The organism is Streptomyces musisoli (assembly GCF_016741855.1).
Lineage (GTDB): Bacteria > Actinomycetota > Actinomycetes > Streptomycetales > Streptomycetaceae > Streptomyces > Streptomyces musisoli.
Genome location: NZ_JAERRH010000006.1, coordinates 112189 through 227531, shown reverse-complemented (window position 1 = coordinate 227531; position 115343 = coordinate 112189). Strand labels below are relative to the sequence as shown.

At 71.6% G+C, this 115343-nt stretch carries 81 protein-coding genes and 2 pseudogenes (2 of these 83 only partly in view); 28 read left to right on the top strand and 55 right to left on the bottom strand.

Going from position 1 to position 115343, the window contains the following annotated elements; translation table 11 throughout:
• Window positions 1-417 carry the 5' portion of a TetR/AcrR family transcriptional regulator gene (locus JK361_RS18640; RefSeq protein ID WP_201819307.1) on the bottom strand. It extends 213 nt beyond the left edge of the window, so only the first 417 of its 630 coding nucleotides appear in the window; it begins with the start codon at window positions 415-417; its stop codon lies beyond the left edge, outside the window.
• Window positions 414-1709, bottom strand: coding sequence for a PucR family transcriptional regulator (locus JK361_RS18635; protein ID WP_201819306.1), 1296 nt, complete (start codon window positions 1707-1709; stop codon window positions 414-416). The genes JK361_RS18640 and JK361_RS18635 overlap by 4 nt, the downstream gene beginning before the upstream one ends.
• Before the next feature lie 188 nt (window positions 1710-1897).
• On the opposite strand from JK361_RS18635, the gene JK361_RS18630 reads away from it, so the two are divergent.
• From JK361_RS18630 to JK361_RS18610, 5 genes are read left to right on the top strand one after another with little or no spacing between them, the layout of a single operon-like run.
• A complete protein-coding gene (locus JK361_RS18630; protein ID WP_201819304.1) occupies window positions 1898-2656 on the top strand; it encodes an ABC transporter ATP-binding protein in 759 nt (252 codons plus the stop codon).
• The gene (locus tag JK361_RS18625; protein WP_201819303.1) at window positions 2653-3519 is read left to right on the top strand and encodes an ABC transporter ATP-binding protein; all 867 of its coding nucleotides are present in this window, start codon (window positions 2653-2655) and stop codon (window positions 3517-3519) included. The genes JK361_RS18630 and JK361_RS18625 overlap by 4 nt, the downstream gene beginning before the upstream one ends.
• Window positions 3516-4406, top strand: coding sequence for a branched-chain amino acid ABC transporter permease (locus tag JK361_RS18620; RefSeq protein ID WP_251092210.1), 891 nt, complete (start codon window positions 3516-3518; stop codon window positions 4404-4406). The genes JK361_RS18625 and JK361_RS18620 overlap by 4 nt, the downstream gene beginning before the upstream one ends.
• The gene (locus JK361_RS18615) at window positions 4403-5560 is read left to right on the top strand and encodes a branched-chain amino acid ABC transporter permease (protein ID WP_201819301.1); all 1158 of its coding nucleotides are present in this window, start codon (window positions 4403-4405) and stop codon (window positions 5558-5560) included. The genes JK361_RS18620 and JK361_RS18615 overlap by 4 nt, the downstream gene beginning before the upstream one ends.
• A gap of 5 nt (window positions 5561-5565) precedes the next feature.
• Window positions 5566-6843 carry an ABC transporter substrate-binding protein gene (locus tag JK361_RS18610; RefSeq protein ID WP_201819299.1) on the top strand — a complete coding sequence of 426 codons (1278 nt, stop codon included), beginning with the start codon at window positions 5566-5568 and terminating at the stop codon, window positions 6841-6843.
• 78 nt (window positions 6844-6921) lie between these two features.
• On the opposite strand, the gene JK361_RS18605 is transcribed toward JK361_RS18610, so the two are convergent.
• Window positions 6922-7731, bottom strand: a complete 810-nt coding sequence (locus JK361_RS18605) for an SDR family NAD(P)-dependent oxidoreductase (protein ID WP_201819297.1) — start codon at window positions 7729-7731, stop codon at window positions 6922-6924.
• Window positions 7724-8455: a carboxymuconolactone decarboxylase family protein gene (locus JK361_RS18600; RefSeq protein ID WP_236053178.1), complete on the bottom strand. Its 732-nt coding sequence runs from the start codon at window positions 8453-8455 to the stop codon at window positions 7724-7726. Before JK361_RS18600 ends, JK361_RS18605 begins: the two co-directional genes overlap by 8 nt.
• A 140-nt stretch (window positions 8456-8595) precedes the next feature.
• On the opposite strand from JK361_RS18600, the gene JK361_RS18595 reads away from it, so the two are divergent.
• Entirely contained in the window at window positions 8596-9786 is a 1191-nt protein-coding gene (locus JK361_RS18595) for a PucR family transcriptional regulator (protein ID WP_201819295.1), read from the top strand.
• A gap of 24 nt (window positions 9787-9810) precedes the next feature.
• Here JK361_RS18595 and JK361_RS18590 read toward each other — a convergent pair whose 3' ends face one another.
• Entirely contained in the window at window positions 9811-11427 is a 1617-nt protein-coding gene (locus JK361_RS18590) for a sodium/solute symporter (protein WP_201819293.1), read from the bottom strand.
• Window positions 11424-11993, bottom strand: coding sequence for a DUF485 domain-containing protein (locus JK361_RS18585; protein WP_201819291.1), 570 nt, complete (start codon window positions 11991-11993; stop codon window positions 11424-11426). Before JK361_RS18585 ends, JK361_RS18590 begins: the two co-directional genes overlap by 4 nt.
• Before the next feature lie 271 nt (window positions 11994-12264).
• Here JK361_RS18585 and JK361_RS18580 point away from each other — a divergent pair, with 271 nt between their 5' ends.
• Window positions 12265-13272 (top strand): NADP-dependent oxidoreductase, encoded by a 1008-nt coding sequence (locus JK361_RS18580; RefSeq protein ID WP_201819289.1) that lies wholly within the window; start codon window positions 12265-12267, stop codon window positions 13270-13272.
• Window positions 13273-13720: 448 nt separating this feature from the next.
• Window positions 13721-14404: a phosphatase PAP2 family protein gene (locus tag JK361_RS18575; protein WP_201819288.1), complete on the top strand. Its 684-nt coding sequence runs from the start codon at window positions 13721-13723 to the stop codon at window positions 14402-14404.
• A 12-nt stretch (window positions 14405-14416) separates the two neighbouring features.
• Here the strand turns inward: JK361_RS18575 and JK361_RS18570 are convergent, their stop codons facing one another.
• From JK361_RS18570 to JK361_RS18470, 21 genes are all read right to left on the bottom strand, one after another.
• Window positions 14417-15769, bottom strand: coding sequence for a glutamate-1-semialdehyde 2,1-aminomutase (locus JK361_RS18570; RefSeq protein WP_201819280.1), 1353 nt, complete (start codon window positions 15767-15769; stop codon window positions 14417-14419).
• An 8-nt stretch (window positions 15770-15777) separates the two neighbouring features.
• Window positions 15778-16329, bottom strand: a complete 552-nt coding sequence (rfbC, locus tag JK361_RS18565) for a dTDP-4-dehydrorhamnose 3,5-epimerase (RefSeq protein WP_201819278.1) — start codon at window positions 16327-16329, stop codon at window positions 15778-15780.
• On the bottom strand, window positions 16326-17555 hold the full coding sequence (locus JK361_RS18560; protein WP_201819276.1) for a polysaccharide pyruvyl transferase family protein: 1230 nt from the start codon (window positions 17553-17555) through the stop codon (window positions 16326-16328). Before JK361_RS18560 ends, rfbC begins: the two co-directional genes overlap by 4 nt.
• Complete coding sequence (locus JK361_RS18555; RefSeq protein ID WP_201819268.1) at window positions 17552-18499, bottom strand: glycosyltransferase family 2 protein; 948 nt, start codon at window positions 18497-18499, stop codon at window positions 17552-17554. The genes JK361_RS18560 and JK361_RS18555 overlap by 4 nt, the downstream gene beginning before the upstream one ends.
• On the bottom strand, window positions 18496-19803 hold the full coding sequence (locus tag JK361_RS18550) for an MATE family efflux transporter (protein ID WP_201819894.1): 1308 nt from the start codon (window positions 19801-19803) through the stop codon (window positions 18496-18498). The genes JK361_RS18555 and JK361_RS18550 overlap by 4 nt, the downstream gene beginning before the upstream one ends.
• A 5-nt stretch (window positions 19804-19808) precedes the next feature.
• Window positions 19809-21092, bottom strand: a complete 1284-nt coding sequence (locus tag JK361_RS18545; RefSeq protein WP_201819266.1) for a DUF4910 domain-containing protein — start codon at window positions 21090-21092, stop codon at window positions 19809-19811.
• Window positions 21080-22105 carry an NAD-dependent epimerase/dehydratase family protein gene (locus JK361_RS18540; protein WP_201819264.1) on the bottom strand — a complete coding sequence of 342 codons (1026 nt, stop codon included), beginning with the start codon at window positions 22103-22105 and terminating at the stop codon, window positions 21080-21082. Before JK361_RS18540 ends, JK361_RS18545 begins: the two co-directional genes overlap by 13 nt.
• Window positions 22106-22108: 3 nt before the next feature.
• Window positions 22109-22756: a PIG-L deacetylase family protein gene (locus JK361_RS18535; protein WP_201819262.1), complete on the bottom strand. Its 648-nt coding sequence runs from the start codon at window positions 22754-22756 to the stop codon at window positions 22109-22111.
• Window positions 22753-23547 carry a glycosyltransferase family protein gene (locus tag JK361_RS18530; protein ID WP_201819254.1) on the bottom strand — a complete coding sequence of 265 codons (795 nt, stop codon included), beginning with the start codon at window positions 23545-23547 and terminating at the stop codon, window positions 22753-22755. Before JK361_RS18530 ends, JK361_RS18535 begins: the two co-directional genes overlap by 4 nt.
• Window positions 23544-24779, bottom strand: a complete 1236-nt coding sequence (locus tag JK361_RS18525) for a class I SAM-dependent methyltransferase (RefSeq protein ID WP_201819253.1) — start codon at window positions 24777-24779, stop codon at window positions 23544-23546. Before JK361_RS18525 ends, JK361_RS18530 begins: the two co-directional genes overlap by 4 nt.
• Window positions 24776-26020 carry a glycosyltransferase gene (locus JK361_RS18520; protein WP_201819251.1) on the bottom strand — a complete coding sequence of 415 codons (1245 nt, stop codon included), beginning with the start codon at window positions 26018-26020 and terminating at the stop codon, window positions 24776-24778. Before JK361_RS18520 ends, JK361_RS18525 begins: the two co-directional genes overlap by 4 nt.
• 2 nt (window positions 26021-26022) lie before the next feature.
• Entirely contained in the window at window positions 26023-27255 is a 1233-nt protein-coding gene (locus JK361_RS18515; protein ID WP_201819249.1) for an O-antigen ligase family protein, read from the bottom strand.
• Between the two features lies 1 nt (window position 27256).
• On the bottom strand, window positions 27257-28777 hold the full coding sequence (locus JK361_RS18510; protein WP_201819247.1) for a right-handed parallel beta-helix repeat-containing protein: 1521 nt from the start codon (window positions 28775-28777) through the stop codon (window positions 27257-27259).
• A 13-nt stretch (window positions 28778-28790) separates the two neighbouring features.
• Window positions 28791-30758: an alginate lyase family protein gene (locus JK361_RS18505; RefSeq protein WP_201819245.1), complete on the bottom strand. Its 1968-nt coding sequence runs from the start codon at window positions 30756-30758 to the stop codon at window positions 28791-28793.
• Complete coding sequence (locus tag JK361_RS18500) at window positions 30755-32935, bottom strand: bi-domain-containing oxidoreductase (RefSeq protein ID WP_201819243.1); 2181 nt, start codon at window positions 32933-32935, stop codon at window positions 30755-30757. The genes JK361_RS18505 and JK361_RS18500 overlap by 4 nt, the downstream gene beginning before the upstream one ends.
• 17 nt (window positions 32936-32952) lie before the next feature.
• A complete protein-coding gene (gene asnB / locus JK361_RS18495; protein ID WP_201819241.1) occupies window positions 32953-34887 on the bottom strand; it encodes an asparagine synthase (glutamine-hydrolyzing) in 1935 nt (644 codons plus the stop codon).
• A gap of 3 nt (window positions 34888-34890) precedes the next feature.
• Window positions 34891-36444, bottom strand: a complete 1554-nt coding sequence (locus JK361_RS18490) for a Wzz/FepE/Etk N-terminal domain-containing protein (RefSeq protein ID WP_201819239.1) — start codon at window positions 36442-36444, stop codon at window positions 34891-34893.
• On the bottom strand, window positions 36441-37805 hold the full coding sequence (locus JK361_RS18485) for a Wzz/FepE/Etk N-terminal domain-containing protein (RefSeq protein ID WP_201819238.1): 1365 nt from the start codon (window positions 37803-37805) through the stop codon (window positions 36441-36443). Before JK361_RS18485 ends, JK361_RS18490 begins: the two co-directional genes overlap by 4 nt.
• Window positions 37802-39079 (bottom strand): glycosyltransferase family 4 protein, encoded by a 1278-nt coding sequence (locus JK361_RS18480; protein ID WP_201819236.1) that lies wholly within the window; start codon window positions 39077-39079, stop codon window positions 37802-37804. The genes JK361_RS18485 and JK361_RS18480 overlap by 4 nt, the downstream gene beginning before the upstream one ends.
• Complete coding sequence (locus JK361_RS18475) at window positions 39069-40394, bottom strand: nucleotide sugar dehydrogenase (RefSeq protein WP_201819234.1); 1326 nt, start codon at window positions 40392-40394, stop codon at window positions 39069-39071. The genes JK361_RS18480 and JK361_RS18475 overlap by 11 nt, the downstream gene beginning before the upstream one ends.
• A gap of 73 nt (window positions 40395-40467) precedes the next feature.
• Window positions 40468-41946: a sugar transferase gene (locus JK361_RS18470; RefSeq protein ID WP_201819226.1), complete on the bottom strand. Its 1479-nt coding sequence runs from the start codon at window positions 41944-41946 to the stop codon at window positions 40468-40470.
• Between the two features lie 1308 nt (window positions 41947-43254).
• Here JK361_RS18470 and JK361_RS18465 point away from each other — a divergent pair.
• Together JK361_RS18465 and JK361_RS18460 are read left to right on the top strand one after the other, a co-directional pair.
• Window positions 43255-43767 carry an Lrp/AsnC family transcriptional regulator gene (locus tag JK361_RS18465; protein WP_307787271.1) on the top strand — a complete coding sequence of 171 codons (513 nt, stop codon included), beginning with the start codon at window positions 43255-43257 and terminating at the stop codon, window positions 43765-43767.
• A gap of 276 nt (window positions 43768-44043) precedes the next feature.
• On the top strand, window positions 44044-47595 hold the full coding sequence (locus JK361_RS18460; RefSeq protein WP_201819224.1) for an indolepyruvate ferredoxin oxidoreductase family protein: 3552 nt from the start codon (window positions 44044-44046) through the stop codon (window positions 47593-47595).
• 178 nt (window positions 47596-47773) lie between these two features.
• On the opposite strand, the gene JK361_RS18455 is transcribed toward JK361_RS18460, so the two are convergent.
• Window positions 47774-48388, bottom strand: a complete 615-nt coding sequence (locus tag JK361_RS18455) for a DUF3995 domain-containing protein (protein ID WP_236053176.1) — start codon at window positions 48386-48388, stop codon at window positions 47774-47776.
• Between the two features lie 479 nt (window positions 48389-48867).
• Here JK361_RS18455 and JK361_RS18450 point away from each other — a divergent pair, with 479 nt between their 5' ends.
• The gene (locus JK361_RS18450; protein ID WP_201819223.1) at window positions 48868-49527 is read left to right on the top strand and encodes an NADPH-dependent FMN reductase; all 660 of its coding nucleotides are present in this window, start codon (window positions 48868-48870) and stop codon (window positions 49525-49527) included.
• A gap of 379 nt (window positions 49528-49906) precedes the next feature.
• Here the strand turns inward: JK361_RS18450 and JK361_RS18445 are convergent, their stop codons facing one another.
• A complete protein-coding gene (locus tag JK361_RS18445; RefSeq protein WP_201819221.1) occupies window positions 49907-50428 on the bottom strand; it encodes a hypothetical protein in 522 nt (173 codons plus the stop codon).
• Between the two features lie 85 nt (window positions 50429-50513).
• Here JK361_RS18445 and JK361_RS41295 point away from each other — a divergent pair, with 85 nt between their 5' ends.
• Window positions 50514-50876 carry a VOC family protein gene (locus JK361_RS41295; protein WP_307787270.1) on the top strand — a complete coding sequence of 121 codons (363 nt, stop codon included), beginning with the start codon at window positions 50514-50516 and terminating at the stop codon, window positions 50874-50876.
• Window positions 50873-51763: a S41 family peptidase gene (locus JK361_RS18435; RefSeq protein WP_201819219.1), complete on the top strand. Its 891-nt coding sequence runs from the start codon at window positions 50873-50875 to the stop codon at window positions 51761-51763. Before JK361_RS41295 ends, JK361_RS18435 begins: the two co-directional genes overlap by 4 nt.
• 195 nt (window positions 51764-51958) lie before the next feature.
• Here JK361_RS18435 and JK361_RS18430 read toward each other — a convergent pair whose 3' ends face one another.
• On the bottom strand, window positions 51959-52879 hold the full coding sequence (locus JK361_RS18430) for a LysR family transcriptional regulator (RefSeq protein ID WP_201819218.1): 921 nt from the start codon (window positions 52877-52879) through the stop codon (window positions 51959-51961).
• Between the two features lie 137 nt (window positions 52880-53016).
• Between JK361_RS18430 and JK361_RS18425 the strand changes: the two genes are divergently transcribed.
• Window positions 53017-53850 carry an inositol monophosphatase family protein gene (locus JK361_RS18425; protein WP_201819216.1) on the top strand — a complete coding sequence of 278 codons (834 nt, stop codon included), beginning with the start codon at window positions 53017-53019 and terminating at the stop codon, window positions 53848-53850.
• Between the two features lie 348 nt (window positions 53851-54198).
• Here JK361_RS18425 and JK361_RS18420 read toward each other — a convergent pair whose 3' ends face one another.
• The 5 genes and pseudogenes from JK361_RS18420 to JK361_RS42950 form a co-directional block, all read right to left on the bottom strand.
• A complete protein-coding gene (locus JK361_RS18420; RefSeq protein ID WP_201819214.1) occupies window positions 54199-56514 on the bottom strand; it encodes a serine/threonine-protein kinase in 2316 nt (771 codons plus the stop codon).
• On the bottom strand, window positions 56511-58943 hold the full coding sequence (locus tag JK361_RS18415) for a protein kinase domain-containing protein (RefSeq protein WP_307787269.1): 2433 nt from the start codon (window positions 58941-58943) through the stop codon (window positions 56511-56513). The genes JK361_RS18420 and JK361_RS18415 overlap by 4 nt, the downstream gene beginning before the upstream one ends.
• 553 nt (window positions 58944-59496) lie before the next feature.
• Window positions 59497-59676 (bottom strand): annotated as a pseudogene (locus JK361_RS18410) (IS110 family transposase); the annotation flags it as partial.
• A gap of 366 nt (window positions 59677-60042) precedes the next feature.
• Entirely contained in the window at window positions 60043-60516 is a 474-nt protein-coding gene (locus tag JK361_RS42955; RefSeq protein ID WP_504739908.1) for a hypothetical protein, read from the bottom strand.
• A gap of 128 nt (window positions 60517-60644) precedes the next feature.
• Window positions 60645-61430: a hypothetical protein gene (locus tag JK361_RS42950; protein WP_504739909.1), complete on the bottom strand. Its 786-nt coding sequence runs from the start codon at window positions 61428-61430 to the stop codon at window positions 60645-60647.
• A gap of 427 nt (window positions 61431-61857) precedes the next feature.
• Here JK361_RS42950 and JK361_RS18395 point away from each other — a divergent pair, with 427 nt between their 5' ends.
• Together JK361_RS18395 and JK361_RS18390 are read left to right on the top strand one after the other, a co-directional pair.
• Window positions 61858-62838: a LysR family transcriptional regulator gene (locus tag JK361_RS18395; RefSeq protein WP_201819197.1), complete on the top strand. Its 981-nt coding sequence runs from the start codon at window positions 61858-61860 to the stop codon at window positions 62836-62838.
• A 146-nt stretch (window positions 62839-62984) separates the two neighbouring features.
• Window positions 62985-64586, top strand: a complete 1602-nt coding sequence (locus tag JK361_RS18390) for a M4 family metallopeptidase (RefSeq protein WP_201819195.1) — start codon at window positions 62985-62987, stop codon at window positions 64584-64586.
• 390 nt (window positions 64587-64976) lie between these two features.
• Here JK361_RS18390 and JK361_RS18385 read toward each other — a convergent pair whose 3' ends face one another.
• The gene (locus JK361_RS18385) at window positions 64977-65807 is read right to left on the bottom strand and encodes a hypothetical protein (protein ID WP_201819193.1); all 831 of its coding nucleotides are present in this window, start codon (window positions 65805-65807) and stop codon (window positions 64977-64979) included.
• Between the two features lie 397 nt (window positions 65808-66204).
• Between JK361_RS18385 and JK361_RS18380 the strand changes: the two genes are divergently transcribed.
• The 3 genes from JK361_RS18380 to JK361_RS18370 are packed head-to-tail and all read left to right on the top strand — an operon-like array spanning window position 66205 to window position 70727.
• Window positions 66205-67032 (top strand): FAD binding domain-containing protein, encoded by an 828-nt coding sequence (locus tag JK361_RS18380; RefSeq protein ID WP_201819191.1) that lies wholly within the window; start codon window positions 66205-66207, stop codon window positions 67030-67032.
• Entirely contained in the window at window positions 67029-69746 is a 2718-nt protein-coding gene (locus JK361_RS18375) for a molybdopterin-dependent oxidoreductase (protein ID WP_201819189.1), read from the top strand. Before JK361_RS18380 ends, JK361_RS18375 begins: the two co-directional genes overlap by 4 nt.
• Window positions 69747-69752: 6 nt before the next feature.
• Window positions 69753-70727: an antibiotic biosynthesis monooxygenase gene (locus JK361_RS18370; protein WP_201819181.1), complete on the top strand. Its 975-nt coding sequence runs from the start codon at window positions 69753-69755 to the stop codon at window positions 70725-70727.
• Window positions 70728-70787: 60 nt separating this feature from the next.
• Here the strand turns inward: JK361_RS18370 and JK361_RS18365 are convergent, their stop codons facing one another.
• Entirely contained in the window at window positions 70788-73160 is a 2373-nt protein-coding gene (locus tag JK361_RS18365) for a SpoIIE family protein phosphatase (protein ID WP_201819179.1), read from the bottom strand.
• A gap of 298 nt (window positions 73161-73458) precedes the next feature.
• On the opposite strand from JK361_RS18365, the gene JK361_RS18360 reads away from it, so the two are divergent.
• Together JK361_RS18360 and JK361_RS18355 are read left to right on the top strand one after the other, a co-directional pair.
• On the top strand, window positions 73459-74031 hold the full coding sequence (locus JK361_RS18360) for a PadR family transcriptional regulator (RefSeq protein WP_201819177.1): 573 nt from the start codon (window positions 73459-73461) through the stop codon (window positions 74029-74031).
• A gap of 83 nt (window positions 74032-74114) precedes the next feature.
• On the top strand, window positions 74115-75839 hold the full coding sequence (locus JK361_RS18355) for an acyl-CoA dehydrogenase family protein (RefSeq protein WP_201819176.1): 1725 nt from the start codon (window positions 74115-74117) through the stop codon (window positions 75837-75839).
• Window positions 75840-75966: 127 nt separating this feature from the next.
• Here JK361_RS18355 and JK361_RS18350 read toward each other — a convergent pair whose 3' ends face one another.
• The gene (locus JK361_RS18350; RefSeq protein ID WP_201819174.1) at window positions 75967-80325 is read right to left on the bottom strand and encodes a caspase, EACC1-associated type; all 4359 of its coding nucleotides are present in this window, start codon (window positions 80323-80325) and stop codon (window positions 75967-75969) included.
• Window positions 80322-80693, bottom strand: a complete 372-nt coding sequence (locus tag JK361_RS18345; protein ID WP_201819166.1) for an effector-associated constant component EACC1 — start codon at window positions 80691-80693, stop codon at window positions 80322-80324. Before JK361_RS18345 ends, JK361_RS18350 begins: the two co-directional genes overlap by 4 nt.
• Before the next feature lie 508 nt (window positions 80694-81201).
• On the opposite strand from JK361_RS18345, the gene JK361_RS18340 reads away from it, so the two are divergent.
• The 3 genes from JK361_RS18340 (at window position 81202) to JK361_RS18330 (ending at window position 85520) form a co-directional block, all read left to right on the top strand.
• Complete coding sequence (locus tag JK361_RS18340) at window positions 81202-81615, top strand: hypothetical protein (protein ID WP_201819164.1); 414 nt, start codon at window positions 81202-81204, stop codon at window positions 81613-81615.
• Entirely contained in the window at window positions 81612-83522 is a 1911-nt protein-coding gene (locus tag JK361_RS18335) for a GMC family oxidoreductase (protein WP_201819162.1), read from the top strand. Before JK361_RS18340 ends, JK361_RS18335 begins: the two co-directional genes overlap by 4 nt.
• 144 nt (window positions 83523-83666) lie before the next feature.
• A complete protein-coding gene (locus JK361_RS18330) occupies window positions 83667-85520 on the top strand; it encodes a peroxidase family protein (RefSeq protein WP_201819160.1) in 1854 nt (617 codons plus the stop codon).
• 175 nt (window positions 85521-85695) lie between these two features.
• Here JK361_RS18330 and JK361_RS18325 read toward each other — a convergent pair whose 3' ends face one another.
• The 5 genes from JK361_RS18325 to JK361_RS18305 all read right to left on the bottom strand — a co-directional run bounded on the left by JK361_RS18325 (window position 85696) and on the right by JK361_RS18305 (window position 93570).
• Window positions 85696-86919: a substrate-binding domain-containing protein gene (locus JK361_RS18325; protein WP_201819158.1), complete on the bottom strand. Its 1224-nt coding sequence runs from the start codon at window positions 86917-86919 to the stop codon at window positions 85696-85698.
• A complete protein-coding gene (locus JK361_RS18320) occupies window positions 86916-88004 on the bottom strand; it encodes an ABC transporter permease (protein ID WP_201819156.1) in 1089 nt (362 codons plus the stop codon). Before JK361_RS18320 ends, JK361_RS18325 begins: the two co-directional genes overlap by 4 nt.
• Window positions 88001-89533, bottom strand: a complete 1533-nt coding sequence (locus JK361_RS18315) for a sugar ABC transporter ATP-binding protein (RefSeq protein WP_201819154.1) — start codon at window positions 89531-89533, stop codon at window positions 88001-88003. Before JK361_RS18315 ends, JK361_RS18320 begins: the two co-directional genes overlap by 4 nt.
• Before the next feature lie 120 nt (window positions 89534-89653).
• A complete protein-coding gene (locus JK361_RS18310) occupies window positions 89654-92476 on the bottom strand; it encodes a SpoIIE family protein phosphatase (RefSeq protein ID WP_201819152.1) in 2823 nt (940 codons plus the stop codon).
• A 125-nt stretch (window positions 92477-92601) separates the two neighbouring features.
• Window positions 92602-93570, bottom strand: coding sequence for a cyclase family protein (locus tag JK361_RS18305; RefSeq protein WP_201819144.1), 969 nt, complete (start codon window positions 93568-93570; stop codon window positions 92602-92604).
• A gap of 216 nt (window positions 93571-93786) precedes the next feature.
• On the opposite strand from JK361_RS18305, the gene JK361_RS18300 reads away from it, so the two are divergent.
• A complete protein-coding gene (locus JK361_RS18300; protein WP_201819138.1) occupies window positions 93787-95865 on the top strand; it encodes a SpoIIE family protein phosphatase in 2079 nt (692 codons plus the stop codon).
• Window positions 95866-96003: 138 nt separating this feature from the next.
• Here the strand turns inward: JK361_RS18300 and JK361_RS18295 are convergent.
• Window positions 96004-96317 (bottom strand): annotated as a pseudogene (locus tag JK361_RS18295) (DUF7873 family protein); the annotation flags it as partial.
• A gap of 372 nt (window positions 96318-96689) precedes the next feature.
• On the opposite strand from JK361_RS18295, the gene JK361_RS18290 reads away from it, so the two are divergent.
• Window positions 96690-97901, top strand: coding sequence for a S8 family peptidase (locus JK361_RS18290; protein WP_201819136.1), 1212 nt, complete (start codon window positions 96690-96692; stop codon window positions 97899-97901).
• Window positions 97902-98014: 113 nt separating this feature from the next.
• Here JK361_RS18290 and JK361_RS18285 read toward each other — a convergent pair whose 3' ends face one another.
• Window positions 98015-100075 carry a galactose-binding domain-containing protein gene (locus tag JK361_RS18285; RefSeq protein WP_201819889.1) on the bottom strand — a complete coding sequence of 687 codons (2061 nt, stop codon included), beginning with the start codon at window positions 100073-100075 and terminating at the stop codon, window positions 98015-98017.
• A gap of 317 nt (window positions 100076-100392) precedes the next feature.
• Here JK361_RS18285 and msrA point away from each other — a divergent pair, with 317 nt between their 5' ends.
• Entirely contained in the window at window positions 100393-100914 is a 522-nt protein-coding gene (gene msrA, locus JK361_RS18280) for a peptide-methionine (S)-S-oxide reductase MsrA (protein WP_201819135.1), read from the top strand.
• An 85-nt stretch (window positions 100915-100999) separates the two neighbouring features.
• Here msrA and JK361_RS18275 read toward each other — a convergent pair whose 3' ends face one another.
• The 6 genes from JK361_RS18275 to JK361_RS18250 form a co-directional block, all read right to left on the bottom strand.
• Window positions 101000-102073, bottom strand: coding sequence for a fatty acid desaturase family protein (locus JK361_RS18275; RefSeq protein ID WP_201819133.1), 1074 nt, complete (start codon window positions 102071-102073; stop codon window positions 101000-101002).
• A gap of 107 nt (window positions 102074-102180) precedes the next feature.
• Window positions 102181-103053: an LLM class F420-dependent oxidoreductase gene (locus JK361_RS18270; RefSeq protein WP_201819131.1), complete on the bottom strand. Its 873-nt coding sequence runs from the start codon at window positions 103051-103053 to the stop codon at window positions 102181-102183.
• A gap of 201 nt (window positions 103054-103254) precedes the next feature.
• Complete coding sequence (locus JK361_RS18265; protein WP_201819129.1) at window positions 103255-104433, bottom strand: phosphatidylinositol-specific phospholipase C domain-containing protein; 1179 nt, start codon at window positions 104431-104433, stop codon at window positions 103255-103257.
• 80 nt (window positions 104434-104513) lie between these two features.
• A complete protein-coding gene (locus tag JK361_RS18260) occupies window positions 104514-106193 on the bottom strand; it encodes an MFS transporter (RefSeq protein WP_307787268.1) in 1680 nt (559 codons plus the stop codon).
• An 8-nt stretch (window positions 106194-106201) separates the two neighbouring features.
• Complete coding sequence (locus JK361_RS18255; RefSeq protein WP_201819127.1) at window positions 106202-108211, bottom strand: PEP/pyruvate-binding domain-containing protein; 2010 nt, start codon at window positions 108209-108211, stop codon at window positions 106202-106204.
• Complete coding sequence (locus JK361_RS18250) at window positions 108208-109581, bottom strand: ATP-grasp domain-containing protein (protein ID WP_201819125.1); 1374 nt, start codon at window positions 109579-109581, stop codon at window positions 108208-108210. The genes JK361_RS18255 and JK361_RS18250 overlap by 4 nt, the downstream gene beginning before the upstream one ends.
• 359 nt (window positions 109582-109940) lie before the next feature.
• Between JK361_RS18250 and JK361_RS18245 the strand changes: the two genes are divergently transcribed.
• Window positions 109941-111230, top strand: a complete 1290-nt coding sequence (locus JK361_RS18245) for a helix-turn-helix transcriptional regulator (protein WP_201819124.1) — start codon at window positions 109941-109943, stop codon at window positions 111228-111230.
• Window positions 111231-111402: 172 nt separating this feature from the next.
• On the opposite strand, the gene JK361_RS18240 is transcribed toward JK361_RS18245, so the two are convergent.
• From JK361_RS18240 to JK361_RS18230, 3 genes are all read right to left on the bottom strand, one after another.
• Window positions 111403-112581, bottom strand: a complete 1179-nt coding sequence (locus tag JK361_RS18240; RefSeq protein ID WP_201819121.1) for an alpha-hydroxy-acid oxidizing protein — start codon at window positions 112579-112581, stop codon at window positions 111403-111405.
• Window positions 112582-112887: 306 nt separating this feature from the next.
• Entirely contained in the window at window positions 112888-115284 is a 2397-nt protein-coding gene (locus tag JK361_RS18235; RefSeq protein WP_201819115.1) for a glycoside hydrolase family 65 protein, read from the bottom strand.
• On the bottom strand, window positions 115281-115343 hold the end of the coding sequence (locus tag JK361_RS18230; RefSeq protein WP_201819113.1) for a beta-phosphoglucomutase family hydrolase. The gene runs 681 nt beyond the window's last position; only the last 63 of its 744 coding nucleotides appear in the window; its start codon lies off the right edge, out of view; its stop codon occupies window positions 115281-115283. The genes JK361_RS18235 and JK361_RS18230 overlap by 4 nt, the downstream gene beginning before the upstream one ends.

Below are 115343 nucleotides of genomic sequence, written 5' to 3'. Positions count from 1 at the left end.
GCGCAGCGCGTCGAATCCCGAAGGGCCGTCGTCCTCCGCGAAGAGCCTGCCGAGCCGCCGGTTGTCCCAGGCACCCCCCAGGTACGCCCTGGCTCCCGCCACGAAGAGGACGACGGGGTCGTCCACACCACGGCCGCGCTCGGAGGCCAGGGTGGCCGCGGTCCGGCGCTCCTGCTCCTCCCGGAACTCCTCCCAGAGGGCGAGGTAGAGCCCCTGTTTCCCGCCGTAGTGCTGGAAGAGGCTGCCCACCGGAATGCCGGAGCGCGCCGCCATCTCGGCGAGCGAGGCGTCGGTGTAGCCGCGCTCGGTGAACACCTCCAGCGCCGCGTCCAGCAGCGCGCGCCGGACCGTTCCCCCCTGCCCGGCAGGCGGCCGGCCTCCCGCCTCGGTCCCGGCGGACTCCACGATGCCACTCACCGGCACTCCTCACCTTCCTCGGCGCCGTCGCGGATGGCGAGGGCGACCAGCAGCTCCAGGAGGTCGGCGATCCGGCGCGGATTGCGGCCGGTGCGCTCCTCGATCCGGCGCAAGCGGTAGTGCGCCGTGTTGTGGTGCACCCGCAGCCGTTCGGCGGCCAGCCGCAGATTGAGGTCCGCATCCGCGAAGGCCCGGATGGTCGCGGCCAGCGTGTCGCCCCGTCTGCGGTCGTCCTCCAGCAGCCCACGCACCCGGGGATCGACCAGCTGGCGGGCCAGATCGTCGGCGCGCAGCGCCAGGTAGTCGAACGGGGACAGCCGCGGCAGCGCGGCCACCCCGCCCCCGCTCGGCACCAGCTCCAGAGCGGCCCGCGCCTCCTCGTACGCCCGCGGGAGTTCGGACGCGCCCCGGGCGACCGTGCTGATGCCCATGCAGAGAACGGTCCCCTCCCGCGCGAGCCGCTCCTGCACGGCCTCGAAGTGGGCGCACACGTCGTCCGCGTCCATGCCGGCCCGGAGCACGGGCACGGCCACCACCTCGCCGTGGCGCACGACCACCAGGGTCCGGCCGGCCCAGGGGCCGGCGACGCTGATCGACGCGCTGGTGGCGTAGCCGTTCTCCGCCGAGGTGTGGTCCCCCGTGCGCGCGTCACCGACACAGACCGCCGCGACCGCCATCATCGACGAACGCGGTCCGATGCCGTACGCCTGTGCCGCGGCGAACAGCGGACCGCGGGTCGGTGCCACACCGGCCAGGAGCTGGTCCAGGAGGTCCCGGCGCTCCCGGTCCGCGTCCGCCACCACGTGCTGCTGGTACTCGACGTACGCCTGCGCGGCATGGGTGCTGGCGTAGTCGACGTAGCGCATCAGCGGGGTGACGAGGGACAGCGCGGCCTGCTGGGCCTCGGGGGACGTGCCCGCGCAGTCCACCAGCGCGTCCCACATCACCTGCCGGCCTACCCGGAAGGCGCTGATCCAGTCGTCGAGGGCGAACCCCGCCCGGGCTCGGCGCATGGCCGCCGCCCGGCTGAAGACCAGGTCCTCGGGAGCGATGTCGCGGTCGCCGGCCAGCGCCGCCAGCTGCATCCGGTAGTGCTCGAGCACCTGGCCCCGCACGTCGGCGAAGAACCGCTCGTCCTGTAGCGCGTACGACGGGATCTCCGCGCGCATCACCTCGACGGCACTGTCCGCCACCTCCTCGACCCGGTCGTGGACGGCACGCAGGATCCGCCACCGCTCCCGGCGGAGGGGTTCGGAGAGAGGGGAGGTGCCCAGGGCGGGACCGCGAGGCATGGCGCCGATCGTCGCCGTCCGGCTCGTATTCCGTCAACAGACTTGCGTGAGACATCTGCCGGCAATTGTGCGCCGCGCACAGTCCGGCGACCGGGAAGTTGGGTGCTCACACCCAATGTGCGCCTGGAACGCCCCCACCTACTGTGACGGTCGCCAACCCCCCCACCACGTCGGAAGGGGCGTCACTCATGCTCGCGGTCGACGGTATCACCGTGCGTTTCGGCGGGATCACGGCGCTGGACGGTGTCTCTTTCACCGTCGGGCCGGGCACCGCCGTAGGACTCATCGGGCCGAACGGAGCCGGCAAGACCACCTTGTTCAACTGCCTCACCAGGCGCTGTACCCCCGACGGGGGAGACGTGCGGTTCGAGGGCGAGGACCTGCTGGCCCTCCCACCGCACGCCGTGGCCGGGCGCGGCATCGCCCGGACCTTCCAGAACCTGGGCCTCTTTCCGCGGCTCACGGTCCGGGAGAACGTCATGGTCGGAGCCCACAGCCGGGGGCGCACCGGACACCTCGCCGCGGCGCTCCGGCTGCCCCGCGTCCGGCGGGAGGAGAGGGAACTCGGTGACCTGGCGGACGACTTGCTGCGGCGGCTCGGCCTGGCCGACGTCGCCGGCCACCCCGCCGCGGGGCTGCCGTTCGGCACACTCAAACGGGTCGAACTCGCCCGGGCGCTCGCGGCACGGCCCCGGCTGCTGCTGCTCGACGAACCCGTCAACGGGCTCAGCCACGGCGAGGTCGGCCAATTCGCGGATCTGGTCCGGTCGGTGTGCCAGGACTTCGATCTCACCCTCCTGGTGGTCGAACACCACATGGGGTTCGTGATGGGGCTGTGCGACAAGGTGGTCTGCCTCGACTTCGGCCGCAAGATCGCCGAGGCGCCGCCGGAGGAGATCCAGCGCGACCCGGCGGTCGTCGAGGCGTACCTGGGGGTGGCCGCATGAGCGAGCCCACCACCGGCCGCACCGAGCCCGGGGCGAGTGCGGAGCCGGACGTCCCGGAGGTCTCCGGCACCACCGGCCGCACCGAGGCCGGGGCGAGTGCGGAGCCGGACTTCCTCAAGGTCTCCGGCCTGCACGCCGGATACGGCCGGGCCCGTGTGCTCCAGGGCCTGGACTTCTCCGTCGCCCGCGGCGAGGTGTGCGCCATCCTCGGACCGAACGGTGCGGGCAAGACCACGACGCTGCGCGCACTGAGCGGCATGGCCGGGGGCCGCGGCTCGGTCACCCTGGACGGCACCGAGCTGCTGGGCCGCTCGCCCGAACAGGCCGCGAGGCTCGGCGTGGCGCACGTCCCCGAGGGCCGGGGCACCTTCAACGACCTGACCGTCGAGGAGAACCTGCGCATCGGCGCTCACCTGCGCACCGCCCGCCGATGGCGGGGCCGCGCCGAGCGTGCGGCCGTCACGGCCGACCTGGAACGGATCTACGGCCACTTCCCCCGACTGCGCCAGCGGTCGCGGCAGGCCGCCGGCAGCCTCAGCGGCGGGGAGCAGCAGATGCTCGCCATCGGCAGGGCGCTGATACGGCGGCCCGCGCTGCTGCTCCTGGACGAGCCGTCCCTCGGGCTCGCGCCGCTGGTCACCCGCGAGCTGTTCGAGATCGTCCGTGCCGTCAACGAGGAGGAACGCACCACCGTGGTCGTCGTCGAGCAGAACGCCCGGCTGGCGCTGGACATCGCGCACCGGGCGCACGTACTGGAGGCCGGCCGCCTGGTGCTGTCCGGACCGGCCGCACGGATCCGCGAGGACGGGCACATCGCCGAGGTGTACCTCGGTGTCCCCGCCCACGCCAGGAAGGCCGGGTGAGCGCCGTGACCGATCTGCTCCAGCAAGTGGTGGAAGGACTGGGCTCCGGCGCGGTGTACGCCAGCCTGGCGCTGGCCCTGGTGCTCATCCACCGGTTCACGGGGATCGTCAACTTCGCGCAGGGCGAGCTGGCCATGCTCTCGACCTACGTCGCCTGGCAACTGGTGGCGTCCGGGATGCCGTTCTGGCTGGCGCTGCCGGTCACCCTCGCGGTGTCCTTCGCCGGCGGCATGCTGGTCGAGCGGATCGTCATCCGTCCCGTGCAGGGCGCGCCGGAACTGACGGTGGTCATCGTCACGGTCGGCCTGTTCATCTTCGTCAACGCGCTGGCGGGCCTGATCTGGTCGTTCACCGTGAAGGACTTTCCGCGGCAGTTCCCCGACGGCGGGCTCGACCTGGCCGGGGTGCGTGTGGACTGGTCGACGCTCGGGATCCTCGGCGTGGTGGCCGTCGTCATGGGTCTGCTCTACCTGCTGTTCCAGCACACCTCCAGCGGGCTGGTGATGCGGGCGGTCGCCTGCAACCCCTCCTCCGCCCGGCTGTCGGGCATCCGGGTGGGACGGGTGCTGATGCTCGGCTGGGGGCTGGCCGCCACGGTCGGCGCGGTGTCGGGCGTGCTCGTCGCCCCGGTGCTGTTCCTGGAGCCCAACATGATGGGCGGGGTGCTGATCTACGCGTTCGCCGCGGCCACCCTCGGAGGCTTCGACAGCCCGGTCGGAGCGGTCGTCGGCGGTCTGATCGTGGGCGTCGCCGAGACGCTGACCGGGGCTTACGTGGACGTGATCGGTGCCGATCTGAAGGTGGGAGTCCCGCTGATGATCATTCTTGCGGTGCTGCTGGTGCGGCCACAGGGCCTGTTCGGACGGGCGGCGGTGGTGCGCGCATGAGCACGATCGCCGTCACACTCGGCACGGACCGCGCACGCCGACTGCGGGCCGCGCTCACCGTACTGCTCGCGGCGGCGGTCGCCGTCGGCGCACCGTTCTACTTCGCCCCCTTCCAGGTCTTCCAGCTGACCATGGTGCTCCTGTACGCCGTGGCGCTGGCCGGGCTGAATCTGCTGGTCGGGTTCGGCGGGCAGATCTCGCTGGGGCACGGCGCGTTCTTCGCGGCGGGGGCCTACACGTCGGCGGTCATGCTCGACCGCTACGACACCGGGCACCTGGCCACGCTGCCCGTCGCGGCCGCCGGATGCTTCCTGCTGGGCCTCGCGCTCGGGGTGCCCGCCCTGCGGCTGCGCGGGCTGTACCTGGCCTTGGTCACCCTCTCGCTCGCGGTGTTCCTGCCGCCCCTGCTCAAGCGGCTCGAACCGGTCACGGGCGGCTCCATGGGCCTGATCGTCGACAAGCCGCAGCCGCCCGCGTGGAGCGGGCTGGCCGAGGACCAGTGGACCTACTTCGTCGTCCTCGCGGTCACCGCGGTGGCTCTGCTGCTCGCCCGCAACCTGCTGCGGTCCCGGGTCGGCCGGGCACTGCGCGCCGTGCGGGACGACGAGAGCGCCGCCGAGGTCATGGGCGTGCGGCTGTCGCTGCACAAAACCCTGGCCTTCGCGTGGAGCGCGATGTTCGCGGGTGTCGCCGGCTGTCTGTACACGTGGGTGATCGGCTTCGTCTCGCCCGACTCCTTCAGCTTCGTCCTGTCCGTCACCCTGCTGGCCGGCCTGGTCGTCGGAGGGCTCGCCTCGCTGTACGGGCCCCTGCTGGGCGCCGCGTTCGTCACCTACGTGCCGAGCGTGTCCCAGGACCTCAGCGAGGCGGCACCGGGAGTCGTGTTCGGCCTGCTGATCATCGCGGTGATGTTCGTGGCCCCGACGGGACTGGCCGGCCTGCCGGGCCGTGTGCCCGTCGCCGTCGCCCGTCGCCTGTCCGACGTCGCCGCCCGTCGCCCGTCCGGCGTCTCCGCCGTCCTCCACCGGACGCCCCCGGCCGCGTCCGCGCCCGGCCCGGAGTCGCCGTCCCGGCCCGGAACCAGAGCCTCCGAGCCCCTCACCCCTGCGGATCCCGAAACCGTGGGCGCACCGCCCCGCACGGAAAAGGAATGACCCACATGCACAAGACGACCGCTCTGCGGGCGGCCGCGGCCGCCACCGCCGCCCTGCTCACCGCAACCGCCTGTAGCACCCAGCGAGGGCAGGACGCCCCGGACACCGCCGCCGGCGGCGCGTGCAAGGGCCAGCACACCACCGGCATCACCGACGACACCATCGAACTGGGCGGGATCTACCCGCTGTCGGGACCCGCCTCCGCGTACGGCACGATCAGCAAGGGCGTGGCGGCCTACTTCGAATACGTCAACGACAAGGGCGGCATAGACGGCCGCAAGGTGCGGTTCATCGTCCGCGACGACGGCTACCAGCCGCCCAAGGCGGTCGAGGAGGCCCGCAGACTCGTCGAGCAGGAGAAGGTCTTCGCCGTGTTCCAGACCCTGGGCACCCCCTCCACGGCGGCCGTGTGGGACTACCTCGACAAGCAGAAGGTGCCGCAGCCCTTCGTCGCCACCGGTGCCTCCGTCTGGGGCACGGACGACAAGCACCCCTGGACCATCGGCTGGCAGCCCAACTACGTGGCCGAGGCCCGGGTGTACGCCAAGTACCTGACGGACGCGAAGCCGAAGGCCCGGGTGGCGGTCCTCTACCAGAACGACGACTTCGGCAAGGACCTGCTCGGCGGGTTCGAGAAGGCCGTCGCCGGCAGCGGCGTCAAGGTGGTGGCCAAGGAGAGCTACGAGGTCACCGACCCGTCCGTGTCGGCGCAGATGGCGAGCCTGTCCCGGTCCAAGGCCGACGTCCTGCTGGACGTCACCACCCCCAAGTTCGGCAGCCAGGCCCTCGCCGCCGACGCCAGGAACACCAAGTGGAACCCGCTGCACATCGTGAACAACGTGGCCTCGTCCGCCGCCGTGCTCAAGCCCGTCGGGTTCGAGCACGTCCAGGGCGTGGTCTCGGCGACCTACTTCAAGGACCCCGCCGACCCGCACTGGGCGGACGACCCCGCGATGAAGACCTACCTGAAGGCCATGCACGAGCACGCCCCCGACACCGACCCGGCCAACCAGTTCAACGCCTACGGCTGGGCCGTCGCCGCCAGCCTGCACCGGGCCCTGGACTCGATGAAATGCCCCACCAGGGAAGGGCTGCGGGACGCGGTGCGCAACCTGAAGGACGTGAAGGTGGGACTGCTGCTGCCCGGTGTCACCCTGTCCACGGGCCACGGCGACGCCTTCCCGATCGAGACGATGCAGCTGATGCGGTTCAAGGGCGAGCGGTGGCAGCTGTTCGGCAAGCCGGTGGACACCCGCAAGGAGTTCGGCCCGCTCACGAACTGAGCGGGCCGGGCGGCCCCGGGCCGGTGTCCAGACGCCCGGGGACCGCCCCGCCCGGCGGAGCGGTCCGGCACCACCTGCTCAGACGGCGCTCAGCCCTCCGTCGACCACCAGGCTCTGCCCGGTGATGTACGAGGAGCGGTCGCAGAGCAGGAAGGCGACGGCTTCGGCCACCTCCCAGGCGGTGCCCTGGCGCCCGAGCGGTATGCGGGCGAACGAGGTGGCACGCGTCGCCCGCCCGGCCGAGGCCGCACGGCCCATCGGGGTGTCGATCAGACCGGGGACGACCAGGTTGGCGCGGATCCCGCGCTGCGCACCCTCCCTGGCGACATGGCGGGTGAGGCCCGACAGGCCCGCCTTGGAACTGTCGTAGGCGGGAGAGTCGGTGGCGGCGCGCAGCCCGGCCACGGAACCGACGAAGACGATCGATCCTCCGTCGGCGATCGCGGGCAGTCCGTACTTGGCGGCGAGGAAGTGAGCGCTCAGGTTGACCGAGAGCACACGTTCCCACTGCTGCGGTGAGGTGCCCGCGAGGCCCGCGCCGAGTCCGATGCCGACGTTGACCACCATCGCGTCGAGCGAGCCGAGTCCGCGAAGGGCCTCGGCGACCATGGCCGAGGACTGGACGGGATCCGTGGCGTCACCGACCACGGCCAGGCCACGGGCGCCCTCCTCTTCGACCAGGGCGGTGGTGGCCGCCGCGGCGGAGGGGGAAACGTCGGCGCAGGCCACGGAGGCTCCCTCGCGGGCGGCGAGCACGGCGACGGCCCGCCCGTTGCCCACCGGTGCTTCCGGACCGTCGCCGGGGCGGGTGCCCGCGCCGATGACCAGTACGTTCCGGCCGTTCAGCAGGCCGAGCGCGGGAGGCGCGGAGTGCCGGGGCTCAGGCATCGCCGGGTACCCCTTCCGGTGCGTCCGCACCGGCGCCGGGGGGCGCGGGCAGGGTCTCCGCGGCGTAGTCGGGCTCGAGCCGGGTTCCGGCGGAGTTCAGGAAGAACGCGACCATGTGGTACTGACCGACGAGCATGGTGATCTCGATCAGCTGTGCCTCGTCGTGGTCGGCGGTGAGTGCGGTCCAGGTGGCCGCGGACAGATGCGCGTCCCGGTGCAGCTCGTCGGCGGCGCGCAGCAGACAGGCGTCGGCCGGCGACCAGCCCTGGGCGTCCGGGCCCGCGCCGATTCGCCGGATCTCTTCGCGGGTGATCCCGGCGGCTCCGGCCAGCGGTACGTGTCGCCCCCATTCGTAACCGGCCCGGGTGTTGCATGCGGTGCGCAGGATCAGCAGTTCCCGGGTCCGGGCCGGCAGCCGGCCCTCGCGCAACAGATAACTGCCGAACGGCAGGAAGTGCCGGAAGAGGCCGGGGTGCCGCGCCAACGTGGTGAAGACGTCGGCGAGGTGGCCGTCGGCATCCCGCGGAATCGCGGCGAGCAGCTCCCGGGTGGACGGGTCCCAGTCGTCCTCGGGCAGGGGTGGGATGCGCGGGCCGGTGTCGTCGGCGGCGCGACGGGGTCGGTGACGGTGCTCGTCGGTCATGGCGGTCTCCGCAGTGTCGGTCGGGACGGGTCGTGGCACGAGGGCGGGTCCGAGCACGTCGATCGGCGCTTCACCGGGCATGCGCCGAAGCGCTCCTTCCGCCGCCGTGCCACTGTGCTTCCGGGCGCCGGGGGTTGTCGACGGCTCGCCGGCCAACGGCGGAGCCCGGCGTATTGTCCGGTTGCACAACGGCCGGTACCGAAGGGGCGGAGGTGATGTCCATGCCCGGACAGTCGGGCACGCCGGCGCCCCTCGAACGGGTGATCGTCGCGATGGCCGCCCAGCAGAGACAGGTGGGCGGGCGGTTGCACACGGAGCTGGAGGAGCACGTCCCGTCCTATCGCGCGGTGCCGCGGGAACTCCTGGACCAGATCTGGCACCGGCACTTCCAGCGGGCTCTCGCGGTGGTGCGGGAGGGCAGGGTGCCCGCACCGGAGGAGTTCGGCGAAGCCGACGTGGCCCGGGACCGGGCCGCCCGGGGCGTGCCGCTCAGCGACGGACTCCGCGCCTTCCGCCGAGCGCTGAGCGCGATACGGGACCTGTTCATCGCCGAGGCGACCGAACGCGGGCTGGACCCCGGTGTCATCGTCGACCGCACCAGGTGTCTGTGGGAACTCGCGGACGTCGCGAGCCTGCGGATCACCGCGGAACACCGGCAGGCTGAGGTCGACTCCGCCCTGTTCGACGCCCGCCGCCGCGCCGACTACCTGCGCGGACTGCTCTACGGGACGCTGAGCGCGGCGGAGATCCACAGCGGTGCGGCGATCTACGGACTGGACCCGGCGCGGCCGTACCGGGCCGTCAGGGCCGTCCCGGACGGCGATGCCGGTCCGGAGGCGCTGGAACGCTCTCTGGCCGCCCACGGCCGCGGGAACGGCCGGGCAGCGCTGCTCACCGTGCTGGACGAGGTCGTCGCAGGAGTCGTCGAGGCGAAGCCGGACACCGGTGACCTGGAGGTGACGGCCGGGCTCGGCCCGCCGGCGGAACTGACCGCCGTGCACCGCTCCTTCCGCGCTGCCGGCCGGATGCTGGAGGCCGCCCGTGCGTACGGACTGCGCGGCGTGTACGACCTGGGCGACCTGTCCTGGCGGGTGGCGGTCGTCGCCGAACCGGAACTCGCCGAGCTGCTGTACGACCGCTATCTGCGCCCGCTGGAGGCGGAGGGCGAGTTCGGTGCGCTCATCGAGGAGTCGGTGCGCCGGTACCTGGGAGGGGGACGGCGCATCGGCGAGGTCGCCCGCGACGCGCACGTCCATGTCAACACCGTCCGCTACCGGCTGCGCCGCTTCGAGGAGCTCACCGGCACCCGCCTGGACGCCGCGGACACCGCGGTGGAACTCAGCTGGGCCTTGGCGGCACGCGAGCTGGGGACGCCTGCGCGAGGGCCGGCCGGGCCTGGCCGTGGCCACTGACCGGCACGCTCGCCTGACGTCTGCTCACTCGGCCGCGGCGAGCAGCCGTGCCTCGCTCTCCTCGTAGAGCCGCCGGTTCTCGCGGCTCTCGGCGGCGCGGCGCCGGTGGTCCAGCCGGCTTCCCAGCCACCCCGCCAGATAGCCGAACGGGATGGACACCAGGCCGGTGGACTGGAGGGGGAACCAGTCGAAGTCCGCGTCCGGGAAGACGGCGGACGGCGTGCCCGAAACCGCCTTGGAGAAGACCATCAGCACCAGTGCGCTGGCCGTGCCCCCGTAGAGGGCGGCGAGCAGACCGGTACGCGTGAACCCCCGCCAGAAGAGGGAGTAGGTCAACGCGGGGGCCACGGCAGACGCCCCGATGCAGATCGCCAGCGTGGTCAGTACGGCGACGTCCCAGTCCCGGACCAGCACGGAGAGCAGGATGGCGACGGTTCCCACCATGACGCTCGTCCAGGCCGCCACCGTCATCTCGGTGCGCGGCGCCGCCTGTCCCCGCCGCAGCGCGTGGGCGAACAGGTCGTGGGCGAGCGACGAGGCCGCGGCCAGGGTCATCCCCGCGACCGAGGACAGCAGGGTGATGAACACCGTGCCCGCCACCGCCGCGTAGAGAACCGTCGTGCTCACCGTGCCGGCGCCGCCGCCGAGCGCCCGGGACAGCATGAGCACCGACGTCCGGCCGTGCGCGTCGGCCGCGGTGATGTACTGCGATCCCACCAGGGCCGCCGCGCCCGTGCCCATGATGATCACCGTCAGGCAGAACGTGGTCACCGTACCGACCGCCCAGGACATGGAGCGGCGTACGGCGGGCACGTCCCGAGCGGAGTACAGACGCATCGTGATGTGCGGCAGGCAGGCCGCGCCGAGGATCACGGTCATCTGGAGACTGGCGAAGTCCAGCCGTTGGCTTGCCGAAGTGCCCAGCTGCAGGCCCTGCTGGAGGAAGGCCGGGCCCGTGCCGCTGCCGCGCTCGGCGGCCCGGAGCACCGCGCCGGGGCTCCAGTCGAAACGGTTGAGGACCAGGGCGGCGACGGTGACGCTGGTGCCGAGCAGGAACACGATCTTGATCATCTGGACGAGCGCGGTGCCCCGCATGCCGCCGATCGCGGCATAGATGATCATCAGGCTGCCGACGAGGGCGATGCACGCCGTCCTGGCGCCGGACTCGTGCGACATGCCCAGGATGAAGGTGAGCAGCGACCCGGCCCCCGAGAGCTGGACGACCAGGAAGGGGAGGGTCGCCGCGAGCGTCACGACGCAGGAGGCGATGCGGACGGACCGCCCGGACATGTTGCGGGCCAGGACGTCGCCCATCGTGAAGCTGCCGGCGTTGCGCAGCGGTTCGGCCAGCAGGAACATCAGCAGCACCAGCGACAGGGCGGTGCTGACCGCCAGGACGTAACCGTCGTATCCGGCGAGGGCGATGATGCCGGTGGTGCTCAGTACCGTGGCCGCGGAGATGTAGTCGCCCGCGATCGCCAGGCCGTTCCTGAACGGGGTGAGCGAGCGGTAGCCGGTGTAGAAGTTCGTCAGGTCGTCGCGGTCGGGCCCCGCCATCACACACATCAGCAGCGTGAGCGTCACCAGGGTGCTGAACAGGACCAGGACGACCGCCTGCGTCCCCGAGCCGTAGTCGTTCATCCCGCCACCCCCGCGTCCCGGCCGGGCCGGACCGTTCGCTCCCTGACGGCCAGCGCCAGCGGGTCCACGGAGTGCCGTGCGCTGCGTCCGTACCAGAAGACGGCCGCGAAGGTGACCAGGAGTTGCAGCACCCCCAGGGCCATCCCCAGGCTCAGCTCCCCGGCGATCTGCGAACCCATCAGGCCCGGCGCCCAGCAGGACAGCACCACGTACACCACGAAGGATCCGAGCGCGGTGAGCGTGGACACGCGGCGGAGCACCTTGTAGGCCGAGCGGAGGTCGGCGAGGTCGGCACCGTGCGCATGGGCGTCCCGCGCGTGCGGGGAACGCCGCGGGGCCTGCCCGTACGCGTCGTACGGAGGGACGCCCTGTGCGGGGGAGCCGTACGCGGTGTCCTGCGGGACGCCCTGTCCGTACGGGTCCTGCGGGACCCCCTGTCCGTACGACCCCTGCCACGGGTCCCGCCCGTACGACTCGCGCCGCGGGGCGCCGTCATGGGGCGCGGGCCGTGGCTGCGTCCAGTCAGGCGACGCCGGTGGGTACCGGTTGTCGTGAGGGTGTGTCATCGCGTGGCCTTCCGGTGCGGCTCGGATCCGTGGGAGGTGGCGTGAAGCATCGGTGTGGCGGCGCACGATACCGACTGGTTGGAATGCCTGATAAGCCTGTCGAGAGTCACGGTTCCGGCTCGATGCCGCATCCGGTCGGCGACGGTCCGCCGATGATCGGATGCCCCGGACCCTAGGCTGCCGGACGCAGGGACGGCCTGTGGGGAATGTCACGGCGAACGGCATACCCGCTGGTCGGTATGGTCGGGGTTCCGTGACGACAGGAGGCGTGATGTCCACGACCAACCGTCAGATCCGTCTGGCAGCCCGACCCGTGGGCGAGGTGAAACCCGAAGACTGGGAGCACCGTGCTGAACCGCTCGTGGAACCGGGGCCGGGCCTGTTCGCGGGCCGGACGCGTGTCATCTCCCTGGACCCGGCCATGCGGGGCTGGCTGGACGACCGCCCCTCCTACCTGCCGCCCGTGGGCATCGGGGAGGTGATGCGCGCCGGATCCGTCATCGAGGTCACCGCATCGAACCACCCCGGCTTCCGGCCCGGCGACCATGTGGCCGGCACCTTCGGCGTCCAGGAGCACGTGGTCTCCGACGGCCGGGGCGCCATGAAGATCGACACCTCCCTCGCCCCGCCCTCGACGTACCTGGGAGCGCTGGGCATCCCGGGCATGACCGCCTACTTCGGCCTGCTGGACGTCGGCGCGCTGAAGGACGGCGAGACCGTCGTGGTGTCCGGTGCGGCCGGCGCGGTCGGCACCATCGCCGGGCAGATCGCGAAGGCCAGGGGCTGCCGGGTCGTGGGCATCGCCGGCGGGCCCGAGAAGTGCGCCATGCTCACCGGCGAGCTGGGCTTCGACGCGGCGATCGACTACCGCGCCGAAGACGTCAGGAAGGCCCTGCGCGAGCACGCCCCGGACGGCATCGACGTCTACTTCGACAACGTCGGAGGGGAGATCCTGGACGCCGCCCTGACCCGGCTGGCGATGCACGCACGCGTCGTGGTCTGCGGCGCGATCAGCCAGTACAACAACGCCACGCCCGTCCACGGCCCCTCCAACTACCTCTCGCTGCTGGTGCGTCGCGCCCGCATGGAGGGCTTCGTCGTCTTCGACTACGCCAAGCGCTACGCGGAGGCCGCGCAGGAGATCGCCGCCTGGATCGGCGCCGGCCGCATCAAGGTCAAGGAACACGTGGTGAGGGGCACGGTCGACGACTTCCCCGCGACGCTGCAGATGCTCTTCCGCGGCGAGAACGTCGGCAAGCTGGTGCTGGAGCTGACATGACCGCCGGCGGGAGGGGGCCGTCGCCCCGCTGAGACGGCAGCGGGGCGGGGCCTCGCGCCGGGCGGGGCGAGTGCTGCGGATCACCACCGGTGAACCGCGAGCAGGTCCTGCGCCGGCCCCCCGCGGGGAGTGCCGGTCGTGCCGCGGCCTCGCAACGGCGCCGGGGAGAGCCGGCGGCCGCCGTACCGCAGCGTCGCCGCCGGTCCGCCCGACGGCCCCGGCGGCGTCGGTACGCGGACTTTCCGATGCCGGTGTGCGCCGCCGCATTGTTGGTTAGGGTGGCGAGCGAAGACATGCTCGATGCCCATGACCAGGGTACTGGTGGGGAGTTGGCGCCAACGGAAGTCGAAGGCCACGCCGACCGGCGGCAGTGGCGGGGGATCGTCAGGACCGCGCGGGTCCGCAAGCCGGTCCGGCCCACCGCAGGGCGACCGGACGCGGTGGGCGTGTGACCGGCCGGCCGGCGCCCGCGGCGCTGCCCCCGACACTGCGCAGGTGGCTCGGACCGATCGCGGCTCTCGCCGCGCTGCTGGTCCTCCTGCTCGGGGTCCGGTATGCCGACGCGAGCAAGCCCGGCAGGGTGGACGCACGGATCGGGGCGACGGTGGACGGTGTCGGGCCGCCGTGGCGGCACGTCGCCCTCGCCCTGGACTTCCTGGGGGAGCCCGGGGGAGCGGCCATGCTGATCGTGGCCACCGTGACGGGCTGCCTGCTGCTTCGGCGTCCTCGCTCGGCGGTGCTCGTCGTCGCCGGCGCCGGCCTGACCGTGGGAACGGCGACGCTGCTCAAGCACCTGGCGGGACGCACCATCCACGGCGCCGACAACCTGTCCTACCCGAGCGGCCACACCGCCTTCCTCACCGCGCTCGCCCTCGTGGCGGCGCTGCTCGCGAGCGGCCGGCTCGGCCTCGGCAGGACGGCCGGCACGTCACTCGTGCTCGCCACGGCGCTGGTCGCCGGCGCCGCCATGGGCTGGGCGCAGGTCGCCCTCGGCGCGCACTACCCGACCGACGTGCTCGGCGGCTGGTGCACCGCGCTGGCTGTGACACCGGCGACCGCGTGGCTGGTCGACCGGACGGCCGACCGGCTCACCGACCGGACGGCCGACACCGGCCCGCAGCAACGCCGCTGACGTCACGTCAGGTCACGACAGGCGGCGGAACACGGGCTTCACCGGCCGTCCGGCCAGCCAGGGGGTGGGGTCACCGGCGTCCAGCGCCTTCCGGTACACCGCGCACGCCTCGCCCACCACGTCGACGGTGCGATCGATGTCGGCGTCGTCGAGCGCGCTGCTCACCACGAACGACGGGGCCAGCACCCCACCCGCGAGGAGCCGGCGCAGGAACAGCGTGCGGTACGGCTGCGACGGCTGCCGGTTCTCGTCGAGGGTGGCGAAGACCAGGTTGCTGGCCCGGCCCCGGACGACGAGGTGGTCGCCGACGCCCATGGCGGCCGCGGCGTTGCGGACACCGGCGGCCAGCCGCTCGCCGAGGGCGTGCAGCCGCGCCGTGACGCCCTCCTGCGCGTAGGTGGTGAACACGGCCATCGCGGCTGCCAGGGAGTGCGTCTCCGCACCGTGCGTGGTGGACAGCAGGAACACCCGGTCGCCCGAGTGGCGCAGCCCGCCCCGCTCCATCAGTTCGCGGCGCCCGGCCAGCGCGGAGACGGCGAATCCGTTGCCCAGCGCCTTGCCGAACGTGGAGAGGTCGGGGACGACGCCGTACAGGCCCTGGGCGCCCGCCTCGGACCAGCGGAAGCCGGTGATCATCTCATCGAAGATCAGGACACAGCCGTGCCGGTCGGCCAGCTCGCGCAGGCCGGCGAGGTACCCGGGCGGCGGCTCGGTGTGGGTGGCCGGTTCGAGGATCAGGCACGCGACCTCGCCCTGGTACCGGGTGAGCAGCTCCTCCGTGGCGGACAGGTCACCGTAGGGGAACGCCACGGTCAGCTCGTTGGTCGCCGCCGGAATACCGGCGGACATCGGCGTGGTGCCGATGAACCAGTCGTCGACGGAGAAGAACGGATGGTCGGCGCAGAGGGCGACCCGCGGGCGCCCGGTGGCGGCGCGGGCGAGGCGCACCGCGGCGGTGGTGGCGTCGGAGCCGTTCTTCGCGAACTTCACCATCTCGGCGGTCGGTACCGTGGCCAGGAAGAGTTCCGCGGCCTCGACCTCCACGACGGACGGCCGGACGAAGTTGCTGCCGCGGTCGAGTTCCCGCCGCACCGCCTCGACCACGCGTGGGTGGGCGTGGCCGAGGCTGACCGACCGCAGGCCGGAGCCGTACTCGATGTAGCGGTTGCCGTCGACGTCCCACACATGGGCACCGCGGCCGTGGCTGATGACCGGGGCCAGGTTCTCGGGGTACTGGTCGTCGCCCTTGGCGTAGGTGTGCGCGCCCCCGGGGATCAGGGCGTGCAGCCGCTCGTTCGCCCTCCGCGACCTGGGAAGGCGGAACTCTTCGGTGCCTTCCGTGTTTTCTGTGCCTTCTGTGTCCAACGCCGACCTCAACTCTCCATGTGCTTCAGGACCTGGGCGAGGCTCGGCGCCTCCCGGTCCCGCTGGGACATCGATGTGACCGGCAGCGGCCACGGGACGGCCAGCTCCGGGTCGTCGAACGCGATCGTCACGTCCTCGGCCGGATCGTGCGGGCGGTCGATCCGGTACGAGACGTCGGCGGTCTCCGTCAGCGCCTGGAAGCCGTGCGCGCACCCCGCCGGGATGTACAGGGCCGCCTGCGTCTCGTCGGACAGCTCGAAGAAGGCCCGGCCGCGGTAGGTCGGCGAGTGGGGCCGCAGGTCCACGACGACGTCGAAGATCCTCCCGTACGAGCACCGCACCAGCTTGGCCTCGCCCGCGCCGGAGCGCAGGTGCAGACCGCGCAGCACGCCTCCCACCGAGCGGGACACGCTGTCCTGTACGAAGGCGTCCGGGTCGAGGCCCACCGAGCGGAACACGTCGGCGTCGAAGGTGCGGCAGAAGAAGCCGCGCTCGTCGGCGTATGGTGTCGGCTCGAACAGGAACGCCCCGTCGATCGCCGGGACTTCGGTCGCCTTCATGGAGCCTCCCGCAGGGCGTGGGCGTGGTCGGCCGCCGGGAACAGGGCCGCTGTCAAGGAGCTGAACTGGTGCTCGAGGTGCCGGGCGGCGGCCAGGTTCCGCTCGGCGAGGACCTGCCTCAGCTCGGCCGAACGCTTCTCCAGCGCCCGGAACTGTTCGAGCAGCCGGTCGGCGTCGACCTCGCGCGCCGGGTGGCAGTACGCGCCGAGCCCCATCCGGTCCATGAGCGCGTCGCTCTTCGCCGCATAGCTGACGGCGAGCGCGGGCGTGCCGGTCTTCAGCGCGCAGATGAGGTTGTGGTACCGGACCGCCACCACGGTGTCGGCAGCCGCGGTCTCCCTCATCAGGTCGGCCAGTGAGGCCGGCTCGGCGGCGGTCACCAGCGGCGAGTCCACCGCCTCGAGGATCGCGGCGACCACCGGCGCATCGCACTCGTCACCGGTGAGCAGCCGGACCGGCCTGCCCTCCTCGACCAGCGCGCGGACGAACCGGATCGTCCCGTCGAGGTAGCGCCGGTGGATCTCCTCGGCCCGGGCGCGGTCGTCGTTGCCGCCGTGGAAGTCCATGACACCGACGCAGACCCGGCCCGGCGGCCCCGAGGGCACCCTCGCGTCCGGCGTCGGCAGGGAGAAGGCGAGGTCCGGGTAGACCTCGTCGCGCGCGGTGTCCACGCCCATCGCCCGCATCGCGTCACGGGACTGGTCGTCCCGGTACGACCGGTACGCGGCCAGCCGCCCCGACCAGCGCACCAGGGCCCGGGTCGGCCGGCTGCCGATCGTCGCGGCGCCGACGCTGACCAGCGCGACCCGGGTGCGCAGCAGCCGGCCGCTCGCGCAGAGCAGGAACAGCGAGTACGGGAAGCCCCACGGCCGCAGCGGCAGGGTGGCCTCCAGGACGCCCATGCCCGGCACGATCACCACGTCGTGCCGGCGCACCCAGGCGGCGGTGCGGAAGGCGTCGACGAGTTTGCCGAGGCCCTTCGACGCGATGGCGCCCGCACGGGACGCGGTCCGGTACTCCGCGCGGTTCCAGTGGAGCCGCGTCGCGGGGATCCCGAACTTGGCCGTCACCGCCTCGGGTCCGCCGCACAGCGCGTCCACGACCGCCTCCGGGTGCCGGGCGCGGAGGTATCCGAGCACGGCCTCGAGCGACCCGTCGTTGCCGAGGTTGCCGGAGCCGAGCAGACCGAACACCCCGACCCGTACCGGAGTCTCACGTGACGTCATGCCCGCCTCCCGTCACGTCCGGCGACGAGGGCGTCGACGCAGACGGTCAGCTTGGCGGGGTCGACCGGGGCGCGGTCCTCCACCCGCTCGCCGGCGCCCGGCCGGACCCGGCTGGTCATCCACGTGGCCAGGTGGCGGTAGCACTCGCGCCGGTCGGCCGGGGACAACGGGGCCCGCCGGATCGCCGAGGTGAAGCCCCACACGTACTCGGCGAGCAGGCGGGGCGTCGGGTGCAGCGGGCCCGCCCGGCGCGGGTCCAGGTTGACGCACCGGGAGCGCTTGGACGGGTTCGCCCGCTCGGCGCGGGTGGGGTGGTCGCGGCGGAAGTAGAGGAGTTCCGGCACCTGGTGGAACCGCCCGTGCAGGGCGATCTCGGCGACGAACGTGCGGTCCGCGTGGTGGTAGCTGTCCATCGGCCTCACCCTGCGCAGCGCGTCGGCCCGGATCACCCCGTAGAAGTCGTCACCGCCGGGCTCGAACAGCATGCTGCGGAACCGCTCCGGCGCGTGCGGCGAGCCGGTGGCGAGCGTGTACTCGTAGGGGACCTTCACCTGGCCGTCGCCGTCGATGACCGCCTGGTCGGCGTGCGCGAGGATCACGTCCGGCCGCTCGTCCAGCGCCTCGACGCAGCGCCGCAGCAGATCGCGGGCGTAGAGGTCGTCGTGCGAGGCCCACTTGAACAGCTCGCCACGGCACTGCGTGAACACGTAGTTGTGGTTCGGCGTCGCGCCGACGTTCCTGAGCAGCCGGATGTACCGGATGCGTGCGTCCTGCGCGGCGTACTTGCGGCAGATGTCCTCGGTCCCGTCGGTCGAGGCGTTGTCGGAGACGACCAGCTCGAAGTCCTCGTAGGTCTGGCCGAGCAGCGCGTCGAGCGACTCGGCCAGGTACTCCTCGCCGTTGTACACGGGCAGGCCGATGCTCAGCCTGGGTTGGGCGGTCATGAAGTCCTCACTTCGGGGATCGTGTTCTGGCGGTGCTCGCGCAGGGCGGACCGCAGTTGCAGCCACCACACGGCCGAGCCGCTGACGGTCGCGGCGGAGACGCCCCAGGCCGAGCCGACCGTGCCGGCGACGGCCGCCCCGCCGAGCCCGCCGCCGACGTAGCAGGCGGAGGCGAACAGCTGGCAGCGCAGGCTGCGCCGGGCCGCGCCGAGCGCGCGCAGCCCGGCCGCCGCGCCGGTGCCGAGGCCCGCGCCCGCGACACTGAGGGTGATCGGCACGATGAGGGCCGCCGCGGAGTGCCAGACGTCGCCGAGCACCAGCTCGCCGAGCCGGTCCGGCATCAGCAGCAGCGCCCCGCCCCACAGCAGCGCGGCGGCGGCCTGCCCGCCGCCCAGCACGAGGCAGAACGAGCCGAGGCGGTGCGGGGCCTGCCGCAGCACCCGTGCCGCCTCCGGGACGGTGACCAGCGACAGCCCCATCAGTACGGCGAGGAACGGGCCCATCAGGAGCTCGGCGCCCCGCACCGCACCCACCGCGCCGACCCCGGCGATCGCGCCGAGCCCGTACGCCCGCAGCTGGCTCGCGCCGCTGAGACTGACGTTCTCGACCAGGTACCGGTAGCCGAGATCGCGCTGCTCCCGGAGCCACGCGCGCGCCTGGCTCGTCCGGGGCCGGATGCCGGACTGGAGGCAGCCGTACGCGGCGGCCACCGTGGCGGCCGCACCCCAGGCGAGCACGAAAGCGCCCACGGTGCCCACGCGGGCCGCCACGACCATGGCCGGGACGAGCGCGATGCCGCACACGAGGTCGTTGACGAACGCCTTCCGCCCGGCGCCGGCGGCGAAGAACGAGAACCGCCAGGCGTCCTGGAGCAGCAGCCCCGGCAGCACGACGCCGAGGCAGGCGAACGCGGGCCCCACCCGGCCGCCGAGACCCAGCCCGACCACCAGGCAGGCCGCGCCGATGGCCGAGCCGACACCGAGCGCGGTGCCCGACGACCGGACCACCGCCCCGCGCCAGGACGCGTCCGGCACGCCGCTGAAGCGCACCACGAGCGGATCGGTGGCCAGCCCGCGGGAGACGTTGAGCACCACGCCGTAGGTCACCCAGGCCAGGCTGAACACGCCGAACGCGGTCACCCCCAGCGAGCGCGCCACGTAGATCCCCACCGCGAAGTTGGTCATGCTGGAGGCCGCCTGGTCGGCCAGCCCCCAGGACAGCCGGCCGACGAGGGCCCGCTTGGCGGACCGGCCGCCCTCGGCCCCGGCCGCCGGTGGCGCCGTCTTCTCCTCCCCGGTGGTCATCGGCGTCATGCCTTGATCAGCCCGGCGCCCCGCAGGGCGCCGGCCGCGCCGGCGACGGTGTCGAACGGCAGCCCGGACCGCTCGGCGACGTCCAGCAGACTGTGCTCGCCGTCGGAGAGGTTGAGCACCCAGAGCATGGCCATCTGGGCCTGCTTGGTGTCGCTGCGCCCGCCGAGCGCGTCGTACAACCCGCGCCGGCCCAGCTGTGGTTCGCCGTAGGGGCTGAGGTTGAGGTACCGCCGGTTGCGGTCCAGGACGGCGAACGCCTCGCGGCAGACGGCAAGGGTGTCCGCCATCGCCTCCGGGGAGACGAAGTCCAGGTTGTCCGCCGACGTGTGGTACTCGGGATAGCCCGCGTACGGGGTCCGGGTGAGCGAGCCCACCCCGAGGTCGAACCCGGGCGAGCAGTACTGCCGCTCGTCATAGCCGTACGGAGTGAACTCGGCCACGTGGTGAGGTCGTCCGGAGGCGGCCAGCACGTGCCGCAGCACCCGGTCGATCTCCGCGTCGCCGCGCCTGCTCTGCTTGTACGTCAGTGACCCCGGGTCGCCGGCGCAGGCCAGCACCAGACCGTGCTTGACCCGGTCGATCCGCTCCGCGTTGCGGGCCAGCCAGGTGATCGCCCCGATGGTGCCGGGCGCGAAGATGAACCGGTAGGTGTAGTAGGGCGTCTGCTCGGCCAGCGCCCTGGCCAGGAACGTCGCCACCGCGACGCCGGCCATGTTGTCGTTGGCCAGCGACGGGTGGCAGACGTGGCAGGAGACGATCACCTCGTCGGCGACCTGTCCGGGGACCACGTGCTCGGCGTAGGTGAGGTGGCCGTCGGCGAGCGTGGAGTCGATGCGCACCTCGTACTCGCCGTCCGGCAGCGCGTCCAAGGTGTCCTGGGCCAGGCAGAACCCCCACTCCTGCTGGTAGTAGCTGGTGCGGTACGGCACCCAGGACGGGTGCTCCGGCAGGGTGTGCAGGTGCGCGCGCAGCTCGGACAGGGGCATGGTCCCCGACACCGGCACGCTGTAGCCGAGCACATGCAGGCTGGACGCGGCGAAGTCGACGACCCGGTTGCCGTCCGGGCCGGCGATGTAGGCGTCCCGGATGTTCCACTCCTGCGGCACCGTCCAGTCGAGCACCTGCGTCCCGGTCGGCACCTCGTGCACGTGCAGCGGGATGTACTCGCCGACGATGTCCAGGGTGGCGCGCACACCGTCGCCGGTGATGCTCCGGCAGAGCGGGTACACCCGCTCCACCAGCTCGTACATCCGGTCGCCGACCGCGGTCACCGGCGCCACCGCAGGGTGTCGTCGACGGCACCGGCCTCGGACGCCGCGCGCAGCACGGCGAGGCGGGTGAAGCGCTGTTCGAAGTCCTCCCGGGTCAGCCCGCACTTGCGGTAGGCGTCGGCGAGTTCGAGCGCGCCCTGCTTCACCGTCCACTCACAGTCGAAGCCGGGGATCGCCGTGCGGAACCGGGAGAAGTCCACCCGGTACGACCGCGGATCGGCACCGTTCTCCCCGGTGATCCGCACCTTCGCGCCGGACACCGCCTCGGCGACCTGCTCGGCGATCTGGGCGACCGTGACGTTGTTCGTCTCGCTGCCGATGTTGAACGCCCGGTCGTGCACCGCTTCCCGCGGCGCGGTCAGCGCGGCCGTGAAGGCCCGGGCGATGTCGGCGGCGTGCACCAGCGGGCGCCACGGGGTGCCGTCGGAGAGCACAAGGACCTCGCCGGACAGCAGCGCGTGGCCCACCAGGTTGTTCAGCACGATGTCGGCGCGCAGCCGGGGCGAGTGGCCGAAGGCGGTGGCGTTGCGCATGTACACCGGGCTGAAGTCGCCGTCGGCCAGCGCGTGCAGGTCGTCCTCCACCCGCACCTTGGACTCCGCGTACGGCGTCACCGGGCGCAGCGGGGCGTCCTCGGCCACCAGGTCGTCGCCGCCGGCGGCGCCGTACACCGAGCAGGTCGACGCGTACAGGAAGCGCCGCACCCCGGCGTCGCGGGCCAGCCGGGCAAGGCGTACGGACGCGTGATGGTTGATGTCGTAGGTCAGCTCCGGCGCCAGCGATCCCAGCGGGTCGTTGGACAGGGCGGCCAGGTGGATCACGGCGTCCACCCCGGCCACGTGTTCGGCCGTGACGTCGCGCAGGTCCACCCGGTGCCCCTGCGGGTCCGCGGGCTCCGGGCCGAGGACGCAGTCGGCGAACAGGCCGGCGTCGAGGCCGACGATCTCGTGCCCGGCGGCGGCGAGGACCGGGGCCATGACGGTTCCCAGATAGCCCTGGTGTCCGGTGAGCAGTACGCGCAAGGTTCAACCCCCCAGGTTGAGCGTGATTTTGGTGACGGCGAACGCCTCGGCGTATCGCTCGTGGCATTCGATGCCGCGGATCCGTGCCAGCCCGAGGAATGCCTCCCGGTCGTACCAGGGCCGGTGCCGCTGCGAGGGATAGTGCTCCTGAAGCAGCCGCACCTTCTCCTCGGCGATCTCCGGCGACAGCGGCTGGTACGCCGCCATGCGGCCGAGGTCGCCGTCCCACTTGACGATCTCGTAGCCGAGCACGAGGTGGTCGCGGAAGGCCGTGGGTATCAGCTGCGCCAGGCCGCGGTGGTCCTGGTGCGCGTCATCGGCGCGCGGCGCCAGGATCAGGTCCGGGTCGGCCCGTCCGCGCAGTTCCTCGACGGCGGCCTTGGCCTCGTCCCAGTGCACGGGCATGCGGCCGTCGGGCAGTTTGAGCACGGTCAGTCGCAGGTCGGCGCCCGGACAGAAGGCGGCGAGCGCGGCCCGCTCCTCCTGCTCGCGTTCGGTGCCGCCGCCGGAGAGCACCAGCGCGTCGACCCGCAGCCCGGGCCGGGCGCGGCACAGGGCGAGCAGCGTGCCGCCTGCGCCGATCGCGATGTCGTCGCAGTGCGCGCCCACCGCGGCGATCGCTTCCGGGGACCCGGCCCCGAGCCGGATCACGCGCGCACCCCGGCGTCGTCCCGCTCCCACACGGCCCACGGGCGCTCGCCCCGCGCATAGGCGGCGTCGAGTGCGGCGCGCTCCTTCACGGTGTCGGTCGGCTTCCAGAAGCCGCGGTGCTGGTGCGCCACCAGCCGGCCGCGCTTGGCCAGTTGGGCGCATCCGTCGGCGACCAGGTCGCCGTTCTCCGGTATGTGGTCGAAGACCTCCTGGCGGAGCACGAAGTAGCCGCCGTTCTCCCACAGCGGCAGTTCGCTCACCGCGGTGATGCCTCCCACCAGGCCGTCCTCGCCCAGGTCCACGCAGTGGAACGAGGACTGCGGCGGCACCACCATCATCGACGCGCCGGCGTCGCGCCGGGCGAAGTTCTCGATCATCTCCGGCAGCGGGGCGTCGGTGAGCACATCGGCGTAGTTGGCGAGGAACATCTCGTCGCCGTCCAGGTGGTGCCGCACCCGGCGCAGCCGCTCACCGATCGGCGACTCGATGCCGGTCTGCGCGAACGTGATCGTCCAGTCGGAGATGTCGGTGGACAGCAGCTCGGTCCGCCCGCCCCGCAGCACGAAGTCGTTGGACGTCGTCTCCTCGTAGTTGAGGAAGAAGTCCTTGATGTGATGAGCCCCGTACCCGAGGCACAGGATGAACTCCCGGTGCCCGAAGTGCGCGTAGTAGCGCATGACATGCCAGATCAGCGGCCGCGGACCGACCATCGCCATCGGCTTGGGCACGTCGTCCGCGGCGCCGCTGCGCATCCGCATTCCGTAACCGCCGCAGAACAGGACGACCTTCATCGCTTGACCTCGACAATGCTCAGTTCCGGGATGGGGAAGACCAGCCGGCCGCCCCACTCGTGCACGAAGGACAGCTGCTCGACCAGCTCGGCCCGCAGGTTCCACGGGAGGACGAGGACGTAGTCCGGTCTGTCGGCGGCGATCTGATCGGGCGGCAGGATCGGGATGCGGGTGCCCGGGGTGAACCTGCCGTGCTTGTACGGGTTGCGGTCGACCGTGTACGCGAGCAGGTCGGGCCGGATGCCGCAGTGGTTGAGCAGGGTGTTGCCCTTGCCCGGGGCGCCGTAGCCGACGACCCTCTCGCCGCGCTCCGCCGCCTCGACGAGGAACCGCAGCAGATCCCGGCGCACCTTGGCCACCCGGGCGGAGAACTCGGCGTATCCGGACAGCTCCTGGAGCCCGGCGGCCTTCTCCTTCTCCAGCACGTCGGCCACCCGCTGCGACGGCTCGCCCGCCACCTCGGCAGGCCGGGCCCACAGCCGGATGGAGCCGCCGTGCGTGGGCAGCAACTCGACGTCCACGAGCGCGAGTCCGCCGCTCGCCAGCGCCCGGATCGCGGACGCGACCGTGTAGTACTGGAAGTGCTCGTGGTAGATCGTGTCGTACTGGTTCTCCTCGATCAGGGTCAGCAGGTGCTGCACCTCGATCGAGACCCAGCCGTCGTCGGCGACCAGGGCGCGCAGCCCCTGGGTGAACCCGACCACGTCGGGGATGTGCGCGTACACGTTGTTGGCCACGACCAGGTCCGCCGGGCCGTGCTCGGCGCGTACGCCGGCGCCGGTGTCCGGGGACAGGAACTCCGTGAGCGTGGGCACACCCGCGTCCCGCGCCGCGGCACCGACGTTTACCGATGGCTCGATGCCGAGGCAGCGGATCCCGCGGTCCACCACGTGCTTCAGCAGGTACCCGTCGTTGCTCGCGACCTCGACCACGAAGGCGTCGGGGCCGAGACCCACCCGCTGGACGGCGTCGGCGACGAACGTCCGCGCGTGCTCCACCCAGGAGGTCGAGTACGAGGAGAAGTACGCGTATTCCTTGAACGTCTCCTCCGGCGTGATCAGCGGAGGAATCTGCGCGAGCCAGCAGTCGGTGCAGACCCGCAGGTGCAGCGGGTACGCCGGTTCCGGCTCGTCGAGTCGGTCCGCCGCGAGAAAGCTCTCGCACGGTGGCGTGGCCCCGAGGTCGACGACGCTCGCCATCGCTTCCGAGCCGCAGAGTCGGCATCGTGTCATCTGGTGTCCCCATCCCCCCTGCTCGCGCGGGTGTCCCCGCCGCGAGTCTGTGCCGACCGCCCCGCGATCGCGGTGCGGTACTCCTCCAGCAGGCGCTCCAGCCCGACGGCCGGGCTGAAGCCCTGTTCGTAGCGGAGCCGGGCCGCCTGGCCCGTCTCCCGGTTGTGGTCCGGCTCGGCCGCGATCCGGCGGATGCAGGACGCGAGCGAGGCGGAATCCCCCGGCCGGTGCAGCAGCCCGGTCACGCCGTCCTCGACGAGTTCGACGAAGGCGCCGTGACCGGCGGCGACGACCGGGACGCCGGCCGCCATCGCCTCCACGACCACCAGGCCGAACGCCTCCAGCCAGGTCGAGGGAGCCACCACCGCCACCGACCGGGCGATGGCCTTCTGGCACTCCGCCGTGTCGTACAGACCGACGTAGCGCACGTCGTCCCGGCCCGCCGCCCAGGCGACGACCTCCGCCTCCAGCGGTCCGGTGCCGGCGATCACCAGCGGCACGCCCACCCCGCCGCTCGCCGCGAGCGCGTCCCACGCGGTCATGAGCAGCCGTACGCCCTTGGCCTCGGCCAGCCGGCCGAGATAGAGAAGGTGCTCGCCGTCGCCCGACCGGCGGGCGTCCGGGTCGGGCACGAAGTTGTGCTTCACCGCCAGCCGGTCGGCCGGCATGCCGGCCCGCACCAGCACGGCGCGCTGCGCCGCGGAGATGCAGAGGAACCGCTCCACGCCGGACCACCAGCGCCGCCGGTTCACCCTCAGGCTGACCGCGAGCGGCACCGTCGCCAGCCTCGAGTTCCGGTAGCAGCCGTGCCGGACGGCGGGCAGCGCCGCCGCCGAGCCGACGCACTCGGTGCACGGCCGGCCGTCCCGCTGAAGCGTGCCGGGCGGGCAGACCTGGGTGTAGTTGTGCAGCGTGGCGACGGCGGGCACGCCGGCGTCGGCGCAGGCGGCCAGCACCGCCGGCGACAGCAGCGGGAAGACGTTGTGGACGTGCACCACGTCAGGCCGCTCGGCGCGCAGCAGTGCGGCGAGCTCCGTGCGGACCGCCGGGTTCCACGGCACCAGCAGCGGTACCGCGACCTTGCCCGGCAGGGACCGGGCGGCGATGTCGTCGCTGCGCCGCTCGAACACCTCGACCCGGTGGCCGGCCCCGCGCAGCAGCGCCACCTCCTGGTCGACGACCTTGTTCTCCCCGCTCGGCTGCGCCGAGGCGTAGCGGTTGTGCACCACGAGGACGTGCATGCTCAGGTCACCTCCGATCTCTGGGCCCTGCGCGGGACGCGGCGTCGGGCGGCTTCCGGCGTCGGCAGGCCGGTGGCCGCGGCAGGTGCCGCCAGCAGCGAGGCGGCCACGGTCAGATGCAGCAGATACGGCGAGGCGTCGCCCAGCCCGGCCTCGGTGTACGACGCGATCGCGCAGTAACTGATCAGGTAGATCGCGCAGGCCCTCGACAGCGACGGTGGCCGCAGCAACGCGACGCCGCCCAGCACGATGATGATCGCCGCGACCAGGGCGACGCCGGTCAGCCCCTGCTCGTTGTAGACGGCCAGCCAGCTGTTGTCGATCGGCAGCCCGCCGAACGACTTGTCGCCCAGGCCCACGCCGAACAGCTGCTCCGAGGCAGTCCGGGGCGCTGCCAGCAGGGCGTCCCAGACCTTGGCCCGACCGGTGAGGTTGGAGAAGTTCTCCTGGCTCTGCCCGCGCAGGAACCACGCCTGGAGCGCGGAGGCGAATCCCACCGCGGCCACCACGGCGCACAGCACCGCCCAGGTGAAGAACCGGCGGGCCGCGGCGCTGGTCAGGATGAGCGAGCCGATCGCCAACGCCAGCCCGATGAACAGGCCGAGGGTGGCCGTACGGGTATGGGTCAGCACCAGCAGCACGAACGACGGCACGATGACCACCGCGGCGCTGGTCCTGTCGGTCCGGCGGTCCAGCGCGAGCAGCACGGTGAGGCCGATGATCACCGCCGCGTACTGTCCGATCTGCGGCGGGGTGAGCGGCCACAACGCGCCGACCAGCCGCCCGCCGTAGAGGTCGGGCAAGGCCGCGCCCGGTGAGACGACCAGGCCGGCGGCCACCGACCCGAGCACCGCGAAGTACATCCGGATGTGGTGCCGGACGAACGTCGGACCGCCGTCCCACCAGCGGCTGAGCAGCCACAGCGTGCCGATGAAGAGGGCCAGCCGGGCGCAGCGGAACAGCGCGCCGAACCCGGACTCCAGGTGCACGCTGGAGAGCACGCTCGGCACCAGCAGCAGGGAGAGCAGCAGCAAGAAGGCGCTGGCCCGGATGCGCAGCCGCAGATTGAGGACGAGGGCCAGCGCGAACGCGGCGACCAGCGAGCCCATGGTGACCATCTGGATGAGGGAACGGGGCAGCGGGACGATGGTCTTCGCCCCCGCGGAGCCGAGCGTGTTGAGGACCAGCAGCCCCCAGACTGTCCCGACGATCTTCGGCGTGTGGTCCGCGCGCATCTCAGCCACCGCCCCCTGCGCGGAAGGTGCTGCCCGCGTCCTGCTGGTACGGCGTGCCCTGCCACTGCCCGGAGTCGAGCACCCGGCTGGGGTCGTGGGCGACGAACTTCCATGGACCGACGTAGACGTTGTCGTGCCAGCGGTTGTGCTGCTTGCGGGTGATCGCCTCGGCCACCCGCTCGCCCTGGTACGGCGACCAGTCCGGGAAGGTGCCGTAGTTGGCCAGCACCGCCATGCGGTCGCACTTCACCGTGCAGGAGACGACGGACTCGTCCAGTACGAAGCGGTTGCCGTGGATGTCCACCCGCTGGGTCTTCCACCGGCAGTCGGCGTACAGCGGTGCGGTGGCGATCGCCGGCCGAGCGCAGCGGCCGGTGTCCTTCACCAGCAACGTGCAGTCACCGGACGAGGTGTTGGCCGGGCTGTTGCAGAACCGGTCGGCGTTCTCCCACAGGGTGATCCCGGACCAGTTGTCCTCCAGCACGTTCCGGTAGATCTCGATCTTGTCCGTGCGGGCCTGGATCCGTGGTTCGCCGCCGGACTCGGACAGGTAGACGGTCGCGAACGGGAAGCTGTCGCCGCGGTCGGCTGCCTTGCGGCCCTCGACCCAGTTGTTCCGCCGGATCGTGTTGTTCCGGATGACCGCGTTGTAGCTGGTCTCGTAGATCAGCGCGGCGCCGTCGTTGTCCTCCAGCACGTTGTCCTCGATACGGAAGTCGTTGTTGTTGGTGTCCGCCCACAACCCCGCTCCGCGGTTGTCGTGCACCCAGTTGGCGCGCACGTCGGCGCCGTCGACGGCCCAGAACTTGACGCCCGCGGTGCAGCCGCAGCCCGGCCGCCGCCGCTCCCAGTCGTCCCTGTTGTTGCCCACGATCTCGTTGCCCTCGACCACCAGGCCGCTGATACGGCCGCCGCTCTTGTACGCGTTCATGCCGTACTGGCCGTTGCCGCGCAGGCAGCTGGCGCGGACCTGCTGGCCGGCACCGGCCATCAGCCCGGCGCCGGAGTTGTTCTGGATCGTCGCGTGCTCGATCACCCACCCGTCGGCCGAGTCGTGGTTGACCACGCCCTCGTCGTGCGGCGCGACGAAACCCCGCACCGTCAGGTAGCGGATGGTGACGTTGCGGGCGGTGCCGCCGAACGCGTACTGGTTGGTCTTCCGGCCGTCGAGCACCGCGCCCGGCGCCCCGAGGTACCTGTCGCCCTCTTTGGGGATGACCTGGGCGTAGCGGTCGGGATCGAGGCGGTGCCTGCCCGGTCGCAGCCAGAAGGTGGTGTGCGGAGGACTGCTCTTGGTCTTCGCGGCCAGATCACCGGCCACCGCGGGGTCGACCGTCACCGCGCCCGCGGGCGCCTTCGCCGGACCGGCCGCGGGATGGGCGCACACCCGGGCCACGGGCGTGGACGGCACAGCGGCCGGCCCCGGCCGCGCGTCCGGCGTGCTCTCACAGCCGGTCGCCGCCAGCAGGGCCAGCGCCAGCGGTGCCGCCGGCCATGCCCGGTGCCGCCACTTCATCCCCACGCGTCCTTCCTCCCTAATCGCGGAACCTGAGTACGGTGGTGAACTCCTCCGTGCCGTCGGCGAAACCGGTGCCGACCAGCGTTGTGGCGGGTTCCTTGCGTCCGAAACCGGCGGAGTACCAGCCCAGCGGCGGGTCGCTCTCCCCGCGATGCGCCCGCCAGCGCAGCTGTCCGGGCAGGTCGAGTTCCGCGGAGCGGTCCTCGCCGTCCCGGGTCCAGGTGAGCACCGCCCGGTTCCCCTCCAGGTCCGCGGAGACCGCCGGGCCGAGGTGGAACGCAAGCTGCACGGCCCGGCCCTCGCCGCGCACCTCGTCGACCACCCTCAGCTCCTGGCTCGCGGCCGTCAGCTCCACCCGGCGGCGGTGCACGGAGCGCTGGTAACCGTCGTGCTCGGCGCACCAGCGGGACGTTCCCCCGTCGCAGGCTCCGGAGGCGTCCGCGACCAGGACGCGGCTGCGGGCGTGCCGGGTCCACAGGAACGGGCCGCCGGAGACGGACTGGTCGCCGCCGTCCAGCCGGAGGGTGTTGTGGCCGAGGGTCGACCGGAAGTACCGCCGCCACTCGGGCTGCCCGTGGTAGCAGTACGTCCCGGGGTCGGCGAGCACGTCGACCCCGTCGTGCCGGACCTCCACGGACAGCGCGTCCGCGTGAGCGTGCGCGGCGATGGACAGGAAGCCGTGCGGACCGCCGTCGCAGCGGCACCAGATCTTCTCGGGGCCGCGCAGGATGGTCATGCCCGCGTCGGCGAAGTGGGCCGGCCGGCTCGCCGGGCGGGACACGGCCCGTGCGGTCCCGTCCTTCGGGTACGGCTGGACGAGCGCGGCCAGCAGCGGGGTGCGCACATCGGTGCCGGTCACCTCCGGCCACCAGGCGAGCCGGCCGAACACGGCCTCCCCGGTGGCCAGCAGCGACCCCCAGCGGTCCGTGCCCGCACCGTCCACGACCAGACCGTGCCCGTCGTCCGCGTCCCCCTGGCGGGGCGGCCGCAGCCGGTTGTCCACCATGGCCGCGAGTGCGTCGGTCATCCGCAGCAGCACCAGCCGGACCGTCCCGGGGACGGGCACGCCCGCGGCATCCGCCTCGGCCACCGCGGCCAGGCCCAGCTCCAGCACCAGTCCGTGATACTCGGTGGCCAGCTCGCGGTTGAGGCCGGAGCCGAAGGTGTTGCCGCGCAGATGCCTCTCCAGCGACCGCAGCGCGTCGTCCCGCCAGCGCGCCGAGGAGGGGAACCACCCGAACGCGCAGGCCGCGGCCAACTGCCCGGCGGCCTCGGCGATGACGTGGTTGTTCGCCGAAGACCCCCGGCTGGGGAAGGCGGCCAGCCAGCGCTGGTGGTGCCAGATCTGGTGGAGCGCCTTCGGGTTGCCCTCGAACAGCCCGGCCGCGCCCGGCCAGCCGTCGAGCAGCCGGCGGATCCACACCCAGGACAGCAGCCGGATCCCCAGCTCGATGCCACTGGTCCAGTGCACTCCGCGCAGCGGCGCGTTGCCCGCCCACCACGACCGCAGGTGCCCGGCGACCCGCTCGGCGTATCGCTCGTCCCCGGTGAGCGCGTAGGCGGCGGCGAGCACGGTGAGGTACTGATGCCGGGACAGCTCCCAGATCTGCTTGATGTCCCCGACCGCGTCCTCGTTCCGGTACGGCACGTCGAAGGCGTAGCCCCACGGAGCCCGGCGCCCGGTCTTCGGGTCGTACCACCAGTCCGGGTCGGCCAGGTCGTCGCGGACCACCCCGAAGTACTCGGCGTGCCCGGCCATCAGCCGGTCCGCCTCGGCGACGAGACGCTTCGCGGCGTCCGGTGGCACCGCGGCGATCGTCCCGGCGGGCAGCACCGAGGTGAACCGGGCGCCGGTCACGCGCGGGCAGGTGGGCCGCACCGACCGCCACCGCCGCCTGCGCACCGCGTCGACCGCCCGGCCCCCGACCTCCCCGGGCCCCATCCGGGACAGCCGCCGCAGGTACCAGCCCGCGCTCATGGTCATCGCGCCCTCGCCAACGTCACCGGCGCGCCGCCGGCCAGACCGGTCTGCACGGCGAGGGTGGCCGCCGTGGTGGCGACCAGCGACTCCAGCGGCACCGGCATCGGGCCGCCGGTCCGCACGGCCTTGATGAATGCGGCGAGTTCGGCGTTCTGGCCCTTGTCGCGGGCCTTGGGCAGCCGTGAACTGACCCACTTCTTGCGGCCGTAGACGGAGGCGCGGACGAAGTCGTCGAGGCGCAGCACCTTGCCGTCGGCGACCAGGTCCAGCGTCTCCTTGGGGAAGCCGGGCGCCCCGGTGGTGACATAGCTGATGGTGGCGGTGGACCCGTCCGGGTAGCGCAGCACGACCTGCAGGTCCTCGTTGCCGGAGGGGGCGACCGCGTAGACGGACACCGGGTCGGCGTCGAGCAGCCAGCTCGCCGTGTCGATGAAGTGGCCGCCCTCGCCGGCGAAGCGTGAACCCTCGGTGCCCTGCTGGAGGTACCAGCTGCCGTGCTGCAGCTGACCCGCGTTGACCAGGTAACGCAGGCTCGCCGGGCCGGAGCGGGTGCCGAACTGCTTCCTGGCCTCCTGCAGCAGCGGCGCGAACCGGCGGTTGAAGCCCACCTGGAGCCGGTCGTTGCCGGACTCCTCCACCGCCGCGAGCACTCCGGCCAGCTCGTCCTCGGTGAGCGCCAGGGGCTTCTCCACGAACACCGTCTTGCCCGCCAGCAGTGCCTTGCGGGTCAGGTCGGCGTGCGAGCTGTGCCGGGTGACCACGAAGACGGCGTCGATGGACTTGTCGCCGAGCACGGCGTCGAGGTCGGTGGTCGCGTCGGCGAAGCCGAACTTCCGCTGCGCGTTGGCCGCGGACAGCGCCGTCGTGGTGACGACGGTCGACAACTCGACGCCGTCGCGCTGTGCCAGGTGCGGCAGCAGCATCGACGTCGCGTAGTTGCCGGCGCCGACGAACGCCAGCTTGACCGGCGTCTTGGCAGAGCGGGCCGGGTTCGGCTTCACGCTCACCGTGGGGACGGCGACCGCCGGGGCCTTGGCTTCCCCGGCTTCCTCCGCCTGCTCGGGGTAGCGGAACAGCGCGGTGACGGCCTTCAGCTCGCCGTCCTTGAGGCGCCGGTAGGTCTCCACGGCGTCGTCGAAGTCGGCGACATGGGAGATCAGGGGCTCCACGTCGATCTTGCCGCGGGCGGCGAGGTCGAGGAAGCACGCCAGGTTGCGGCGCTCGGTCCAGCGCACGTAGCCGATCGGGTAGTCGCGGCCCTCCAGCTCGTACTCCGGGTCGTAGCGCCCGGGGCCGTAACTGCGGGAGAACCGGACGTCGAGTTCCTTCTCGTAGTACGCGTTCCACGGCAGGTCCAGGCGGCACTTGCCGATGTCGACGACCCGGCCGCGGTCCCGGCAGAGCCGGGCGGCCAGCTCCACGGGCTGGTTGCTGCCGCCGCCGGCGGCCAGGTACACCTGGTCCACGCCGTGACCGCCGGTGAGTTCGGCGACGGCGTTCTCCACGGCGGCGGAGGCCGGGTCGCCGCAGGCCGCGGCGCCCAGGCGCTCGGCGAGTTCGCAGCGCGCCGGGTCGGGGTCGGCGCCGACGACACGGACGCCGGAGGCGGCCAGGAGCTGCACCACCAGCTGCCCGATCAGTCCGAGGCCGATGACCAGGGCCACTTCGCCGAGCTGCGGCTCGCCCTGGCGGACGCCCTGCATGGCGATCGAGCCGACGGTGCCGAAGGCCGCGTGCCGCGGCGCGAGGCCGTCCGGCACCGGGGTGTAGAGGTTCTTCGGCACCCAGTTCAGCTCGGCGTGCAACGCGTGCTCGTTGCCGGCACAGGCCACCAGGTCGCCGACCTTCACATCGTCGATCCCCGCGCCGACCTGCTCGACCACCCCGCACAGCGAGTAGCCCAGCGGCGTGTAGGAGTCCAGCTTGCCCATCACCTTGCGGTAGGTCGCGGGGACCCCGTTGGTGGCCACGCTCTGCATGACCTTGGCCACCTGGTCCGGCCGGGAACGGGCCTTGCCCAGCATCGACATGCCGGCCTCGGACACCTTCATCAGCTCGGTACCGGTGGAGATCAGCGAGTAGGCGCTGCGGACCAGCACACCGCCCGGCTTGCACCCCGGCACCGGCACGTCGAGCACCGCCAGCTCGCCGCTCTTGTAGTTCTGCACAACCTGTTTCACCCGAACTCCTCTGATTCCTAAGCCGTTAACCGAGTGCTCTGGCCGGACCCAGAGGTCGCGTCGCGATACCAGTACTCGAGGGTCAGCACATGCCACAGATGCTTGGAGAAGTCCCGGTGCCCGGCCGCGTCCTCGGCGACGAGCCGCGCCAGCGCGTCGCGGCGCAGGAACCCGGAACGGACCAGCTCGCCGTCGTTGACCACCTCGCGCACCAGCGGTGCCAGATCCCGGCTCATCCAGGCGCGCAGCGGGGCACTGAACAGGCCCTTGGGCCGGTACACGATCTCCCGTGGCAGGATCGAGCCGGCCGCCTCCTTGAGGACGGCCTTGCCCTGCCGTCCGACGATCTTGCGATCGCCGGGCACGGCGAACGCCGCCTTGACCACCTCGACGTCCACGAACGGCACCCGCACCTCGGTCGACGCCGCCATGCTCGACCGGTCCGTGTACGTGAGGTTCAGGCCCGGCAGGAACATCCGGGCGTCACCCAGGCACATACGGTTGACGAAGTCGTCCAGGTCGTTGTCGTCGTAGGTGTCCGCGTGCTCGGTCAGCACGTCGTCGACCGTCCCGGCCAGGTCCGGATCGACCAGGGCGAGCAGCTCGTCCCGGTCGTACATGGTGTAGCTGCGCCGGAACGCGGTCTCCTCCGGCAGATCGGCGAAGGAGAGGAACCGCTTGGCGAAGCGCACCGACCGGTACCCCCGGCGGGCCGTGGCGACCGGCAGCCGGTCCACGGCCCTGGACAGGCCCCGCCGCAGGGGCCGCGGGACACGCTGGTAGCGCAGCGCGAGCAGGTTGGCCAGGTGCTTGCGGTACCCGGCGAACAACTCGTCGGCGCCCATCCCCGAGAGCATCACCTTGACCCCGGCCTCCCGGGCTGCCGAGCAGATCAGGAACGTGTTGATCGCGGCGGGGTCGCCGATCGGCTCGTCGAGGTGGTACGTCATCCGCGGCAGCAGGTCGAGCACGTCCGGGGCGATCTCGATCTCGTGCAGGTCGACACCGAACCGCTCGGCCACGTGCCGGGCATAGCGCAGGTCGTCCGGCATCGCCTCGAACCTGGCGTCCTCGGCGCGGAAACCGATCGTGTAGGCGGAGATCCCGGGCCGGTCACGGGCCGCCAGCGCGGTCAGATAGCTGGAGTCCAGCCCGCCGGACAGGAAGGTCGCCACGGGTACGTCGGAGAGCAGGTGGCGCCGGGTCGACTCCTCGACCGCGGCGGCGACATCCGGCCGCTCGCCGCTCCGGGCCCGCTCCTGGGCCTCGGCGGCGACGTCCTTCAGGTGCCAGTACCGGCCGCGCTCCACCCGCCCGTCGGGGCGGCACCGGAGCCAGCTCCCCGGCGGCAGCTTCTCCGCCTCGCGGAACGCGCACCGCGAGTCCGGCACCCAGTAGTAGAGGAGCGAGGCCACCAGCGCCGCATGGTCCACCTCCAGCGACCCGCCGGTCACGGCGGCGAGCGCCTTGAGCTCGGAGGCGAACACCAGACCCCCGCCGCGCCGGAGCAGGAACAGCGGCTTGATGCCGAGCTGGTCGCGGGCGAGCACGAGTTCACCGGTTCGCTCGTCGAAGATCCCGAACGCGAACATGCCGCGCAGCCGGGGCAGGCAGTCCGTGCCCCAGCGCCGCCAGGCCTCCAGCAGCACCTCGGTGTCGGAGGTGCCGCGAAAGCGCACCCCGGCGGCCGCCAGCTCGGCACGCAGCTCGGGCGCGTTGTACAGCTCGCCGTTGTACGTCAGGACGAGGCCGCCCGAGACCATCGGCTGGGCGCCGGTCTCGGACAGGTCGATGATGGCCAGCCGGCGGTGCCCGAGGTGCACTTCGCCGTCACCGGCGGGGTGGCTGTACCGGCCCGCCCCGTCCGGACCGCGATGTGCCAGGGTCTCGGTGAGCCGGTCGGCGACGGCCTTCCCGTCCGGCCATCGGTAAGTGCCTGCGATGCCACACATGTGCTAGCGCGCCTCCTGGTCGCTGTCCGGGACCCGTGCCGCCCGCATCGGCAGCCGCTCCGTCCGGTGCCGTCCGTCCCCCACTGCCTGAACGGCGTGGGAGGTACCCCCACCGTTCTGCCGGGACAGCCGTTCGTTCTGGCCGCGCAGCGCGGTGTGCGGCCCGTCCCACAGCGTGCCGTCGGTCCGGTCCCGCGGATCGGGGTCGATCAGCACCACACCGATCACGGGGATGCGCTGGTCCGCGAGCTGCCGCGCCACGGTGTGCAGCCATGCGGCGCTGCCGTGCCCGGCACGCACGACGAGCACGGTCCGGGTGCCGAGGTACTGGAGATCGGTCCACGCCGTGCCCGGGGCCACCGAGCCGACGCCGACCCGGCGTTCCTCGTCCGGCACGGCCGCGGCACGCTCGCCGCCGACCACGGGCGGGTCTCCCGGCTTCGCGCGGCGCCTGGCCGGCCGGCGGCCGGGCAGACCGTCGATCACGGTCACCGGCCCTTCCGCCGCCAGTGCCCGGGCGAGGTCCAGGGCGATCACGCTCGTGCTGCGCGCACAGCCCAGTTCCAGCAGTGACACCGGTTCCGCGGAGCTGCGCACGGCGCGGGTCAGAAACACGGTGAGCCGTTCGCGTTCCGTCCGGATCCGCCGGCGCCGCCAGGGCCTCGCCGACCGGCGGGGCAGCTCCGCGATGACCGAGGCACCGAGGTTCGCCGCGATCTCCCGCCGCAGCACGGGACGGTCCGCCACCACCGAGCCGACCGCCGCCACCACGAGCCCGAGGACGAGCCCGAGGACGAGCCCGATCGTGGCGTCGGTGACAGCGGCCTTGGGCAGGGAGTGCCGCACCGCGCGCGGGGCGTCCACGATCTGGGTACCGGCGACGAGCCGGGGCGTGCCGATCCGGGCTTCCGCGGCGCGCTGGGCGAAGTCGCCGATCCGCGAGGTGAGTTCGGCCCGGCGGGCGAAGAGCGACTCCATGTTCGCCGATGCCTTCGGACCGCTCTCCGCCGATCCGTCCCCGATCGCCTTGTCGACCTGGGCGAGTTCGTCCCGCATGCGGTCACGCTGGTCGAGCAGGCTCTTGGCCTCGGCGTTCGCCGCTTCCTGGATCCGCCTCACATGGTCCGCGACGAACGCATCGGCCAGCGCCTTGGCACGGGCCACCGCTTCCGCGTCACTCTCACCCGTCACATTGATCTGGAGCAGATTGTTGGTCAGGCCGATACCCCCGTAGTCCTTCATGAAGTCCTCCGGCTTGGCCGGAGACCCGAGGGACTTCAGGGCCTTGTCGGCGATCCGCGTGGTCTGAAGCAGCGCGACGTCGGTGCGGATCAGCGTTCCGGGGTCGTTCGGCTGGTCCTCCTGGTGCGCGACCAGCACCTTGGTCACCGCGGTCGGCGGTGGCGGCAGCAGGACCGCCAGCGCCGCGCCGGCGAGCAGCCCCAGCAGCGCCATGGAACACCACAGGCGGCGCCGCCTGCGTACCGACACCACCAGCGCCTGGAGGTCCAGCAGCGGAGCGGCGGCCGACGACTGCGAAGTGGTACTCGTCGTCACCCTGATCCTCCTGTCGCGTCGTCCACCGCGAACACCGGCGTGGCGGTTTCCCGAGGACGGCCGGCAGACCGCGTCGCACGGACCCGGACCGGGCCGGCGAGGACGATGCCGACGACCTCGTGCCCCGCGTCCGCACACGCCTCGGCGATGCCGGCCAGCTCCCCGGCGGTCCAGCTGCCGGCGCTGAGCACCACCAGGGCACCCAACTCGTGGTCGCGGTCCGGCACCATCGGCCGGGACACCGAAACCCCCGCCGTCCGGAACAGCGGATCGCTCTCGGCCTCGGCGACGAGCTGCTCCGCGGCCCGGCGGGCGGTCTCGTCGCCGTCCGGGACCACGAGCAGCAGCCGCCGGGGTTCCGGCAACCGGTCGCGGAGGCGGGCGCACACCCGCCGGTAGCGGATCCGCCTGCCGGCCTCGTCACCGGACGCCCGCGGGGTGGGTACGTCCCACCGGATGTCGACGCCCAGCAGCCGGCGGAACCGGGCCCGCGGGCCACTGCCTTCCGGCCGGTGCGCGGGCCGTTCACCCGGTACGTCGACGGTGCCCAGCAGCTCCGAGCCGAGCGCCGCGGCGATCTCCGGTTCGGTGCGCAGCCGGCGACTCATCCGTGCGGCGGCGAGATGGCCGATGACCGCGAGCACGAAGAACAGCAGCGCCCCGGCGACGATGAGCTGCATCCTCGTCGGCGGTGCCTCGCCGGCCGGCCGGGCCGCCGGCCCCATGACGACCAGGTTCGCCTGGCCGGCGGCCGGGTCGGCCTCGTCCAGCTTGTTGATGGCCTCCTGGAGCGCGGTGCGCAGCTTCGCGAGTTCGGTGCGGGTCTGCACGCTCTCCACGGTCTGCCCCGAACCGGCCGCGTCGGCCAGCTCGGTGATGCGGCGGCTGGTCCGCACCACCATCTGCCGCAGTGCCTCGGGCTGCGCCGCCGCCTCGGGGTCGGTGTCGTCGCCCGCGATCCGCGCGGCGAACGTGACGAACTGCCGGGCCACCTGGTCGGCGAGCTGCTGTGCGCGCTTCGGGGTGTCGGCCGTTCCCGAGACCTTGATGATGTTCCCGTCGGTGGCCGTGGCGCTCACCTGATCCCGTAGTCCGCTGCCGCCGACCCCGGGCCAGCCGAGCGTGGCCGCCGCGCGGTCGAGCACCACCGAACTGGTCGCGATCTCTGCCTGGGTCAGCAGCTCGCGCTCCTCCCACGCCCCCGGCAGCAGTACCGACGCCGACGTCGTGTACCGGGGCGGAAACAGGAAAGAGGTGCCGTAGCCGACGAGCGCTCCCACCACGGTGAGGATGATGAGAAGCCGCCGGCGCCGACGGATGATCCGCCCGATCGTGACCAGGCGTATGGTGTCATCGCTCAACTGCGCGGCCTTCTCCCTGCCCGGTTCGGGCCGCCCGCCGACACCGGCGCCTGGTCACGGCAGGCGGCGGCGTAGGCGGCGAGCAGCGACGCCTGCGAGTTCCGCCAGGACAGCGGCCCGCTGATCCGCTCCTGGCCGGTCTTGCCCATCTGGGCGCGCCTCTCCGGATCGTCCAGCAGCAGCGCGATGAGCCCCGCGAACTCGGCCTCGTCGTTGGCGGGCGCGTAGACGGCGGCGTCACCGGCGGAGACCCGCGCCTCCCGGAGGTCGAACGAGACGATCGGCCGGCCCATCGCCATGTACTCCAGGACCTTGTTCATGGTCGACACGTCGTTGAGCGGATTGTGCGGGTCGGGGGAGAGGCAGACGTCCGCGGTGGACAGGTAGCGCACCAGGTCGGCGTCCGGGATGCGCCCGGTGAACTGCACCTGCTCGGAGAGACCGAGCCGCCCGGACAGCTCCACCATCGCGTCGAAGGCGTCGCCCGCGCCGACGAACACCGCATGCCAGTCGGTCCGCCCGAACTCGTCGCGCAGCTTCGCGAGGGCCCGCAGCGCGTAGTCGACGCCGTCCTGCGGACCCATGACGCCGAGGTAGCACAGCAGATGGGGCTTGCCGCGCTTCAACTCCGGCTCGGGTGGAACCGGTTGGAACCGGTCGACCGCGGGTGCGCTGCGCACCACGAAGACGTCCTCCGGTCGCTTGCCGCCACGGCGCAGCGCGACGTCCCGGTAGCTCTCGTTCGTGGCGAGCACGACGTCCGCGGCCCGGTAGGTCCGCCGTTCCAGCGCGCACACGGCGCGGTAGAGCAGGTCCTGGCCGCGGTCGAACCGGGAGAGGTACAGCTCCGGCACCAGGTCGTGCTGGTCGAAGACGAACCGTGCCCCGCGCCGTTTCAGCCACAGTGCCGGCAGGAACAGCAGGTCGGGCGGGTTGCAGGCGTGCACCACGTCGACCGGGCCGACCTTGCGGGCCAGCCGGGCCGTGTGCCACAGCGCCGAGCCGTACTCCCGCAGGTAGCCGGCCGGTCCTCCGGTGGCCGCGCGCAAGGGGTAGCGGTGGATCCGCACCCCGTCGATCACCGCCTCCGGTTCCGTGTCCCGCTTCTCCCCCCGGGGACAGATGACGTGCACTTCCCAGCCCGCGTCGCGCAGCGTCGTGCACTCCTGCCACACGCGCCGGTCGAACGGCACCGACAGGTTCTCCACCAGGACCAGCGCACGCCGGCCGCGCCCGTCGCCGGCCCTGTCACCCAACGATGTGTCACCAAGCAAGGCCCACGTACCCCGGTTCGGCCCGGCGCGCCTCGGCGTCGGGAAGGCGGATGAGATCGACGATCACCGGGCCGTCCCCGTGGGGCAGCGCCGACAGCACCGCCGGGTCCCTGGTCCCGACCAGGCACACCTCGGCGTGCTCGAGCACCTCGTCGACGGAGTCCGCGAGCAGCTGCGCGAGGTGCGGCAGCCGGGTCTCGATGTACTCGCGGTTCGCGCCGAGCAGCCGGGAGAGGCTCACGTTGGCGTCGTAGATCTTCAGGTCGTACCCCTTGCCGAAGAGCCTCTCCGCCAGCTCGACGAGCGGGCTCTCGCGGAGGTCGTCGGTGCCGGGTTTGAAGGACAGCCCGAACAGGCCCGCCCGCCGCTTGCCGGTGCGCTCGACCAGCTCCACCGCACGCTGCAGATGGTCGGAGTTGGAGGGCAGCACATGGGAGAGGATCGGCACCGAGACGTCGGCCCGCCGCGCCGCGTGGACCAGGCTGCGCAGGTCCTTGGGCAGGCAGGAGCCGCCGAAGGCGAAGCCGGGCCGCAGGTAGGCGGGGCTGATGTTCAGCTTGCGGTCGGCCAGGAACACGTCCATCACCTGGTGCGAGTCCACCCCGAGGGCCTGGCACACGGCGCCCAGCTCGTTCGCGAAACCGATCTTGAGGCCGTGGAAGGCGTTGTCCGCGTATTTGATCGCCTCGGCCGTCGGGACCGGCACACGGAACACCTCGCCGGGCAGGCCGTCGTACAGCGCCGTCACCGTGTCGCCGCTCGCCGGGTCGAGTTCGCCGATGACGGTCTTGGGCGGGTCGAAGAAGTCCCGCACGCTCGTGCCCTCGCGCAGGAACTCCGGGTTGACCGCGACCCCGACGTCCACGCCGGCCGTGCCGCCGACGTACTTCTCCAGGATCGGGACGAGCAGGTTCAGGCAGGTGCCCGGCAGCATGGTGCTGCGGAACACCACGGTGTGCCGTCCCCCCTGCTCGGCCCCCTCGGCCAGCGCGGCGCCGATCTGCTCGGTGACCCGTTCCAAGTACGTGGTGCACAGGCTGCCGTTGGGCTCCGACGGGGTGCCCACGCAGACCAGCGACACCTCGCTGCCCATGACCGCCTCGCGGACGTCGCCGGTGGCGCGTAACGCTCCGGTCCGCACGACCTCGGCGATGAGCTCGCCGATCCGCTCCTCGACCACCGGGGCCTTGCCGTCGTTGACCAGGTCGACCTTCACCTGGTTCACGTCCACCCCGATGACCTCGTGGCCCATGCTGGCCAGGCACGCGGCCGACACGCAGCCCACGTAGCCGAGCCCGAAAACGCTGACTCTCATGACCCGTTCCTCCCCCCAGGCAGGCCCTGCCGGCCTGCGTTGCGTGCGCCGGCCGGACGCCGGCCCCCGCGCATCAGTAGGCCCCCTGCCCCCGGAGCACCGCACGCAGCGTCTTCCACAAGATCACTGTGTCCAGGGCGAGCGACCAGTCCTCCACGTACCGCAGGTCCAGCCGGACGGCCTCCTCCCACGGCAGGTCGCTGCGTCCGCTGATCTGCCACAGGCCGGTGAGTCCGGGCTTGACCAGCAGCCGCCGCCGGATGTCCGGGTCGTACGCGGCACATTCCTCCGGTAACGGAGGCCGCGGACCGACGAGCGACATCGATCCCGTGAGCACGTTGAACAGCTGCGGGAGCTCGTCCATCGAGTACCGGCGCAGCACCGCTCCCACCCGGGTCACCCGCGGATCCCGGCGGAGCTTGAAGAGCGGGCCGGCGCCCTCGTTGCGGTCGGCCAGCGCGGTACGCGCCCTGTCGGCACCGGTGACCATGGTGCGGAACTTGAGGATGGTGAACTCGCGGCCGTCCTTGCCGACCCTGCGCTGGCTGTAGAACGGCCCACCCCGGCTGTCCACCATCACGAGCAGCCCGACGAACACCATCAGCGGCGCGAACAGCATCAGCAGAAGCGTCGCGCCCATCCGGTCGACGACCTCCTTGACCACCCGGCGGCCCCCGGTGAAGGTCGGCATGCTGACCCGCAGCAGCGGGATCCCGAGTACCGCGTCGACGTGCAGCCGCGGGCCGGCCACCTCCATCAGCACGGGGGCCACGACCATCTCGGCGTCGCTGCTCTCGAGGTTCCAGGCCAGCCGCTGCAGCCGGTCAGGTGACCAGTGCGGGTCGGGTGTGACCGCGACGACGCGGTAGCCGTCGTGGCGGACGTGTTTGGCGACGTCCGCCAGTGGGCCGACGACCGGCACTCCGTCCAGTTGGCCGGCGTCGAGTCCGAGAAGGTCCGTCGTGCACACCGCTTCCACCCGCCAGCCGAGGTGCGGGAACTTGCGGGTCCGGGTGATCAGGTCGCGCACGGTGGCCAGGCTTCCGGCGGCGAGCACCGGTCTCAGACAACGCCCTTCCTTCCGCTGTTTGTGCAGCCATAGGCGCAGCAGATAGCGGGCGGTCATGGTGACGAGCGCGATCGCGGGAATCGCGACGAAGATCCAGAGTTTGATGTTGCGCGAGGTGAGTGCGATTCCGCCGAGTGCCAGTGCGACGGTCGCCATGAACAGTGAGCGTCCGAGCCGGCGGAATTCCTCCGCGCCCTGGCCGAGAACGGCCGGAGCCCACGACCGGCTCACCGCAAGCGCCCCCAGTACCAGCAGCTCGGTGCCGAATGCGAGAATTCCCCATTTCTCGTGCCAGTTGGCCGCGTCCCGAGCCCCGAAGAAGTTGCCTATGGCCGCCACCACGAAGGCGGTGGTCACAGTATCGCTAATGATCACGGTACGGCGGTACCGCTGTTCCCAGCCGATTGTGGGATGGCTGATTGTCCCGTCCGCCACACGCTCGCGCGCCGACGGAAACGAGCTGACTGCTCCCCCTTGCCGCACAGAACCCCCCAGGTTCCAGTGGTTCGACGTCTTCGCCTCACACTGTTCCTCCAGGCGGAAGGCCCCCGCCCCCCGCCCTGCTCCCCCTTAGGGAGGCCCCGCGCAGCGCTGTTCCTCCTTGCGGAAGTCCCCCGCGCCGCGCCGTGCCTCCTTGCGGAAGGCCCCCACCCTCCGCGCATGGCATCCCGCTTTCGCGGAGCCATGTGAACAACCCACCCTGGTGGCAGTGACACGCATGCCCTGCCGGACTCTCGAAGTGCGCGGGAACCCGCGGAAACCTCTGGTGCTCCCCGCACTCGAGGCCCCCTTCAGGGCTCCAGGAATTTGATCACCCCCACGTCGGGCGCCGGGGACGCGACTGCTGCCTTTCCATAGCGCCGGACCCATAGATCATTAAGGGCTGCCTCAGGTGCGAACAGCTGAAGCACGGTCAATCTAGACCATCGGAACCGGAATTGGAGAGGGGATGTGTGTAATTTGTGTTCAAGCTTTCAGGCATGCGAAGCTCGGCGCTTGGTCGTCACGCGGACGTCATCGCCGTCACCGCTGAGAACGCCCTGCTCACGACCCTGGGCTCCGCTTCGTGGAGACGTTGTGGATCATCGCCGCGGCCGCTTCGCGGGGCGTCGGAACGGGCTTGTTCGTACCGCTCCGCCCACCGGCTTTCGGTGAGGCCGGAGGGCTTTCGGCGGAAGACCCACCCGACAGGACATCTGTTCGACGGGGTCGCGGGTGGGCGGCCGGGGCGGGCGCGCCGGGCGGGGGATATGTTCGCCGCCCGCGCGGGACGTCGCGGACGTCGGCGGTGGCGCGGGTCCCGAAGGGTGGAGGAGACGTTCGGCGACGGCGCGAGAACGTGAGGGAAGGGGCCGACGGGCCCGCCTGGGCCACTGGATCACCGGACCGGCCGCCCCGTATCCCGACCGTTTATGTATCCAGGGATTTGCATTACCATCGGCACTCCACCGGCGGCCGAGGCAAGCCGTGTGTCCGTCCCGGAGGCCAGGATGTGATGTCAGCACGCCGATCGTCCAGGCCGGCAACCGCCCACGCCGCCGACCTGCGCCACCGCATCGTGGCCGCTCCATGCCGCGCATCGTGACCTGATCGCGAGGACGCACGGAGAGCACCGCCACAGCCTCCCCACCGCTTCCCGCGGGCTCGCCCGCGTGCCTCCGCCCGACCGTCGTGCGACGTGTCCGTACGGACGACGGAGCAGACCGGGGGAGCAGCGGGACGACCCGGTCGACCACCCGCTCGGCCGCGCACCGAGAAAACCCTTCCTCACCGAGATATTGCGAGGTCATCGTGGCCGCTCTCGACACCCTGGACGTCTCCATCCTGCGAGAACTCCTCACCCGGCCCCGAGCGGGGATGCGCGAGTTCGCCCGCACACTCGGCATCGCCCGCGGGACGGTGCACACGCGGATGAGTCGCCTGGAGCGGCTCGGTGTGATCACCGACTATGCGCCGCGGATCTCACCGGCACAGCTCGGCTTCCCCATCCTGGCGTTCATCCATCTGCACCTGGCACAGGGACAGCTCGCACGGGTGACACGGGCCCTGGTGCTCGTCGACGAAGTGCTGGAGGCCCACACGACGGCCGGGGAAGGTGACGTGCTCTGCCGAGTCGCCGCCCGGGACACGGAGCACGTCGAGGAGATCATCCAGCGCTTCCTGCAACTGCCCGGTGTGGTGCGCTGCCGTACCGAGATCGCACTCAGTGAGCGGCTGCCGAGCCGCATCACCTCGCTGCTGTCCCTGGTCGACCAGGACCTCGCGGCGAACGAGACGAAGGCCCCCGGACCGGCATCCGACTGACCGCACGCGGGCGTCACCGAGGAGGACGGGCCGGCCACCCCGTGGTCCGGCCCGTCCACCGTTTCGCGTTCCGGAGGGCCCCAGCGGCCTTCGCCGAGGTGTCCGGAGGGGCCTGACGCGCCACCGGCCTGAGCCGATGGATCACATGGCCCAGCAATGGCCCGCATGTTCTGGTCCAACGGATCAGTTGTCGGCGCCCGGGGCAGGCCACAGGCCCATGCTGGTGCGACTGTGCCCCAGCGCACTCTGCGCTCCTCAGCATGAACAGGAGGCGAGATGACGACCATCGTCAGTGCCGACTTCCGTCCTCACGACGGTGAACGCGACGGTGTGCCGGTCGACCCCCGCCAGCGGTACCAGGCCACGGCCGGTTGCGTCCAGCTCACCGGGATCCAGGCACTGGCTCGGTTGCCGATCGACCAGCACCGGCGCGATCTCGCCGCCGGCAAGGACGTCGCCACCTTCATATCCGGTTACGAGGGTTCCCCCCTGGCCGGCTACGACCTGGAGCTGGGCCGCCTGCGGTCCCTGCTGGACGCCAACGACGTGCGGCACGTGCCCGGGCTGAACGAGGAGGCCGCGGCCACCGCGGTGCAGGGCAGCCAGTTGGTCAACACCCTCGACGGTGCCACGCGCGACGGCGTGCTCGGCGTCTGGTACGGCAAGGCCCCCGGCCTGGACCGGGCCACCGACGCCCTGCGGCACGGCAACCTCATGGGCGCCCACCCCGCGGGCGGCGCCCTGGTCCTCGTGGGCGACGACCCGGCCGCGAAGTCGTCGAGCGTGCCCTGCTCCTCGGAGCTGGCGCTGATGGACCTGGCCATTCCGTTCCTCAACCCGGCCGACTCCCAGGAGGTGCTGGACCTCGGCCTCCACGCGGTGGAGCTGTCGCGCGCCAGCGGTCTGTGGGTGGGGTTGAAGATCGTGACCGCGGTCGCCGACGGCTCCTCGCTCGTCGATCTCGGAGCCGAGCGTCCTGCGCCGGTCCTCCCGCCGGGCTCGGGCCGTCATGAGCCGACCGCCCGGCTCCTCCAGCCCACCCTCGGTCCGCTGGAGCGGGACCTGATGACCACCCGGCTGCGGCTGGCCCGCGAGTACTGCCGGCTCAACCGGCTCAACCGGGTCGAACTGCGCGGGGACGACGACGTCATAGGGATCGTGGCCTCCGGCCGCACCTACCGCGAGCTGCGCGCCGCGCTCGACCGGCTGGGCCTGACCGACGCACGCCTCACCGAGGCCGGCATCCGGCTCCTCAAGATCGCGATGCCCTATCCCCTGGACGCCGAGACGATCGTCGAGTTCGCCGACGGCCTGGACCAGATCATCGTCGTCGAGGAGAAGCGCTCCTTCATCGAGACCGCGGTGCGCGAAGCCCTCTACGGTCACGCCGGTGCTCCCCGGGTCTTCGGGAAGGAGGACGAGCAGGGCAAGGAGCTGATCCCGTCCTACGGTGAACTGGATGCCGACATCCTCGTCCGCCCGCTCGCCCGCGAGCTGGCTGCCCGAGGCGTCCCGGTCGAGCAGCAGCGCCCCGAGCGGATCGAGGGACGCACCCAGCTCCCGCTGATCAGCCTGCCCAAGCGGGCCCCCTACTTCTGCTCCGGCTGTCCGCACAACAGCTCCACCAAGGTGCCCGACGACTCGCTGGTCGGCGGCGGCATCGGCTGCCACGCCATGGTCCTGCTCATGGACGAGGACCAGGTCGGCACGGTCACCGGTCTCTCCCAGATGGGTGGCGAGGGCCTCCAGTGGATCGGCATGGCGCCGTACACCCGGCGCGAGCACTACCTGCAGAATCTGGGCGACGGCACCTTCGACCACTCCGGCTCGCTGGCGATCAGGGCCGCCGTGGCCGCCGGGGTGAACATCACCTACAAGCTGCTCTACAACTCCGCCGTCGCCATGACCGGCGGCCAGAGCGCGGTCGGCGCCATGGACCTCCGCCAGATCGTCGACGTCCTGCGTGCCGAGAAGGTGGCCAGGATCATCGTCACCTCGGACGACGTACGCCGGACCCGGCGCATGCGGCTGCCGCACGACGTCACGGTCCGGGACCGCGGCCGGATGGAGGAGGCGCAGCGGGAACTGGCCGGGACACCCGGCGTCACCGTGCTGGTCCACGACCAGGAGTGCGCCACCGAGAAGCGGCGCAAGTGGAAGCGCGGCAAGCTCGACAAGCCCACCACCCGGGTGTTCATCAACGAGCGCATCTGCGAGGGCTGCGGTGACTGCGGGCACAAGTCCAACTGCCTGTCGGTCCAGCCGGTCGAGACCGAGTTCGGCCGCAAGACGCAGATCCACCAGGCCTCGTGCAACGTCGACTACAGCTGTTTGAAGGGCGACTGCCCGGCCTTCATGACGATCACCGGCGTCGAGTCCGCCAAGGGCTCCGCGGGCGGTACGGCCCGCGACCCGCGCGTGTGCGGTGAGGCCCCCCTGCCCGACCCGGTCCCCACCGTCACGGGCGGCGACTTCGGCGTACGGCTGACCGGCGTCGGCGGCACCGGGGTGGTGACGATCTCCCAGATCCTCGCCACCGCGGGCCTGCTCGCCGGCTGGACGCCGCGCTCGCTGGACCAGACCGGACTGGCGCAGAAGGGCGGCGCGGTCGTCTCCGACATCCGCTTCCACCGTGCGGGGGAGGGGCGTACCAACAAACTGGGTGCCGGCGAGTGCGACCTCTACCTCGGCTGCGACATCCTGGTGGCCGCCGACGCGGCCAACCTCACCGTGACCTCCCCCGACCGGACGGTGGCGGTGCTCAACACCGCGCGGGTCGCCACCGGTCACATGGTCGCCGACGTCCGCCAGACCTTCCCCGACACCGCCGCCATGAGCGAGCGGCTGCTGGCACGGGTGCGCCCCGGCGCCGAGGTGCTGGACGCACGGGAAACCGTGCTGGCCCTGCTGGGCGACGACCAGTACCTCAACACCTTCCTGGTCGGCGTCGGATTCCAGCTGGGCGCCCTCCCGCTGCCGGCCGCGGCCATCGAGGAAGCCGTCCGGATCAACGGAGTCGCGGTGGAGGCCAACCTCCAGGCGTTCCGCTACGGGCGGCTCTGGGTCGCCGACCGGAGCGCGGTGACGGCCGCTCTCGGGACGGACGGCTCCCGCGGGTCCGAGCCCGCGGACACGTCGGGCGATCCCAGCCCGCTCGGCAAGCTCGTGGCCCGCCGCATCGCCGAGCTGACGGCGTACCAGGACGCCCGGTACGCCGCCCGGTACGCCGAGACGGTGGACGCGGTCCGCGAGCGCGAGCGGAAGACCGTCCCCGGCACCGAGGACCTGGCCACGGCGGTGGCCAGGAACCTGTTCAAGCTGATGGCCTACAAGGACGAGTACGAAGTGGCCCGCCTCGCCCTCGACGAGGGCGTCGCCGCCGAGCTGGCGGAGCAGTTCGGTCCCGGGGCGAGGGCGCAGTGGAACCTTCAGCCCCCGGTGCTGCGGGCGCTCGGGATGCGGCGCAAGATCCGGCTCGGTGGCTGGTTCCGTCCCGGCTTCACCGCCCTCTACGGCATGCGCCGGCTGCGGGGGACCGCTCTCGACCCGTTCGGCCGGGCTCATGTGCGCAAGGTCGAGCGAGCACTGCTGGAGGAGTACGCCGAGCGCGTCACCCACCTGCTCGACGGCCTCACCCCCGCCAATCACGCGGTGGCCGTGCAGATCGCCTCGCTCCCCGACATGGTCCGCGGGTTCGAGGAGGTCAAGCTCCGCAACGTCGAGGCGTACCGCGCCCGGCTGCGGGAGCTGACCGAGCGCCTCGACCGCGACCCCGGCGAGGGCCGGGTCAGGAGCGCCGAGCAGGGCACCGCCCGCGCACAGGGCTGAGGGCCGTAGCGCCCCCGGCCACGGAATGTCGAAGCCCCACCAGGCAAGGAGTAGCCGACGACGAGGCCGACTTCGAGCGTGTGATGCATGGTTGAGGCCCCGCCCGCGGAGCGGGGCCTTGAGCAGCGCGGACGATCGTCGTCGGCGGTCGCCGTGCTCGTGCGGTCACATGACGTCCTCAACCGATGCCGGCGACCGTCGTGGCCACGGAGAGGACCAGCGCACCGAGCGCGCCCCAGACTCCGTGGCGCCGCAACCTGCGCCGGTCACCGCGGCGGCGGACATACAGCGCGGTGGCCCCGGCGAAGGCCAGGCCGCCGACGACGAACCACGGTCCCCACAGCCAGAGGTACCAGCCGGTCAGCCCGGCCAGCTCCGGCTCGACCGACACGGCCCCTGCCTCGACCAGCACGCCATGGACGACGAAGAGCCCACCGTGCCAGGTGAGCAGGCCGGCCGCGACACCGCCGCAGAACACCAGGTGCCGGCTGATCCGCGTCCCCCGCGGTCGCGTCAGGCCGATGCCGACCAGTGCCCCGAACAGCTTCAGGAAGCCGGTCACCACCAGGACGGCAAGGAACCACGGCACTCTGTCGTGAGCGAGCTTCACCAGTGACGGTGACACCGTCGACCGCGCGCCGAAGGTACTGCCCGTCGCCCAGACGAAACTGGGTATCGCGAACAGCGACCCCCATGCCGCAGCGACGTATCCGGGCCACTTGCGCAGGTCGATACGGACCGCGCGGGGCGGGACGGGACGCACCGCCTGCTCGGATGTACGCATGATCGACATGACTCAACCATGATCCGAACAGCGGCGGCGTACGTCCTCCGCGCAGAGGATCCGCCTCCCCCGAGAGAGCTACCTCCGAGGCCACGCGCGGATGGTGACACATCACCAAGGGATGGCGCACGCTCGCGAGAAAGAGACCATGCACCAGACGGCCAGGGGGAGAAGCACGTTGCACCGGCACGGCGACTCCCCGCCGGTGACCACCGCCTTCGCCCGCGTCGCCCCGGCCCGGACCGCGGGCCGCTGGGAAGACCGACGGCGCCCGGTCTCGCGTCGTAGCCGCTTCAGGAACGCATGTGCAGACCCATGTGAAGAAATTCCTCGCAGAAGCAGGCCGCGGCACAGGATCCACCTTGCATCTCGGACGTCCGCACATACGGCGGCTGCCACCTGTCGCGTGACGTCAGCCGGGGAATCACACTGGTCGGTGGGGCGCCCTCGCCCTCGGGGGTGCTTGCTCGCGACGGAAGGACGGATCCATGCCCACGGACACGCTTCCCGGCCCGCTGCGATTCCTGATCTTCGGCGCGGCCCTGCGCGCCGATTCGACCAACGCCCGCCTCGCCTCTCTCGTCGCCCGGCTCATCTCCGACACCGGTGCCGCCGTCGACCTCGCCAACATGCGCGACTTCGACATGCCCTTGTACGACGGTGACATGGAGACCGGCGAAGGGCTGCCGCGCGGCGCCCTCGCCCTGCGCGACCGGCTGGAGCGGAGCGACGCCTTCGTCATTTCCTCGCCGGAGTACAACGCCTCCGTGCCGGGAGTGCTGAAGAACGCGATCGACTGGGTCTCGCGTGTCCGGCCGCAGCCTTTCAAGACCAAGCACGCGTTGCTCGTCTCCGCCTCGCCGTCGCTGGTCGGCGGCAACCGCGGGTTGTGGGCTCTGCGGATTCCCCTGGAACACCTGGGCACCCGCGTCTACCCGGACATGTTCAGCGTGGCCAACAGCTACCAGGCCTTCGCCGAAGACGGAACACTGGCCGACCCGGGGCTGCAGCAACGTCTCACCGAGACCGTCTCGGGGTTCCTCAGCCTCGTCGAAGCGGACGTGCGCTACGTCTGCCTCGAACGCCGGTGGTACGAATTCCTGGGAGACCGAACCGAGGCGGCCATCACCCAGCGTGCCGAGAAGTAACGCCTAGCCACCTCGGGAGTGCTATTGCCCAAGGGCGGCCCGTGGCTGCGCATGGGTCCGCTCCGGACGGGCGTGGTCTGGGCGAATCAGGTGAAACCAAGACGTGCCAAGAGGATTGGCGCGCTAGATGTCTGTGGGAACACCCCCACAGCGCGCGGCAGGTGCGCTGACCGTCGTCCTCGCGCTCGCACAGCACAAGGCCGCCGAAATCCATGCGCCGGCTGCACTCGGGACAGTCAGGGACTCGGTCGGTCATGTGGCGCACCCCAACGGAGCGACAGCTTCGTCCCGGTGATCACGGGCTTGGGCGCTGGCGCGGTGGGTTCCGAGGCGACCGTCCTCGTCGCCGCCATCAGCGAGTGGCTGTGACTCTTGGTCGTCACGCGGCGGGATCCACGTTCCATGCCGCGGGCAGATCGCTGCCGCAGAAGACGCAGACGAAGTGGTCCTCGCGGACGATGTTGTGCTCCTGGCAGTCCGGACACCGCCGGAACACCACCTCGTGGGTGAAGCCGGAGGGCCGCCGGAGCTCTGCAGCATCCAGAGCGCGGGCCACTTCCGACCAGGAGGTGACGTCCGGGCAGTACCCGGTGGACTGGTTGCTGACCTCGCTCACGGTCCACCGGCCCACCTCACACGTGAAGCCGATCTCGCCGGCACTCAGCACCATGTCTCCGCCGGCACAGGCCACGTGCTCGCTTCGCCGCGGCGCCAACCGAAGCACACCGTCCATACCGACCACGAAGGTGAACGGTTCGGCCAACTCCGCCGCCGACTGCTCCATGACCCATTCACCGAAGTCAGCCGCCCAGCCGATCCGACGCCCGCCGTCACCAGGCCGGACCGCAGCCCGCAGCTCGACCGGTCCGACATATCGATAGCTCCGCCCCCGCCCACTCACCTCAGCCAACCTAGAGCACTTCCGACACACACCACAGGGGTACGGGTAGCCAGTACCGGACTGCGCGACGAAGAAGAAGCACCCCGTGACGCTTCAGCGGATGGACAACGTGGGCATCGCCGTCGACGACCTGGAGGCTGCCATCGCCTTCTTCACCGAACTCGGCATGGAGCTGGAGGGCGAAGCGCGGATCGAAGGAGTCTGTGCGGACCGGATGCTTGGCCTCGCCGGGGTCCGCAGCACCCGCCTGCGCCGCCATGGCGCCGAACTCCTCGGTGTGGCGCGGGCGGGCGGTCCGGATGAGGCGGGCGGTCTCCACCGGGCCGTCACGCGGCGTCCGGTGCGCAGGAGGCGCATCGCCGAGGAAGCCGTGAGCGGAGCACATCAAGAAGCGGCCGTGAAATCCGTTGGGCACGCGTTCGACTCGGGCCTAACATCGCGCGCATGACGACTCATCACGAGATAATCGACGCCGCGCTGGCCAAGATCACCGCCGGTTACGTGTTCCCCGAGAAGACGGCTGCCATCGACGTGGCGATCCGGCGCCGGCTGGCCGAAGGCGCATATCAGGGCCTGGACTTGCGGGAGCTGTGCGAGCGAGTCACGGACGACCTCCAGAGTGTCTGTCCGGACAGACACCTGCGGTTGCTGTGGTCCGAGGAACCTCAGTCGATGGACGAGGAGCCGGAGGACGTCGCTCGCGCTCGGTTCGCGCAGTACGCCAGGGAGAGCAACTACGGCGTCCGGCGGGTGGAGCAGCTCGACGACAACATCGGCTACCTCGACCTGCGCATGATCGCCCCCGCCGACCTGGGCGGTCCCGCGATCGCTGCCGCCATGCAACTGCTCGCTCCCACCCAGGCATTGGTCATCGACCTGCGGCAGTGCCGGGGCGGCTCACCGGAGGGCGTGCAGTTGTGGTGCAGCTACTTCTTCGCTGACGACGGGGTGCACCTCAACGACATCTACCAGCGGGCCACCGGCTCGACCCGCCAGTACTGGACCCTCGGGCACCTGACCGCACCGCGCTACCTGGACCGCCCGGTCACCGTGCTGACCAGCGACCTCACCTTCTCCGGCGGAGAGGAACTGGCGTACAACCTGAAGGTGCTGGGGCGCGCCACCTTGATCGGCCAGACCACCCGCGGTGGCGCCCATCCCACGGACCGTATTCCGGTCGCCCCGCACGTTGCCGTGACTGTCCCCGCCGCCCGCTCGATCAACCCGGTCACCGGCACCAACTGGGAAGGCGTCGGTGTCGAGCCCGACGTGGCCATCGCGGCCGGGGACGCACTGAAAGCGGCACTAGAAGACCTGCGCACACGAATCGGCTAGCAGCGTTCGACGCCCTGCGGATAAGCGGCGGGGAGGCAGGGGACGGAGGCGGGGGCAGGTAAAGGTGCCGTGAGCAGGGAGCCCTTGCACCCGCAGCCGCTTGGGCGCTGACCTGACCGGGATGGGACCCAGCCCGACCGGTGTCCACCGGGGTGCGAGTCGCCAGAGAGTGGGGGACCCCATGGCTGATCCCGACTAGAGATCTTCAAGGTGTGGGTTACGTCGGGGCGCCAGCGCGATCCGCGCCAGATCGCGCAGCCAGACGTGTGCGGGGTCGGTGTCATAGCGCTGATGCCATGACAGGTACACCGCGGCCGGCGGTAGTTCCAGCGGCAGTGGGAGCAGGGTCAGACCGAGAACCGTGGCCGCTGAACACGTCGTCGATTCGGGGGCTGTGACGAGGAGGTCGGAGCTGCGCACGAACTCGAATGCGGCCCCTTCGGTGGGCGCGGTCGCCACTACCCGTCGGGTGAGGCCGAGCCGCGCGAGGGCGTCGTCGAGGGCGTTGCCGAGCCTTCCGCGCCGCGAGACGGTGATGTGCTCGGCCGCGGCGTACCGCGCGGCGGTGACAGCCTTGACTCGGGTGAGCGGGTGCCCTCGCCGTACGACGATGACGTGCTGGGTCTCAGCCACCCGATCGGCGCGAATGTCGGGTGCGGTCGGGGGGTTCGCGTTCGCCTCCAGGTCGACCTCGCCGCGACGCAGCTCGGGGGTGTCGATGCTCGATTCCGCGATGAAGCGCAAACGCACGCCCGGCGCCTGCTTGCGTACGGCCGCGAGAAGCGCGGGGCCATTGAGGGCGACGAGTGAATCGTGCCAGCGGAGTGTGAAGGTGCGCTCGAGCGTCGTGAGGTCGAGTTCGCGGCTCGGTGCCAGCACGCCCTGGACCTGCTGCAGCAGCTCGTGCACCTGTTCCCGGACGGCGATCGCGTACGGCGTCGGGGTCATCGTGCGCCCGGTACGCACCAGGATCTGATCCCCCGTCGTGCGCCGGATCCGGCCGAGGCTTCGACTCATCGCGGGGGCGGTGACGTGTAGGCGCTCAGCAGCTCCGGCCACGCTGCCTTCCTCCAGGAGCGCATCGAGCGCGGCGAGCAGGTTCAAATCCAATTGCATGAGACTCATGCTAGCCGTGCTTTACATGCACTTGCAGTTAATGACGGGCCCTCCTACCTTCGAGATGCGGGCGCGAAAGAAGAACGGTTTTCGCCTGGTCCGTCTCATCACCCCCCTGCTCAGATGGGAGCACCGTCATGCCCGAGTCGATTCAGACCACCGGAGTTGCCGCAACCGCCGGCTCCGCGTCCGACGCCGACCTGCTCGCGCAGACCGCGATCGCCGTGCGCGCGGCGGCTTCGGCGCTGCGGGAGCGGTTCGGCGACGTGGTCCGCTACCAGACCCGCGAAGAGCTGATGCGCGCGCTCGCCGCCAACGACGACGCGGCCCTCGACGTCCTGCGCCCCCGCCTCACCCTCCTGCGCCCGGGCGCCCGCGTGGTGGAGGACGAGCTCGCGGGCGGGGCCCTGCCCCCCGGCGAGTGGTGGGTCCTGGATCCGGCCGAAGGCAACGTCAACCACCTGCACGCCCTGCCGGAGTGGGCGGTGACCGCCACTCTCGTGCGCGACAACCAACCGGTGCTCACCGCAGTTCACCTGCCGTTGACCGGTGAGACCTACACCGCGCTCGCCGGCGGCGGCGCCCACCTCGACGGCCGCCCGCTGCACGTGTCCCAGACCACGGACCTCGGCCTGAGCCTCGTGGCCACGAGCCAGGCCAGGCCGGACGAGGACGAGAAGGTCGTGCGGCGCATCGGCTCCTCGATCACCGCGATGCTCTTCGATGCGCTCGTGGTGCGGACCTCCGTGCCCGCCACCCTGCACCTGCTGAACGTGGCCGCCGGCCGGATCGACGCCTTCTGGCAGTTCGCCGGGGCCCGCGCGGACCTGCTCCCCGGGGCGCTGCTCGTCGCCGAGGCCGGCGGGCGGATATCCGACGCCGAGGGCCGCCCCTGGACCCCGGAGAGCGAGACCTTCCTGGCCGCCGCGCCCGGCGTGCACACCGAGGCCGTCGCCACGCTCTCACGCTGACCGCGCACCACAGAGATCGAGCAGGTCCGCGCATCGTCCGGCTTCGGTGGGGAGTCCGATCTCGCGGAGGTGCCGGCTGTGCCGTTCGCCGCCCGGTGGTTTGCCAGGTATCCGAGCCGGAACGAGCTGGTCACCACGGTGTGCGGCGATCCGTCCGCCGATCTGCTGGAGGGGCGTCGCCTGGCACCCCGATCTGCAGACCGACCACGCCCGCACACTTCTACCCGTTCACCACCTCACTGCCATAGGCGGCAGGGCGGCAAGCACCGCCAGAGCGGGTTGGTAGGCGGCTGCCACGAGCCCGGCACGGGCGGATGGGAAGCGCTGTGCCCTCGCGGTCCCCGATGGTCACGAACCGTCGTCCGGCGCGGTGTCGAAGGCTGCGAGGCCGTACTTGTCGGAGGTGTTGACCTGGACGACCAAGCCTCCGGAGGCGAGTAGCCGGTCGGGGTGGTTGCGCAGGTAGGGGGCGGGGAGCTGGCCGCTCTCGGTGACGGTGCCGTCGGCCAGGGAGCGGCGCCGCACCGTGTACGACCAATTGGCCGGACCGTCGGTGTCCTCACCCTCCACGATGTACACCGAGTCGCCCTGGATTCGCAGTGGTTCGAGTTCCAGGACCTCCTCCCGCATCCCGGTGTGCCAGCGGACCTTCCCCGTGGTGAGGTCGATGGCCACCAGTCCCCGTGCCGTGCCGCCCGGACCCGACTCCGCCTCCGTCACCAGCACCCCCTTCGCGACGAGAGACCCGTTCAGGCTCAAGGTGCCGAAGGACTGCTTGACCGGCAGGTCCAGTGGCTTTCCCCCTTCGGAGGTGAGAACGCGCAGAAAGTCGTCACCGGACACGTCGGTGTACCGGGCCACGACAGGCTCGGCCGCCACGACCCTGGCGGCTGTCGCTCCGCTTCGCTCGATCTCATGGGTGGTGCGAACCTTGCCGGTGGCGATGTCGAGTTCGACGACGCGTTCGGTGTCGGTGTCCTCCCGGTCGCACGTGTCGGACACGGCGACCGTACGCACACCGGGAACCGCGTCGTCCACTTCGCAGTCCCCCCGGGTCCAGGGGTACGTCCAGATGTGGGCGCCGGTGGCCCGGTCCAGGCCGAGGATGCCCTTCTCGCCGGACACCACCATGATGTCGCCGGACACCGACGCCACGGCCATGGGTGCCTCACCGACCCGGCGGTGCCACAACAGCTTGCCGGTGGCGCTGTCCAGGGCCGCGGCGACGTCGCATGCGGCCGGCGAGGTGTAGGCCCTGCCGAACCGGACGAGTCCCACAGCGCCGCTGGTCGCCGTACCGGCGTCCGAGGCCCCGCAGGGAACGAGGCCCTTGGCGGGCGGTGCGACGGTCCATTCGGATGTTCCGGTACGCGAGGCGAAGGCGCGGATCCCGGAGGCGTCGATGCGTACCAGTGTCTTGGGGGTCAGCCAGGCGCCCATGACCTCCGAGTCGACTTCGGAGATGCCCCGCTGTGCGGTCCACACGGCCCGGCGGTCGCCCTTCGCCGTGACGTCCGGGAGCGGGTCGGCGCCCTCGGCGGCGGGACCGATGCCGGCGCGCCCGCTGGTTCCGCCGCCCGCGCTCTGCTTGTCGCCACCCCGGTCCGGCAGGTAGATCGCGCCCGCGACGGCCAGCGCGGCGACGGCGACCGCGACGGCCGCGGCGGTGAGCACCCCGCGGCGGCGCCGACGCGGCTCCTCCGGCCCGGACTCCGGCCCGGACTCCGGCCCGGACTCCGGGACGGGCGAGGGCGCAGGCGGGGACACGGGCGCGGGCGGGGCGATGCGGTACGACGTGGGCTCTTCGGCCGCGCGTGCGGGGGCCGGAGAGCCGTCCCGTACCCGCGACTGGGCGGCACGGGCGGCGGCGATCACCTCACGCGGCGTGGGCCTTGAGGCGGGGTCCTTGGCCAGGCAGCGCCGTACGAGCACGGTCAGTTCCTCGGGCACGCCGTCGATGTCGGGTTCCTCGTACACCGTCCGGTACGCCAGTACCGCCGGTGGAGCGTCGCCGAAGGGTTGGCGGCCCGTCGCCGCGTACAGCATCACCCCTCCGAGGGAGAAGACGTCCCCTGCCGCACCGACCGGCTCCTCGGCGACGACCTGTTCGGGTGGTGCGTAGCCCAAGGTGCCCAGCGCGTGGCCGGCGCGTGTGAGTTCCTCCGAGTCCGCCGCCCTGGCGATGCCGAAGTCGATCACTCTGGGTCCGTCGTCGGCCAGCAGCACGTTGGACGGTTTGAGGTCCCGGTGCACGATGCCCGCCGCGTGGATGACGATGAGCGCCTCGCCGAGTGCCGCGGCGAGCGAGCACAGCCGGTCGACGGGCAGCGGCCCGTCGCGGCGCACGGCGGCGCTCAGCGAAGGGCCGGAGACGTACTGAGTGGCGAGCCACGGGGTCTCCGCGTCGGCCTCGGAGTCGACCAGTGGCACGGTGAAGAAGCTGAGGACCTTTCCCGCCGCCTCCACCTCGCGCCCGAAACGCCTGCGGAACTCCGGGTCGGCGGTGAACTCCGCGTGGACCAGCTTGACCGCGACCCGGTGCCCCTCGGCGTCCTCGGCGAGGAACACCCGCCCCATGCCGCCCTGCCCGAGTCGGCCGAGGATCCGGTAGCGGCCTATGCGCTCCGGGTCCTCCGGCGCCAGCGGGGCCGTCCCCTCGTTCACGACCGGCTCCCTGATGCCCGGAACATCATCACTCCCTTGGTCAGCAGGTTGTGCTGACCGGTCATCAGCGCGAGCCTGTCCCCGTACAGGCGGACGCCGTCGAACTCCGCCCGGTCCGGCAGCCGGGGAAGTTCCCCGACTGCCGTGGGCGTACCGTCGTCCAGCGCGTAGCGGACCAGAGCGGTCGTACCCGGTTCCGTCACATGGACCACCAGCACACCGCGGTCGTCCACCCCCGCGATCACCGGTCGGCCGCCGCTGGGCGCCGGCCGGTGCCAGCGGATCTTCCCGGTACGGGAGTCGAGGGCAACGACCCCGTCCGTGCCCGACTGCCGGTCGTCGTTGTACTGGGTGAGGGTGACGACGGTGTCACGCCATCCGAAGAAGGCGGGGGTGAGCTGGAAGCGGTTGCGCGTCCAGATCCCGAGCGTGCCCTGCGGCTGTGCCTCGCGGAGCAGCGGACCCGGCTTCCCGTCGTTGCTGAAGACCATCATGGGGCCCTCGATGTCGGCGACCGGTCCGGGCAGACTGATGACCGGGGGCTCCGCCGTCTCCAGCCGTGCCACGGGTACGTCGTCAGGGACCCTGGAGGTCCAGCGAATACGGCCGTCGCCGGCGTTCACCGAACGGACCGTCGTGGGACGGCCGTTCCGCCGGGACTCCTCCGTCGCGGGGCAGGTCAGCGCTTCTACGACACTGGACTGCCCCACCACCATGCCGTTGATCACGCAGGCATCGCGGCTGCCCCTGTGCGACCAGGCGGGGGCCCCGTCACGCAGGCGCCACGCCGTCACCAGATCGCCGGTCATGACCACTACGCGGTCTCCGGTGACGCCGAGGACGTCCGAGTCGATGCCATCGGTCGCATATATGTCACCCGGTCGGCGGCGCTCCCACAAAGAGGTGCCGGACGCCAGGTCCACCGCGACGACGCGGTCGCAGTCGGCGGTTCCGTTGTTCTCCCCCTTCTCGTCGGCCGGGCCGAAGATCACGGCTCCGACACCGCCCGGTGCGGTGCGCGAGGCCGCACAGGGCACCATTCCCCGGACCGGCGGCTTCAGGGTCCACAGGACCCGGCCCGTGTCGGGGGACAGTCCCTGGACCGAGCGGCGTCCGACGCGGGCGAACACACGGTCGGTGAGCCAGGCTTCGACGGCATACGCGTTGCCGTTCTCCGTCGCCTTGTCGTACTCCGCCTCGTTGGTCTCGTGGAGGATCACGGTGTCCTGCCAGGACCGCGACCAGACGCCCCGGGGGACGGCCGGGCCGAGACCGCTGACCGGTTCGGCGAGCGCGGGGACTGAGGGCGACGGCCGGGCTGTCGCCCGGTCCCCGGTACTTCCGCCGGCGGACGGGGCGTCGCCGCCGCGCAGAACCAGGAGGCCCACGGTCAAGGCACCCGAGACGACTACGGCCAGGGTTCCCGCGATGAGCGCGACCCGGCCGCGGACCCGCCGACGACCCGGAGCGGACGCGGATACCGGCGTGGACGCGGGAGAGGGACGGAACGGCCGGCCGCCGACCGGCTCGCCCAAGGCCGACGACGTTCCCGGGCCAGGCGACACCGCCGGATCCGCGACGGGCTCCGTCTCCGGAGCGGGGCCGGTGAGCGCGTCCCTGATCAGGCGTGGCGTGGGCCGCCGCGCAGGGTCCTTGGCGAGACAGGAGGCCAGCAGCGGCAGCAGCGCGGCCGGGGCCCCGACGAGGTCCGGCTCCTCGGTCAGCGTTCGGTGGCCGACCCGGTGCGCGGGCCCGCCACCGAACGGCTGTCTTCCAGTTGCCGCGTACGCGAGTACCGCGCCCAGCGCGAACACGTCGCTCGGCGGCCGCGCGCCGTCACCCGTAAGCTGCTCGGGGGCCATGAAGCCTGCTGAGCCGACCACGAGACCGGTCGCCGTCAGCCGTGTCCCGTCCACGGCACGCGCGATACCCAGGTCGATCACCTGGGCTCCCTTGTCCGGATGCAGCAACACGTTGGACGGCTTGAAGTCGCGGTGCACCAAGCCGGCACCGTGTATGTCCATCAGCGCACCGGCCAGCGCACGGCCGAGCTCGCGCAGCCGGTCTTCCGGTAACGGGCCGGACGACCGGACCGCGTCGGCGAGTGTCGGGCCGGGTACGAAGACGGTCGCCAGCCAGGGTTCGGCGGTGTCGGTGTCGGCGTCGACCAGTGGCACCACGAACGGACTTTCGACCTCCCGAGCGGCGGCCACCTCGCGCCGGAACCGGGCCAGAAAGTCAGGGTCGCGGGCCAGACGGGCGTGTACGGTCTTCAGTGCCACGGGAGGCCCCTCGGGCGAGTCGGCCCGCCGGGCGAGACAGACCTCTCCCATCCCCCCTTCGCCGAGCATCCGTTCCAGGACGTACGGCCCGACACGGCGCCCCTTGACGTCGTCCGCGCTACGTCGCCCTAACTGTCCCTCATCCACGGCTCAGGCCCCCCGTCGCTCGTCGACGGGTGATCGTAGCCGCTTCCGCGCCGCTGTTTAAGGCGTCCAGGCGAAGGCGGGTGTATCCCGGAGGCTCGGCCGAATCCGGCTGACGCATTGTTGATCGGACTCGGATGCGGCTTTGAGGTCGCGGCCCTCTGTCGCCCCGGACGGCCAACGTCGGGCTGCCCGAGCAGCGGAAACAGCGCATCGCTCGCTGCGGTGTGGGCGGGTGGCAGTACCGGTGATCACCATGACTTTGATGCCATCAGCACAACTAGAGCGTGGCCGCCGAGCGAATTGTTGCCCAGCGCCGCCGCTGCCTGCGTGTCCTGACACCCCCAGCACCTCGACCCGAGTCCGAGGGGCCGGCCGACGCCGCATCTTTCGCCGACAAGGAATCAGGCCGACACGGCCTCCGCCCTGAGCTGAAGGCCTGCCGTGCCTACTGGACCGCCAGCGACGACTTGGTCGCCCTCACATCATGGCGGCGCCCGGCGCGGGGAAGAGGCCGGGCCCCTGACTTCGGTGATCCGCACCCTGTCGTCCAGCCGGTCACCTTCTCGAAGACGTCCCGCAGCTTCGGTTCGGTGCTGGGCAGTTGCTTGTCGAAGACCTTCTTCCCGGCCGGGGTGAGGCCGTGCCCGTGATGGGCGGTCTTGCCGACATCCAGGCCGAGGAAGACGCCTATCTCGTCGCTGTCGTTCAAGCCGTCCTCCCGAACGGATGTCATGCGTGCTGGCCTGGGCGTTGGCGTCGTGCGCGCATCCACGTTATGCAGACCTGCCGCCCGCAAGCGGCCGGACATTGCGCCGGGCCAGGCGGTGGTCGGACCTCTCATCAGCGTCTCCAACGGCGCCTCTCGGGCCCGGTGACACCACCCCCCCCCAGGTCATGCGTTCGACATGGGGGACCAGCCATGCTGGCCTCGGAGGCCAGCGGCCCTCTTGCAGGACCGCAGAAAACATGACGGGGGGCAGACGGCCTGCCGGCCGCTTTGCGGCAGCCGTCGAGCGATGGCCTGCAGGGGTGGGTGCAGGGAGGTCCGACGCTGTGGGGGTATGCCAAGGCCCAGGCCGAGAGGCGGGGCCTTGGGTGATCAGTCCAAATCGTCAAAGTCGTCGTTCAGGTACTGCTCCACCATCGCCTGAAGCGTCGCTTCCGATGGCATCAGACCACCGAAGAATTCCGTGGCCTTGCGTGCCACTTGCTCGTCGGTACTTTCGACATCGATGCCAGCCGCCACAAGCTCATCTCGTGTGGCGAGCTGAAGGTGACACATGGAGCAACGCAGTGCGACAACCGCGAAGTCCGGATTTTCTGGTGTGCCCTGGTTCACTGAGAGAACGTGGCCGGCGCTTCCGCAGGCGGGACACCTCTCGCTACTGCCGATCTGGAGACCGTCCCTCGTTTGGCCCACGGAAAAGCTTTTCAGCCGTAGCTGCTCGATCTTGAGGCGCTCCTGAACGTGGTCAGGGAGGTTGGAGAACCGATCATCGTAACGATGCCTCGCCTGCCCGATCCGGACCTGAACGTCCCGAGAGACCTCGCTGCGCCTGTTGTCTACGGCCATGCGGGCAGTGGCCGTCCACCGACCCCAGAAGGCGTCTAGCGGACCTCCAAGGTCATTCAGCATTGTCTCGACGGTCTCGGCGAGGGTCGGCAGGAACGCCTTTGCCTCGTCCCCGCTGCCTGTGTGGGCTACGCCGTTCCGTACATCGATGAGCGCGTCCAGACCCTTGTCTGGAGCGAGGACCTCCAGGGTTCGTAGGCGAGCAATGGCCTCTGACGCCCCGATCGTGCGGATCTTCTTCGCCTCTCGGTGGCCGCCCATGTGGAACAGCATGTCTGTGCTGACATTGCCCCTGACCTCAATGATGTAGATCGGATTCCTCGAGACCAGGACGGCCTTTGCGAGCCGCTCGATCGCAACTCCAGCGTGGAGTGCGAATTCGTCGTACTCACCGCGCCCGTGGTCTTCCATTGCCCGGTGCGCGACCTTCTTGGCGCCCTCGTAGAAGCTCTCAAACGAGAGGGAATCATCCATGTCTGGACGATAGCCGCATTTGTGCTGCTGGTGTGATCGGTTTGAGAGACCCAGCTCCAGTAGCGCTTCGTTAGGTTCTTCTTCTGCTGGTCGGCAGGGGTCGGGCCGCAGGTGGTGCAGGTGCCGGTCCAGCACCTCAGCAGTCCTGGAGAGCGTCGAGGACTTGGTGGAGGGTCAGGCCGGCGTCTGGGTTGAGCCACCGGAGGGTGAGGAAGGTCTGGGCGGCGGTGACGAGGGAGACATGTGGTGGTGCCAGCCGCGCCAGGTGCGGCCCTCGAAGCGGTCCAGGCCCAGGCTGTGTTTGAGCTCGCGGTAGTCGTGCTCGATCCGCCAGCGGAGCGCAGGCCGTAGGAGCGAACGCGGACTGCTTCCGGGTCCTCCGGTGGTGGCTGCTCGTGCTCGAGGAGCCAGAGGTGAACCAGGCAGCCTCGGTAGTTCACCAAGGCGCGCCGGCGTAGGCGGAGTAGGCATCGAGTCGTTCCTGCCGGAGCTTCTCGCGCCGGGTGATCCGGTGGCTCATGTCGGTGGTGCGGTACTGAAACGCCAAGCTGCTTCGTGGTGCGCGGTGTGGCGGGCCGGTGTGTGCCCGTGTCGCCTGCCTGCTGGCACGCGTGGCGTGAATGTGTGGGTCCTCGTCAGCCCAAGGGGCTGCCAGTGGCGAGGACGGCCGTGTGAAAGGTAATGGGATGTGGGGATTCATGACGTGATGTCGGCGGGACGTCCCGGCGTTCGGGCGCAGGTTTTTACCGTCTGGGGGTTGCCACCCCTCACGAGTCCATCGGATTCTTGGTCACCATGCCCCCGGGCAGAAGGTTCTGCTGGTCACGGGGGGTGTACGGGTCCCTCCGCGCTGAGCGGGGGATGTCCATGCACCTCGAATTCCGGCACCTCCGTGTCCTTCTCACGGTTGCCGAGTCCGGCAGCATCCGCAAGGCCGCCGCACGGCTCCAGCTTTCCCAGCCGGCCACGAGCGCTCAGCTCAAGCGGATAGAACACGAATTGGGCGGCCCGCTCTTCACCCGCAGTGTCGACGGCGTGACGCCGAACGAGAACGGTCAGTACGTCCTGCGCTGCGCCCGTGACCTCGTCGTCGGCTTCGACCGGCTGCGCGAGTACGCGCGAGCGGCGGCCGAGGCGGACCGGGAGGCCGCCACCCCTCTGAGGGCGGGCGGAACCGCCGGCCCCCTGGTGTCCCTGCTGGTCTCAGCCCTCTTCGAACTCGTACCGGAACGCCGGCTCACCATAGATGCCCGGCGTTCGGTGCGCAGTCTGGTGAAGTCGCTGAGTCTGTCGAAATGCGACATCGCGGTGTTCGGCGAGTTCCCCGGCTTCCCCCTTCCGGTCGGCGAGTCGGTGGCGACACGCACGCTGCTCCGTGAGCCGGTCTTCGTCCTGCTCGCCGAGGACCACCCGCTGGCTCGCCAGGAGAGGGTCGGCCTCCATGAGCTGGCGGGCGAGGAGTGGGTCATGCCGGAGGCCGACGAGAGCGGTGTCCACGCGTACCTGCATCTCACCTGCCAGTCGGCGGGATTCACTCCGCGTATCACCCATGTGACCCCCGACCTGTCCGTGGCGCAGATCCTGGTCGCCGGCGGGCGCGCCGTCTGCGGCGTATGGCCGACCGCCGACGTCTCACCCCAGGGAACGGTGCAACGGCCGCTCGTGGACGTCCCGTTGCACCGGCGGCTGCTCCTCGCCTGGAACACCGAATCGGTTCCGCCCGAGCTTGCCGACGCGGCGAGCGCGCGTCTGCTGGCCGCCTATCTGTCGCTGGTGCGGCAGCGGCCGCGGTATCTGGCCTGGTGGGAGGACGGCGGCGAGCAGTTCGCCCTCGGCGAGAGCAGGTGACCGGCCGGCGCCCGGACCCCGATCCCCTATAGCTCCGCCGTTATATCCCAGATGGAGTCACGTCAGGCACATGTCACCTGGTGAACACTTCGCGTCAACGTCCCAGGACGTCGTCACCCCACGACGAGCGAAGGAATCACCCCGTCATGCCCCGTCCTCTTCTTGCCCTTTCCGCGATGGTCGCCGCCGGCGTCATCACCACAGGAGCGATGGCCATACCGGCGTACTCGCAGCCCCATGCGGTGCAGCACGGCAACTCCGACCGCGACACGGCGATATCCCAGGCCAAGGCGAACGTGACCCGGCACGCCGGCGCCTTCGGTTTCGGCGCGGGCCAGAAGCTCCACGTCAAGGACGTCGTCATCGACGCCGACGGCACCCAGCACGTCCGCTTCGAGCGGACCTACCGCGGCCTCCCCGTCGTCGGCGGAGACTTCGTCGTCCACCAGAAGGCCGACGGCTCGCTCAAGGGATCCACCCGCGCCAAGGCCCACACGGTGGCGCTCAAGTCCGTCGTTCCCCACGTCGGCGCCAAGGGCACCGCGGCCGGCGCCCTGAAGCGCTCGCACGGGCTGGTACGCAACGCCAAGGCCACCCCCGAGCTGGTCGTGTGGGCCGCCGACGGCACCCCGCGCCTGGCCTGGCGCACCACCGTGCAGGGCCTCGGCGACAAGGGCCAGCCGCACGGTAGGGTCTTCGTCACCGACGCCACCACCGGCGCGGCGATCGAGAACTACGACGCCGAGCGCGAGGCCACCGGCACCGGCCACTCCGAGTACACCGGTGACGTCGGCATCGACACCACCCAGCAGGCCGACGGCACCTTCGCCCTGATCGACCCGGTGCGCGGCCACATCACCAAGGACGCGCACAACCTCTCGTCCTCGTCCGTGAAGAGCTCCTCCGGCACCCTGTTCACCGACGCCGACAACACCTGGGGCGACGGCAGGAAGTTCTCCACCGACCGCTCCACCGCCGCCGTCGACGCACACGTCAACACCGCGGAGACTTTCGACTACTACAAGACGACCTTCGGCCGCAACGGCATCAAGAACGACGGCCGCGGCGCCACCGTCTTCGTCCACGTCGGCACCAACTGGGACAACGCCCAGTGGTCGGACACCTGCTTCTGCATGCTGACCGGCGACGGCGACGGCACCAACGACCCCGAGCAGGTGGACCTCGACACCATGGGCCACGAGATGACCCACGGCGTCACCTCGGCCACCGCCAACCTGCGCTACAGCGGTGAGTCCGGCGGCCTGAACGAGGCCACCAGCGACATCCTCGGCACCATGGTCGAGTGGTACGCGAACAACCCGGTCGACACCCCCGACTACCTCTTCAGCGACCAGTCCACCCCGCCGTGGCTGCGCCGCTTCGACAAGCCGTCCCTGGACGGCGGCTCCGCCGACTGCTGGTCGAAGTCGGTCGGCCGGCTCGACGTGCACTACTCCTCGGGCGTCGGCAACCACTGGTTCTACCTCGCGAGCGAGGGCAGCGGCGCCAAGACCATCAACGGCGTCTCCTACAACAGCCCCACCTGCAACGGCTCCACCGTCACCGGCATCGGCAACAAGAAGGCATCCGCCATCTGGTACCGGGCGCTGACCGTCTACATGACCTCCACCACGGACTACAAGGGCGCCCGCACCGCGACCCTGAACGCGGCCAGGGACCTGTACGGCGCCTCCAGCCCCGAGTACGCCACGGTGGCGGCCGCCTGGAGCGCGGTCAAGGTCGCCTGACGCACGCACGCGCCACCCGCGACGCACCGGCGCCAAGCGCACCGGCAACTCAGCGCACCCCCACTCAGCGCACCCCCACTCAGGCACACCCGCGTTGACGCGCACCCGCGCTCCGGCGCACCCCCGCTCAGGCGCACCGCCTGATCTGCAAGCCCCGGCCCGGACGACGACGGTGATCCCCACCGCCGTCGCCCGGGCCCCGGTGTTTACGGCGGCTGATCGTCACTGCGGCCGGGACGGGCGTTGTCACCGGCAGCTCCTTCCCTGATGGCCGGGCGTCTCGCGCTCCTGCCCGGTCAGGGACGTTTCCTCCTGGGGCAGTATCCGGCTCGGGTGCCGGTGGGTGGCTCACCGGGCCGAGGAGGGGCACGCCCCGGTCGCTCCGTCCGGTCAGCAGGCGATCGGAACCCAGGTGTGCACGGGGTAGGTGAAGGGGTAGGAGTCCCGGTAGCTCGACAGGATGTCGAGTTCGGCGCCGGTGGGTGGGGCGACCAGCCTGAACGTCTGCCAGGCGTCACCGGTGGGATCGGTGACGCCGGACGCTCCCGAGGTGTAGCCCTTCTTGCCAGGGATCCAGTAGTCGGTCCAGACCTGCATCCCCGCGAGGCCGGGCCCGTCGTGCGAGCGGTGCACGGTCACGTCCACCGCGCGGACGGAGAACGGCCATTTGCCGACGGTGGTGCACTGCTGGAACACGGTGGTGGGGGCGAAGTCCGGCCACCACCTCTTGTCGGCCTCGCTCGGGTTGTCCCGCGTGCAGTGGAGCAGGGGTTGGGTCAGCGTGTTGCTGTAGTAGGTGCCGTCGGTCCAGGCGATCTCGAAACTGATGCTCAGCGTCGAGTCCGCGGGTGGGTAGTCGATCGTGTAGTTGAAGGTGGCGTTTCCCCTGACGGGGTCGTACTGGCCGAAGAGGGTGCCGTACTTGCTGGTTCCGGGGATGGTGTAGACGACGGTGATCTTGGACCCGGCGGGGTCGTGCCCGATGGCTTCCAGGTTCACGCTGAGCCGGTCCACGGGTACGGCGATGGTCGTCGTACCGCTCCCGATGGTGTCTGTGCCGCAGTGCTGGTCGATGTGGGGATCCCGGGCGTCTATGCCGGCGAAGGCGGGTGACGTTCCGGCGGCGGTCAGGCCGACGAGCACGGCCAGACTCGCGATCAGTGCTCGCCAGGTTCTCCAGGTTCTCCAGGTTTGCCAGGTTCTCGAAGTTCTCCAGGTCATCGCGGAAGCTCCCTCAGATGGTCGGTGCCGACGGTGCTCTCCACTTGCGGCGGCAGAGACGCCGCCGCGGGGCACCCGGTTCCGGCCCTGAACGGCTTGCGCCGGAGCCGATCAGCGGCGACCGCCGAGGCGGCCGGCCTCGACCGGGAGGAGACCCGATGAACGCCAAGTGACTGTCGGGAGCGGGTCGATTACTCTCGGCTTTCCTCGCCCTCGGGCCGTCGCCCGTGTGCTGCGATAAAGTGTGAGAAAAGTGCTGTGCCCGCCGGTCCCTCGCCTTTCGGTCGAACGCCGGGGGGAATAACGGCCGATAATCGCCCGGTCTGCGGAGAACAAGTCCAGCAGTCGCGGGGCACAGTTGTATTTTGCGGGTCCGTTCTCCCGTAGGTCGGTTTTCATGGACCTCAACACCATCACCGAAGTAATCCGGCGGCCGTCCGAGCGGCCAGGCGGGGACTGGCACGAGGGCGACGCCTGGCTCGCAGGCGGAACTTGGCTCTATTCCACGGAGCAGCCGGACCTGCGACGGCTGATCGACCTGACGGCATTGCCCTGGGAGCCCCTTGTCCCGACGGGCGAGGGCCTGGAGATCAGCGCCACATGCACCATTCGCGACCTCTACGTCTTCCCGTGGCCGGAAGGCTGGACCGCCGGAATTCTCTTCCGGAAAAGCTGCGAGGCATTCCTGTCCTCGTTCAAGGTCTGGAACGCGGCGACCGTGGGCGGCAACATCTGCCTGTCGTTGCCCGCCGGCCCGATGATCACGTTGACGGTCGCGCTGGAGGCGCGGTACGAACTCTGGGCCCCCGACGGGTCCGTGCGGTTCGTCGACGCCCTCGACTTCGTCGCCGGCGACCACCGCAACGTCCTCGCTCCCGGGGAGATCCTCCGGCGCGTCACCGTCCCGGAACACGCGCTGCGCAAACGCACCGCGCACCGCCGCTTCACGCTCACCCGGCTCGGCCGTTCGACGGTGTTCCTCGTCGGCACGCAACGGCTGGGCGCGGACGACCTGCTCCTCACCGTCACCGCCGGCACCACGCGGCCGGTCCGCATGGCCTTCGACTCGCTGCCCGACGCCCGCACCCTGCGGCAGAGCATCGACGCCGTCCCGGCCGACGTCTGGTTCGCCGATCCCAACGGAACCCCTGACCACCGTCGGCATCTGACACGGTACTTCGCCGAGGAGATCCGCCGCGAACTCACGGCTGGGGACCTGGCATGAGCTACCTCGTGAACGGCAGGAAATTCGACCGGGAGCCGGCCCCCGGCCAGTGCCTGCGCACCTTCCTGCGCCAACTCGGCCACTTCGGCGTCAAGAAGGGGTGCGACGCGGGCGACTGCGGCGCCTGCACGGTGTGGCTGGACGGCGCACCGGTACACAGCTGCATCACCCCCGCGTTCCGTGCGGACGGCCGGGAGGTGACCACCATCGAGGGCCTCGGACGCCCCGGCGCCCCGCACCCCATGCAGCGGCAGTTCGAGGACGCCCCGGGGTTCCAGTGCGGTTTCTGCACCGCAGGGATGATCATGACGTCGGCGACCTTCACCGAGGCACAGAAGGCGGATCTGCCCCGGGCGCTGAAGGGCAACCTCTGCCGCTGCACCGGATACCGGGCGATCGAGGACGCCGTGAAGGGCGTCGGTGCGGTGGAGACGGCCGCACCGGGCAGGGCCGTCGGGACGAGCGTCGGCGCGCCCGCGGGGCACGACGTCGTGACGGGGCACGCCGAGTTCACCATGGACACGCAGATCGACGGCATGCTGCACCTCAAGGTGCTGCACTCGCCCCACGCACACGCGCGGATCCTGTCGGTCGACAAGAGCGCGGCCCTCGCGGTGCCCGGCGTGCACCGGGTCTACACCTGGCAGGACGTACCCCGCAGACGCTTCACCACGGCCATCCACACCGACCACCTGGTCGACCCGGACGACACCTACATCCTCGACGACACCGTCCGCTTCGCCGGCCAGCGCGTCGCCGCGGTCCTGGCCGACACGGTCGGTGCGGCCGAGGAGGGCTGCCGACGGCTCGCGGTCGAGTACGAGGTGCTGCCGGCGGTGTTCGACCCGGAAGCGGCGATGGCCGACGGCGCGCCGCAGCTGCACGGCTCCGACGATCCCTTCGTCCGCGACCCCGTCCACAACATCCTCGTCGAACTCCACTCGCACATCGGCGACGTCGACGCGGGTTTCGCCGCGGCCGACGTGATCCACGAAGGCACCTACTTCTCACCCCGCGTGCAGCACGCGCATCTGGAGACCCACGGCTCGATCGCCTGGATGGAGGACGGCCGGCTGAACGTCCGCACCAGTTCGCAGTCACCGTGGATCGCGAAGGTCAAACTGGAGTACCTGTTCGCGCTGCGCCCGGACCGGCTGAGGGTGTTCTGCAAGCGCGTCGGCGGCGGATTCGGCGGCAAGCAGGAGGTGATCACGGAGGACCTGGTCGCGCTCGCCACCCTGGACACCGGGCGGCCCACCTGCCTGGAGTTCACCCGTGAAGAGGAGTTCACCACGGCCTCGCCACGCCATCCGATGACCCTGACGGTCAAGCTCGGCGCGAAGGCCGACGGAACGCTCACCGCCTTCCAGGTGCGCAACGTGTCGAACACGGGCGCCTACGGCAACCACGGTGGCGAAACGGTGTACGCGGGCGGAGCCGCCGTCATGATCTACCGCTGCCCCCACAAGAAATACGACGCGTACTCCGTCTACACGAACACCGTGCCGAGCGGGGCGCTGCGGGGATACGGGATGACGCAGCCGGCGTTCGCCGTGGAGTCGGCGATGGACGAACTGGCCCGCGCCCTGCACATCGATCCGCTGGAACTGCGCCGGCGCAACATCGTGCGGCCGGGGGACCCCCTGGTCGCCCTGCACGACGGCCCCGACGACGTGGTCTTCAGCGAGGACGGACTCGCCAAGTGCATCGACCTGGTGGACGACGCCCTGGCCCGTACGGCCGGCCGGCCGCCGCCCGGCGCCGAGTGGTTCGTCGGAACCGGTGTGGCCGGTTCCCTGCACGAGACCGCGCCCCCGACGGATCACCTCTCCGAGGCCTGGGTCACGCTGGGCGACGATCTCATCTACGAACTCGCCGTCGGGACCGTCGAGTTCGGGGAGGGAACCTCCACGGCCCACGTCCAGATCGCGGCCGATCAGCTGGGCACGACGCCGTCCCGGATCCGTCTGGTGCAGTCCGACACCGACCGCACGGGATTCGACACCGGCGCCTTCGCGAGCGCGGGCCTGTTCGTGGCGGGCAACGCCGTCCTGCGGGCGGCCGGCGCCGTACGCGACCGCATCCTGGAGTTCGCCGCGGCGCACACGGGCGTCCATGTCGTGATGTGCACGATGGACGGCGACGGTGTCGTGTGCGGGGACCGGCGGGTGTCGCTGGCCGAACTCGTCTCCCTGGCCCGCACACGTGGGATCCGGTTCACCGCCGCACGCAAGGCGTACGGCTCGCCCCGCAGCGTCACCTCCAACACCCAGGGGTTCCGGGTCGCCGTGCACCGCGTGACGGGTGAGATAAGGATCCTGTACAGCGTGCACGCGGCGGACGCCGGCGTGATCATCAACCCGGTGCAGGTCCGGGGGCAGATCGAGGGCGGTGTCGCGCAGGGGATCGGGTTCGCGCTGACCGAGAACCACCAGGTCGACGACAGTGGCGTCATGTCCAACCCGAACCTCCGCAACTACCGCATCCCCACCTACGCCGACATCCCCCGGACCGAGGTCCTCCTGGTGGGCTCGGCGGATTCGGTGGGGCCGATGCGGGCGAAGGGGATGGCCGAGTGCTGCATAAACCCGGTGGCCCCCGCGCTCGCGAACGCGGTGCACGACGCCACGGGCGTCCGCTACCGGGCGCTGCCGCTGACTCCGGAACGCATTTACGGCCGACTCCCCGCGGAGCAGTCGGTGTCGACGGGGTGAGGCACCATGGACACCCGGAAGAACGTAGCCGCCGCGGCGACCGCGATCATCGGCCAGAAGGTCCTGCCCGGGAGAGCGCAGGAGTTCGAGAAGTGGCAGGAGGACCTCAACGCCGCGGCCGCCTACTACCCCGGGTTCCTCGGCGCCGAGATCTCCCCGCCGACACCGCTGCAACCCGATTGGGTCGTCGTGTACCGCTTCGACTCGGTGCCGCATCTCCAGGCGTGGATCAACAGCGCGACCAGGCAGACGTATCTCGACGTCGGCGCCAAGTACTTCGACGGGCCGGCGACCCAGCAGGTGGTCAGCAGCGGCACCCAGTCACTGGATCCGCTGGTCACCGTGGTGGTCACCCACCGCGTCCTGGCGAACCAGGTCGACGACTTCCTCGCCTGGCAGCACCGCCTGGTCGAGGAGGAGAGCAAGTTCGAGGGGTTCCGCGGAACCGAGCTGTTCCGCCCCATCGAGGGGCTACAGGAGGAATGGACCACGCTGTACCGCTACGACAGCGCCGAACACCTCGACGCCTGGCTGACGTCGCCCCAGCGGCGGGAGGTCCTGGCCGAGGGCGAGAAGTTCAACGAGTTCAAACTGCGCACGATCGACAACTCGTTCGGCAGCTGGTTCGCCTTCGAGGGCAACGGCAAGGAGGCGCCGCCGCCGCCCTCCGAGACCAGGACCTCCCTCGCCATCTGGGTCGGCCTGTACCCGACCGTCGTGCTGCTGACCCTCGCCCTGTCCCCGCTGCACATGCGGCTCTGGATCGGCCTGCTCGTGGGCAACCTGCTGTCCAGCTTCATCATGAGCTTCCTGACGATGCCCTACTACGTGAACCCGCTGCTCGGGCGATGGCTGCGGCCACCGCCGGACGAACCGGCGGCCAGGACCGACCTGCGTGGCCTCGGTGTCGTCGCGGCGGTGGTGGCCTTGTGGGCGGTGGTCTTCTACCTCGTCACGGTCCGGTTCTGGACCCTGCCCTGACAGGCCGTCCGGCAGCACCGACCGGTACGGCGGGGCAGGGACCGACCGGTACGGCGGCCCCTAGGGGAGGGCCAGCTCGGCCCAGATCGTCTTGCCGGACGAGGTGTACCGCGTCCCCCAGCGCTGGGAGACCTGGGCGACGAGGAACAGGCCGCGGCCTCCCTCGTCGTCCCGGCGTGCCCGCCGCAGGTGCGGTGCGGTGTGCGCGTTGTCGGAGACCTCGCACAGCAGACAGCGGTCCCTGATCAGCCGGAGCATCACCGGCCCGGTGGCGTACCGCATGCCGTTGGTGACCAGCTCGCTCACCACGAGTGCGGCGGTGAACGACAGCTCGGACAGGTCCCACTCCGTCAGCTGGCGCTCGGTGAGCGTGCGGGCGTGCGCCACCATGGCCGGGTCGGGGGGCAGCTCCAGGTCCGCTACCCGCTCGGTGCCCAGACGCCGGGTGCGGACGAGCAGCAGGGTGGCATCGTCCGCCTGCGGCCCGGGCGGCAGGGCCGACAGCGCCCGGTCGCACAGCTCCTCCACCGGGCACCGCTGCCAGGCGAGGACCTGGGACAGGCGGTCGATCCCGCTGTCGATGTCGGTGCGCCGGTCCTCCACGACGCCGTCGGTGAAGAGCGCCACCACGCTGCCGTTGGACAAGTTCAGCTCGACGTTCTCGTAGGGCAGGCCGCCCAGCCCCAGGGGCGGTCCCGGTGCCAGCGCGGACAAGGCAACCGCGCCGTTCGTGTCGGCCACGATCGGCGGCGGATGGCCCGCGCTCGCCCAGACGCACCGGCCGCTGACCGGGTCGTAGATCGAGTAGAGGCAGGTCACGCCGAGCGTCTCGTCGCTCAGTCCGTCGTCCGCCTCGGACCCCGAGTCCTGCGCGACCAGGTCGTCCAGCCGGGTGAGCAGCTCGGCCGGGTCCAGGTCCAGCAGGGCCAGAGTCCGCACGGTGGCACGCAGCCGGCCCATGGTCGCTGCCGCGTGCACGCCGTGTCCCACCACGTCGCCGACGGTCAGGCCCACCCTGGCACCGGACAGCGGGATCACGTCGAACCAGTCGCCGCCCACGCCCACGCGGCTGTCGGCGGGCAGGTAGCGGTACGCCACGTCGACCGCGCTCATCTCGGGCAGGTGCTGCGGCAGCAGGCTCCGCTGGAGGACCAGGGCCGCCGCGTGCTGGCTGGTGTAGCGGCGGGCGTTGTCGATGCCGACGGCGGCGCGCTCGGCCAGTTCCACGGCGAGTGTCTGCTCCTCGGCGCCGAAGGGGTCGGGGTTGCTGCTGCGCCGGAAGGTGGCGAGGCCCAGGACCGCGTCGCGGGCGAGCAGCGGGACGAAGAGGCAGGAGTGCGAGGCCCCCGTTCGCGTCCCGCCCCGTGCCTCGGGCGGGGACGCGTCGACGATGGGGCGGCTGGTGGCCAGGCTCAGCGCCTGCGGTGACGACGGCGGGTAGGAGACGGGACTGGTGCGGAACTCCTCCGACGTCCGGCCGTGCATCCGGAGCAGACTGTGCCCCGGCGCCGAGCCCGTGGGCGGCTGCCGTCCCTCGATGACCGCCGGCGGCAGGTCCACCAGCACCTCGTCGGCCAGCTGCGGTACGGCCACGTCGGCCAGCTCCGCGGCCGTGCGGCGTACGTCCAGCGAGGCACCGATGCGCTTACCCGCCCGCACGAGCAGGGACAGACGTTCCTGGGCGCGGTAGCGCTCCGTGATGTCCAGTGACTCCTCGAACAGCCCCAGGGGCTCGCCCCGGGCGTCCACCAGCCGGTGGTAGGAGCAGGACCACACGTGCTCGCGCACCGGATCGGCGGGGGCGCGCCCGCGGTAGTGCATGCCCGTGATGGGTTCCCCCGTCGTCAGCACGTGCTCCATGATCTGGTCCTCGTCCGGAGGGTGGTGACGGGAGATGAACTCCCCCTCGGGGAAGAGGTCCGCGGCCGGCCGGCCTATGTACTGGGCGATCCCCGCGAGCTCCAGATCGGTGGCGACGTTCGCCCAGACGACCCGCCCGTCGTTGTCGAAGATCGTCAGGCCCACGGACGACTCGGTCGCCAGTCCCTGGAGCATCGCCAGCTGGAGCTCCCAGCAGCGCAGGGTCTCCAGGGCGGTCGCGACGACGACGGTCGCGGCGGCGCCCTGGTGCGCGAGCGGGCTGAACGTCACGGCGGCGCGCAGGGTGCGTCCGTCGCCGCAGCCGAGGTCCAGGACCGTGCTGCGGGGCTCGCGCGCCTTGCAGAGGGCGGACAGCCTCGGCCCGTGGCCCGCCGCCAGCAGCCGGGCGGCAGGCCGGCCGAGCACATCCTCGGCCGCGTGTCCCAGGAGGCGCTGGGCCGAGGATCCCCACCCGCAAACGCGGCCTTCGGCGTCCAGTACCGCGGCGGCGGCCTTGGAGAGGTCCAAAGGACTACGGAAGTCGACGTTGGCCGCATGCGGAAAACGATCCATGACACCGCTTCCCTTCGTGCCCCCTTCAGCATCCCGTGCCCTACGACGGACGACAACCGCACACGCGATCGCCCCCGGATCGGTCGTCACCCGGAGCCGATCCGCCCCGGGGGGCATTGCCGTCGAGGCGCTGCCACGGAGGCCGGGGACCCGGGCGCCGGGACACCGAAGCAGGGACACCGACGCAGGGAGACCGAGGTTCCGCCACCGGGAGCGGAAGCCGGCCGCGGGGTGAGCCGCGTCGCATCGGGGCGGGCGGTGCTTGCTATGCAACGAGTTGCATAGAAGGATCGGTGTCATGGCGCTCGAACACGCGATCCTGGTGTCGCTCCTGGAGAAGCCGGCCTCCGGCTATGAGCTGGCCCGGCGTTTCGACCGGTCCATCGGCTACTTCTGGACCGCGACCCACCAGCAGATCTACCGCGTGCTCAAGCGCATGGAGGACGACGGCTGGGTCGACGCCCGGGACGTCCCCCAGCAGGGCCGGCCGGACAAGAAGGAGTACTCCGTCGCCGATCTCGGCCGGGCCGCGCTGTCCTCCTGGCTGCACGACCCGATCGAGCCGGAGAGCGTCCGCCACGACCTGGCCGTGAAGATCCGGGGCGCCGCCTTCGACGATCCGACCGCCCTCATCCGCGAAGTGGAGCGGCACCGGCAGGCACACCGGGACCGGCTCGCGCACTACCTCGCAGGACAGGCACGGGACTTCACGGGGCCGAAGGCGCCCACGGCCGGTGCGCAGGCGCCTCTCGACGCGGAACGAGAACTCCAGCACGCCGTCCTGCGCGGCGGCATCGCGTACGAGCGCATGATGATCGACTGGCTCGACGACGTGCTCGCCACGCTGGCCCGGTTCGGCCCGGGCCGCTGACCGCCTCCGCGCCGGCCGCCGGCCCGCCCGGCCGTCCGACCTCCCGAATCCCACCCGTCCACCAGCCGAAAGGCGTCACACCCATGGCCGACCAGCTGCTGTTCAACCCGCGCACGTACGACCCCGCGCACTTCGACCCCGAGACGCGCCGCCTGCTGCGTGCCACCGTCGACTGGTTCGAGGAGCGCGGCAAGCGGCGGCTGATCGAGGACTACCGCACCCGCGCCTGGCTCGGCGACTTCCTCGCCTTCGCGGCGAAGGAGAACCTCTTCGCCACCTTTCTGACCCCGTCGTCCGCCGCGGGGGAGACGGAACCGGACAAGCGGTGGGACACCGCCCGGATCGCCGCGCTCAACGAGATCCTCGGCTTCTACGGGCTCGACTACTGGTACGTCTGGCAGGTCACGATCCTCGGCCTCGGCCCGGTCTGGCAGAGCGACAACGCCGCCGCCCGCACCCGCGCCGCCGAACTCCTCGCCCAGGGAGAGGTGTTCGCGTTCGGCCTGTCCGAGAAGACGCACGGCGCCGACATCTACTCCACCGACATGCTGCTCGAGCCCGACGGCGACGGCGGCTTCCGCGCCACCGGCTCCAAGTACTACATCGGCAACGGCAACGCCGCCGGACTCGTCTCCGTCTTCGGCCGCCGCACCGACGTCGAGGGCCCCGACGGCTACGTGTTCTTCGCCGCCGACAGCCGTCACCCGGCCTACCACCTGGTCAAGAACGTCGTCGACTCCTCGAAGTTCGTCAGCGAGTTCCGCCTGGAGGACTACCCCGTAGCGGCCCAGGACGTCCTGCACACCGGCCGCGCCGCCTTCGACGCCGCCCTCAACACCGTCAACGTCGGCAAGTTCAACCTGTGCACCGCGTCGATAGGCATCTGCGAACACGCGATGTACGAGGCCGTCACCCACGCCCACAACCGCGTCCTCTACGGCCGCCCGGTCACCGCCTTCCCGCACGTGCGGCGCGAGTTGACCGACGCGTACGTCCGGCTCGTCGGCATGAAGCACTTCAGCGACCGCGCCGTCGACTACTTCCGCTCCGCCGGCCCCGACGACCGCCGCTACCTGCTCTTCAACCCGATGACGAAGATGAAGGTGACCACGGAGGGCGAGAAGGTCATCGACCTGATGTGGGACGTCATCGCGGCCAAGGGCTTCGAGAAGGACAACTACTTCGGCCAGGCTGCCGTGGAGATCCGCGGTCTGCCGAAGCTCGAGGGCACGGTCCACGTCAACCTGGCGCTGATCCTGAAGTTCATGCGCAGCCACCTCCTCGACCCGGCCGACTACCCCGCCGTGCCGACCCGGCTCGACGCGGCCGACGACGACTTCCTGTTCCGGCAGGGGCCGGCCCGCGGCCTCGGCTCGGTCCGCTTCCACGACTGGCGGCCCGCCTTCGACGCGTACGCGCACCTGCCCAACGTGGCCCGCTTCCGCGAACAGGCCGACGCGCTCTCGGAGTTCGTCACCACGGCCGCCCCCGACGCGGAGCAGAGCCGCGACCTCGACCTCCTCCTCGCGGTCGGCCAGCTCTTCGCCCTCGTCGTGCACGGTCAGCTCGTCCTGGAGCAGGCCGCCCTGACGGGACTCGACGAGGACGTCCTCGACGAACTCTTCGCCGTCCTCGTCCGGGACTTCTCCGCGCACGCCGTCGAACTGCACGGCAAGGACTCGGCGACCGGACAGCAGCAGGACTGGGCGCTGGGCGCGGTCCGGCGGCCGGTCGTGGACGAGGCGCGCACGCAGCGGGTCTGGCAGCGGGTCGAGGCGCTCTCCGGCGCGTACGAGATGGCCCCGTAGCCGCGCCGTGCGCATCACCGGCGGCCTGTCCACACGGGCCGGCCGCCGGCACACGGGCCGGCCGCCGGCACACGGGCCGGCCGCCGGCCGCCCGGGGTCCGTGCGAACTCCCGGTCACCTGCCCGGCTCAAGGCCCGACGGGATCCGCATCGGTGCTCAGGGCTATGCCGTCATGCAGCGTGTAGCCGAGTTCTTCCAACCGGGCGATGACGGCTTGCGGAGACCGACTCGTGGCCTTGGCGGCTCGCAGGACGTGACCGGGCCCGACCGGCTGGTCGTATTCGAGCCAGGGGACTTCACCGTCCAGATCACGGCTGATGAGCCGGCCGTCGTCCGGTTCCCCCTGCGGCGCCCTCGCCGAGGGGCGCAGACCGTAACTCGCGAGACGCGACGAGACGTAGTCGATCGTGCGTCCGGTGGCGGAAGCGGCCCGCACGAGCTGGGCAGGGTGAACGCTTTCACCGGACGCGAGCCAGGGTGGCTGTTCGGTGCAGTTCCGGCTGAGGAGACGCAGATCGCCGGGCTCCAGGGGCGGTACGGGAAGCGTGCCCACGTGGTGGCCGAGCTCGGTCAGGCGGCTGACGACATGGTCGACGGTGTGCCCGGTCATGGTCGCGGCAAGCACGATGTGCGCCGGGTGCACGGTTGTGCGCGGATTGATCCAGGGCGCGCGCCCGGAGGTGTTCCGGCTCAGGATCCGCAAGTCGTCGGGTTCGAGGCGGGACGTGGGCGCGATGGGGGTCGAAAAGCCGAACTCCCTGAGGCGAGCGGCGACCTCCTCGACCGCCCACCCCGTCTTGCCGGCCGCCAGCACCAGGTGGGCATTGCTGACCTGGGTCCCCAGGGCGAGCCAGGGCTGCCGCCCGTCCAGGTCGCTACTGAGGATCAACTGGTCCTGATCCCCCGGCCGGGGCATGGGATCGGTGGCCACGCGATAGCCGAGTTCGGTCAAGCGGCGGATGATGTGCTCGCCGGTACGCCCGGTCTCCTTCATGGCATCGATGACGTGTGCCGGGTGCACGGGCTCACCTGGGTCCAGCCAGGGGCTGTCTCCCGTCAGACGTTCGCTGATGATGAGGAGGTCCTCGGGTTCGAGCTGCGTCACCGATGTGGTGGGGGGCGAGAAGCCGAGTCGTTCGAGGCGAGCGGTGATCTCTCCGAAGGACCACCCCGTCTTACCGGCAGCCTCGGCTATCAGGCCGATGCTCACTCTGAACTGGTGCCACGACACCGGGAACCCGTAGGACCCGATCGACCCTGCGTTCCAACGGGGCCGCAGCACATAAATGTCGGACGGAACAGGGAGCACCACCGTCGAGGGCTTGGTGGTGACGAATCCTGGGTAGAAGCCCGCATCCACCAGGGCCCCGATCCGGAAGGGTTCGATCGCGGCCGTGTCGGTCGAGCTTGCCCATGCACCCAGCATGAGTTCGGCGGCCGGGGGTTCGTCCAGGGGGTGGTACCCGCACTTCGTGATGTCCACTTCCCGGCCCGCGATCCGCCACGGTGTGAACCCGGAACGCACCGCTTCGGCGAAGATCTCGTCGGCGAGGCCCGGGCTCTCTTCGAGCACGTGCGCCAGCCAGTCGTGCCGGAAGACGGTGTCCCCGGCGGCGAGCAGACGGGGGATCTCCTGGCGCATCAGCCGCTCGACCTCGGCGGTGTCCACGTCGATGATCCGCCGCCGGTCCACGGTCAGGCGCGGGGTGTGCCTGCCCGACAGATTCACCACGGCACCGAAACGGCGCTGTCCGGCCCACAGTCCGTCGGCCAGTACGGCGCCACCGGTGCTGCACCACCACACCGCGGGCGTCGAAGTCGCCACCGCGACGGTGTCCTCCGCGCGCACGGCGTCCGGCTTGTGCGGGTCGGAAGTGCCCAGCGGCGCACGGTCGCCGAGGACGTTCGCCGCCCAGCTCTGGGTCTCGCCCCGGTCGTCGCCCGCCGTGACGGCGTACGGGGAGATCCACAGGATGCGGCGCAGCACGTCGACGCAGGAGGACACGTCGGCCGAGCGGAGCCGCAGGCGCACGCTGGTGTAGGCGTCGGGACTGCGTTCCAGGCGCTGGATGCGGAACAGGGAGCCGGGGCCGGCGATATCGATGCGCAGATGCTCGCCCGGCAGGCCGTCGGGGGTGAGACGGCAGGTGGTGACGGTGATGTCGTCCGCCAGCATGAAGTAGCTGAGCACCCCGACGCCGAACTGGCTGTTGGGGTGCATGGAGATGCCGTACTCGTCCCAGCGGGCCTTCTCCTCGATGTACTCCGGCAGGTCCGCGAAACTCATGCCCGCATGCGAGAAGACGTCCCGGAGTTCCACTTCCCCCATGCCGATGCCGTTGTCACGGCACTCCAGATACGGGCCTTCCTCGTCGACGCCCTGACTGAAGGCGATCGTGCCCTCGTACGGCATGCGCCGGCCGCGCGTGGCGCTCAGGTACCGGGTACGGGCTTCGCGGTAACGGCACGCGTCGAGGGCGTTCTGGTACAGCTCCCGGATGGCGAGCGCGGGATCTCCGTAGAGCTGCTCACCCATCAGCAGTTCCTGGATGCGGTCGTCGGCCAGCCTGAAGCGCAGCTCGGTCGACTCGTACGCGCGGCGGCCGCCGGCGTCGGCCGCGGGGGTCACCTGCTCGGCGGTGGCGTGCAGGGGCAGGTTGCGCAGCAGAGGCGGCCGTTCTCCCTCGCCGCTGCTGATGTCGATCCGGGCCAGCAGCACGTCGATCGCTGCGGCATGCTGACGCAGGCCGAGGTCGACGGCGAGATGGTCGCACGTCGCTCTCAGCACCCGGGCCCGCCCGTTCGCCTCCCACCGGAAGCGGTCGAGCGTGCTGTGCAGGCCCCCGAGATCGACGGCGTAGCCGATGCCGACGTGGTCCACCAGCACTTCCGGCAGGGTGATCGGGTCGATCGCGAAGAGGTGGGCCATGCGCAGCAGTTCCGCGAGCTGGTGCGCCCTGACCCGTTGTGCGGTCTCGGCCATACCCACACTGCGGGGCATCGCGCCGGCGCCCTCCGGCCGTCCCGGGAGCTGGGGCGCGCGCAGCAACTGGGACATCAGCGGCGGGTCCAGCACGTCCTCCACGAGCCTCCTCTCCCTGGGGGAGCGGTCCCCCAGGGGAACGGCGAGGCGGTCGAGCAGGGTCTCGGCGGCTGCGGGGTCGTAGAGCCTCGGCTCCAGGACGAGCCAGCGGTGGAACAGCCACCAGCCGATGGCCCGCGCGGCCTCGTGGGAGTCGTTCCGCAGAGCGCGTCGCACCAGGCGGGGGTGGTTGCGCAGGAAGACCTCGTAACTCCGCCGGGCGGGCGCGGTGCTCGGGGCCTCGGCGAGCTGCGTCGGCGCGAACGAGCTGTAGCGGTGGGCGTTCTGCATCCAGAAGGTGGCGTGCAGGTAGGGATGGGTGACGAGGAGGAACACCTCGGCGGCGGTGAGCGCCAGTTCCTCGGGACGGAGGCTGCTGTCGAGCAGCAGGCTGTCGGTCCACTCGGCCACCCTGTCGGGGAAGGACGGGGAGTGCCATGGGTCGTCGTTCAGCGCCATGCCGTCCTGTGCCGTCGCGACGGCCGCCCGGGCGACGAGCGCGGTGGCGGTCTCGCGCAGCAGGGGCAGCCCGCGTTCGTCGGTGACGTAGTTCCACAGCGGGTGGTCGCGTGTCGCGGCCACCCATGCATGTTCCTCGGCGGGCGATGGCGCGCCGCTCTCCGCGAGATGCGCCGGCGGTCCGGTGTACGCCCGGTTCCGGGCGAGCACGATCTGGTGCCCCTGGTCGCGGGTGCTCATCCTGGGCTGGGGGACCCGGAGGCCGTCGACGGTCCTGCCGAGCAGTCGGGTGTGCAGGGTGTTGAAGACGTCGACCATGGTGAGATGGGGGAGATGTTCACCCCGGCGTCCTGCGGTCAGCTCGCCGCTGAGCCCCTCACTCAGCAGCTTGATCAGCTCCAGGCTGAAGATGCTTCCGTCCGGCAGGCACAGCGAGCGTTCCGTCTCGGCGGCCGAGGTCAGGACGCAGGCACCGGTGATCTCCGTGTCGAGCTGCGTCGGGGTCTGCTCGTCCGACATGGACAGCGCCCGGCCGCTGAAGCAGCAGTCGATGATGACGACCTTGCGCTGTGCGGCACAGCCGGAGACGAGGTCGCGGATGTCGCTGTACTTGACGGAGTGGTAGGGGCGCTGTCCGCTGGATTCCCTGGTGGCGAGGAGGAACGACCGGTCCCGGCCACCGAAATGGCCGTGTCCCGCGTAGTAGACGAGCAGCAGATCGGTTGCCGCCTCCGTGGCGTCGTGCAGCGCGTCCAGCATCTGCTGCTGCGTCCCGTCGTGGGGTACGACGCCGCAGTCCTGCTCCGCCAGCCCACCGACGGCATCGCTGGTGAGCAGCTCCAGCAGGGCGGGGATGTTGTGCCGGACGCCGTCCAGCCGGGGCAGTTCGCGGAAGTCGTGGACGCCGAAGAGGACGGCCCGCGACCGGCCGGCGTCCGAGGTCACTCGTCCGCTCCCGCGGTGCCGGAGTCGTTCAGGCGGCGCAGCAGGTCTCCCAGTTCCGCAGGGGTGAGGTGGCCGATGTCCACGGTGCTGTCCCCGTGCACCAGGCGCTGCCCGCCCGCTTCGCCGTCGGCCGGTGCGGGCCGCTCGTCCTGCCTGACGGAGCGCCAGGCGACATAGGCCAGCACGAAGTCGGCCACGTCCACCGCATTGCCCAGGACGATGTCGAGGGCCTCCAGCACGCCCATCGTCGGTCCACGGCCCGTGACCGTGGCGACCGGCAACCGGGCCGCACCCGGGTCGGCCGACAGCCACGACCGAAGATCCACGAGTGCTTCCTCGTCGCCGTCCGCCAGGATGCGCAGCCTCATTCCCCGCCCCCAGATCAGTGACAGTGCATCAGCCTGCGTGAGCTTAGCCAGGGCACCGCCCGCCCGGAGGGGATTGCGGCAAACTGTCGGGGCGGACGCGTCATGTGGTGTGCGTGACGGCCCTCGAATCGGCCGCGAAGTGCTCCGGACCTGCAATGTTGCCGCCTGAACAAGGTGCGGTGAGGGCGTTGCGCGGTCTGCCGACCGGGCTGCCCGGTGGCCGGAACGCCGTGGCCGGGACGCCGGAAGGTCTCGTCCGTCTCTCATGGCCGTCCTCCGCGATGTGCGGTTTTCGGTCACACCGAGCGGGGCCGTCACCGGCGGGTCCGATTACGTGCCTCTTCGACCATTGCGGATTCAACTTGCGTCGGTTTCCTCGAGATGCAGTGGGGCAGCCGGTCCCCTAGCGTGGTCATCAAGAGTGCGTCCAGGGTGTTCCTCTCCCTTGCCGTGGGGTTCAGCGGGCGGTCCCGTCATCGCGAGAACCACCAGACTCCCAGGAGACGTCATGGCCACGGCCCCTGCCTCCAGCCGCCCTGTCCCGGCATACCTCCTCGCCGGCATCAGACTGTTCAACGGAGCCGCCGGTCTGCTGGCACCGGAGCTGCTCATCCGGCGGTTCGACCCCGACCGCGACCCGCCCAGCCCGGCCGCGGTCTACGCCTTCCGCCTCTTCGGCATCCGCACGATCCTGCTCGGCCTCGATCTGCTGACCCACAGCGGCGAACGGCTGCGCGACGACCTCCGCGACGGAATCCTGATCCACGCCAGTGACACCGCGACAGCGGCCATGCTCGGCCTCCATGCGCGCGTCCCGCCACACACCGCGGTACTGACCACCCTCATCTCGGCCGTGAACACCGCCCTGGCCGTCAGCGCCACCGCCTCGCTCGCCAACTCCCCGAAGGGGAGACGGACGTGACGTCCGAGGCCGGGGCCGCTGTGCCCACCGAGACGGGCTTCGACTACATCGTCGTCGGTGCCGGCGCCGGTGGCGGGCCGCTGGCGGCCAACCTCGCCGCCGCGGGCATGCGCACCCTGCTCCTGGACGCCGGCGGCGCCGAGGACGACGACAACTACCTGGTGCCCGCCTTCCACGCCGACGCCTCCGAGGACCCCGCGCAGTGCTGGAACTACTTCGTACGGCACTACGGCGACGAGCGGCAGCAACGGCGCGACACCAAGTTCGTACCGGGCGAGGGCGTCCTCTACCCGCGCGCCGGCGCGATCGGCGGCTGCACCGCGCACCACGCGCTGATCACCGTCTATCCGTACAACGACGACTGGGACGCCATCGCGGCGGAGACCGGCGACGCCGGCTGGCACAGCACGGCCATGCGCCGGTACTTCGAGCGGCTGGAGCGCTGCACCTACCGGCCCCGGCCCAAGCAGTTGCCCGGCAATCCGCTCCTGGCCGCGCTGCTCCGCAACCTGCCCGTCGTGGCGGCCCGGTACCGCAACGACGCCCGGCACGGGTTCGACGGCTGGCTGCCCACCGCGCTGGCCGACCCCCGACTCGTCGTACAGGACGCCGAGTTGCTCAAGGTCATCGTCTCCGCCGCGGAGGACACGCTCGCCGGCTTCCTCGACCGGCCGCTGTCCCCCCTCGAGGGATTCGGCTCCTTCGTCGACCCCAACGACTGGCGGGTACAGACCCGGGCGCTGCAAGGACTGTGGCAGATCCCCCTCTCCACGGCCCTCGGCCGCCGCAGCGCGGTACGCGAACGCGTCCGGGCCGTGCGCCGCGACCACCCCGATCACCTGGTGGTCCGTACGCACGCGCTGGCCGCCCGGATCCTGCTGGACGAGGGCAACGCGGCGACCGGCGTCGAGTACCTGGACGAGGCGCACGCCTACCGGGCCGATCCCGGCGCGCGGCCGGACCCGGCGCCGGCGGTGCCGCGCCGGGCCCTCGCCTCCCGCGAGGTGATCCTGGCCGCCGGCGCCTTCAACACTCCTCAGCTGCTGATGCTCTCGGGTATCGGGCCACCGGAGGAACTGGGACGGCACGGCATCCCCGTGCGGGTCGGCCTGTACGGGGTGGGCACGCATCTCCAGGACCGCTACGAAGTCGGTGTGGTCAGCCAGATGCGCCGCGCGTTCCCGCTCCTCGGGGACTGCGACTTCCACGCTCCCGGGCCCGGGACCGCACCGGACCGCTGCTACCGGGCGTGGCAGGACGGCAAGGGCCTCTACACCACCAACGGGGCCGTCCTCGGCATCACCCGCAAGTCCCGCCCGGACCTGGCCGCCCCAGATCTGTTCATCTTCGGCGGTCCTTTCGACTTCCGGGGCTACCGCCCCGGCTACTCCCTCGACCTGACCCGCCACAAGGACCGCTTCACCTGGGCCATCCTCAAGAGCCGCACCCACAACACGGGAGGCCGGGTCCGGCTGAGATCGGCGGACCCGCGCGACACCCCCCTGGTCGACTTCCACTACTTCACCGAGGGCACGGACAAGGAGGGCCTGGACCTCGAAGCGATGGCCGACGCCGTGGAGTTCGTCCGCCGCATGAACCACAGGGCCGACGCCGTGGTCCTCAAGGAACTGTGGCCCGGCGAAGAGACCGAGGGCCGCGACGCCGTCCGCCGCTTCGTCCAGGACGAGGCCTGGGGCCACCATGCGTCGTGCACCTGCCGGATGGGACGTGCCGATGACCCTTCCGCGGTGGTCGACAGCGCGTTCCGGGTGCGCGGGGTGGACCGTCTGCGGATCGTCGACGCCTCTGTCTTCCCCCGCATTCCCGGCTTCTTCGTCGCCGCCCCCATCTACATGATCAGCGAGAAGGCGAGCGACGTGATCCTCCACGACGCCACCCGCGCCTGACCGCGCCACCGCCTCCCGGCCCCAGCGACCGAACCACCCGGTCCCCGCCCCCGTCCCGTCCCCGAACCCCCGCCCCCGTCCCCGCCCCCCGCCCCCGTCCCGTCCCTGAGCACAACGATCAGGAGCCACCCAAGGAGTATCGCGATGAGCACGCACCGACGCGCCCCACGGCGCTCCCCGGCCGGATACCGCACGTCGTTCCCCTGGCGGATCATCACCGGCGCCGCCCAGTACGTCGACCGCCGCATCGGCTGGGACAGACTGCCCGTGCCGGCGGGCCTGCTGACGCTCTTCGGGCTGCGGGTCCGGCTCCGGCAGGAGAACCTGCACGACACCGGCCGGCTGCCCGCGGTCGACGAGCCCGAACCCGCGCCCCCGTCCGCGAGCCATCAGGTCAACCGGACCGCCGACGGCAGCCACAACGACCTCGGCGAGCCGCGCATGGGCATGGCCGGCACCCGCTTCGGCCGGAACATCCCGCTGGAGGCCATCGCCCCTGCCGCACCCGCGGACGTGCTGTCCGCGCCCAGTCCGCGCGAGGTCAGCCGCGCCCTGCTCACCCGCGACGAGCTGGTCCCGGCCGAATCCGTGAACTCCCTGGTCGCGGCCTGGCTCCAGTTCATGATCCGTGACTGGTTCAGCCACGGCACGAGCCCCGCGGACCGCCCCTGGGAGGTTCCCCTGCTGGACGACGACCCGTGGCCCGAACCCCCCATGAGGATCATGCGGACCCCGGACGACCCCACCCGTGACCCCCAGGCACCCGCCGGTACGCCCGACACCCGCGTCAACGTGTCCTCCCACTGGTGGGACGCCTCCCAGATCTACGGGAAGAACGAGGCCGAACAGCACCAGCTGCGCACCGGAGCACTGGGCAGGCTGCACCTGTGGGACGACGAGCAGGCACCCGTGCCGGCCGACGCCTCCCAGGACCCCACCCGCGTTCCCGGCTTCTGGCTGGGCCTCGCCATGATGCAGGACCTGTTCACCCGGGAGCACAACGCGATCTGCGACCACCTGCACGGCGCCTACCCGTCCTGGAACGACGAGGAGCTGTTCCAGCGCGCCCGGCTCGTCAACTCCGCGCTCCTCGCGAAGATCCACACCGTGGAGTGGACACCGGCCGTCATCAGCCATCCCACCACCGTCAAGGCACTGCGCGCCAACTGGTGGGGCATCGCGGGCGAGCGCGTCCACAACCTGTTCGGGCGCATCAGCGACAGCGAGGTCGTCAGCGGCATCCCCGGCGGCGAGACGGACCACTACGGCGTCCCGTACGCCCTCACCGAGGAGTTCGTGGCGGTGTACCGCATGCACCCGCTGATCCGCGACGACTGGCACCTGCGTGCGGTCGCCGACGACACGACCCTGCGCCACTGCACCCTGCGCGACATCTCCGGCCCCGGAGCGCTGAAGTTCCTGGAGACGACGGAGATGGCCGACCTGCTCTACAGCTTCGGCACCCTGCACCCCGGACTGGTCACCCTGCACAATTTCCCCCGGTTCCTCCAGGAGTTCGAGCGGCCGGACGGGCACCTCCAGGACCTCGCCGCCACCGACATCCTGCGCTCCCGTGAACTGGGCGTGCCGCGCTACAACGAGTTCCGGCGGCTGCTGCGGCTCAAGCCCGCCGAGAGCTTCACGGAGCTGGCGCACGACCCGGCGTGGGCCGAGCGGATCGAGCGGCTCTACGACGGCGACATCGAGAAGGTGGACCTGATGGTCGGGCTGTACGCGGAGAAGCTGCCGCGCGGGTTCGCCTTCAGCGACACGGCGTTCCGCATCTTCATCCTCATGGCGTCGCGCCGGCTGAACAGCGACCGGTTCTTCACCACCCACTACACCCCCGAGGTCTACTCCAAGGCCGGTATGGCCTGGATCGACGACAACAGCATGGTCACCGTCCTGCTGCGGCACCACCCCGCGCTGCGCACGTCGCTGTCCGGGCTGACCAACGCCTTCGTTCCGTGGCACAACGCCGCGCCGAAGGAGACCTGAGGCAGGCACCCGCGGCGGAGCGCGGCGAAGGAGACCTGCGGCATGGTGACGGAGCGCGCCGAAGGAGACCCGGGGCACCGAGGAGACCCGGGCCACCGAGGAGTCCCGGGCCACCGGCGACGCAGCGGTGGTCCGGGCGGGCCGCTCCTGCCGGCCGCCGCGCCGGCCGCGTCGGTCACCTGCCCCAGATCTCCCGGTACCCCTTCCGGAAGCCCGACGGGTTCCAGGCCGTGGCCCCTTCGCTGTTGTCGGCCGTGGCGATGTGGACCGGTGCCACATAGCCGCTGGCCGGGCGGCCGGAGAAGGCGCGGTTGAACTCGTCTAGGATCTGCCAGCCCTGGAGTGTCAGCGGTTCGGGGACGGTGGCCGCCTGGTACTGGCCGCCGTTGACGCGCTGGAAGGCGGACGGGTCGCCGTCACCCGCGCCGATGTTGAACGGCGGGCCGGTCCCGGCCTTCCCGGCCGCGCGGAAGGCGGGGGCCGCGTCGGCGAAGTACAGGTCGTTGATCGCCACGGAGTACGTCCACCGGCTCCCGAACCGGGCGAGGAGGACGGAGACGTCCCGGGGGGTACGGCTGCTCGCGTCCGGGATCGGAATGTTCTCGTACGCCAGCAGCCGCACGCCCGGACAGGCGGCCAGCCCCTTGTCGATCAGTTCGGACTTGTGCTTGGCGAAGGGGATCGAGGCGTCGGTGAAGAGGACGACCCCGGCGTCGCCGTGGGAGCGTGCGATGACCCACTGCGCGCTGATCGCGGCGACGTCGCCGACGTCGGTGGTGACGTTGGTGAAGAGCCGGGGGCTCGTGCTGGGGCCGGGGGACGCGACGGCGTGCCAGCCGATGAGCGGGATGCCCGCCGCGGCGGCGCGGGCGACCTGCTGTGAGGTGGAGGCGGGGTCGAAGCCGCCGATGACGATGCCCGAGGGCCTGAGGGTCACGGCCTGGCTCAGCGCCGCCTGGATGCCGGCGGGGGTGCCCTCGCCGTCGATCACCCGGACCTTCCAGCCGATGACCCTCGCGGCCTCCCGTACGCCCTGTGCGACGCCTGCGACCCCGGGGTTGGTCATGGTCTGCGCGACGTAGACGATCGTCCTGCCCGGCACCGCCGGGGGACCGCCGGCCGGTCCGTTCCAGGGGACGTCGGTCCGCTCCGCCCGGGTGACGGCGGCCTGGGCCTCGGCCTGGGCCGCGGGGCAGCCGCTCGGTCCCGTGGCGGAGACCTCGGGAGGGTGCGACGAGCCGCGTTCACAGCCCGCGAGGGCGGTTGCCGCCAGCAGCAGGGCGAGGGCGGCCGATCGGGCTACGGCCGTGCCGTGGACGGCCTCGCGGCCGCGGTGCACGGCCGCTGCTCGTGACGGGACGAGGGGGTGCGGGGGCGGGGGACCGGTGACACGGGTCATGGCGCGGTGCCCGTCGTGCCGCCGCTGCCCGGGGGCGGCGGCGCGGGAGGGGCGGGCGCGTCCCGGGCCGCGTCGGCCCCGGTGCGCAGGCGGCGGGCGGAGTAGCCGGCCAGTCCGACGGCGAGCAGCAGGGTGCCTCCGTAGAACAGGGGGATCGTCCAGAAGTCGGCGCCGAGCTGGCCGATGCCGGTCAGGCCGACGGCGAGCACGGCGACGGCGACGAGCGTGCCCAGGGCGTTGGGGCGGCCGGGCTGGATGGCGGTGGAGCCGAGCAGGGCGCCGACGAACGCGGGCAGCAGGTAGTCGAGGCCCACGCTGGGATTGCCGATCTGCTGCTGGGCGGCGAGCAGCACACCGGCGAAGCCGACGATCAGCCCCGATGCGGTGAACGCGTAGACGGTGTACCTGCGGATCGGGATGCCGACCAGTTCGGCGGCGCGCGGGTTCGAGCCGACGACGTAGAGGTACCGGCCGAGCGGCAGCCGCTGGAGCACCAGCCAGAGGGCCACCGCGAGCACGAGGACGTAGAAGGCGGGGACCGGGAGGCCGAGGAACCGGGAGTCGTAGAGATCGGTGAAGGCGGAGGGGAGCCCCTGGGGGCCGGGGACGATCCGGCCGCCGCCGGTGACCCAGCCGGTCACGGCGTACATCATGCTGCCGGTCCCGAGGGTGGCGATGAACGAGTCGATCCGGCCGAACTCGACGACGACACCGTTGAGGACGCCCACCACCGCCCCGCCGGCGATCACCGCGAGGCAGGCCCACGGCCACGGCCACCCCTCGTTGACGACGAGTTGCAGCACCATGACGTGCGCCAGGCCGAGGCCGTAGCCGAGGGAGAGGTCGAAGGCGCCGGTCACGATGGGCACCGTGGCGGCGAGCGCGAGGACCGCGGGGATCGACTGGGTGGACAGGATCGAGTCGACCGTGTCCCGGGTGGGAAACGTGCGCGGCAGGACGAGGGAGAAGACCAGGAAGAGCACGACGGTGAGGGCCGGCAGGCCGTAGGCGCCGACGAGGTGTCCGGCGGCCCGCCGTCGGTGCGGCCGGGACGGGGACGTGGAGGAGGACGGCGGGGTGGTCATGACTCCGGCGCGGTTTTGGACGGGGGCATGGCCGAGGCCGCCCGGGTGAGCCCCGCGACGGTGAGGGCGGGACCGCTCAGCTCGGCCGTCACGGACCCGCGGACGAACACCAGGGCGCGCCGGCACACGCCCGCGACCTCCTCGAAGTCCGTGGACACGAGCAGCACCGCGAGGCCGGTGGCCAGTGCCTCGTCGAGCAGGCGGTACACGGCGGCCTTGGCCCCGATGTCCACGCTCGCGGTCGGTTCCTCCAGGATCAGCAGGCGCAGGCCCACCCGCAGCCACCGGCCGATCATGACCTTCTGCTGGTTTCCGCCGGACAGCGTGCCGATGGGTGCCTCGCTGTCACGGGGGCGCACCGAGAACCGTTCGATCAGGCCGGCGGCCTCGGCGCGTTCGCGGCGGGGTGCGATCCACCGCAGCGCCGGCAGGCCATCGGCACGCGGGTTGGCCAGCAGGTTCTCCCGCACCGTCAGTTCGGCGGCGCAGCCCTCCCGCTGTCTGTCGCCGGGCACGAAGCCGACCCCGAGGCGGACCGCGTCGGCGACCGAGCCGGGCCGGTACGGCCGGCCGCCGAGCAGGACCCGGCCGTCGATCAGCGGCCGGGTGCCGGCGAGGGCGCGGCCCAGGTCCATGTGCCCGGCGCCCGAGAGGCCCACCAGGCCCAGGACCTCCCCGGCCCTGATCTCCAGGCCGACCGGGCCCGCGCCGGCGGTCCGTACGCCGTCGAGGGTCAGGACGGCCGGGTCGTCGTCGGCGGGGGAGGTGGCGAGCCGGTGGCGGGCCGGTTCCGCGCCGACGATGTCATGCACCAGGCGGCCGGGGCTGTGGTCCGCCAGGGTGCCGTGGCTGACGAGGCGGCCGTCGCGCAGGACGGCGAAGGCGTCGGCGACCTCGTACACCTCGTCCAGCCGGTGGCTGACGTAGAGGAGGCCGTGACCCCGCTCGCGCAGGGCGTGCAGGACGTGGAAGAGCCGAGCGCGGTCCGCGGCGGGCAGGCGGGCGGTCGGCTCGTCGAGGACGATGAGACCCGCCCGGGAGGCCAGGGCCCGGGCGATGGCGACCAGCGAGCGTTCGGCGGGCGTGAGGCCGGCGACCGGCGCGGCGGGGTCGAGGTGTCCGGCGACGGTCCCCAGGGCGGCGGCGCAGCGCTCCCGGGTGCGCCGCCAGGAGATCAGCCCGGCGCGGCGGTGGTACCCGATGCCCAGGGCGATGTTCTCGGCGACCGTCATCCAGTCCACGAGGCCGAGATCCTGGTGGATGAAGGCCATGGCGCGCGCGGCGGCATGGCTGCCGAGCGGGTGCCCGTCCACCGTGACCTGTCCCGCGTCGGCGCGGTGGACGCCGGCGAGCACCTTGATGAGGGTGGACTTGCCGGCTCCGTTCGGGCCGAGGAGGGCGAGGACGCTGCCCGCGTGGACGTCGAGGTCGACCCCGTCCAGCGCGAGGGTGCCGCCGAACCGCTTGGTGAGCCCGCGGATGCGGACCAGGGGTTCCGCGGGGGCGTCGGGAGGGTCGTGCACGGACATCTCCGGAGGTCGGCCTGGCGAGTTCTTCCCGACTGTCGCCCTCGATCCTAGTGGGACGATCCATGGCGATTCGGGTATTCAGCACATTTGTGGCACCAACGGGTCAGCGGTGTCCCGGCCTCAGAGTCCGTCGAGGCCGCACTCCGCCCAGATGACCTTGCCCTGCGGCAGGTAGCGCGTACCCCAGCTCTGTGCCAGCTGGGCGACGAGGAACAGGCCCCGGCCGCCCTCGTCGGTGCTGGCCGCCCGGCGCAGGTGCGGGGCGGTGTTGCTGGTGTCGGAGACCTCGCAGATCAGGGCGCGGTCGTGGAGCAGCCGTACGCGGACGGGTCCGGAACCGTGGCGGATGGCGTTGGTGACCAGCTCACTGAGGATCAGCTCGGCGGCGAACGCGGCTTCGTCGAGTCCCCAGTCGGCCAGCTGACGCATGGCAAGGGCGCGGACGTCGGCCACCACGGCCGGGTCGGGCCGCAGGTCCCAGGCGGCGATGCGGTCGGGGTCCAGGGCGTGGGTGCGGGCGACCAGCAGGGCGATGTCGTCGTGCGGGTGGGCGGGCGCCACGCTGTGCAGGACCACCTGGCAGGCCTCCTCGGGCGTGTGCTCCGGGTGGGCGAGGGCCTCGCGCAACTGGTCGAGGACGTCGTCGACGTCGCGGTGCCGGTCCTCGATGAGCCCGTCGGTGTAGAGAACCAGCTGGCTGCCCTCGGGGAGGTCGGTCTCGACCGCTTCGAAGGGCAGGCCCCCCAGGCCCAGGGGAGGCCCGGCGGGCAGCTCCGGGAAGGACACCGTGCCGTCGGGGCGGACCACGGCGGGCGGCGGGTGCCCGGCACGGGCCATGGTGCAGCGTTGCGTGGTCGGGTCGTAGACGGCGTACAGGCAGGTCGCGCCGATGATGTCCGCCTCGTCGGCGGCCGGGTCCTCCCGGTCCAGGCGTCCCACCAGGTTGTCGAGGTGGATGAGGACTTCGTCCGGGGGGAAGTCGAGTTCGGCGAAGCTGCGCGCGGCGGTGCGCAGCCGGCCCATGGTGGCTGCGGAGAGCATGCCGTGACCGACGACGTCCCCGACCATGAGGCCGACACGGGTGCCGGAGAGGGGGATGACGTCGTACCAGTCACCGCCCACGTCGGACTCGGCGGGCAGGTAGCAATGGGCGACCTCGACGGCGTCCTGCTCGGGCAGCCCGTGCGGGAGCAGGCTGCGCTGAAGGGCCAGGACCATGGTGCGCTCCCGTGTGTAGCGCCGGGCGTTGTCGATGGACAGCGCCGCGCGGGAGGCGAGTTCCTGGGCCAGTGAACGGTCGTCGTCGCCGAAGGGGGCGGGGTCGCGCCCGCGGTAGAAGGCGGCCACGCCCAGCACGACACCGCGTGCCACGAGCGGGACCGCGATGAGGGAGTGGACGCGGGTGAGCAGCTCCCGGGTGTGCTCGGGGTCGTGCGCGAGCCAGCCGGCGGCGGCCTTCAGGTCCGGTTCCAGCACCGGCTCTCCGCGGGTCAGACAGCGCAGCTGCGGCGTGGTCGGGCCGTAGTCGACCTGCTTGCCGACCGGGTGGAAGGGGCAGTCGTCGCGGATGCCGTGGACCACGGCGCGGCGCAGGTCGCCGTGCGGGTCGGCGGACTCCGCGCCGCGCAGTACCGCCTCCGGCAGGTCGATCGTGACGTAGTCGGCGAGTTGGGGCACCGCCGTCTCGGCCAGTTCCAGGGCGGTGCGGCGCACGTCCAGGGTGGTGCCTATGCGCGTACTGGCCTCGGACAGCAGCTCCAGGCGGCGTCGCGCGGCGAGGGCGTGCCGTGCCACCTCCGGCTCCCCCACGAGCAGCAGCCCTCTCGACGGGGGTGCGAAGGCGGGGTGGCCGTCCTCCGCCCCGAGGCAGGTGACCCCGCTGCCTCCGGTGGCGGCCCGGCCGGATGCGGTGACGGCGACGGCCCCCGACGGCGGGGCGGCGCGGGAGGCGGCGGGTTCGGCGGGGAAGAGGGGCGACTCGTCGGTCTGCCGTGGGACGAGGAGGGGATGCCGTGGTGGGGGGCCGGGCAGAACGGCCTCGATGGCCAGGCCCTCGACACCGCCGGCACCGGTCATCGGGCGGCACAGCAGCGTGACGCGCCGGCCGTCGGACAGCGGGACGTGAACGGCGGCCCGCTGCGCGCGGGAGATCAGTTCGGTCGCCTTCTCCACGAGGACCGCACGGTCCCGGGAGTGCTGTCCGAGGGCCAGTTCGTCCAGTCCGACGGTGTGGTGACGGCCTACGGCGGCTTCCGCTTCGGTGTCCAGGTACTCCCGCAGCAGCGCGCGCTCACGTGCGGAGCTGTGCCGGAGCAGCCGCCGTTCGATGGCTCGCGCCGCCTTGCGTATCACCGTTGCCAGCGCGGGGTCGTCGAAGGTGCGGGGGTAACCGAAGCACAGGACGCCCTCGATGCGGCCGCTGAGCGGGTCGCGGACCGGGAGCGCGCGGCAGGCGCTTTGCTGGGCGCGCTCGGCGAAGTGCTCGGCACCGTAGACCCGGATGAGCTGCCGCTCCGCCAGCGCGAGACCGATGCCGTTCGTCCCGGCGAACTGCTCGGCGAACACGAAGCCCGGCACGCGCTGGATCGGCGGGAGGCTTCTGGCCAGGGACGGCTCTCCGAAGCGGCGCAGCAGGACCGTGCCGCTCGCGTCGGCGACACAGATGTTCATCTGACTGCCGGCGAACCTGTACTGGAGCCGGTCGAGCACCGGGAGGGCCGCGCGGATGATCCGTGCTTCCGTGTCGAAGTCCTCCCGGAAGGGGAGGTCGCTCCCGTCCGGCGACAGTCCGAGGGAGCGGCAGCGTTCCCACGAACTGGAGATGGGTGTGCGTACGCCCGCCTCGACCGGCCCGCCCTCCAGAAAACGCTCGCGCGAGCGGACGGGTTCCGTGCCGCCCTCCGCACGCCCCGTCCGCGTCGATGCCCCGCCGAACCGAACCACGCTGCGCCTCACTCGCGATAGTCCGCTTTCTGGAAACAGTCTGACATAAATGAGAATACGGACATCAGGGTGATAGTTCGCGACGGAATATGTTCTTCGTGTGCATGACCGTCCAGGGCCGGCGGTCAGAGGACCGCCACCGGGTTGACGGGCGAACCCGTCCCGCCCGGCACGTTCAGCGGCGCCACGACCAGCAGGAACTCGTACCGTCCGGCCTCCGCGGTCGCCGCGGAGAGGGCTTCCAGGTCGAGGTTGTCCAGCAGCGGTACCCCCATCGCGGCCACGGCGAGGGCGTGGACCGGCGAGTGCACACCCTCCACGGGGGAGGGCCGGACGTCGCTGTCGCCGTCGCCTCCGAGCAGTGCGACGCCGCGCTCGGCCAGCAGCGGTACGGCGTCCACGTGGAGGCCCGCGCTCGCCGTGTCGGGATCCCAGGCCCCCAGCTCCGTGCGGCGGCGGACGTGCCCGGACCGCAGAAGCACCGCGTCGCCCTCGCCGATGGTCACGCCGAGCGCCCGCTCCGCGGCCGTGACGTCCTCCGCGTGCACGGCTCGCCCCGGCTCCAGCCAGCGGACCGAGAGGACGGCGGGCAGGTCGAGGAGGACGCCCCGGGCGACGAGGGGCCCGAGCGCCGACACCGCTCCGAAGCGGGCACCCGCGGCACCGACGACATCGCCGGCCGTCCGGCCGTCGTAGAGCCGTCCCCGGTAGGCGATGTGGCTCAGGGCGTCGAGATGCGTGACCCCCTTGCCGTGGTAGTCGGCGGCGATGAAGTCCTTGTGGGTGGAGGGTTCCGGGCTCTCCACGTCACCGAGATCGGTCATGTGGTGCAGGGCGGGTCTGCGGTTGTCGGGTCCGGGCCGCGTGTTCCAGGGCAGCGCCAACGGGACGACCACCCCGGAGCGCACCGCGGCCGTGGCCCGCCGCACATGGTCCGCGGTCACCCGGTTCCAGGCACCGCGGTCGGCCGGGTCCCAGCGGCCCCAGGTGCGGAGCGACGCGAAGAGCGCGTCGAAATCCCGGCGGGAGACGGCGGGCCCGTTGCCGGCCGCGGCCGGTCCGGGGCCGGGAGCACCGGCGGACCTCGAAGTCATGTCCACCACCCACCGTTCTCCGGCCGCGACGGGCCGGAGCGAGGCACTCGTGATCGGCTCCAGCCTCGCACAGCCCGCGCCCCCGGGCCCGGGGAGCCGGGGACGGCGGCGATGAGACCGTGGATGTGCGCCGCACCGGTCCGGGACGACCATGGACGGGGAAATGCCGCCGGCGGTGCACGAGCCATGGCACCGGGCGGGAGGGAAGATGAGGGCATGGGCACCACGGATTTCTCCCGGGGAGTCGACGGCCGGTCGCTGACCGGCCCCGCCGCACCGCCCAGTGGCCTGCTCGATCTGCTCAGCGTCGCCGCGGTGGTACTGAACGCGGACGGCCAGGTGGTCTTCTGGAGCTCGAAGGCCGAGGAACTGTTCGGCTACACCGCGGCGGAGGCGCTCGGCCGGTACGCGGCCGACCTGACGGTCCACGAGGAGCACCGGGACGCGGTGATCAAGCTGTTCGCCGAGGTCATGGAAACCGGCACCGACTGGGCCGGGGCCCTGCCGATCCGGCACAAGAACGGCAGCACCCGCCTGGTGGAGTTCCGCAACATGCGACTGCTCGACGACCTCGGTGACACCTACGCCCTGGGCCTCGCCGCGGACCAGGCCGCCGTGGAGCGGGTCGAGCGGGACGCCGCGCTGGCCGTGCGTCTGGTCTCCCAGTCCCCGGTCGGGCTGGCCATCCTGGACCCGGACCTGCGGTACGTGGCCGTCAACCCGGCTCTGGAACGCATCACCGGCCAGTCCGCCGCCGAGCGGCTCGGCCGGTCGGCCGGCGAGGTCCTCACCTATCTGAACACGGACCCCGAAGCGCGTCTGCGCCATGTCCTGGAGACGGGCGAGTCGGTCGTGGACCGGGACATCGTCTGCCGGCCCCCCGTCGACCCGGACCACGAACACGCCTGGTCCGTCTCGTACTACCGGCTGGAGGACTCCGGCGGACGCGTGCTGGGCCTGGCCTACTCCGTCATCGACGTCACCGAGCGCCATCGGGCCGCCGCCGAGGCGGCACAGGCCCGGCAACGGCTGGCGCTGATCGCGAGCGCCTCCGCCTGTGTGGGGACCACCCTCGACCTGGAGACCACGGCGCGTGAGCTGGCCGACCTCGTCGTACCGGTCGTGGCCGACGTGGCCGCGGTGGACCTGCTCGACAGCGTTCTGCGCGGCCGGACCGCCTCGCCCGAGGGTCCGGCCCGCTTCCGCGCCCTCGCCGTCAGCGCGGCCCACTCCACGCAGGCCGCCGACGCGGCCGACCCGCCGGGGGGACTCGCCACCTACGAGAGCGACCGGCTGATCACCCGGTGCGTGCGTACCCGCGAACCGGTGCTGGTGCCGCACACCACGCGCCGGGACCTGGAGCGCATCGCCCGCCACGGCGAGGCCGCCTCCCTCCTGGAGGCCGCCGGAGTGCACTCGTACCTGGCGGTGCCGCTGATGGCACGAGGCGAAGTCCTGGGCGCCCTCGACCTCGTGCGCACCCGCAATCCCGCGCCCTTCGACGACGACGACGTGCTGCTCGCCTCCGAGCTGGCCGCCCGGGCCGCGGTCTGCATCGACAACGCCCGCGGGTACCAGACCCAGCGCCACGCGGCCCTCACCCTCCAGCGCAGCCTGCTTCCCGAACTCCCCTCACATCTGCCGGGCCTGGAGGTCGCCTGCCGCTACCAGCCCGCCGGCGCCACCAGCGAGATCGGCGGTGACTGGTACGACGCCATACCGCTGCGGGGGGACAAGACCGCCCTGGTGGTCGGGGACGTCATGGGCAGCGGCATCAACGCCGCCGCCGCCATGGGCCAACTCCGCACCGCGACCCGAGCGTTCGCCGAAATCGATCTCGCCCCGGCCGATGTCCTGTACCACCTGGACCACCTGACCGAAGGGATCGAGCAGACCATCACCACCTGCATCTACTGCGTCTGCGACCCCCGCCAGGGCCGGTGCCGCCTGTGCCTGGCCGGCCATCTGCCTCCCGCCCTGCTGCGGGCCGGCCGGCCGGCGCGGCTTCTCGACCTGCCCACCGGTGCGCCGCTGGGCGTCGGCGGGGTCCCCTTCCAGGCCACCACGATCCCGTTCCGCCCCGGCGACGAGCTGGTCCTCTACACCGACGGTCTGGTCGAGACGCGGAGCGAGTCCATCGACGCCCGGCTCGGCACCCTGCTGGACGCCCTCACCGAGACGCGTGGCCGCGACCTGGAAGACACCTGCGACCGCCTGCTGGAGATCCTGCGGCCGCCCGGCGGCGAGGACGACGTCGCTCTGCTCATCGCCCGGGCGAGGGCCTGCGACCGGTGACGGACGGCCGGGGCCGGGAACGTGACGGGGCCGGGAACGTGACGGGGGCGGGAGTGGGCGCCGGGAGCGTGACGGGGTCGAGAGTGGGGGCCGGGAGCGTGACGGGGCCGGGGAACGTGGCGGGGCCCGGGAGTCGAGCAGATAGCCGAACACCGCGTCGCCGATCCGCTGGTCGGTGACCTCGGCGCCGTTGGCCTCCTCACGTCGGTCGCCTCCGCCTTGACGTGGTTGCGCGGGACCTTCTTCGTGCGGATCGTGCGGACCGGGTCCGTCTTCCACCAGTCCGTGGAAGGGGCGTGCGACCAGGACTCGGCGGCGTCGAGGGCCGGCAGCTTCCGGACGAACGTGTGCAGGTCGGTGAGCTGCTTCTCCAGGAAGAGGAGGTAGCCGACCGGGACGTCGGCGATGACCGTGCGGCCGTCGACCGTCACGTCCGCGCGGGCCGTGCAGTTCGGTCCCCTTCGAACAGGAGGGAACGTATCCCAGTGGCTCGAACGCCCGCGCGCCCTTCTATCGCCCTGCCGGGGTGATCCGCCAAGCACCGTCCCCCGCCCGGCAGTTCGGCCCACCGCACGTGACCGGCCGGTGAAGAAATCGGCACGGACAATTCTTGACTGTTCCTTGGCGATTCAACCAGCGCCCAGGGCTGCACGTTTGCGCTTCGGTTGCCTCGAATGTGCGTGAGTCCTGTGGAGATTGACCATTGGTGGGGCTGTAGGGGCGCAGCACGGCATTGATCTGCTCGCGACAAGTCGGCACTCTCCGAAGCACGCGCAGCGCTGCCGTTCGAACGCACATCCCCCCACTGCACGAGGAGACCCCTCTTGACGGCGCATCACAAACGCACAGGCAAGGCCAGGACCGTCACCGCGGTCGCGGCCGCCGCGACCGTCGTGGGCACCGCCCTCTACGTGTCCCCCATCGCCCAGGCGGGACAGCCCGCGGAGGGCACGGTCTACGGCCTGAACGCCGAAGGAGCCGTGGCCGGCAGCTACATCGTGCTGCTGGACCAGAAGGCGTCCGCGGCCGAGAAGCAGGAGCTGGCCACGGAGTACGGCGGCGAGATCAGCCGGACCTTCGGCTCGGCGGTCAACGGCTTCTCCGCCGGCAGCCTCACCCAGACGGAGGCCAAGCGCCTGGCCGCCGACCCCGCGGTGGCCACGGTGGTCCAGAACAAGAAGTTCCACATCGACGCCACCCAGGACAAGCCGCCGTCCTGGGGTCTGGACCGCATCGACCAGAAGGACACGGCCGGCGACGGCAAGTACACCTACCCGGACAAGGGCGGGGAGGGGGTGACCGCGTACGTCATCGACACCGGCGTACGCATCAGCCACAAGGACTTCGAGGGCCGCGCCGTCTACGGGTTCGACGCCGTCGACAAGGACGACAAGGCCGACGACGGCAACGGTCACGGCACCCACGTGGCGGGAACCATCGCCGGTGCCGCCCACGGCGTGGCCAAGAAGGCCAAGATCGTCGCGGTCAGAGTCCTCGACGACAACGGCTCCGGAACCACGGAGCAGGTCGTCGCCGGCATCGACTGGGTGACCAAGAACCACCAGGGGCCGTCGGTGGCCAACATGAGCCTCGGCGGAGGCGCCGACCCCGCGCTCGACGAGGCGGTCCGAAAGGCCATCGCCTCGGGCGTCACGTTCGCGGTCGCCGCCGGGAACGAGTCGGTGGACGCGGGGCAGGGTTCGCCCGCCCGCGTCCCCGAGGCCATCACGGTCGCGTCCTCCACCAAGGACGACGCCCAGTCGGACTTCTCCAACTTCGGCAAGACCGTGGACCTGTACGCGCCGGGCTCGGACATCACCTCCGACTGGAACGACGGCGACCAGGCGACCAAGACGATCTCCGGCACCTCCATGGCCACCCCCCACGTCACCGGAGCCGCCGCCGTCTACCTGGCCGGGCACCCGGACGCCACGCCCGCTGAGGTCGCCACCGCGCTCACCGGCGCGGCGACCAGCGACAAGATCACCAACCCGGGCGGCGGAACGCCCAACAAGCTGCTGAAGGTGACCGAGTAGGTCCACCGGGGACAGCATGGCCCGGCGGTGCCGCCCGTACGAACGGCGGCACCGCCGGGCCTCGTCGTCAGCTGCCGCCGACCCTTGCAGTCAGCTGCTGCCGGGCCTTGTCGTCAGCCGCTGTGGACGCCGACCTCGTGCAGCGAGTACCCCCACTTCGTTCCCCGTTCCGTGCCCGCGACGCGGACGTAGCGCGCCGGAGTGCCGGCGAAGCGGACGGTGTCGAGACCGCCGTCACCCGCGGTGGTGGACCAGACCGTCCGCCAGTTCGCACCGTCCGTCGAGAGCTGGACGCTGTACGACTTCCCGTACGCGCGCTCCCAGTCGAGCGTGACCTGTCCGACCCGGTGGGTGGAGCCCAGGTCGATCCGCAGCCACTGGTCGTCGCTCCACTCGCTGGCCCAGCGGGTGTCCCGGGTGCCGTCGACGGCGCGGCTCGGCGCGAAGCTGGTGAACGGGTTCCACCACTCCGTCGAACTGGCCGTCGCCGACGCCCCCTTGGCGAGGTTGACCGCCGCCTGGTGCCGCTCGGTCGCTCCCCATGTGTCGAGGTAGGATTCGGCGCCCCTGAAGAGGTCGTTCACCACACTCTGGCCCCCGACGAGCCTGATGTCCTCGATCCAGTCCGGGACGAGGCCGTAGTGCGCGGCGCCGTCGGTGTTCAGGTCCCAGGTGCGCTCACCGGTGGTCTGCCGGTCGATGAGGGAGCCCCCGTCGACACTGCGGAAAGGATAGGTGACCTTGTTGGGCGCGTCGGCGCCCCGGGGGCCCGGCCAGCCTCCGACACCGTTCATGTCCGTGCCGTAGCCGTATCCGACGCCGTACTTGTCCCGCAGCGCCTTGGTGCGGTTCGCCTCGGCGACGAATCCCTCGGAGCCGTTCATGTACTGGGCGATGAAGCCGCCGAGGCCATAGACCCGTCCGGTCCAGTTCAGGTCCATCCAGCTGTGCGAGGAGATCACGCCGGGGTACGACTCGGACTCGAGGATGTCGAGCGCGCGGCCGACGGCCTTGACGCTCATGTGGTCGATCTCCAGCATCATCTTGCGCTTCATCATGCCCCGCACGGCGTACTCGCCGAGGTCGGTGAGTCCCCGGACGTTGCACTGCGCGTCGGAGTCGTACGAGGGGACGCTCACGCCCGCCGGGAGTTTCGCCTCGGCCCCGGGCGCCGCGGCCGAGCCGATGGGGTTGTCGTGCTGCGGGCCCGTGCACTTCTCCGTCTTCCAGAAGGTGCCGGTGGACAGGAACTGCCCGACGTTGATGGCCGTTCCGAGGCTGCCCGAGTCGAAGCGGACGCCGCACAGCGCGTTGTCGAACTTGTGGCACAGGAACATGCTGCGCACACCCAGCGCGTACAGCTCGTCCAGGCCGGCGTCGATGTCCGCCTTGTCGCACTGCGCGACGTCCAGGATCTGCTTGCAGCCGAAGGGCTCGGAGGTCTCCACGCCCAGGACGACCGCCAGCTTGCCCTGCTCGATGACGTCCCGGGCCTGCGCGCTGTCGGTGACGATCCGGAACCAGCCCTTGCCCGGGCCGCCGTACATCCTGTCGACGTAGGCCTGGAGGTCGTACGTCATCTTCGCCTGGAGCCGGATGGACGTCATCTCGTCGCAGCTGCGGTCCTTGAAGAAGTACACCGAGCAGATGACCCCGTTGGTGACGAGGTCGTTGACCAGCACCCGCTGGCCGCCGCGCCAGGCCCGCTCCACCCACGCGTAGTAGTTCTGCTGGTGGGTCAGCGAGTCGTGTGCGGGCCAGTCCTTGAAGGTGGGCCAGCCGACCGGGTCGTGCCTGCCGTCACCGCCCTTGGTGATGAAGTCGAAGACGGCGAGCGAGCCGTCGGGGTAGTGCTCGGGACAGTCCTTGAGGGCGTCGGCGATGCCGGCCTCGGAGAACACCTTGCCGCAGATGAGGCGCCCGCCGAAGGCCTCGTTGGCGAACAGGTGGTCGTGGGCGTCGGCGAACCCGCGCACCTCGCCCTTGGCGTCGGTGCCCGTGAACGGCGCACCCGTGACGTTGATCCCGGAGTCCGGCGCCGGTCGCGCGCCCGGGACCCACCACTCGTTACCGGCCGCCGTGGCCGGGGCGGGGCCGAGCACGACGGCCAGTACGAGGAGGAGCAGTGACACTACGGTGACGCCTTTGCGTCGGTCGTACGGGCGGCTGGTCATGGCCACGGCCCACGTCCCTCGGTCGGCGGGATGCGCGGTCGACCGACGAGGGGGTCAGCGCCCGCAGGCACTCGCGCACACCGATTTGTCATGTCTATGTAATGCGTGCGCCATGAGGATCGCCAGTGCCGCCGTACGAGTCAAGAGCCGGGCTCCGGGTGATGGCCGCGGGGGCCCGCCGCCGGCCGACCGGGCGCGGGCTCCAGGGGCACCGGCCCATTCGAGGGTTACTCACAGGTGGTAATAAGCTGGATGAACGTGAAAACCGTACGTATACGACCGCGCCGGACAGCGGCTCGAACGTGAGGGAGTGACCGATGACATCGCAGACCGAGCGAGCCGTGCTGGCGGGCGGTTGTTTCTGGGGCATGCAGGACCTGATCCGCAAGCAGCCGGGCGTGGTGTCCACCCGCGTCGGGTACAGCGGCGGCGACACGCCCGACGCCACGTACCGCAACCACGGGGACCACGCCGAGGCGATCGAGATCCTCTTCGATCCCATGACCACCAGCTACCGCGACGTCCTGGAGTTCTTCTTCCAGATCCACGACCCGACCACCAGGGACCGCCAGGGCAACGACATCGGGCGCAGCTACCGGTCCGCCATCTACTACGCCGACGAGGAACAGCAGCGGATCGCCCTCGACACCATCGCGGACGTCGAGGCGAGCGGCCTGTGGCCGGGCAAGGTGGTCACCGAGGTGGAGCCCGTGGGCGACTTCTGGGAGGCCGAGCCCGAGCACCAGGACTATCTGGAACGCTACCCGAACGGCTACACCTGCCACTTCCCGCGGCCGAACTGGAAGCTGCCGCGCCGGGCCTCGTCCCCGCAGAGCTGAGGCGCCGGCCCCGCCGGGCTGCCGCCGCCCCGTGAGCACGAATCCCCCTCCGCACGAGCCTCGTCGCGCGGAGGGGGATTCGTGCTCACGCCCTGCGCTGCTGCCGGATCGGCGCTCCCACACGGTGCAGGTGCGTCAGGGCCTCGCGGTAGGACTGGATCAGTCCGGTCTCGTGGTACGGCACCCCTGTCTCGGCGCAGTACCGGCGCACGATCACCTGGGCCCGGCGCAGATGGACCGTGGGCATGCTCGGGAACAGGTGGTGCTCTATCTGATAGTTGAGGCCGCCCAGCATCACGTCGGTGAACCGGCCGCCACGCACGTTGCGGGACGTCAGGACCTGGCGTCGCAGGAAGTCGAGCCGCTGCTCACCGGTGAGCGTCGGCATGCCCTTGTGGTTGGGAGCGAAGGTGCATCCCAGGTAGACGCCGAACAGGCACTGGTTCACGGCGAGGAACGCCACCGCCTTGCCCGGGGAGAGCACCAGGAACAGGGCGGACAGGAAGGCGGCCATGTGCAGCAGGAGCAGGACGCCCTCCAGCAACCGGTTCTTCATGAACGGTGAGCGCAGCGCCCGCACGCTCGCGACGTGCAGATTGAAGCCTTCCAGGGTCAGCAACGGGAAGAACAGCAGTGCCTGGTGACCGCCGAGGAGGCGGGCCGGGCCCCGGCTGGCACGAGCCTGTTCGGCGGACCACACCAGGATGTCCGGGGCGACGTCGGGGTCGAGTTCCTCGTGGTTGGGATGGGCGTGGTGGCGGGTGTGCTTGTTCATCCACCACCCGTAGCTCATGCCGATGCCGAGATTGCCGAACAGCCGCCCGCCGATCTCGCTGTGCCGGCGCCGTCTGAAGACCTGCCGGTGCGCCAGATCGTGCGCCACCAGAGCCACCTGCCCGAACACCAGGGCCAGGAAGGCGGCCACGGCCAGCTGCCACCAGGTGTCGCCGAGGGCGAAGAAGGCACCCCAGCCGGCGGCGAACGAACCGGTCACGAGAGCGAGCCGCACCGCGTAATAGCCGGGGCGCCGCTGCAGCAGACCGGCCTCGGCGATCCGTCGGGACAGTCCGGCGAAGTCGCTGCCGGCACCCGGGTGGGAGGCGCCCGCATCGACGGCGGAGCGGCGGGTGCCGGCAGGGGCGTCGGGGGAGAACGTCATGCCGAGAATTCTGGAGAGGTCCTACGCCCCGCGGAATCCTGCCGGCCACCGTATGCGCACGAGGCCTCACCCCACCCCGCAGCCGGGGGTTTTCCCCCGGAGCCCGCTCAGGAACGGGCGGGTGCCAGCCATCGGCCGGCGAGGCCCGCGACCCACCGCGTGGCCTCCTCGGGTGTCGCGGGCGGTGCCTCGACGACGACGAGTTCCGTCACACCGGCCCGGGCGAGGCCGGGCAGCAGTTCCGGGGCGGCGTCGGTCAGCGCGACCGCCATCCCGACCTCGCCCGGCGGACGGTTGCGCTCGGCGCAGTGCCCGGCGAGCACGGAGGCACGCTCCACGGCCTCGGCGGCCGAGAGGTTGAAGCCGTACCATCCGTCGGCGATCGTCGCGGCCCGGCGCAGCGCCGCGTCGCCGTTGCCGCCCATGACGACGGGGATCCGCCGGTCACGCACCGGCTTGGGGTTGACGCGCACATCACGGAAGCGCACGCATTCCCCCTCGAAGGTGGCCACGTCCTCCCGCCACAGCGTCCGCATCGCCGCGAGGTACTCCTCGGTCCGCCGGCCGCGTCCCGCGAACGGGACGCCCAGGGCGGTGAACTCGTCGGCCGACCAGCCGATACCCACGCCGAGCGTGAACCGCCCGGCCGAGAGGACGTCCAGGGTGGCCGCTTGCTTGGCCACCACCACCGGATTGTGCTCGGGAAGCAGCAGTACTCCGGTGGCCAGTCCGATCCGGTCCGTCACTGCCGCCGCGTAGGACAGGGTGAGCAGGGGATCGAGCCAGTCGGCGTCGGCCGGGACGGCGATCCGGCCGTCGTCGGCGTACGGGTACCGCGAGACCGGGGCGTCGACCAGGACGACGTGCTCGCCCACCCAGAGCCGGCTGAACCCGTGTGCTTCCGCGGCGCGCGCCACGGCCCGGACGATCTCCGGACGAGCGCCGTCGCCGATGCCCAGGGCGTGCAGTCCCACCCGCATGAGTCGCCTCCCTGACGTCCGTGCGGAGTCCGCCGCGCCGGACAGCTCCAGGGCGTGCGGACCAGCGGGAGCGAGAAGGAACCCCGACGGTAACAGCAGCGGCCGGGAACGGCCGTGCGACGTGCCGTCCGGCGTCCGCCGGGCCGGCGTGGGCCCTGCGGACGCCGGACGGGCGTGGGCCCTGCGGACGCCGGACGGGCGTCAGGCGGCGCGGCCCGGCAGGGTGTTGATGTCGATGACGGCCCGTTGGAGGTCGCCTTGCGGCCGGTGGCCCAGGTCGTCGATGGTCACGATGTTCATGTGGCCGGCCGGGCCGGGCGCCCGCCAGTCCGTCCTCAGCTTGGTGACCAGCTGGGAGTTGAGGCCGTTCGCGAGGTGCATGAGGTAGTTGTCGCGGACGGCCGCCGGGAAGAAGGGCGCCAGCAGGCGGATGAGGAACAGCTGGGGTATCTGTACGTCCGGCTGCACGATGCTCGACAGGACGAAGAACCGTCCGGCGTCCGGGCCGGGCTCGCGGTCGAGGGCCGCCTGGTTGAGGGACAGCGTCTGGTCGTAGACCTGCTGTGGCGGGCTTCCGTTGAAGAAGGACTTGAGGATGTCCCACCAGCTGGGGTTCCCCGCCGGGTAGCTGCCGCGGTCGGAGACGCCGTTCGCGTGCCAGGCCCAGGGCCGGTCGACCGTCGCCGACGCGTCGACGAGCACGACGTTCTCGCCGGCCCGCACGAAGTCGCCGTAGGCGGAGGCCGGCGACAGCTCGGTCCGGTCGGCGACGCGGGAGCCGAACAGGGCGTGCAGCCGGTTCAGCGGTTCCGTGGCGTCGGCGCCCGCGGGGGCGGCGGCCGACACACTGATGATGACGACCTCCGAGGGGTGCGCGTCGATCCAGCGGCCGACCGAGGCCGCCTCGCCGGTGGCGTCGTCGAAGAACAGCCCTCCCATCGGGGCGCCGTGGAAGGTCCTCCACTGCCCGCCCTCGTAGCACAGCCGCAGGTCGAGATAGCGGGCGCCCTGGTCGAGCTGTTCGGTGAGACTGCCGCTCTGGGCCCGCGAGATGCTGGCGGCCAGGCGGGGGTCGAGCTTGGCCGCGTCGTAGGACCAGCCGCTGGTGCACAGGCCCGGGTCGGCCGGGATGCTCCAGCTGCCGGAGTCGTGGCTGCCGGGCATCGCGATCCGGTTCAGCGGCCGGCCGTCGAGGTAGCCGCGCATCTCGCCCATCCATCGCGACAGGTCCACCGTCGCCGCGGCGGCCCGGCCGGTCGGCGCGGCTTGCGCGGCCTGCGCCGGTCCGCTGCCGATCAGCAGCGTGGCGACAGCGAGAACCAGGGCGACCAGACCGGCCGCCGATCTTCGTGAGCGGGTGCCGTGCGTTGCACGTCTCATCTCCGTACGCCCTCCTTGGGGGGAAGAGGCCGAGGTCGGGGACAGAGGGTAGGGGGAGCGGGACGACATGCCCAGACCGCTCACGGATGCGGTGCGACACACTCGTCGACCGGCAGGGGCACCGGCTCTTCCGCTTCCCGGAACCTCTCCGCGTCATGCCCCCGCCCCGCGGCCTCGTCCACGCGGCCGGGGGCGGCGCCGGACTCCGGCCCGGACACCGCATGCGGACCGGACACCGAGGCCGGGCCGGACACCGATGCCGGGCCGGTGCCGGAAACCGGGCCGGTGCCGGGGAACGGGCCGACGGGAGGGCCGGACACCGATGCCGGGCCGGTGCCGGAAACCGGGCCGGTGCCGGGGAACGGGCCGACGGGAGAGCCGGACACCGATGCCGGGCCGGTGCCGGGGACCGAGCCCGTGCCGGACGCCGGGCCGACGGGGGAGGCCGGCTCGGACGCGGGCGTCTGCTCGGCGGCCTCCCCGGGCCCGGTCCGCACGCGCGCCCCGCCCTCCGCACGCGGTACCCCCCGGCCCGTCCGGCGCAGCGCCAGATGCAGTACCGGGATCAGGACACAGGTGACCGCGGCGCTCTGCCACAGCAGCGCGTCGAGCCGGCCGGCCGCCAGGTACGCGCCCGCGGCGACCGCGGCCAGCGCGCACACTCCACGGTCCACGATGCTCTCCACGGACAGCAGCGTGGCGCGCGGCGCGTCCGCCGGGATGGCGTCGTTGATGAGCTTGCGCTGCACGGGATAGACGAACCCCGTGATCGCGGCGAACGCGCACAGCAGCGCCACCACGAGCCAGGGCCCGCCGAGAGCGGTGCCCGCCAGGACCACGGCGAGCGCCACGCTCAGCAGGGACACCCACTGGGCCGGGGACAGCCGGCGGCTCAGCCACTGCGGGCGGGCCGACGCGATCGCCTCGGCCACCGTCATGGCCGCGAGCACACTGCCGTGCGTGCCCTCCCCGATCCCGTGGTCCAGCAGCACCGGCTGGAAGAGGTTGACCTGGCAGATACGCGACAGCGTGAACACCGCCACGCCCTGCACCATCAGCAGCGGCAGCCACGGGGAGAGGCGCAGGGCCCGCAGTGCGGCCCCCGTGTCGCGCAGCAGCGCGCTCCGCCGCCCGCGCGCGCCCGGCCCGGTGTCCCCGCCGCGCGGTGCGAGGCGGGGCAGCGCCAGGGCGCAGACCAGCGATCCGGCGGCGCCGACCGCGCTGAGCACGTACGGGGTCGGCGCGGCCAGCGCCATCAACGGGCCGACGAGCGGCCAGCAGACCACCTTGGCGGCCAGCCCGAGGGACCGCGCGGTGCCTTCGGCCCTCAGGTAGTGGGCCTCCGCTCCCTCGGCGCGCAGACCGTCGTAGAGATAGGCGCTCGCCGCGCCCGAGGTGAGCGAGCGGCCGGCCGCGATGGCGAGGAAGTGGACGAGGAAACCGGTGTACGACGGGGCCAGCACCGGTGCCATGTTCGCCGCCGTCATGACGACGGCGCCCGCACGCAGGCAGTTGCGGGCGCCGATACGGTCGGCGATGACACCGGTCGGAATCTCGAACAGGCAGAACGCGATGTAGTAGATGCTCTGGATGCCGAAGATCTGGTTGTCGGACAGGCCGGCGTCGCGTTGGTAGGCGTAGAAGACCGGCATCCACCACAGCAGGTTGAACAGCAGCTGGAACCCGTTGTTCAGGCGGATGATCCGACGGGCCACCGGGGAGGCGACCGGTTCGGCCCTGCGGTGCCACGGCGCGGGCATACGGCGCCTCACCGGGCGTAGGGGCGGATCTGGACCAGACGGAACGCCCCCTCGTCGGTCATCAGCCACTCGATGTCCAGGGCGTCGTCCGGGTCGTCCGCGCTGAAGTGCGACTGCAACAGGCGCCCGGTGAGGGCCAGTCGGGCGAGCGCCGTGCGGGCCTCCGGTGGCAGGTCCGTGCCCGAGCTGCCGATGTCCAGCGTGCGTCCGCCGCCCTCGACGGTGTTGTACAGGTACTGCTGCGGCAGGATCGTGCCGTCCACCACCCGTTCCGGCGAACCGGGCGTGCAGTTGAGGTACACGTTGCGGAAGTCCTCACGACGGGTCGGGTTGCAGGTCACCAGCACACCTCCGAGGCTCGCGGGCACGTACTCCTGGACGATGACTCCCATGTAGGTGTCGTCCAGGGAGATGCCGACCTGGTGCCGCAGGCGCACACTGCGCGGCGACAGCAGCGAAGCCCACACCTGCCGCACGGCGTCCATGAGCTGCTCCACGCCGCGCACCGTGGTCACCGAGTCGTAGATCCCCGCGGCCGAGAAGCCGGGCAGGTCCTCGGCGTTGGAGGAGGAACGCACCACCATCCGGTGCCCGGCCGGCAGCCCCGGCACCCCCGCCGTGATCGCCCGGGCCACCTCGTCCGGCATCGGCGTGGTGCGCACGAGATGCTGGAGGCTCAGGCACAGCGGGTCCACGATGTCGAACGCCTCGAGTTCCAAGGCCATCTTCAGCTTGCCGATGCCCTGTTGGAGGGCGGGCGAGGAGGTCAGGAACAGGTGGTGCAGGCGGAACGGCAGTGCCACGCCCTCGGGGGCGCGGACGGTCTCCGCCACGCAGCGGGCCGCGGCAGCCCGCAGCCCCTCCGGTGAGCCACCCTGCTCGCCGAGCCGAGTGGCCAGATGGCCGAGGAGATCGCGGCGCGGCGGGCGCGGGCGCGCGTAGAACACCGTCAGGTCGGCCGTGCGGCTGTCCAGGACGTGGTGCAGTTCCCCGAGGTTGGCAGCCTTCGTGCCGTAGCTGTCGCGGTCGGTGCGCCGCAGCCGGTGCAGGGCCAGGACCGGGGCCTCCTCCAGCAGCGGCGTCTCGATGCGGATGCGCTGCTGGTGCCAGGCGGGCTTCTTCAGGTCCGGTGCGGCCGAGAGCGGTTCCAGGGTGATGGAGTCCTCGCGCACCCGGTAGCGCACCCAGGCACCGTCCAGTCCGTCGCGCCGCACGAGGGCGTCGAGGTCGCGGACGATCGCGTTGGGGATGCCCCAGCCCGAGGCCAGCACGTTGGTGTGCGAGAGCGGCGTGGTGGGGGAGGTGTTGATGAAACCGGCGACCCGGGGCACGTCGTCGGGCAGGCGGGGCATGGCGACGATGTCCGCCCAGCCGAGCCGCGGGGCGGCGGCCTCGTACTCGGCCATGGTGCGGAAGTGGCGCAGGCGGCCCTCGGCCTCTCCGGGACTGAGGCAGGTGCGGGTCCGGTTGCCGAGCAGCGCGTGGCTCAGGATCCGGGGGACGCGCGCCTCGGCGATCGAGGCCAGTTCCTGTTCCTGACCGTGGTTGGCGGGCTTCAGCAGCAGCGGCAGACGTCCGTCCACCCGCCCGCGCACGTACAGGTAGAACTCCTCCAGCAGGGCGCCGCCCATGGTGTCCGCCTCGGTGGTCTCCAGCACCAGGAACGGACTCTCGGAACCGTCCGGCTCCTCCTCCGCGTGCAGGGACAACACCCCCAGCAGGAAGCGCCGTTCGGGGGACATGTACACGGACGCGTTGAACGCGTCCAGATCGGCGTCGAGTTCGTCCAGGGTCATGCCGAGGACACGGGTGGCGATGTAGTTCACGTGGAAGGGATGGACCCGGGTGTCGAGCAGGTGCCAGGTGCTCTCGACACGGTCCACCACGACCTTCAGGTACGGGTGTCCGGCCAGGACCCCGGACAGGGTGCGGAACAGCGGCAGCGACAGGTTCGCGCCGACGACGGTCCGGTCCCCGCCCGCCCCCGGAACCTCGGTCTCGCCCAGCGTCAGGGTCATGCCCGCACCCCTTCCGTGACGTACCGCGGCAGGATGCGCGGCATGGCGTCCACGAGGGCGGTGAAGTCGCGGACCACGGCCTGCGGCCGGCCGGCGGACACCAGGCACAGGCCCGCCATGGTGTTGGCGCCCGCGGCCGGATCGTAGACCGGCACCGGTGTGCCGTCCGGCAGCGAACTCTCCCCGACGACGGTCAGCGTGCTGCCCGCGCCGACCGGAGCGGAACGGATCACCGAGGCCGAGTCCCACAGGTGCCGGTGCGGCCACGGGGCACCCGCGCCGTCCACGGCGAGGACGACCAGGGACCCGGCCGCGCCCACGGCGTCCGCGGGCGTCAGCGCCCTGAACGGCCAGCCGGGGGATCCGCCGAGCAACTGCTCGGTGAACATGGCGACCAGATCGAGCCCGAAGACCTCCTCGATCTGCGGCACGGTCATCGCGCCGCCGAAGCGTGCCGCCGTCTCGATCACCCACATGCGGCCGTCCGCACCCAGCTTGATCTCGGTGTGCGTGCCGCAGTTCTCCAGCCCCAGCGCGTCCACGGCCCGGCCGGCCAGTTCCACGATCCGGTCCTGGGCCTCGGTGCCGACCGCGGCCGGCGTGATGCCCGCGCGTTCCGTGAACGGCGCCACCGTGGGCATCCGGCCGCTCAGGCAGACCGGCCGGAAGACGCCCTCCACGACGACGCCCTCGACGCTGACGTAGTCGCCCCAGCCCGATCCCTCGAACCACTCCTCGGCACAGCCGCTGACGATCTCCTCCACGATGAAGTCCTCACCGGCGCCCGCGACGTGCAGCTCCGCGTAGCCGAGCCGCGCCGACTCGGTCATCACCGCATGCGACCGCGCCCAGGCATCCGCGACGTCCTCGGGTCCCGCGAGAATCTGGTGGGCGGTCGAACCGGCGCTCCAGGCCGCCTTCAGCAGCAGGGGGAAGGACAGCTCGGCCGTCGCGGCCTCCAGCTGACCCAGCGTCGCGACGCTGCGGAACCGGGGCTGGGGTATGCCGCGGCGGTGCCAGGCCGCGCGCATCAGACGCTTGTCGCGGGCGAGGGCGGCGGCCGGACCGGCGCCCCGCAGCCCGAGCTGCCGGGAGGCCTCGGCTACCGCGACCACCGCGTACTCCGAGAAGGTGATGACCGCGTCCGCGCCGACCTCGCGGGCGCGGGACGCGATGAGTTCCACCAGGTCGTCCGCGCCCGCGTCCTCGCGTGCGGCGACCGAGGCGCACAGCCCCGCCGCCCGCTCCGCCACACCGGCGGGCAGTTCGCTGAGTGCCAGCAGGTGCACGACGGACCTGGCGGCCACCCTGGTCAGGGCGTACCCCGCCGGGGGCCCGCCCTTCGCATGCACGTACAGCACCTTCGCCACGGAAACCCAACTCCTTCTGTCGTCTCGGCTGTTGCTCCTGCCGCGCGTCGGTTCGCGCGGTGCGCGGCGGGGCGGAGCCCGGGGTGCGCCGGCCGCCCGCCCATTCCGGTTCTCGTTCCAGCGAAGCAGTCCGGTTGCCCGCCCCACGCCGTGCCGAGCGTGAACGTCTCAGGCAAATGCCTTACTGGGGACAGCGGTTGGCGTTGTGTGAAGGTCCGGTGATGTGCCCGTGCCCGGCGCCGGCCCGGATGCGCCGACATCCGGCCTGTCCCGGGGGATCCGGCATGCCGAGCCGCCTACGGGACACGCATGATGTGTCACGCAAAGTGATGTCCGTGGAAAATTGAAGGAGTTGAGCCGTGGACGAGGCCGATTTCAAGACTCTGCTCGCGACGCTTCCGGTGTCCTGGTGGGAGGCCGACGGCGGCTCGGGACTCGTCGAGAGCGGGGGCGGCGCCTTCGCGGACGAGCGCACCGCGCGCCGCTTCCTGGAAGCCCTGAGCACCGGTCGCGGCGGCTCCTCGGCGTTACCCGGCGACGGTCCCTGCCAGGCACGGTTCGAAGGCCGCACCTTCGACGTCAACCGGTCGGTCCACGGCGACGGGGCGCAGCGCCGTCGCAGCCGGGGAGTCGCGGTCGAGGTGGGCGGCGCGCCGCCCGGCCCGGGGGCGTACACGTCGTTCGCCGATCTGAGCCCCGCCGCGGTGTTCGTCCGCGACGCCGACGGCCGCTACGTCTGGGCCAACCACGCCTACGCCCACCTGTACGGCACCACCCGCGACCACCTGATCGGCCGGCACCTGACGGAGACGGACGGTCCCGACGACGCGGCCCGCTTCCTCGCCCTGGACGAGGAGGTCCTCAGCGCCGGCCACTCCGTGCGGCACACCCTCGTCTACCGGCGCCCGGACGGCTCCCCCGGGCACGCGGCCGGCTACCGCTTCCCCGTCAGCTGGGGCGCGCTGCGCTGCGTGGCGGGCATCTACGTCGACATCACCGAGTACACCCACGCACTCGACCAGTGGCGTCAGGCCGAGGAGGATCTGCGTGCCCTGCGGGACCACAGCGGTCTGCCCTGTCTGCGTCTGTCCGCGGACGGCGTGGTCGGCGAGGCCAGCGCCGCCGTCGCCGAGGTGCTGCGGGTCCGGCTCCGTGACCTCATCGGATCGCCGGCCGACAGCCTGCTGGCCGAGACGCCCGAACGTGCCGCGCTCCACCGGATCTGGGACGACCTCATAGGCGGCCGGCGCAGAAGCGCGCGCACCAGCGCCGTGCTCGTCGACGGGGAGCGGCGCCGGCGCCGGGTCTGGGTCCATCTGAGCGCCGTGCGCCGCAGCGGGAGCTGGGCGCCCGACGTATGGGCGGTGATCACCCGCCTCGGCCTGAGCCACGAGCCGTACCCCGCGCTGACCGCCGCCCAGGTGCGGATACTCGCCCTGCTGGCCGCCGGGCACAGCAACGCCGACATCGCCGAGGCGCTGCACCTCTCCCGGCAGACGGTCGACTACCACCTGAGCCGCCTGCGGCACCTCCTGGGGGGCGCGACCCGTCCGGCGCTCGTCGCCCGGGCCTATGTGCTCGGCATTCTCTCCCCGCACGCGTGGCCGCCCCGTTCCAGCACGGCGGCACACCCGCTCAGCCCCGCCTGACCGGTCGCGCCGTATCACTACCGGGACCGCACCCGTGTCACGGCCGAGACCGCACCCGTGTCACGGCCGGGACCGCTCCCGAGTCGCCGCGGGGACCGCTCCCGAGTCGCCGCCGTCGACCCCGGTGCGGCGTGTCACCTCCGGCCCGGCACCCCGGTTCCGGCGGCACTCCTCAGTTCCGGTGGAGCGCGCCCTCGGTGCGCAGGTCGGCGAGGGTCGGGTAGCCGTCGACGGCCATGATCAGGTCCGCCTCGGCCAGCAGCGACCGCAGGACGTGCACGATGCCGTCCTCGCCGCCGACCGCGAGCCCGTACGCGTAGGGCCGGCCCACGCCGACGGCGGCGGCGCCCAGGGCGAGCGCCTTGACGACGTCCGCGCCGGAACGGACCCCGGAGTCGAAGAGCACCGGCAGCCCGTCCGCCGCCGCGACGACGCCGGGCAGCGCGTCGAGCGCCGCGAGGCCGCCGTTGGCCTGCCGGCCCCCGTGGTTGGAGCAGTAGACCGCGTCCACCCCGCCGTCCCTGGCCCGGCGGACGTCCTCGGGGTGGCAGATGCCCTTGAGGATGATCGGCAGGTCGGTGAGCGACCGGAGCCAGGGCAGGTCGTCCCAGGTGAGCGGGTTGCCGAAGACCTGGACCCACTCCAGGACAGCGGCCCGCGGATCCTCCTGCGGCGCCTTTGCCAGTCGGGCGCGGAACACCGGATCGGAGGTGTAGTTCGCCAGGCAGTGGCCGCGCAGCTGAGGGAAGTTGCTGGCCGCGAGGTCACGCGGCCGCCACCCGGTGACCCAGGTGTCGAGCGTGACGACGATGCCCCGGAAACCCGCGGCCTCCGCCCGGTGCACCAGACTCTCGGCCAGCGCACGGTCCTTGGGCGTGTACAGCTGGAAGAAGCCGGGCGTGTCCCCGAATTCCGCCGCCACCTGCTCCATCGGGTCGACCGTCAGCGTCGAGGCCACCATCGGCACCCCGGTCCGGCGGGCGGCGCGTGCCGTCGCCAGGTCGCCGTGCCCGTCCTGCGCGCACAGCCCGATCACCCCGACCGGCGCCATGAACAGCGGCGAGGGCAGCCGCAGGCCGAACAGGTCCACGCTCATGTCCCGCCGGTCCGCGCCCACCATCATCCGCGGCACGAGCCCCCACCGCTCGAACGCCGAGACGTTCGCCCGCTGCGTGAACTCGTCCCCCGCCCCGCCGGCCACGTACGACAGCACCGGCGCCGGAAGCGCGGCCCGCGCCCTCGCCTCCAGCTCCGCGTGCGTCATCGGCATGCTCGGCAGTACTCCGAACAGCCCCTCGAAGTAGATCTCGTTCTGGTAGTCGCCGTACTGCCCGCCGAGGTTCGCCTGCATCGTCGTCCCAGCCCTTCCGAGCACCGCTGCCGGGGCCCTCCCGGCCAATGGCCGCTCCCACCCTGCCGACCGAACGGGCCCACCGCCAGGTCCCGGTCAGCGGGCGACCATCCCGAACTGTCGCCACGGACGATCACCCGGCCTCCGGCGCGGGCGACGGCCCGCCGCCCTCGGACCGACGCGAACACCGGTTCGCTGTCGGGGATCTGGCGTGGCTGCGCCCCTTCGCGTGTCAGGGACTCGGCGTGGTTTCGGCGTGCGCCTCGGGTCCGCGGCGGGCGTCCGGAGCGTGTTCCGTGCCGGGTGCTACTCGTGCGACTCCGCCGAGGGCTCCTCCCCGGTGAGCAGGCCCTCCGGGTGGCGGCCCGGGGGCTGCTGGGGTTCGGGACGTGCGGGAGCCGGCGGCACCAGGCGTTCCACCGGCGCCTCGGTGGTCACCGTCACCGTCTCCCCGTGGTGCAGCACCTCCAACGGCTCGCCCTCGACCAGCTGATAGCGCGCCCGGGACCGGCCGATGTCCACCTTCAGCCTGCGTCCGCGCATCAGCACGGTGAACGCCACCCTGGACAGCGCCTCGGGCAGTCGCGGTGCGAACGAGAGCCGGTCCGGCTGCCCCGCCCCGCCGACGTGGCGGCGCATGCCCCCGAAGCCTGTGACCAGGGCCATCCAGCTGCCGGCGAGGGAGGCGATGTGCAGGCCGTCGCGGGTGTTGTGCTCCAGGTCGTCCAGGTCCATCAGGGCGGCCTCGCCGAGATAGGCGTAGGCCAGCCGCAGATGCCCGGTCTCGGCGGCGAGCACCGCCTGGCAGCACGCCGACAGGGACGAGTCCCGGACGGTCAGCGCGTCGTAGTAGGCGAAGTTCCTGGCCTTCTGCTCCTCGGTGAAGATGTCCGGGCACTCCAGCATCGCCAGCACCAGGTCGGCCTGCTTCACCACCTGCTTGCGGTACAGATCGAAGTACGGGTAGTGCAGCAGCAGAGGGTAGTGCTCGGGCGGTGTCGCCTCGAAGTCCCAGCGCTGGAAGGACGTGAAACCGGCCGACTGCTCGTGCACGCCCAGGGACTCGTTGTACGGCACCGCCATCCGGGCCGCGGCGTCCCGCCAGGCGGCGGCCTCCTCCTCGTCGGCCCCGAGTTCCGCCGCCCGGTCCGGGTGGCGCACCGCCACGTCCGCCGCGGCCACCAGGTTCTGGCGGGCCATCAGGTTGGTGTACAGGTTGTCGCGGGAAAAGGCGCTGTACTCGTCCGGGCCGGTGACACCGTCGATGTGGAAGACGCCCTCCGCGTCGTGGTGGCCGAGTGAACGCCACAGCCGGGCGGTCTCCACGAGGAGGTCGAGCCCCTCCCCGCGTTCGAAGTCCTCGTCCCCGGTCACCACGATGTACCGCACGACGGCCCCGGCGATGTCGGCGTTGACATGGAAGGCGGCGGTACCGGCCGGCCAGTAGGCGGAACACTCGGCGCCGTCGATGCTCCGCCAGGGGAACGTCGCTCCCGCCAGCCCCAGTTGACGCGCGCGATCCCGCGCCGCCGGCAGCGTCCGGTGCCGCCACCTGAGCGCGGAGGCGACGGTCTCCGGCGCGGTGTACGTCAGCACCGGCAGCACGTACGACTCGGTGTCCCAGAAGGAGTGCCCGTCGTACCCGGTCCCGGTCAGGCCCTTCGCGGGAATCGCCCGGTTCTCGCCGCGGGCCGCCGCCTGGAGCACATGGAAGAGGGCGAACCGCACCGCCTGCTGGATCTGCGCGTCGCCCTCCACCTCGACGTCCGCGCAGGCCCAGAAGCGGTCCAGGTATGCCCGCTGAGCGGCGAGAAGCCCGTCCCAGCCGGTGCTGACGGCACCCGCCACCGCTCCGTCCACCTGATCGTGGACGGCCGGCAGCGATCGTTCGCCCGACCAGCCGTACGCCACGAACTTGACCAGCCGCAGCGGCTGTCCGGGCACCAGGTCCGCGGTCACCGTCAGCCGGCTGACGTCGGGCTCGCTCTGCGCCGTCCAGCGCGTGCTCCCGGGTCCCTCGACGATGTGGTCGGCCGCCGCCGCCACCCGCAGCCTGCTGCGGTCGGTGCAGTGCACGAGCCGCAGCCGGGTGTCCTGCGCGAAGTGCTCCTCGGGCACCAGCGGGGACCCGGTCGCCGCGGCGACGCGCGGGTCGCCCTCGAAGCGCGGCAGCTGTTCGTTCGCGACCAGCTCGGACTGCACGGCCACCGTGGTCGGACCGTCGACCGGCTCGACCTCGTACACGATCGCGGCCACCGCGCGCTGGGTGAAGGAGACGAGCCGGCGCGAGGTGATCCGGACCGTCCGGCCGCCGGGCGAGGTCCATCGCGCCGTCCGGCTGAGGACACCGGAGCGGAAGTCCAGGACCCGCTCGTGCGCCAGCAGCCGGCCGTACCGCAGATCGCACGGGTGGTCGTCGACGAGCAGCCGGATGACCTTGCCGTCGGTGACGTTGATCATCGTCTGGCCGGACTCGGGATACCCGTAGCCCGCCTCGGCGTAGGGCAGCGGGTGCCGCTCGAAGACGCCGTTGAGGTAGCTGCCGGGCAGTCCGTGCGGCTCGCCCTCGTCGAGGTTGCCCCGCCAGCCGACGTGCCCGTTGGAGAGCGCGAACACCGATTCGCTCTGCGCGAGTACGTCGAGGTTCAGCTCGGTCTCACGCAGGCACCACGGCTCGACCGTGAAGCTGGGATGAGTGATCACCGGGCCTCCAGGAGTTCGGCCAGGTCCCGCACCACCACATCGGCCCCGTGCGCCCGCAG

Coding starts and splice junctions, on each gene's coding strand:
- msrA (WP_201819135.1), top strand. CDS start 100,393: ATGACATCGCAGACCGAGCGAGCCGTGCTGGCGGGCGGTTGTTTCTGG.
- JK361_RS18320 (WP_201819156.1), bottom strand. CDS start 88,004: ATGACCACCCCGCCGTCCTCCTCCACGTCCCCGTCCCGGCCGCACCGA.
- JK361_RS18550 (WP_201819894.1), bottom strand. CDS start 19,803: ATGACCACCGGGGAGGAGAAGACGGCGCCACCGGCGGCCGGGGCCGAG.
- JK361_RS18435 (WP_201819219.1), top strand. CDS start 50,873: ATGACGACTCATCACGAGATAATCGACGCCGCGCTGGCCAAGATCACC.
- JK361_RS18385 (WP_201819193.1), bottom strand. CDS start 65,807: ATGACCTGGAGAACTTCGAGAACCTGGCAAACCTGGAGAACCTGGAGA.
- JK361_RS18455 (WP_236053176.1), bottom strand. CDS start 48,388: ATGTCGATCATGCGTACATCCGAGCAGGCGGTGCGTCCCGTCCCGCCC.
- rfbC (WP_201819278.1), bottom strand. CDS start 16,329: ATGAAGGCGACCGAAGTCCCGGCGATCGACGGGGCGTTCCTGTTCGAG.
- JK361_RS18395 (WP_201819197.1), top strand. CDS start 61,858: ATGCACCTCGAATTCCGGCACCTCCGTGTCCTTCTCACGGTTGCCGAG.
- JK361_RS18355 (WP_201819176.1), top strand. CDS start 74,115: ATGGCCGACCAGCTGCTGTTCAACCCGCGCACGTACGACCCCGCGCAC.
- JK361_RS18580 (WP_201819289.1), top strand. CDS start 12,265: ATGTCCACGACCAACCGTCAGATCCGTCTGGCAGCCCGACCCGTGGGC.
- JK361_RS18315 (WP_201819154.1), bottom strand. CDS start 89,533: ATGTCCGTGCACGACCCTCCCGACGCCCCCGCGGAACCCCTGGTCCGC.
- JK361_RS18515 (WP_201819249.1), bottom strand. CDS start 27,255: ATGCGCGCGGACCACACGCCGAAGATCGTCGGGACAGTCTGGGGGCTG.
- JK361_RS18330 (WP_201819160.1), top strand. CDS start 83,667: ATGAGCACGCACCGACGCGCCCCACGGCGCTCCCCGGCCGGATACCGC.
- JK361_RS18560 (WP_201819276.1), bottom strand. CDS start 17,555: ATGACGTCACGTGAGACTCCGGTACGGGTCGGGGTGTTCGGTCTGCTC.
- JK361_RS18425 (WP_201819216.1), top strand. CDS start 53,017: ATGCCCGAGTCGATTCAGACCACCGGAGTTGCCGCAACCGCCGGCTCC.
- JK361_RS18275 (WP_201819133.1), bottom strand. CDS start 102,073: ATGACGTTCTCCCCCGACGCCCCTGCCGGCACCCGCCGCTCCGCCGTC.
- JK361_RS18630 (WP_201819304.1), top strand. CDS start 1,898: ATGCTCGCGGTCGACGGTATCACCGTGCGTTTCGGCGGGATCACGGCG.
- JK361_RS18530 (WP_201819254.1), bottom strand. CDS start 23,547: ATGAAGGTCGTCCTGTTCTGCGGCGGTTACGGAATGCGGATGCGCAGC.
- JK361_RS18370 (WP_201819181.1), top strand. CDS start 69,753: ATGGACACCCGGAAGAACGTAGCCGCCGCGGCGACCGCGATCATCGGC.
- JK361_RS18300 (WP_201819138.1), top strand. CDS start 93,787: ATGGGCACCACGGATTTCTCCCGGGGAGTCGACGGCCGGTCGCTGACC.
- JK361_RS18590 (WP_201819293.1), bottom strand. CDS start 11,427: ATGAACGACTACGGCTCGGGGACGCAGGCGGTCGTCCTGGTCCTGTTC.
- JK361_RS18505 (WP_201819245.1), bottom strand. CDS start 30,758: ATGACCATGAGCGCGGGCTGGTACCTGCGGCGGCTGTCCCGGATGGGG.
- JK361_RS18260 (WP_307787268.1), bottom strand. CDS start 106,193: ATGCCCGCGCCGTGGCACCGCAGGGCCGAACCGGTCGCCTCCCCGGTG.
- JK361_RS18615 (WP_201819301.1), top strand. CDS start 4,403: ATGAGCACGATCGCCGTCACACTCGGCACGGACCGCGCACGCCGACTG.
- asnB (WP_201819241.1), bottom strand. CDS start 34,887: ATGTGTGGCATCGCAGGCACTTACCGATGGCCGGACGGGAAGGCCGTC.
- JK361_RS18600 (WP_236053178.1), bottom strand. CDS start 8,455: ATGCCCGGTGAAGCGCCGATCGACGTGCTCGGACCCGCCCTCGTGCCA.
- JK361_RS18585 (WP_201819291.1), bottom strand. CDS start 11,993: ATGACACACCCTCACGACAACCGGTACCCACCGGCGTCGCCTGACTGG.
- JK361_RS18255 (WP_201819127.1), bottom strand. CDS start 108,211: ATGACCCTGACGCTGGGCGAGACCGAGGTTCCGGGGGCGGGCGGGGAC.
- JK361_RS18360 (WP_201819177.1), top strand. CDS start 73,459: ATGGCGCTCGAACACGCGATCCTGGTGTCGCTCCTGGAGAAGCCGGCC.
- JK361_RS18270 (WP_201819131.1), bottom strand. CDS start 103,053: ATGCGGGTGGGACTGCACGCCCTGGGCATCGGCGACGGCGCTCGTCCG.
- JK361_RS18450 (WP_201819223.1), top strand. CDS start 48,868: ATGCCCACGGACACGCTTCCCGGCCCGCTGCGATTCCTGATCTTCGGC.
- JK361_RS42955 (WP_504739908.1), bottom strand. CDS start 60,516: ATGGCCGTAGACAACAGGCGCAGCGAGGTCTCTCGGGACGTTCAGGTC.
- JK361_RS18390 (WP_201819195.1), top strand. CDS start 62,985: ATGCCCCGTCCTCTTCTTGCCCTTTCCGCGATGGTCGCCGCCGGCGTC.
- JK361_RS18365 (WP_201819179.1), bottom strand. CDS start 73,160: ATGGATCGTTTTCCGCATGCGGCCAACGTCGACTTCCGTAGTCCTTTG.
- JK361_RS18265 (WP_201819129.1), bottom strand. CDS start 104,433: ATGAGACGTGCAACGCACGGCACCCGCTCACGAAGATCGGCGGCCGGT.
- JK361_RS18555 (WP_201819268.1), bottom strand. CDS start 18,499: ATGACCGCCCAACCCAGGCTGAGCATCGGCCTGCCCGTGTACAACGGC.
- JK361_RS18475 (WP_201819234.1), bottom strand. CDS start 40,394: ATGAGAGTCAGCGTTTTCGGGCTCGGCTACGTGGGCTGCGTGTCGGCC.
- JK361_RS18240 (WP_201819121.1), bottom strand. CDS start 112,581: ATGCAGGCGAACCTCGGCGGGCAGTACGGCGACTACCAGAACGAGATC.
- JK361_RS18605 (WP_201819297.1), bottom strand. CDS start 7,731: ATGCCTGAGCCCCGGCACTCCGCGCCTCCCGCGCTCGGCCTGCTGAAC.
- JK361_RS18595 (WP_201819295.1), top strand. CDS start 8,596: ATGCCCGGACAGTCGGGCACGCCGGCGCCCCTCGAACGGGTGATCGTC.
- JK361_RS18345 (WP_201819166.1), bottom strand. CDS start 80,693: ATGAGGCTGCGCATCCTGGCGGACGGCGACGAGGAAGCACTCGTGGAT.
- JK361_RS18625 (WP_201819303.1), top strand. CDS start 2,653: ATGAGCGAGCCCACCACCGGCCGCACCGAGCCCGGGGCGAGTGCGGAG.
- JK361_RS18610 (WP_201819299.1), top strand. CDS start 5,566: ATGCACAAGACGACCGCTCTGCGGGCGGCCGCGGCCGCCACCGCCGCC.
- JK361_RS18520 (WP_201819251.1), bottom strand. CDS start 26,020: ATGCACGTCCTCGTGGTGCACAACCGCTACGCCTCGGCGCAGCCGAGC.
- JK361_RS18285 (WP_201819889.1), bottom strand. CDS start 100,075: ATGACCAGCCGCCCGTACGACCGACGCAAAGGCGTCACCGTAGTGTCA.
- JK361_RS18340 (WP_201819164.1), top strand. CDS start 81,202: ATGGCCACGGCCCCTGCCTCCAGCCGCCCTGTCCCGGCATACCTCCTC.
- JK361_RS18460 (WP_201819224.1), top strand. CDS start 44,044: ATGACGACCATCGTCAGTGCCGACTTCCGTCCTCACGACGGTGAACGC.
- JK361_RS18430 (WP_201819218.1), bottom strand. CDS start 52,879: ATGCAATTGGATTTGAACCTGCTCGCCGCGCTCGATGCGCTCCTGGAG.
- JK361_RS18325 (WP_201819158.1), bottom strand. CDS start 86,919: ATGACCCGTGTCACCGGTCCCCCGCCCCCGCACCCCCTCGTCCCGTCA.
- JK361_RS18305 (WP_201819144.1), bottom strand. CDS start 93,570: ATGACTTCGAGGTCCGCCGGTGCTCCCGGCCCCGGACCGGCCGCGGCC.
- JK361_RS18380 (WP_201819191.1), top strand. CDS start 66,205: ATGGACCTCAACACCATCACCGAAGTAATCCGGCGGCCGTCCGAGCGG.
- JK361_RS18525 (WP_201819253.1), bottom strand. CDS start 24,779: ATGACACGATGCCGACTCTGCGGCTCGGAAGCGATGGCGAGCGTCGTC.
- JK361_RS18635 (WP_201819306.1), bottom strand. CDS start 1,709: ATGCCTCGCGGTCCCGCCCTGGGCACCTCCCCTCTCTCCGAACCCCTC.
- JK361_RS18375 (WP_201819189.1), top strand. CDS start 67,029: ATGAGCTACCTCGTGAACGGCAGGAAATTCGACCGGGAGCCGGCCCCC.